Raw genomic sequence first — 94,747 nt, forward strand, 5'->3', positions numbered from 1 at the left:
CGTCCTGGGCGCCGGTGGCCGGCAGGCAGGTGCGCGAGTGGACCGCGCGCCACGGCGGAGGCCCCTTCCGCCGTGCGGCGCCGGGCACGGCGCTCACCCGGCGAGGCCGCCGGACGGCCTGCCCCGGTCACGGTGGCACGCGGGCCCCACCCGGCGAGCCACCCGGTCGGTGCGTCGCGCGCCGCCCCCGGCCACGCCCCACGGCGCCGCACCGGCGGCGCGCGCCCGGCGCCGCGCCCCGCTCGTTCCCGTACCGCTCACACCTGCTCCGCTCCCTGCCGCTTCGCTCATGACGCCTCCCGGACGCGGGGCGGCCGCGCCGCGACCCGCTCCTCGTCCACCCGCCCCGGGCCCGCGGGGAGTTCACCGTGGCCGGACCGCACCACGGGAAGGGTCCGGCGGGCGGCGCCCAGCAGACCGGGGACGTCGCCGCCGGTCAGCTCGTAGACGACGGTGGTGCCGGTGCGGGTGGCGGTGACGATGCCGGAGCGGCGCAGGACCGCGAGCTGCTGGGAGAGCGCCGCCGGTCCGACGCCGATCGCGCCCCGCAGTCTCCGTACCGGCAACGGGCCCTCCTGGAGCAGCTCCAGCACCCGGATGCGCACCGGATGGCCGAGCACCCGGAAGAACGCGGCCTTCGCCTCGTACAGCGGTATTCCGGTGTCGTTCATCCGCGCGCTCCCGCCACGACGGGGTGTCGTACGGGGTGCGGGGCCCGCGCCGTGCGGCACCGGGCGCCCGGGGTCCGTTCCTCTGCCGCTCCGGCCCATCCGCCCACGCACGCCTCCGCTCCGGGTCCGCCGACAACCGCGCCAACTGTTGAATTGCAGACTTCTGCAACTGTAGACGACATCCGGCCGCCGGTGGGCGGGCAGGGGCCGATCGGGACGGCTTTCGGAGGCGGGACATCCGGCACATCGAGCGTGTTCACGGCACCCGCCGGGGCGGGCCGGCAGGGCACACGCCCGCACGCCGGAGGAATCATCGCTCCCCCGTCGCCCGCGCCCCGGGGGCGGACCGGCCGAAGATCGCCTTGACACCCTGCGCGCCCCTCTCCCGTCACTCCGATCGCGGGCCCGTGCGGCGCGGTCCGGGTGACGCGCCCCGGGCCGTTCGCCCGCTGCCGCCGGACGGCGCGACGCCCGCCCGGCTGTGGGCCGCCTGCCCGGCGCGGTGACATGTCAACCGCGACGCGCGAGGGAACGTATCTTCTGCCCGTCACCGGCGCAGGCGCATCTGAGGCGATCCCCGCGTCACGCCCGCAACCCCCCACCGGCCCGGCTGGTTGAGTCCGGTCATGGACGCCAAGCAGAACGCCGGTCCCCCCTTCCGGCGCCGCGCTCTCCCCCCGACATCCCCCGTGCCCCCGGCGCCGCAGGCCAGGCGCCGGGAGGAGGCCACCCCGATCTTCGACCAGCTGTTGCGGGAGTGGCGCTCCGGCGCACCGGTCCCCGTCGCCCGCCCCGCGGCCGACGCGCCCCCGAGCCCCGGGGACCGCCGCCCGCCCGCCACCGCGGAGGAGGAGCCCGTCATCCCCCACTCCCGCCGCCACGACCCACCGCCGAAGGGGACGGGCGGGGACGCCGGAAGCTGAGCCGGGTAGGCCCGGGAGGCGTACGCGAAGGGGGCGGCCGCGAGCTGACGGTGCTCGTGCCCCCGCCGCCCCCTCAGGACGCGCACCCGCCACGGCGGATGCGCGCCCGTCCCTCACTCCGGCAGCTGTGCCTCCACCGCCGCGATGACCTCCGGGGCGTCCGGTTCCGTCTTCGGGGAGAAGCGGGCGGCCACGGAGCCGTCGGGGGCGATGAGGAACTTCTCGAAGTTCCAGCGGATGTCGCCGGTGTAGCCCTCGGCGTCCGGCGCGTCGGTGAGCTGGGTGTAGAGGGCGTGCCGGGCGTCGCCGTTGACGTCGATCTTCTCTGTCATCGGGAAGGTGACGCCGTACGTCGCGGAGCAGAACTGCGCGATCTCCTCGGCGGTGCCGGGCTCCTGGCCCATGAACTGGTTGCAGGGCACGCCGAGGACGGTGAAGCCGCGCGGGGCGTAGCGGGCGTGCAGCTGCTCCAGTGCGGAGTACTGCGGGGTGAGGCCGCACTTGGAGGCGACGTTGACGACGAGTACGGCCTTGCCGCGGTACTGGGCGAGGTCGGCGGGTCCGCCCTGGAGGGCGTCGATTTCCACGGTGTGAACAGACATGGCAAGGGAGCGTAGCCGTCCGCGCGCCGGGGGTCGTCCCGGCCGCGCCGTGTCACCGCCGGGCCGCTCCCCGCGGTGCCGTACGCCCGGGAGGTGGACCGGAGGGATCGCCGCCCCTTGACCTCAACAATGCTTGAGGTTCTAGGTTTCCGTTCTGCCGCCGTACCGCGGCGCCCTTGAGGTATCGATGACAGGAGACCGCGATGGACATGGAAGTCACCGCCTGGCACGCGCTGCACGGCACGGCCACCGCTCAACAGGGCAGCCGGCGTCTGTCGCGCGCCACGCTGCGCCGGATCGCCGCCTTCGCCCGGCCGCACCGGCGGCGCCTGGTGTGGTTCCTCGTCCTGAGCACCGTCACCGCGGCGGGAGCGGTGGTGACGCCGCTGCTGGCCGGGCGGGTCGTCGACGCGATCGTCCACCACGGATCCGGCGGGCTCGTCCTCGGCATCGCCGGGCTGATCGCGGGGATCGCGCTCGCCGAGGCGGGCCTGGGGATGCTCACCCGGTGGCTGTCGGCGAGCATCGGCGAGGGGCTGATCCTCGATCTGCGGACCACCGTCTACGACCACGTGCAGCGGATGCCGGTCGCGTTCTTCACCCGGACCCGGACCGGCGCGCTCGTCAGCCGGCTCAACAACGATGTGATCGGCGCGCAGCGGGCTTTCAGCGACACTCTCTCCGGCGTGGTCAGCAATCTTGTGACACTGCTGCTGACCCTCGTGGTGATGCTCGGCCTGTCCTGGCAGATCACGCTGATCGCGCTGGTGCTGCTGCCGGTGTTCGTGCTGCCCGCCCGCCGGGTGGGGCGGCGGCTGGCCGCGCTGCGCCGGGAGGGCGCCGACCACAACGCCGCGATGGGCACCCGGATGACCGAACGGTTCTCCGCGCCCGGCGCCACCCTCGTCAAGCTGATGGGGCGGCCGGCCCGTGAGTCGGCCGAGTTCGCCGAACGGGCCGCGCGCGTCAGGGACATCGGGGTGCGCACCGCGATGGTCCAGACGTCCTTCGTCACCGCCCTCACCCTCGTCTCCGCGCTGGCGCTGGCCGTCGTCTACGGGCTCGGCGGCCAGCTGGCGCTGCGCGGCAGCCTTCAGCCGGGCGCGGTCGTCTCCCTGGCGCTGCTGCTGACCCGGCTCTACGCGCCGCTGACCGCGCTGTCCGGCGCGCACATCGAGGTGATGAGCGCGCTGGTCAGCTTCGAGCGGGTCTTCGAGGTGCTCGACCTGGAGCCGCTGATCACGCAGAAGCCGGACGCCCGCGCGGTCCCCGAGGGCCCGGTGTCCGTCGAGTTCGACGCCGTACGTTTCGGCTACCCGTCCGCCGACAAGGTCTCGCTCGCCTCCCTGGAGGAGGTCGCCGTCCTCGACACCCGCGGCGGCGAACGCGTGCTGCACGACGTCTCCTTCCGCGCCGAGCCGGGCCGGATGGTCGCCCTCGTCGGCTCCTCGGGCGCCGGGAAGTCGACCATCGCGCAGCTGCTGCCGCGGCTGTACGACGTCGACGCCGGAGCGGTGCGGATCGGCGGGGTCGACGTCCGGGACCTGACCGCCGAGTCGCTGCGCGACACGCTCGGCATGGTCACCCAGGACGGCCATCTCTTCCACGCCACGATCCGGGAGAACCTGCTGCTCGCCCGGTACGACGCCGCCGAGGACGACCTGTGGGACGCGCTGCGGCGGGCCCGGTTGGCGGAGCTGATCCGGTCGCTGCCGGACGGGCTGGACACCGTCGTCGGGGAGCGCGGCTACCGCCTCTCCGGCGGCGAGCGGCAGCGGCTGACCATCGCCCGGCTGCTCCTCGCCCGGCCGCGGGTGGTCATCCTCGACGAGGCCACCGCCCATCTGGACAACAGCTCGGAGGCGGCGGTGCAGGAGGCCCTCACCGAGGCGCTGGCGGGCCGTACCTCGGTGGTGATCGCGCACCGGCTGTCCACGGTCCGCGCCGCCGACGAGATCCTGGTGGTCGAGGGCGGACGCATCGTCGAACGCGGCACCCACGACACGCTGCTCGCCGCGGACGGGCGCTACGCCGAGCTGTACCGCACCCAGTTCGCCGACGGCTCCGGCGCACCGCGCGCCACCGGGTCCGCCGGGGAGTCCGCGCTGGTGGGCTGAGCGGACCTGACGCCGCGTCCCCGTTCAGCGGGGCGCGGTGTTCGGCCGCTCAGCCGCCCGCGGGCCCCCGGAACGGTGGGGTTCGCCGCCGCCCCCTGTCCGCAACCGGACCGAAGCGCGCAGACTGGCCGCGTCGCCCGCCGCCGGAGCGGGCCCGGACGGCGCTGCCGGAAGGGGAACGCATGGCCACACCGAGTGCCGCCACCACCGCGCCGCCCGGGACGGCGGCGCCGCCGCGCCGCCGGTCGCGGTGGTTGCGGGCCGCCGCGGCGCCGCTGTGCGGTGCGTTGCCGGCGCTCGCCTTCCCCGCGCCGTCGCTGTGGTGGACGGCGTACGTCTCCCTCGTCCCGTGGCTGTCGCTGCTGCGGACGGCCCGGACGAACCGGCGGGCGGCGCTGGAGGCGTGGCTCGGCGGCCTCGGGTTCATGGTGGCGGTGCACCACTGGCTGCTGCCGAGTCTGCACGTCTTCCTGCTCGTGCTGGGGGCACTGCTCGGGGCGTTGTGGGCGCCGTGGGGGCCGCTGGTGCGGATACTGCTGGGCGGTGCGCCCGGAGCGCGGCGGTGCCTGGCCGCCCTGGTGCTGGTGCCGTCCGGCTGGCTGATGGTCGAACTGGTCAGGTCCTGGGAGCAGTTGGGCGGCCCGTGGGGGCTGCTGGGCGCCGGGCAGTGGCAGGTGCCGCCCGCGCTGCGGCTCGCCTCGCTGGGCGGGGTGTGGCTGGTGAGCCTGGTGATCGTCGGGGTGAACACCGCGCTGACGCAGCTGGTCGCGCTCCGCCGGGCCCGTACGGTCGCCGTCGCCGCGCTGGCCGTGTGCGCGGCGGCGGTGACCTGCGTCCGGTACGCGGCGCCCGTACCGCGCCCCGACGGCACGGTGCGGGTCGCGGTCGTCCAGCCGGGGCCGGACGGCGGGCCCGGTGAGCGGCTGGCGCGCGGCGAGGCGCTGACCCGGCAGCTGGCGGGCCGGGGTGTACGCCTGGTGGTCTGGGGCGAGAGCAGTCTGACCCGGGATCCGGCGGACGATCCGGCACTGGCCGGGCGGCTCGCCGCACTGTCCCGGAGCACCGGGGCGGATCTGCTGGTCGGGGTGGACGCGCCGCGTGCCGGGCGGCCCGGGATCTACAAGAGCGCGGTGCTGGTGGGGCCGGACGGACCGACCGGCGACCGGTACGCCAAGATGCGGCTGGTGCCGTTCGGCGAGGCGATCCCGGCCCGGCCGCTGCTGGGCTGGGCGACCCACGTGGGCAAGGCGGCGGCCACCGACCGGATGCGCGGCACCCGCCAGCTGGTGATGGATCTGCCCGCCGCGCGCGGACTGCACATCGGCCCGCTGATCTGCTTCGAGACGGCGTTCCCCGACATGAGCCGGAGCCTGGCCGCCGACGGTGCGCGCGTGCTGGTCGCGCAGTCGTCGACCTCGTCGTTCCAGGACAGCTGGGCGCCCGCGCAGCACGCCTCGCTCGGCGCGCTGCGCGCCGCCGAGACCTGGCGCCCGATGGTGCACGCCACGCTCACCGGCATCAGCGCGGTCTACGGCCCCCGGGGCGAGCCGGTCGGCGAACGGCTGGCCACCGACCGCAGCGCCGCCGCCGTGTACGACGTACCGCTCGCCCGCGGCACCAGCCCGTACACCCGGCTCGGCGACTGGCCGGTGTACGGGGCGGCGGTGGCGCTGGTCCTGGCGGGCGCGGTGGGGACGGTGCGGCGGGTCAGGTCCGGGCGAGCGCGTCCGTGACGAGGCGTTCGCACAGTTCGTGGGTGCGCAGCGCGTCACGGGCGCACGGCCGCTGCCCGGCCCGTACGGCGTCGAGGAAGGCGGAGACGGCCTGTTCGATGCCGCGCTGGCGGGCGACCGGCACCCAGTCGGGGCGCCGCCGGAGCACAGGCGCGCCGTGGTGGTCGATGACGTCGCCGAGGTTGACGACCTGACGGCGGGCGTCGCCGCCGGAGACGTCGAGGATCTCCTCGGCCGAGCCGCTGCGGCGGTTCATGGTGCCGATCGCGGTGAACCCGTCGCCGGAGAGCTGGAGGACGACGTGCTCCATCAGCCCGCCGCGGATCCGGGCGCGGACGTCGATGTGCTCGATCTCCCCGGGGGCCAGGAAGCGCAGGGAGTCGACGACGTGGATGAAGTCGTCGAACACCATGGTCCGCGGGGCCTCGGGCATCCCGGTGCGGTTCTTCTGGAGCAGGATCAGCTCGCGGGGGTGCGTGAGGCAGTCGGCGTACCCGGGGGCGTAGCGGCGGTTGAAGCCGACGGCGAGGCCGACACCGCGCTCCTCGGCCAGGCCGACGAGACGCCGGGCGTCCGCCAGGTCGTACGCGAGCGGTTTGTCGACATAGGTCGGCACCCCGGCGTCGAGGAGCCGGGTGATGATCTCCGGGTGCGCGGCGGTCGGGGCGTGGACGAACGCGGCGTCGGGCCCGGCGGCGAGCAGCGCGTCGAGATCGGCGTGGCACTGCGCGGCGGGGATCCGGTGGGCGGCGGCGACCTCCCGGAGCGTGGCCGGGGTCCGGGTCTGCAGATGCAGTTCCACCCCGGGCCGGGCCGCGAGCACCGGCAGATACGCCTTCCGCGCGATGTCCCCGAGTCCGATACAGCCGATCCTCATACGCTCTCCCGATGCCGGTCGGCCGCCCGGCGGCGGGCTGTCCGGACGGGGAGTTTACGGGCCGGAGGCCGGGACGCGGCCCGGCGGGGCCGCCGCCCGGACGGGCCGCCCCGGTGCCGAAGGGCCGTGGATCCGCGCGGTCCGTGCCCCGGTGGACAGACCTCCCGGGCGGCGGAACCCGACCGCTCCGCACGCCTCCGCCTGGGCGTCCCCGCGTCGTCCGGGCACCTTCGCGATCACCCCTGCGGGGACTTCCCCTGCCCGTACGGCCGGGCAAAGCTGCAAGGATGCACCGTTTGTCCGCTCTCGTCGTCCTCTCGGTGATGGTCGCGGCGGCCACCACCGGGTGCGTGACACTCCCCGCCCGGCCGGCTCCCGGAGGCTCTCACCCCGCGCCACCCGCCCCCATCGGCCGAGCCGGTCCCACCGCGCCGTTGGCCCCGCGGGACCGGCTCGGGCCGGTGGGCCCCCAGCCCTCGCCCCGGCGGTCCGGCACCGCCCACCGGGTCGTATCGCCGCCCGTCCGGCCCCCGCAGCACGGCGGCACCCGCCACGGTACGGGGCCCGGCGCCCGGCCGCTGCCGCCCGCGGGCGCGCCCGCCCGGGAACGCGCGCCCGCACCGCCCCCGCCCTCCCGGCCGCCCCGCCTCGGCAAACTGCCGTCCGGCGCGGAACTGTGCGCGCTGGGACGGAAGTACGGCCGCTGGCAGCAGAACGGCGCGGCACTGCGGATCTGCCGGCAGACCTACGGCTGACCCCCGGCCGAGCCCTGCGACGGTGACGCCGACGGCCGGACCGGCTGGTCGGGCGGCCCCGCTACGCACAGGACCGAGGGCCGGGACCGGCGCGTACCGAGGCCGCCCGTCGCGGTGCCGACGAGCCACGGCGCGGCCCCGTATCGGTATCGGAGCCCGGTCCTGGCACGGCGCTCAGCTCTCGCCGTGCCCGGTCCGGGTGCTGTCTCGCCGTGCCCGGCCCTGGCGCGGTGCTGAGCCCTCGCGGTGCTCAGCCTCGGCGCGGTGCCATCAGCGGCGGCCGGGATTCGCCGCACCGCCCGGCCCTGGTGCGGCGCCGGTCAGCGGCGGCCGGTCTCGGCGCGCCGCGCGGCCTGGCAGATGCCGGTCAACGGCTGGTCCAGCCTCGGCGCCGGGCCGGGCGCCGGTACGGCACCCGGCCCTGGTGCGGCACTTGTCCCACCGCTGCCCCGGGTCTTACTCCAGCCGCGCCCCGAGGCGGTCGATCTCGGCGTACAGCGTCTGGCGGTGGGCGCCGTCGGGGAGGGCGGCGGTCCAGGTACGGGCGCGCAGCAGATGTGTGCGGGCGTCCGCGGGGCGTCCCAGTGCGGCGTAGTCGGTGACGAGGCTGAGGTGCAGTACCGGGAAGAGCGCGCGGAGCCCGGCCAACGGTCTGCCGGGCCCACCGGGTTCGCCGCCCCTGCCGAGGCCGTCGCCCCGGGCCCGGCCGTCGTCGGTGCGGGGCTCGCCGGCTTCCGCCGGGCCGCCGCTCGGGCCGCCGCGCGCCCGCGTGTCCTCGCCACCGCCCGGCCGCTCGTCCGGCACGGCCGGTCCGGCGACCGCGCCAGGGGCCTCCGTCACGTCCCGGGCCAGGACGGACCCACTCCCCGCCACGTACGCCCCGTCGGCCCCGCTGCCGGGAAGGCCCGCCGGCCCGGCGACGTCCGCGCCCGGCGTGCCGGCGCCCCGTGTGGTGACGAAGCCCTCGGCCGCTTCCAGGGCGGTGAGGTCCCAGGTGAGGCGGGCCTGCGGCGTGTCCTGGGTGGCGGCGAGGTAGTGGGCGAGGGTGGAGCGGTGGAGCGGGTCGGCGGCCGGGCCGATCTCCTGCCAGAGGGCGGCGAGGCGGTTGCGTGCCTCCTCCCGGTCTCCGGCGCGGTGCAGTATGACCGCCTGGCCGATCCGGGTCGGGACGCCGCCCTCGGCCGTCCGCTCCTGCTGCCGCTCCGTCACGCTCGCTCCCACGTCGGTCCGCCGCGGCTCCGGCACCCGCCGCTGCTTCCCGACGCTAACCGCCGGGCGCCGCCCCCGCGCGGTGTGGGCGCCACGCCCGGGACGCGCGGCGGCCCGCCCGGACCCGGGCCGCACCGGGCCCCGTCAGCCCAGGTCGGGGATGCGCCAGTCGATCGGGGTGTGTCCCTGGGCCGCGACCGCCTCGTTGATCCGGGTGAACGGGCGGGAGCCGAAGAACTTCTTCGCCGACAGGGGCGAGGGGTGCGCGCCCTGCACCACCGCATGGCGCTCCTGGTCGATCAGCGGCAGCTTCTTCTTGGCGTAATTGCCCCAGAGGACGAAGACCGCCGGGTCGGGGCGGGCGGCGACGGCGCGGATCACGGCGTCGGTGATCTTCTCCCAGCCCTTGCCCTTGTGGGAGTTGGCCTCGCCCTCGCGGACGGTGAGCACGGCGTTGAGCAGCAGGACGCCCTGGCGGGCCCACGGCATCAGGTAGCCGTTGTCCGGCACGGGGAGGCCCAGCTCCTCCTGCATCTCCTTGTAGATGTTCCGCAGCGACGGCGGGGTCTTGACGCCGGGCCGCACCGAGAAGCACAGACCGTGGCCCTGCCCGGCGCCGTGGTACGGATCCTGGCCGAGGATGAGGACCTTCACCTGGTCGTACGGTGTGGCCTCCAGCGCCGCGAAGACCTCGTCGTGCGGCGGGTAGACCGGGCCCTGGGCCCGCTCCTGCGCCACGAAACCGGCCAGCTCCTCGACGTAGGGCTTCGCCAGCTCCTCGCCGAGGGCGCCGCGCCAGGACTCGGGCAGCGTGTCGGTGACCACGTGAACAACCTCCGGTGTGCGTTCGGTATCTCGCACTCCAGAACCTACCGGCGACCACTGACAACGCCGCACCGCGCGGGCCCCGTCCCAGGTCAGGAGGGTCCGGCCACGTCTCGGACATGCGCGGGGCGCCGGCCCGCAGTGGCCGGCGCCCCGCCGCTGGAAGGGCCGGTGTCCCGGCCGTCCGGCTACAGCCCGGCGTTGAGGGCGAGTCCGCCGTCGACGACGAGGGTCTGGCCGGTGATCCAGCCCGACGCGTCGGAGAGCAGGAACGCGGCGGCGCCCCCGATGTCCTCCGGCACGCCCAGCCGCCCCATGGGGTAGGAGGCCGCGGCCTCCTCCTCACGGTTCTCGTAGAGCGCCGCGGCGAACTTCGTCTTGACCACCGCGGGCGCGATGGAGTTGACGCGGACCACGGGCGCGAACTCGTGCGCCAGCTGCTGTGAGAGGTTGACCATCGCCGCCTTGCTCACGCCGTACGCGCCGATGAACGGCGAGGCGTTGACGCCGGCGATGGAGGCGATGTTGACGATCGCGCCGCCGTTCTCCTTCTGCCAGGCGTGCCAGGTGCGCTGGGCGAAGCCGAGTGCGGAGAGCACATTGGTCTCGAAGATCTTGCGGGCGACGTCGAGGCCGAGGTCGGCGAGGGGGCCGAAGACCGGGTTGGTCCCGGCGTTGTTGACCAGGTAGTCGACGCGGCCGAAAGTCTCCATCGCCCGCTCGACGGCGACGGCCTGGTGGGCCTCGTCGTGCGCCTTGCCCGCGACGCCGATCACGCGCTCCGCGCCGAGCCGCTCGGCGGCCTCCTCGAGGGCGTCCTCGTTGCGGCCGGTGATGACGACCCGGTCGCCGCGGGCCACCAGCGCCTCGGCGATGCCGTAGCCGATACCGCGGCTGGCGCCGGTGATCAGCGCCACCTTGCCGGAGAGGGCGGGGAGCGCGCTGTGCTGCTCGGTCATGTGTGGTTTCTCCCGGTGGGTGGTGCGGTCAGTTGAGCGGGCCGCCGGCGACGTACATGACCTGGCCGGAGACGAAGCCGGCCGCGTCGCCGGTGAAGAAGGCGATGGCGTTGGCGATGTCCGCGGGCTCGCCGACGCGCCGTACCGGGATCTGGGTGGCGGCCGCGGCCTGGAAGTCCTCGAAGCCCATGCCGACGCGTTCGGCGGTGGCGGCGGTCATGTCGGTGGCGATGAAGCCGGGGGCGACGGCGTTGGCGGTGATGCCGAACTTGCCCAGCTCGATGGCGAGGGTCTTGGTGAAGCCCTGGAGACCGGCCTTGGCGGCGGAGTAGTTGACCTGGCCGCGGTTGCCGAGCGCGGAGCTGGACGAGAGGTTGACGATCCGGCCGAAGCCCGCGTCCACCATGTGCTTCTGGCAGGCGCGCGCCATCAGGAACGCGCCCCGCAGGTGGACGTTCATGACGGTGTCCCAGTCGGTGTCGCTCATCTTGAAGAGCAGGTTGTCGCGGAGGACACCGGCGTTGTTGACGAGGACGGTGGGGGCGCCGAGTTCGGCGGCGACCCGGTCCACGGCCGCCTCGACCTGCCCGGCGTCCGAGACGTCGCAGCCCACCGCGAGGGCCCGGCCACCGGCCGCGGTGATCGTGCCGACGGTGTCCTTGCAGGCCGCCTCGTCGAGGTCGAGTACGGCGACGGCGCGGCCCTCGGCGGCCAGCCGGACCGCGGTGGCGGCGCCGATGCCGCGGGCTCCGCCCGTCACGATGGCGACGCGCTGCTCGGTGGTGGACATGCGGGTTCTCCCTAGCTCGGAACCGACCTCGACAAGCGGTGTGCCGCACCGTGCCCGGAGTGAGCAACCGCTTAGTATCTCCAGCACCGGTGACGCTAGAAGCCCGGCAACCCCCTGTCAACGCCCATCGCCGCGCCGTTACGCAGCTCACCCGCGCGCGAGCCGCCCCTCCACGCACGGGAGCCGGAGCGCGGCCCGTGGCCCCGCTCCGGCTCCCTCTCCCCGTACCGCGCCGCTCAGCGCACCAGCAGCTCCAGCAGCCGCCCGGCCTCCACCGTGGGATCGCAGGTCAGGCCGGTGTGCACCGGTCCCGGCTGGACGATCGTGGAGCGCGGCGCGATGAGCCACCGGAAGCGGCGGCCGGCGTCCTCGCCCGCCGCCTGCCCCGCCCGCTCGCCGCCGTGGCAGACGCCCTCGACGGCGGCGAGGGCGGCGCGTACGCCCTCCACGTCGGCGGCCGGGTCCAGCGCCAGCAGCCGGGCCTCGTCGAGGTGGGTGCGGGCCTCGACGAACCGGTGGGCGCCGCAGTAGACGACCACTCCGGCGTTGATCATCTCGCCGCGTTCGACGCGGGGCACGACCTTCAGGAGCGCGTACTCGAAGACGTCGCGTCCGTTGTGCAGTCCGGTCACTTCACTGCCCTCCGCGGGGGAAGCTTGCCGGCCAGCCACTCGGGCGCCCGGGACGGTCCGTCCGGGGTCCGCTCCCCCAGGGTGATGTGATCGCCGATGACCTCGGAGCGGGCCAGCAGCGTCCGGATGTACGCGGCGCGCACCTCGTCCGGGGAGGCGAAGCCGGGCTCGTCGACCAGCCACTCGTCGGGGACGTCGGCGGCGACCTCGGCGAGCAGGCCCTCGGTGATCTGCGGGGCGAACTCCGCCGCGGCCGAGGCGAGATCGGGCGCGAAGGTCGCCAGCACGTGATCGGAGGCGTCGTACGGCTTGACCGCGGCCTTCTCCGCGCCGGGCCAGTTGTGGTGCCAGATCATCGTGGCGCCGTGGTCGATCAGCCAGAGCTTGCCGTGCCAGACCAGGAGGTTGGGGTTGCGCCAGGACCGGTCGACGTTGTTGATCAGCGCGTCGAACCACACCACACGGCCCGCCTCCCGCGCGCCCACCTCGAACGCGAGCGGATCGAATCCGAGGGACCCGGGCAGGTAGTCCATCCCGAGGTTGAGCCCGCCGCTCGCCTTGAGCAGCTCCTGAACCTCCTGGTCGGGCTCGCCCAGCCCGATCACCGGGTCGAGCTGCATCCGCACCAGCTCCGGCACCCGCAGCCCCAGCCGCCGCGCCAGCTGCCCGCAGATGATCTCCGCGATCAGGGTCTTCCGCCCCTGGCCCGCACCGGTGAATTTCATGACGTACGTGCCGAGGTCGTCGGCCTCGACGATCCCCGGCAGTGATCCCCCCTCTCGCAGGGGTGTCACATATCGGGTCGCAATGACTTCTGTCAGCATTTCCCCAGGCTATACGCCGCTCTGACCTTGGGAATCACGCCGGACTCTCCGGGTCCCGGCATGATCGAAACGTAGGTCCACCGAGGCACAGGGAATCCGCCCTTCGGGGCCGCCGCCCACCGCCGGGGTTTCGTCCCCTCGGCACCTGGCGGGAGCGACCGCGAGGCCCACAAGCAGCGGAGCTCCGCCGAACGTCGCATCAACCGCTTCAAGCAGTGGGGTAGCCGGGCCACACGGACCGGCAGACCGCCATCGCCCACCAGGCCGCACTCCACCTCGTCGACATCCCCATCCGGACCCGACGTACAGGCATAGCGTCAACCCCAGAACCTACCGGTCCTCTCCTCGTAGGCCCTCAGCTCGTCGAACAGAGGGGTGAGGGCTTTGGTTATGACGCTGAAGAAATCCATTGTCGGATGCCAAGGAAGCTGGAATCCGGTCGAGGAAGCCGCCCTCCAGCCCTCCGAAAAGTGCATGAAACCGATCCCTCGGCCATGGGGGTTCCCTCTGCCCGGTCGAGGAGGTAATCCGTGGCGTGAGTGTGATGCCGCATAGGCACTCTTCCGCAGCTTTCCCTTCCCATGCATTTCCCTCCTCAAGTGCTTGCGCACCCGCTCATAATCACCGTCCGGCATCCCCTCAGGGGTGATGAGCAGCAACCTTTGCGGCGGTAGGGTGCTCAGCGACTGCATCACTTCCCACATCGTTCCGGCGCCGGTTCCCAGCTCGATCACGACCAAGCGAGCATATTTGATGAGCTGGCCCACCACCGGCTTCCAGTCTGTTTTCGGAAGGTACATCCTCATGGCTCCCGCGTGGGGCAACTCCTCGCCCGGAATTCCCACAGCGATCATGGGGCCTACGGGCCTCATCGCCATGGCGAGATCTTCCTCCTCACTACTCCCGGCCAGGAGCATGTCGGTGAGATCCATGGTGATTCTGCGGGCAGGTATGACGAAGGCGTGTTCTTCATCGACGTCGAACATCCGCAAGTAAAGGACGTAGGAACCAGGCGGAAGCTCGCTGGGCGACTCGATGCGGCGAGCGTGCGCCCTCCGTGCTTGCAGCTTCTTTTCTCGTCCTTGATTTGCCACCTTGACGCCGGCTATGCCGCCCAAGATGACAAGCGGGATCAGCCAATAGGTCTGCCCCAGGGAGATGATGAAAGTGCAGAGCAGGTCGACTGCCACCAATGCCACGCCGGCCAGGTGGAGTATCCACCCGTGAAGCCAGCCGCGGGTCAGCCTGTGGTGGTCAACCTTCGAGCAGCTTTGCATCCCGACCGGAACTGCCGGTCGAGGGAAATCCCAGAAACGTGCCCACTCTCTTCTCGTGCCGAAATTCGTCAGCGCCCAGGCGACGCTCAGTGCGATCGTTGTGATGTAAAGGTGAGCCACCTCCGTAGCCACGGTCGCTTCTGTCCGATGCAGTGCGAACGCCAGCGCGTAAAAAAGTGCGGCGACCGCCACCGTCAGCAGTAGGCAAGCCGTACGAATCACTCCGCCGATCCGGCGGGACTTGAATATTTTTGCAATGGTGACCGAAGCTGCAGATATGGCCACGAGTAGCGCATATGTTCCGTATGTCGCTGCGCGAAGCTCAACTATCGTCACACGCCCCCCTGCCGCGGTGCACCATCCGGGAAATGGTACGCGCGGAGTGGTGCGCCCATGATGAATTCCGCGATCCAGGGGCGGCGTTGACCGTCCGAATACAGCAGCCCAGGCCGCATCAGGGAGCAGCTCAGCAATGCGGCGACGCCATGACGTCGATGGCGTGGGTCCGCGGCGGGAACCTGCGGCCGGTCGGCGTGTCACTTCCCGTGGCGTTCATGCCCACCGGGGCAGGTGGCGGGCGTCGCCGTTCGTGGCAGTGCCTGTCGGTGCGGCTGCGCCATCTGGCAGGCTTCGATCATGAACATGCACAGTGTGTTGCTCTACGGGTGCGCGGTGATCGTCATCGTGTCGGGCTTCCAGCTCCTGGCATCGCTCGCCACGAAGGACTGCGAGGAGAAGTCCGTCCCCCTGGCCTTGCTGCGGGCGTGGCGGCAGCCCGTCCCGAGGGCCGCCGCGGTGCTGGTGGCCGCCATGGTGGTGCTCGGCGTGGCCCAGACGGTCGCCCCCGCCATGATCGACGCGCTCGGGCGGCACCCTCATGGTGCGTGGTGGCGAGCCGTGACCGCCTTGACGGTGCAGTCATCGGGCTGGTTCCAACTCCTGTTCAACCTGGCCGCGCTCGTGGTCGTCGCCCCGCTCGCCGAGCGGCGGTTCGGGTCCTGGCGGACGGTGCTGGTCTTCGCGGCGAGCGGCGTGACGGCGCAGGCGGTGAGCATGGCCGGCTGGAGCCTCCGTGGCGGCGGGGACTCCGTGGCGATCTGCGGCCTCGTGGGCGCGCTCGCCACTTGGTACGCGGCGCGCGGCAGCGTCGTCGCCCTGCGGCGGATGGCGCTCCTCATCCCCGCCGCAGGTCTTGTCCTCTGCCTCCTCACCAACAACCACGGCGTGGGCCTTCTTGTCGGCAGCGCGCTGGGAGCCGGACTGGCAACTCCTGCCCGCACGCCCCGGGCGGCCTGATGCTCGATACGCTCCGGCTCCCTGCACGGGCCCCGCACCGACCGGCCTCACCTGGAGCCAACTCCACGCCGGCGACCTGGTCTTCTTCTTCGACGACCTGCACCACGTCGGCCTCTGCGCCGGCAGCGTCCACCGCCTCTCCCACATGGCCGCGTGGACCGACGCTCCGTGGGCACGCGATGGAACTGCGTGACCCTGACGGCAACCGGCTACGGGTGGGCACACCTGCCGCATGAACACTCCTGGGCGGCATGTGACAGCGAGACTGGTATCAGCTGAGCTCCGCAGCGGTGGTCGTGGCGCAATTCTTCACGGCGTCCCAGATGCCTTCGCCCAGCGACTCGAAGAGTTTCTCCGGGTTGCGCTCAAGCCAGGAGGTGATATCGCCCCATTTCACGATCGTGAACTGCTGGTCGAGGCTGAAGTCGATCAGGTGCACGTCGAGCAGGGACGCGTGGCAGTCCGCCGTCAGGTGGAGGGTGGCGCCATTCCCGTCGACGGTCAGGGCGAAGCTGCCTCCCGCGTGGATGCCCACCAGGTTTCCTGCGGGCACCGGGACGCCGCCGAGCACCACGCCCCGTGGAATGGTGACGTCGAAGTCCAGCTCGACCTGGGCCGAGGCCTTCAGTCCGGTGCTGTTGAGGGTGCAGCTCAGATCCGCGTGCAGGATGTCCAGCAGGTTCGCGGCGATCGTGAAGGCGAAGCCCTCGTTGCCGAGTTGCGCGTCGATCGAGACCGACAGACCGAGGAGGTCGAGCTTGCCGGAGAGGGTGAAGATCTTCGCCGGGAGGTGGCCGGTGCGGATGCCGCGGGTGTCGAGGAGGTACTGGGGCCCCCTGGTTCCGCTCGCGTCCGAGAGGGTGAAGACGTCAGCCAGCTTCAGGGGTTGGGCGATGTTGCTGTAGGCGTAGAGGCCGTCGTCGCTGACGTTGACCTCGAAGCGCCAGTTGTTGCCGAAGAAGTCGATGTCTCCCTTGGCGTAGAAGCCCTGTTTCCACTCCTCGTCGGTCACGGGGTTGGTCCAGCCGCCGGGAGCGGTGACCACACATGTCGCCAGCTTGCGGAGCGCGATCTGCTTCAGGAAGCCGAACTGGTCCGGCGGGGTGTCGAGGACGGCGAGCAGGTCCCAGATCGAGATGCCGGTGTCCTGGTGGACGGCCGCCAGGTCGAAGCGGAAAACGGTGACGTACGGCTCCGGATTGAACCCGCCCTCGATGTCGAGCTTCAGGGCGGCGTCGCCGATGACCACCGAACCGCCCCCGCCCAGGGTGAGCCCGGTTTCCGCCCCGTATCCGATCTGCAGGTAGAAGCCCTGGACGTCGAAGCCCTCGATGCCGAAGGCGTTCTTCCACGTAGGCAGGTCGTCGGATGAAGGCAGCTCGGTGAGACCGGCGAGGCGGATCGCGGTGCTGCGCACCGCGCTGTGGGTGGTCTCGCCCGCCCGGTGCGGCGTCGCGTCGTGGGTGAGGCGGCCGTCGGGCCCGGGGACGGGGTCCGCCGTGAGCAGCGTGTGCCCGGGGGCCCGGAGTGCGTAGGCGAGTTGGTGTGGCGCAGGTCGTCCGGCGGCTTCCGGTGCACCGGGACCAGCGGGCTTGAGCGCCAGGAAGAGGTGGAACTCCGTGCCCTTGAGAGCCCCGCCGGCCACGAACTGCAGCAGAGTCGCAGGAGCGGACCCGACAGCCGGAACGGTGAAGTTCCACGAGGTCTGGAGCGACACCTCCCGCCGTGCCGGGCGCAGCGTGAGAGTCAGGCCGCCGAAGCCCTCGCGGGTCTTCTGCTCCGCGATGGACGCGGTGAACTCGGACTCCTGGACCGGTGTGGTGAGCCGTGCCGTCAGGTGGATGCCGCTGGAGTCCTGGAACAGCGCCTTCAACGGCGCCAGCGGGCCCGTCAGTTCCAGCTCGGTGAAGAACGTGAGGCCCGTGTCCAGCGTGGCGGGCAAGGTGTCGGGCGGGTTGGCTCCGGCGTCGACGGTCACCCCGTCGGCGGAGCTGATGGCAAGCCCGGACTTGGCGAAGGTGATGCCGTCGAGGAAACCGAGGTCCGGGGCCCAGCCCGCCACCTTCCCCGGAGACCAGTCCCAGTCCTGCTGCCAGAAGGCGGCGGCGAACAGGGTGCCGCCCCCGCCTTCTTGGCGGCCTTGCCGAAGAACGTCAGCTGCGCCGCGTCGAACGTCGCCGTGGCACGGGCGGTCAGCTCGTAGCTCCTGCCCTCGGCCGGCTGCCCCGCCAGTGCGTTCCCCAGCCGTACGGTCACAGCGGGGTGGTGGAGGGAGACCTGCGGCAGGCCGGTGGGCAGCGGTACGTCGGCCCGGCAGGCGAGGGACTTCAGGAGCTCGGTCAGGTCGAGGTCGCGGAAGTTCCCGTCGAGCGCGAAGGTGCCGGGGAGTTCCCACTTGGCGGAGAACGTCACGAGGGGGTCATCGCCGTCACCACCCGAGGCCGGGCCGAGTCCGGCTTTGGCCGACAGGGTGCCGGTGGTCACCGAACCGCTGTCCGCCTGCTGCTGTTCCGCGCCATCGGGGGTGTCCTCGCCGCGCTCGCGCGCCAGCTCCAGCCCGGCCTCGGTGAGCGTGATGCGGGCGGCGCCGATGTCGAGGTGCCATGCGGAGGACACGGACGCCTGCACCTGGTACGCGCCCTTCTTGGGCGTCGCGGTGCCGGAGAACTTCTTCAGCGTCAGCTCGGGCACTCCGCTGAGGTCGGCGTGCGGCAGGAAGCGCTGGAGCACGTCCCGCAGTTCGGCCGGCGTGCTCTCGTCGAGGGTGAGCCGGAAGGTGCCGGGCGGAATCTCCGCGGTGGCATGGAGGCTGACGTCGCCCGCGACGAGGAAGTCACCGCGACCGGTGACCTTCGCCGAGCGGGAGTCCTGGAGCGGGTTCGTGACGGTCAGCGTGGCGCCGACGCCGGTCAGGGCGAGGTCGTCCCCCGCGATCGGCCACGTCGTGTCCGGCGTGGTCTCGACGGTGGCGGTGACCTGGGTCAGGGCTGTCGCCAACCCGCCCTCGTCGAATGCTGAGGGATCGATGGTGGCGGTGATCCCGGTGAGGCGGAGGGAGTCGCCGAGCGGGAAACCCTGCTGGTCGACGAGCTGGTGGACCGCAGCGCCGGTGCCGTTCCACGCGGCGAGGTCGTCGGGCGACAGCTTCTCGGGAAGCCGGTCGGCACTGAGGGCGAGCGCATCGCCGCCGGAGGGGAGCGGAGCGCTGATCGTCGCCCCGCCCGCCTGCCCGAGGACCAGATCCGCGGCCAGCCGCAGGCCGTACGTGGCCGAGGAGCCGTCCGTCCCCTCGCCGCACGAGCCGGCCGACAGGTGGAAGGAGGCCGACAGCTCCCCGTCCGGCCGGGGAGATGAGCGCAGCGCGATATCGGTACGGACCTCGCCGGCCGGGCCCTTGGCGGGGCGGCGTACGACCGGTCCGCTGAGCGACAGGTCCCCGGGCCGGGACCGGAGCAGCGCGGCGAGGCCGCCGAGCTGCTGCGGGTCGTTCACCTGGGAGGCGTGGAAGGTCAGGCCGGGGTCCAGCGCCGGGTGCCCGTGGCACGCGGGCCGGGCCGCCGAGGTGAGCAGGAGCGCGGGCGGCACCGGGAAGGTGAGGGCAGCCAGGTCGCTGCCGTCGGTGGCGGAGAAGGAGGTGGCGAAGGTCCAGTCCTCGGGGACGACCAGCGGGACGTAGAGGGTGGGGTGGTGGTCGAGGGGGTCGAGGCCGAACTCGATCCCGTGGACCGGCAGGTCGGTGAGGCCGAGGCCGGTGACGGTGAGCGTGCCGTTCACGACCACGCTGTCGTCGTGGTCCTCGCGCTGAAGGTCCGTGACGGTGAGCGTGCCGTCGAGCCAGGTGCCGATGAGCCCGGCTGCGGGACCGGTGCCGAGGTCTGCGGTGGGGAGCGTGAGGGTGGTGCCCTGCGTGGACCGGGTGAGGAGGGCCTTGAGTTCGTCGATCGTCACGGGGAGGTCAGCCTTCGGTCTTGGCGCGGATGACCGCGCGGGCGTTGTCGGTGAGCGCCTTGGCGATGTCGGTCCGGTGGGCGTCGGCCGTGCTCTGCACGCCGTCGATGATCTTCTGCTTGACCTCGTCCTTGTTGAGCACCCGCTCGATGATCTTTTCGAAGGGGCTGGGCTCCTTGAGTTTGATCGTGACCTGCATGTCTTTCGTGGCGATGGCGAGGGTGAGCGCGTCCAGGCCGACGGCGAGCTCGTCGGCGTCGCCGCCGCTGAAGGACAGGGCGGCCGTCGCCGAGGGCTGGTTGACGGTGACGGTGATGCCGATCTCGATCGTGTCGTCGTCACTCGCCGCGTAGCCTTCCGGGGCCGCCGCGCGAGCGGCCGTGGCGTCGGGGAATCTCACGACGCCCGTGCCCGTGATGGTGAGCGGGGGCCCGGGAATCCTGGTGTCGCCCGGGAGTTGGCCGAACCTCAGGGTCGCCCCGATGCCCCCGTCCGTCAGGGCGGCGTCCTTCACGGGAATCAGGACGTTGGAGACGCCCTTGACCGAGCCTCCCGTGAAGCTGAGGTCGGCGGTCACGACGCCGATCTTGGTAGGGCCGAGGTCGATGTCTTCGAGACGGTACGGCTCCAGCGTGGGATCGGTCGCCCCGAGCACGACGGACGGGGGGTAGAAGCCGGATCCGGTGTCGTTCACCGATGCCCGCAGCCGGTCGAAGAGGTAGACCTCCAGCGGCCCGTACGTCGACGGGAAGCCGCTGTCGTCCGAGGGCAGGCTGCCCGTCGGGACCGCGCCGAGCATCCCGTCCACCGCCTTGACCAGCTGGGTGGTGACCGTCGAGGAGAACTGGTCTCGGAAGGAGGGGTCGGCGAGGGTGGCGACGAGTTTCGCGGTGAGGGCCTGACCGGCGTCGGGGTGGTTGAAGGCGTCGGCCGCCGCTTGCTTCCAGATGCCGAGGGTGGATGCGTCGACCGTGCTGCCCTCGACGGTCAGGGACTTCTCGTCGAGGTGGAACGCCGGCTGCGACGCGACGGTGATCGACTCGATGGTCAGTCGCGGGGTGCGGTCCGGGCCCGTGCCCGTGGCCTCGGCGCACAGCACGACGTCGAAGGCGAGGTCCTCGGCCGTGGCGGTGAACTGTCCATGGCCCTCGATCTCCTGGCGCGGCCATTCCACCTCCTCCAGACCGTTGACCACGACCTTCGTCGGCGGCTTCAGGCCGTCTCCTCCACGGCCGTCCCCGGGGTCGTCGATCACCACCACGTGCTGCACCAGGCTGTACGTGCCCTTGACCGTGAGCTGTTTCTGCCACCCGTGCGTGTCGTACGCCGCGATGGTGACCCGGATCGCGCCCCGGTAGCCGTTCTCGGTGGGCGTGAGGTGTTGCAATTCCCCGACCGAGGCGTTCGCCAGCCCGTCGACCGTGACGGAGGTCAGGGACAGTGAGGGGTAGGGGCGGTCGGCGTCGCGCTGGCTGGTGAAGGGGTCGAGGTCGTCCGGAAGTCCGGGCACGCCGCGGTCCCTCGCTTCGTCCAACGCGAATCCCACACGCACCCACCACTGGGCAGCGATGTTGTCCCCGATCCCCTCGCCCTCGGCGTCGGCGAGCTCCCCGATATCCCACATGTCGACGTTCAGCGGATGCAGCGTGTGGCCGTCGGTGGCACGGATGTCCTTGAGGACGGTGGGCAGCCAGTAGGGGCTGTCAGGGTCGTTGACGCGCTTGTCCATGGTGGCGCAGATGAAGTTCATCAGCTCGGTGGCCACAGAGCTCTCCTCGGGTTCCAGGGGTGGTCGGTCGGGGCGGGCTGCCGGGCCGCGGTCAGGCCCCGCGGTCCACGACGTGCAGGGCCAGGTCCTCCAACGCGTAGCGGTACCGTCCGGCCGGGAACGGGCGCAGCAGCTCGACGGCTTCCAGCGCCTGGGCGCGGGCATCGGTGTACGCACGCGCGAAGCCGCGGCCGCTGCGGACCTCGGCGAGCGTCCGCTCCAGGGCCTCGGCGCCGGTCGGCTCTCCGCGCATGATGCGGCTGACCGCGTGCTCGGGGCCCCACTCCTGCATGGCGTAGATCAGCGGCAGGGAGGCGCGGCGGCGCAGCAGGTCCATGCCGCGCGGTTTACCGGAGCCGGCCTCGTCCTGGGCGAGGTCGAAGAGGTCGTCCATGACCTGCAGGGCACGGCCCAGCCGGCGACCGTAGAACCCGGCCCGGCGGGCGTCGCCGCTGTGCCCGTCGGCCAGCGTCACCCCGGCCTCGGCCGCGAGTCCGAACAGGGCGGCGGTCTTGCGGTCGGCGGTGTGCCAGTACGTCCTGGCCAGGAGTTCCGGGTCCTGGGCGAGGTCCGTGCGCAGCTCGTCGAGCTCGCCGCAGCCGATCTGGAACGCGGTGTCGAGGACGAGTTCGATCAGGCCCATGTCGCTGTCGCGGTCGATGGTCCGCACGAAGCCGCGGATGGCCTGGACGAACTGCAGGTCACCGACGAGTACGGCGGTCTCGGTGCCGCGCGCGGCGTTGACCGACGGCAGGCCGCGGCGCACCGCGGCGCCGTCCACGATGTCGTCGTGGATCAGCGTCGCCACATGCAGCATCTCCAGCGAGACGGCGCCCTGGAGCACCTTGTCCGGGATCGGCGCGCAGCCGTGCACCATGCGGGCGGCCAGCAGCAGGACGGCCGGGCGCAGCCGTTTGCCGTGCCGGTACAGGGCTCGTTCGTCGTCGGTGAGGTACTCCTGCTGCGGGGCCAGCGCCTGTTCGAGGAACGACTCGAAGCGCGGCACGTCGTCGGCGAGCAGGTTCGTCCACACCCTGCCGAGGACGTCCTCGGCAGGGGCGGTCGTGTCGAGGATGAGCACGGGTCAGGACCGTCCGTCCTGCGGGTGGGCGTAGCCGGTGATGCCGGTGAAGGCGGCGTGGCGGACGGTCTCGGCAACGCTGTCCTGCAGCAGCGTGTGCACGAACCGCATGGCCGCGAGGCGTTCGCGGGCCACGTCGGCTGCCGTTCCCCGCCACTCCTCGTCGTCGATGCTCAGCGCGAGGTCGGGCAGTTCCACTGCCACGTCCGCCGGTGTGCCGTCCGGCGTGAGAAGGGTGGTGATGCGGACGTCCTCCAGGCGGGCCGTGCACGCGCCCGTGTGCAGGGTGTCGGTGGCCTGCGGCCCCTGCGTCGCCTCGTCGTGGTAGGCGGCGGCGCCGAATTCCTGGACGATGGTGTGTTCCTCGTCGGACAGTGTGATCCAGTCCCCCGGCTCCTGCGTCTCCTCCGGCCGGGTCTCCTGGTCCGCAGCCGGTCGCGCCTGCACTTCCCCATCGGCGAAAGCGGCGAGTCCGTTGTAGCGGGCCAGTTCCTCCGGGGAGACCGCCGGCATTTCCCCGGAGTGCCGGTCGATGGTCGTGTAGACGTCGTCCTGCGTCATGAAAGTGGTCTGCCGGCCGTCGTTGCCGGTGTCCTGGACCGACTTGGAGAAGCTCTCGGCGGCCATGGCCGCATCCCGGAGACGCTGGGCCTTGTCGGGATCCTTCTGCTGGATCCGGGCGGCCTCGGTGGTGAGCGCGGTCTGCACCGTGGTCCGCTGCCGCCACGCGTGCATGTTGTACTGGCCGCCCTCTTGCGGGTCCTCCCAGCGGTTGACCGGCTGTCCGTCCCCTCCCCCGAGCCGGGCGCCGGTGGCTCCGTCCGGATCGGTGGTGCCGTAGGTGTGTTCCGACATGCGCTGGGTGATGCCTTTTTCGGCCCACTTCTTACGGAGGTTGGAGGACACCGAGGAGTTGCTGTTGAAGATGTCGTAGTAGCTCTCGTTGTGCGTGCCGTACTGGATGAGGACCTGGCGGCCGTTCTCGGTCTTCATCAGCTTGGTGCGGTGGGCGTCGGCGCGGGCGGTCCACCGGCGGACGGTCTCTTCGTCCGGGTGGTCGGGGGCGACGGCCCGAGCCCCGGCCGGCAGGGTCGGCTGCCGCACCTCTGCGGAGAGCGGGCGAAGGTTGCCCGCGGTGTCGATCTCCCGGATCTCGTCAGGCCGGGTGTCGAGGGCGTAGTGGCCGGTGAGGACGAGAGCCGGGATGCGGTGGACGATGCGGCGGGCGCCGCCAGAGGTCTCCCCGGTGAGTACCTCCGGCCGCCCCTCGGCGCGTAGCCGGAGCGCACCGAGGCGGAAGCTCAGCGAGCCGGTGGGGTAGTCGAGGCCGGCGGGCATCTCCACGCTACGGGCCAGGGGGTAGCCGGGGGTGTCGGCAAGGTGGAGCGTCTCGGCCTCGGGACCGGGCCGGGCGTCGCCGGACTGCGGGGGCTGGGGCGCGTTCAACGGGTCTCCTGAAGTGGTCGGTCGGACAGGGAGGAGCGGTACGGGGACGGTTCAGGAGACGGCGAACGTGCCGCTGACCATGAGCATCCCGTCATGAGAGCCCAGTTGCGGCGACGTCAGCTTCACGGCCGCGGTCCGGCCGTTGACGGCGATGTCGGTGCCCAGCGGTTTGTCGAGCGGGACGTCGACGGTCTTCTTGCCTTCGAGCGCGGCCTTGACGACCGCCGGCGCGGCGAGGGCCAGGAGGTTGGCGGGTGCGGCGGCCAACTTGGCCGCATCGGACACGGGATTGAGCACCACGAGGTTCAGAACGATCTTCTCCAGCGTCACGGAGAGGGCCGTGTCCGTCAGACCGGTCGCTTTGAAGGCGACGTTGGGTTCCTGCGGGGAGAGGGTGACATCGAAGTCGATCAGCGCGTTCATGTGCGCGGACCTCCTGGAGTGAGGGAACGACGAGGAAGAGGGGTTCAGGACTCCTGAGATGCCTTGAACACCGCGCACCCCTTGCCGGGGGCGACGGGGAACAGGTCCAAGCCGACCGACCACGGGATGTCGAAGTCGGCCGAGATGGTGGTCGGGTCGTTCTCGTCGGCCGTCACGTTGTCGGCCTTACGGAACGTCGCCTCCCACCAGACGGAGGCGACTCCGATCAGAGTCTTGTCGTCTTTGGCCAACTGCGTGCCGCGCCACTGGTCCAGGGCTCCCTGGACGAGGCGGGCCAGCAGATCCCGGCCGACGAGGAGGAAGACCTGCTTTTCCGACGGCCAGTCGGTGGCCGTACCGGCCAAGGCGCCGGCGGCGGGAGCCTGTCCGGTCACGGCGGTCGCCGTGAGGACCAGGTGTGTCCCGGTGACGTCCAGCAGGACCGGGGTGAGGGTCACCTGCTGGCCGAAGAGATCCTGGACAGGGATTTTCAGCCCGTGCACCAGGTTCTTCGCCTGGTCGAGGACGTTCGGCACGACGACCTCCTCGACCATGGTCCTCGTGAACTTGTCCGGGATCCTGGGCAGCCACACACCGAGCGGGACGACGGTGATGGTGCCGCCGTCGACCTTGGCCTGGACGGCCACTTCCACCTCGCTGATGCCCTCGGGGAGGGGCTCGCCGTCGATGGTGCCGTTCACCTTCAACTGCGGGGCGTGAATCTGGAGAACGCCCGAGTCGGGGAGATCCATGATGCCCTGCGCCTTGATCATCTCGGCCCAGCGACCGGTGTCCGGCTTCTTCAGGGCGAACTCCGGAGGTTGCACGAATTCCCACGAGAAGGTGTAGGGGATGTCTTCGATGACCTCGGGTCCGTAGTCGCCCTGGAACACAGCATGGTGCTGACTGTGCAGTGATTTGAGGCCGGAGTTGAGCGCATCGACGTGGATTCCGAGTGCGAGGTCAAACGGAGTTTCGGTCATGGGAGCCGATCCAAAGGGTTGTGTGAGGAGTGGAACAATCAATTTCCCAGCCATTGTTCAAGGCCCATTTACTCGGCGGATGAGCAAGCCGTTCGCATATTTCCACCCACCTGACTTCCCTCACGTAACTGGGCGGCGCGAAGCCGAGCGGGCAGCGCTGCGACGGAAGTTATCGAAATTCATCCGGCACCGGCCCCACCGGCAGACAGGAGATCCCGGCCCACTACCTGGAATCCAAAGCCTCTACCGCTGGGTGACCGTCACGTCCCCCTGGAGAGCGAGCGCGTCACCGAAGCGCGCCAGGGTCAGATTCGCCGGCAGCACGTCGAGATGTACAGGATCCACATCGATGGGAATGGCCGGGAATTCGCCCACCGGGAATTCAACACCGCGCAGCGCACTCCCCACGATGCCGCCGAACGTCGACGACAAGGCGTCGACGACCCACGAGACGATCATGCTGACGATGTCGCCGCGGGTGGGTAGGAGCGTCAGGCCGAAGGGGCTCACGTCGACGGCCGTGGCCTTGAGCGTCGTCCCGGACATGGCCAAGGTGAGCGTGACCGTCGGATCGGGCCGCAGGAAGAGGGCGAAGAACGCGTCTGTCGACCCGCCCCAGAGCCAGTTGATACCGGCGCTGCCGCTGCCGGAAACGGCGGTGTGGACGCGCACGGTCGGCACGTCGTCCCACACGGACTCGCACCGTACGTCGTGGATGGTGATGCCGGCCTTGTAATACGCGCTGCCGCCCGGGAAGTCCTTGCTGTCGCCGGCGTGGAACGACCTGCCCTCCAGAGAGGCGGTCGCCATCTGCGCGATGCGCTCGACCGCGTTCCGCCCGAGGAGAGCGAAGAACGGGCTCTGCGGCCAGTTGCCGGGGAACGGGGGCTGCGGCGCGCCGTGTTCGGCCAGGTTGAGGGCGGCCACGGCCCGGCGCGGCTGGATGACGGGGACCGGCGTCGACAGGGCCAGGCCCGGGATCTGCGGTGCGGGCAGAGTGACGCCCGAAAGGATCCTGCGCGCCTGATCGAGGACGTTGGGCAGCACCACTTTGTCCAGGAAGATCTGGTCGATCCCGCTCGGTGCGCCGGCGGTGGCCTTGAGGGGATTGAGGCGGAACAGGCCCGCATCGGACGTCGCTGCCTGGACGTCGACGGTGATCGCGGCGTCCTCCTCGACAGGGCTCCCGTCCCCCGAGTCGACCGTTATGCGCACCTGGTCGAGCCGCACCCGGAAGGTGCTCCCGTCCAGCGAATTGCGCAGGGCGGCCAGGTGCTCGGTGAGTTCCTCCTCGGCCAACCGGCCCGCGGCCGGCCCCTCGGTGAGGTGGGCGCGTAAGACGGCCTCGGACAGAGAGGAGGGCGGGGTGAGGCCGAAGACCGGGGCCTGCTTGACGTCCCAGGAGACGGTGAACGTGGCGCCTTCCACGCCGAAGGACTGTGAGCCGGTGAAGTACTGCGGATAGAGCTGTGCATAGACCTCCTTGGACGTCGCGTTCACGACGTCGAGATCAGCCCCCACCATGAGGTCGCAATTCATGCGCGCACCTTGTTATTTCTTTACCAGCGGTCGAGTCGGCCCACACCGAAGAGCCCGGAAGCAGTCTCAACATAATGAGTCCGGGCACGGCGACGTAACGTGGGCGACGGCATCGATGATGGCGGGATTCCCGCGGCCCGTTCAAGACCGTAGGAGAATTTTCGACACGTCTCCGGCGCCCCGATGCTTCAAGTTACGTCTGGCCGGTGCGCTGACCTCCGCTTCCCGGATTATCCGCACTCCTGATCGAGCCGCGCTGTTGGCGTGATCCGAAGTACGTGCCCAGGTGCTCACCCGGCATCCCCCATACTGCTCGTGCCCCTCATGATGAGGGCCCCTTTTCCAGACCTGCTCAGGGCCGCAGGCCCGGTCCGCGAGCGGGAGAATTGCTTCCGGCACATGGGCCGACGTCCGACCATCGTGGAAGCCTGTAAGCACGTGGGGGGGGGCAATATCTGGGCGGCACCCGAGGAATCCCAACTGCCACTCGCGCCGCGCATTATCGCTATTCGTGTCCGCCAGGCAGATCGACTGCCAGGTCCCCAGTGCCAGCCAGCCGGCCGGTGAGGACCGGGAGGGTCGCGTGGGGCGGGGCCAGGGCGGGAGGACGTGGTCGCGGCCGTGGCCGGGGGTGCCGTGGCGGTGGGGCCGTACGGCACAGGGCCGGGTGCCCGCACAGCATCCGTCGGGTGGGCGCGTCGGCCACGGCACGTCGTGGTCCTCGCGGACGGGCTCGTGCCTCGGGGCCGGAGGCCGGATGCGCGCAGGGCTCGGAGTGGCCGTCGCGGCGGGCGCGCTCCAGGCGGTCGCGGACGGCCTGGGGTGCCTCGGCGGGGTGGTAGGCGTAGCCGCCGTCAGCACCGTGTGCGGGCGGACGCCGGTGCCCGCGACGGCTTCCGTCCGGCGGCGCGGACGAGGAGGAACTCCCGGGCCGCGCCGGCCACTTGCTACGTTCTGGGCCATGAAGGCAGCCAAGGAGAACCCGGCCCCGGGGCCGAACGGACGCTCGGACCCCAGCGCGCACCAGCTGCGGCTCTTCCTGACACTCGCCGAGGAACTGCACTTCGGTCGCGCGGCGGCCCGGATGTTCATGACCCAGCCCGCATTCAGCCAGCAGATCCGCGGACTTGAGCGGAAGCTCGGCCTCCAGCTCGTCGAGCGCACCACCCGGGCCGTCCGCCTCACCCCGGCCGGAACGGCTCTGCTGCCCGAGGCACGGGCGGTCGCCGAGGCCATGGACGGATTGCGCCGGGTGGCGGCGACCCGGTCCCGCGCGGCGGGCGGCCGCCTCGTCATCGGCACGCTGACCGCCGAGCCCGCGATGCCGCACACCCGCGCCATCCTCGACGAACTGCACCGGCGCCGCCCCGGGCTGACCGTGGAAATACGCAGCCTCAACTTCGTCAACCAGTACGAGGCCCTCGCGCAGGGGGAGGTGGACGCGGCGTTCCTGCGTCCGCCCACACCGGTGGGGATCCAGAGCCAGCACCTGGCCGAGGAGCCCCGCGTCGTCTGCCTCTCGACCGATGACCCGCTCGCGGCCCGCGAGCGGCTCGCCCTCGCCGATCTCTCCGACCGGCCGATGATCGCCATGCCGCCGGAATCCCCCCGTGTGTGGCGGGACTTCTGGGCCATCGACCCCCGCCCGGACGGCAGCCCGGTCCGCTTCGTCTCACTCGCCGTCGATGTGGAGGGCGTCCTCCTCCAGATCGCCCGCGGACAGGCCATCGGCTTCCTCCCCGCCTCGGCCCGCGATTTCTATCCACGGCCGGGAATCTGCTACCGCGACGTGGCGGACGTGCCTCCCTGCACGATGGCCCTCACCTGGTTCGCCGACAACCGCGATCACCCCGACATCGCCCTGCTCCGCGGCATCGCCCGCACCGTCCACGAAGCGCACCAGGGCTGAGGGCGCCGGCGGCCCGACCGGGCGGGGACGGCCCGCGCGGCTACGTGGCGGGCAGCAGGCCGAGCCGGCGGAGATCGGTGAGGTACTTGGCGATCAGTCCGGGGGTGAGGTGCGGGATATCGCCTTCGGTGCCGAGCCGCGCCTCCCGGACGGCCTTCTCGAAGCGGGGCGCCGGGGCCGTGCCGGAGCGTGTGGGGAGCGCGGGCCGCTCGTAGGAGTGCAGCAGGGGCAGGACGGTGCGGCGGCGCACCGGTTCCGGCAGTCCCTGCAGGGCGGTACGGAAGCGGCGCAGCCACTCGTCGTATCCGGGGATCCGCCGCACGGTGCATCCGGCGTCGGTCAGCCAGTCCACGAAGGTGTCGAGGGAGATGCCGTCGTCGTGCGGGTTGAGGAGATGGTAGGTGCGGTGTCCCCCGTCGTCGTGCGGGTGGAGGGCGCCGAGGACGTTGACGGCTTCGGCGCTGAAGTCGGCCGGCAGACCGTCGTAGTGCGCCCGCGGCCGGTGATCGCCGTCACCGCCGGCGTAGAAGGAGCCGGGGGCGATTCCGGTGGTCACCAGGCTGAGCAGGAGCCGGGTGAACATGTCCGGCACGTTGAGCTGGCCGGTGTGGCGGCGGTGCGTGAGGATCATGCCGGAGCGGAAGACGCTGACCGGGAGGCCGACGTGCTCGTGGGCCTCGCGGAGCAGCACCTCGCCCGCCCACTTGCTCAGGGCGTAGCCGTTGGCGTAGTCGTCGTTGCACCGGCGTACGGGGCTGATCCGCCGGATGTCCGCCTCTTCCGTGAAGGCGCCGGGGGCGACCTGGTCCCCGACCCCGACCGTCGAGACGTTGACGAAGGGTTTGATCCTGCGGGTGAGTGCCAGCCGGATCAGTTCGGCGGTGCCGGCCACGTTGGGCCCGAAGAGCTGGTCGTAGGGGAGGACGTGGTTGACCAGTGCGCCGGGGTGGCAGACGGTGTCGGTCTCCTCGCACAGCCGCAGCCAGGTGGTCTCGTCGAGTCCGCAGCGGGCCTCGCCGAGGTCGGCCGCGAGGACCTCCAGGTGGCCGTCGGCCAGTTTCCGGTAGTGCGCCGGCAGGTCGGGGTCGCCGGTGTCGAAGACGCGCTCCAGCCGTGCGCGGGCCGCGGCGTCGTCGGCGCCGCGCACCAGGCAGATCAGCTTGCCGCCGCGCGGGGCGAGGCGTTCGAGCCAGTCGAGGCAGAGGAAGCGGCCGAGGTAGCCGGTGGCTCCGGTCAGCAGCACGGTCTGCGGACGGCCCGTCTCCGGGGCGGGCAGGCGCCTCGCCGCCTCCAGCGTCCGGGCGTCCAGGAAGGCGTCCAGCCGCAGGTCGGCGGCGCGGATCTCGGTGGCGGCCGGGCCGTGCACCCGCGCGAAGGTGGGGCGCTCCCCGCCGGCCGCGCACCGGGTCTCGATGTACCGGGCCAGCCCCGCCAGGTCGTACGCCGGGCCGGTCACCACGCTCACCGGGACCTCGACGTGGAACATCTCCTCCAGCAGCTTGCCGAGGGACAGTGCGGAGAGCGAGTCCCCGCCCAGGTCGGTGAAGCGGGCCGCCGGGTCGATGTCCGCGGGCGCGGTGCCGAGCAGGGCGCTGAGCGCGCGGGTGAGGGCGGGGTACACCGGCTGGTCGCGTCCGGCGTCGCGCAGCGCCCGCAGTTCCTCGCTCCGGCGCCGGGCGAGGGTGTCGTAGAGCTGGTCGAGTTGGTCCTGGTAGCGCTCCCGCAGCCGGGGGCGGATCAGTTTCCTGATGTCCGAGAGCAGCCCGTTGGCCGTGCTGAACGGTTCGGTCTCGATCAGGAAGTCGCGGGGGATCTCGTACGGTTCGAGGCCGGCCTCCTCCGCCGTGTGCCGGAGGGATTCGGCGAGCCGCGGCTTGAGGGCCTCCGGGCCGCCGGCCCGTTCGAGGGCCGGCTCGGTGGGGACGACCACGGCGAGCAGATAGGAGCGGGCGCTGTCGCCGTAGACGTAGATCTGGCGGACGAGGGGGTTCGCGGTGAGGACCGACTCGACCTTCGAGAGGGTGACGAACTCGCCCTGGGAGAGCTTCTGCACGTTGTTGCGGCGGTCCACGTAGGCGAGCTGGTCGGGGCCGGTCTCGGCCATGATGTCGCCGGTGTGGTAGTAGCCGTCGGCGTCGATCACCGAGGCGGTGGCCTCCGGGCGCCCGTAGTAACCGGGGAAGAGTCCATCGGCCTTGAGGAGTAGTTCACCGCGCGGGTGCGGCCGGTCGCTGGTGTGGTAGCCCAGCTCGGGGACGTCGAGCAGCCGGTAGTCCGTGACCTGCGGGCGGGTGACCCGGCCGTCGGTCACGACGATGCCGGCCTCCGTCGATCCGTAGGCTTCCCGCAGCGGGACGCCGAGGCAGGACGCGGCGAACGCGCGTATCTCCGGGGCCATGGGGGCGCTGCCCACCATCGCCATCAGCAGCCGGCCGCCGAGGACCTGGGTGCGCAGCTCCTCCTTCACGGCGGCCTCCAGCTCCGCGTCGTCCGCGAACTCGCCCGCACGCCGCGCCAGTCGGGCCTGGTACTCCTGGTGGAGCATGTCGAAGACGCGGGGCACGGCGAACAGTTCGGTGGGGCGGGTGAGTGCGAGGTCGTCGATGAGTGTGGAGAGGTCGCTGCGTGCGGTGTAGTGGACCACGCCTCCCCGGGCCAGGGTGGCGGCCAGCGTCACCCGGCTGTACATGTGGCTCATCGGCATGTAGTTGAGCATGCAGGCCGGGGCCTGCGGGTCGACCGCCGCCAGGCCGCCGCCGCGCCAGTACCTCAGCAGCGAACTCTGCGGGTACATCGCGCCCTTGGGGGTGCCCGTGCTCCCGGAGGTGTAGATCAGCATCGCCAGCGGGTCCTGGTCCGGACCGGGTTCGTACAGCGGCGCCCGGTGCGTGCGGCCGCGGGCGACGGCCTCGTCGAAGGTGCTGATCTCCAGTCCGGCACCGGTCAGCCGCCGCGCCGCGTCCTGGTACGCCTCGCGCTCGGCGTCGACGTCCGGGTGGTGGTCGAAGACCAGCAGCTGTGGCCTCGACGGGGTCTCCAGGGCCAGCCGCACCGCCTTGTCCAGGTATTCGGGGGTCGCCGCGAGGACGCGGGGGCCGGTCTCCGCCGTGATGTCCCGCAGCGCGGACAGTGCCGCGCCGGCCTGCAGTGACACCGCGACGGCGCCCAGGCGGACCACGGCGAGGTCCAGGGCCGCGTATCCGGCGCTCGTGAACCCGATCGCCGCGATGAAGTCGCCCGGCGCGATGCCGGTGGACGCCCAGTCGGCCGCGAGCGCCCCGGCCCGCGCCCACAGATCGCGGTAGCTGAGATATCCGAACTCCGGCAGCAGCCGCCGGGACCGCCGGCCGGTGGCGGGGTCGGTGACCGGCTCCGCTCTCCGCTCGGCCAGCGCGGGGCGGTCCGCGTACCCGTTCATGACGCGGTCGATGACCTGGGCGAGGCCGAGTCCTGGTGCCCGCGCGGCCTCGCTCACCGACGTCAGCGGTCCGGCGACGGGTGACCGCGGGGCCGGTCGTGGCGGTGCGGTTCCCGCGTCGGCGGTCCTCGCGACTGCTTCGGTGTCCGGCCCTGCGCTCACCCACATCACCGCTTTCCCGGCGCGACGGTCGGGCGCCGTGCGCTGTGCGGTCACGTTAATTTACCGGCCTGACAAGTAATGATGGGTGATCAGCACAAGCCGTGACAGGTGTTTTTGATGGGCCGTCAGTGGACGGCGCCGGGATTTGGTGAATGCCGGGGCGGCCTGTCGACGGCGCCGCGCGGGACCGGCTTCCGTAACGCGCCCGCCCGCCGGTCGCGGGCACCGGGCGGCGCGGACACCGGCCCGATACGTCCCCGGCGGGCAGGTCCGCGCAAAGGTCTCACACCGGATCGGCGGCGACGGCCCGCCACAGCAGGGCGACGCTCTTCCGGTCGGGGTCGTCCTCCCGGTCGGCGTCGCCCTCCCCGGGGCCGGCCCGCAGCGAGTCGACGAAGCGGACGCCGAAGAGCATCGCCGCCGCGTGCCCGGTGTCGACGTCGGCGCGGACCTCCCCGCGCTCCTTCATCTCCTCCAGCAACATGCCGACGAGGCGCACCCGCGGCTCCACGATCTCCTCACCGAGCAGCGTGAGCAGGTCCGGGACCCGTCCGCACTCGGCCGACAACGTCGCGTACAGCAGCCGCTGTTCGCCGCCGCCCGTCGGCCGCATCTCCCGCAGCAGGCGCAGCAGCCGCTCCTCGGGAGGCAGCGCCCGCCAGCTCCGCGGGACCGCCCGCGGCGGCTGCCCCAGGGTGTGGCGGACGGCCTCGACGACCAGCGCCTGCTTCGTCGGCCACCGCAGGTAGACCGTGGGCCGGGTGGTCCCGGCGTCGGCCGCGATCCGCGCCACCGACATGCCCGCGTAGCCGTCCCGTACGAGGTGCCGGACGGTCGCCCGGAGCACGTCCTCGTCCAGCCCCGGCCTGCGTGGCCGGCCCGCCGAGGGCGTTCGGTCCGCCCTCACGCGTCCGCCGGTCGCCTCGGTCATCCCTGCTCCTCGGTGGTCCAGCCGGCGGCGCGGAGAGATCCTCCGGCGGCCGGTCACTGCTCGGGCACGTACGTCCGGCGGGCGCGGCGTGCCTCTTCCCGGGAGTGGCCGGCGCCTCCGGTGGAGCAGTATGCCGGGAATCGCCGCGGGCGCACGAAGCCGGTCTTTCCCGGCGGGGAGGGACGCGCGCCGGGCCGGGGCGGGCGGCAGGGCGCGGGCGCTCCCGGCTGACCGGGGTGCCGGGCCCCGGAGGCGGTGCCGGTCGTCAGGGGGCGGGGCGGGCCGCTTCCGCCGGGGGGCCGACGCGGGTGAGGACGTGGGTCGGGGGCGGGGCACTCTCGTCGACGGTGGCGATGAAGGGTCTGGCGTCGTCGCGGCAGATGAACTGGAGGACGTGGCGGCCCGCCGCCGCCGCGCGGATCAGGCCGCCGGTGGTGGCCCAGACGCCGGAGAGGTAGAAGTCCCGGAGCCCCGGCAGGGCGGGGCCGTGCCGTTCGATCTCCTTCTCCACCGTCTCCCCGCCGGCCACGAACGGCTGCCAGCCGAGGACGGTGCCGTCGTAGTTGCCGGTGTAACGGACCTGGGTGAGCGGGGTGGACACGTCCCAGACCGCGATCTGGTCCCGCAGGCCGGGGTGGTGCCGGTCGAGGAGGTCCACGACGGTGTCGCGGACCTGGCGCTTGGCCGTCTGGTAGGCACGGCCGCGGCGTACCGGGAGGGTGTGGATCTCCTCGCCCCGGCGCACCCGGCTGCCGTGTTCGGCCCCGGTGCTCACGGCGCGCCAGGGGGCGATGTCGCAGAAGTAGCTGGCGTAGACGATGTCCGAGCCGGGCGGGGCCAGTTCCGGGTAGTGGCGGGAGCGGAACTGGACGTTGAGGCTCGGGTGCCGGATGCCCCGCAGGCGTGCGGCGTCGGCGGTGTCGAGGAGGTGGGTGGTGCAGGGGTCGCCCTCGGGGAAGGGGCGCCGCAGGCCGAGGAAGACCGTGACGTAGCCGGGGAAGAGCATGCCCGGCTCGTCGATGGTGCGGGTGTAGAGGTCGCGGTAGGCGGGGGTGAGGTAGCGGCCCTTGAGCAGCCGCATCAAGGTGGTGTGGCCGTCGCAGGCGGAGACGGTGATGTCGGCCCGGATCTCGCGGCCGTCGCTCAGCCGCACGCCTCGCGCCCGGTCGTCCTCGACCAGGATCTCCGTCACCTTGGCGTTGTAGCGGATCTCGCCGCCCAGGGTGCGGAAGCGGCGTTCGACGGAGCGGGCGAGGCCGAGCGAGCCGCCTTCGGGGACCCCGGCGGAGCGGTTCGCGTGCGAGGCCAGCTGGAAGTAGAACGGCAGTACCGGGAAGGCCGGGTGCTTCTCGTAGAGGATGAAGTTGAACGCCTCGCGCAGCAGCGGGTCGGTGAAACGTGCGGAGAAGTCCGTCATCAAGGTGGTGAGGGACCGGCGGACGACGTTGAGGTACGGCAGGAAGCCGGCGAGCATCCGCCAGCGCTCCACCGTGCCCATCAGGCCCACCGGTTTGAGGAACGGGTAGCGGGCCAGAAGGGAGCGGAAGGCGCGCAGACCGGAGCAGAACTGCCGGATCGGCCGGGCGTCCTGCGGTGCGAGGTCCAGGAGGTGGGCCTGGAGCGTGTCGGGGTCGGAGTAGAAGCGGACCGAGCGGCCGTCGCGGCCGCGGACGATGTTGAAGACGTCGAAGTGCCGCATCTGTTTGCCCTGGAGCGCGCCGAGTTCGAGCCAGATCCGGTGCATCTCGGAGCCGGGGCCGCTGCCCAGCAGCCAGCTGACGCAGCAGTCGAAGGTGAAGTCGCCGCGGTCCCAGGAGGTGCAGCAGCCGCCGGGGAGTTCGTGCATCTCGACGATGGTGGTGCGGTAGCCGTTCATCTGCGCGTAGCAGCCGGTGGACAGGCCGCCGAGCCCGCCGCCGATGACGACCATCGACCGCCGTCCGGTGCTCATACCGGCCTCCGCGCGGTGGTCCGCCGGGGACGCGGGTCGAGCTGCGGCAGCCGGCCCAGCATCGAGGGGTGCCAGGGTGGTCCGCCGCCGCTCGGGGTGGCGCGGAACGCGGTGCCGAGTTCGTCGCAGAGGTACTGGACGGCGTAGCGGCCGGTCGTGGCGGCGCGGATCAGGCCGCCCATCCCGGCCCACTGGCCGGCCAGGGAGAAGCCGCGCAGTCCGGGCAGGCGCAGCCGGTCCCGGTTGACCACTTCCGCCACCAGGTCGTCGGCCTCGGAGAAGGCCGTCCAGCCCAGGACGCTGCCATGCCGGTTGCCGGTGTAGCGCTCGGTGGTGACGGGGGTGGCCACCTCCACCACGTCGGTACGGGCGCCGATGCCCGGGTGGCGGCGTTCGAGGAAGTCGCGGACGAAGGCGGCGGCCCGCTCCTTGCGGGCGCGGTAGGCGCGGCGGTCGGTGCGGCGCAGGCTCTTCCAGGAGTCGTAGTCGCTGAAGTAGGTGCAGTGCAGGACCGTCCTGCCCGGTGGGGCGAAACCGTCCGAGTAGCGGGACCGTACCTGGACCACCAGGCTGTTCTGGAGCGCGCCGGGCAGGCGGGCGGCCTGGTCGGCGGGGAGCAGGTGGGTGGTGCTGTGCGGTTCGCGGGCGCAGAACTCGCCGTCGACGCCGAGGAAGACGGAGACCATCGCGGGGAAGACCGTGCCGGGGCGGTGCAGGACGTCCTTGTAGAGCCGGTCGATCCGGGGGCCGGTGTAGCGGCCGCCGAGGAGGCGGTGGACGGTGGTCAGGCCGTCGCAGGCGGCGATGACGTGGTCCGCCTCGTGGCGGGTGCCGTCCTTGAGCTGGACGCCGGTGGCGCGGCCGTCCTCGACCAGGACGCGTTCGACGCGGGAGCGGTAGCGGATCTCGCCGCCCAGCGAGGTGTAGCGCCGCTCGATCGACCGGGACAGGCCCAGGGAGCCGCCCTGCGGGAAGCCGCCGTTGCCCGTGTGGGCGGCGGCCATCCCGAACAGGTAGGGCAGCATCGGGAAGCCGGTGTCCTGGAAGAAGATGTGGCGGAACGCCCGGCGCAGCAGCGGGTCCTGAAACCGGTCGGCGAAGCGGTCCATCGGTGTCGCGGCGGTGCGCCACAGCAGGCGGAAGGCGGGCAGCACGGTGCGTGCCAGGTGGGCCTTCTCGCGGAGGGTGCGCAGCGGTGGCGGGGTGAGCGGGTGCAGGTCGAGGGTGGCGAAGCGGCGCAGGTCGCGGCAGAAGGCGCGGATCGGCCGGGCGTCGGCCGGGGAGAGCGCGAGCAGGTGGCGCTCCAGCCGGTCGGGGTCGTTGTAGAAGCTGACGCCGCGGCCGTCCTCGTCGACCACGTGGTTGAAGCGGTCGAAGTGGGTGACGGTCTTGCCGTCGAGCGCGCCCAGTTCCTGCCACACCTGGTGGGCGGCGGTGCCCGGGGCGGTGCCGCTCAGCCATTCGATGCAGTAGTCGAAGAGGTAGCCGTCGCGGGACCAGGCGGTGCAGCAGCCGCCGGGCAGGACGTGTTTTTCGAGGATGAGGGTGTCCAGGCCGCTCATCCGGGCGTAGCAGCCGGCGGCCATACCGCTGACGCCCGCGCCGATGATGATCACCCGTGGTGCGTTACGCGCCGTCATGGCCGGTGCCTTCCGTCAGGATGCGGCGGGTCAGCTCCGCGTTACCGGTCAGGAACCGCTCGGTGAGCATGTCGGCGTGGCGGCCGTGGCCGGGGACGACGGTGGTGCCGGTGGTGGAGGAGCCGTGCCAGGCGCCGGGCCCCCGCGAGGTGTGGAGGGGCAGCTTCTCCCGGTCGGTGATCACACTGATCCGGGCGCGGACGGTCCCGAGGTTGGGGGTCCGGCCGCAGAAGGCGATGAACTCGCGGGCCTGCTCCAGCGTGTGCCGGGCGACGGTGTCGGAGCCGGTGTGCTCGCGCAGATGGCCGCGGAGCTCCTCCTCGAAGGCGGCGAGGTGGTCCGGGCCGAGGTCGAAGGGTTCGGTGACGCGGTGCGCGTCCATGAGGACGAGGTCAGTCACCTCCCGGCCGCGCCGCTCCAGCTCCTTGGCCACCTCGAAGGCGAGGTTGCCGCCGAGCGAGTAGCCGAAGAGGGTGCAGGGGCCGTCGGGCCGTACGGACGCGACGAGGTCGGCGTAGCGGGCCGTCTTGTCCTCGCCGGGCAGGTAGTTGAAGGCGAGGAGCGGGTGGTCGGGGAGGAGCGCGGCAAGTCCGCGGTAGACCAGTCCGTGGCCGCCGGCGGGCGGGAAGCAGAACACCGTACGGTCCGCGTCGGCGCCGTCGTTGAAGCGCAGGTAGGGGTGGGCTCCCGAGATCCGGCCGGTGACGACGGATTCCAGCGCCCGTGCCATGCCCCGCACGGTGGTGGCCTGGAACAGCAGGCCGACCGGGAGCGTGACGGCGAACTCGGCCTGGAGGCGGGCGATCAGTTCGATGAGTCCGACGGAGCTGCCGCCGGACGCGAAGAAGTCGTGGTCGAGACCGGCTTCGGTCAGGCCCAGCAGTTCCCGCCAGTGATCGGCCATCCGCCGTTCGTAGAGCGTCACCGGCGGCGCGTACGGCAGCGGGTCCGTGTCCGGCCGGGGCTCGGGGAGGGCCGCGGTGTCGATCTTGCCGTTGGGGGTGAGCGGCAGGGCGGGCACCGCGGTGAGGTGGGCCGGGACCATGGACGGCGGGAGGTGTTCGGTCAGGTGGCGGCGGAGTTCGGCGGTGGTGGGCGCCGGGTCGGCCGCGGGGACGTAGTAGGCGCACAGCGTGTCGTCGCCCCGGTGGGGGCGGACGGTGACGCACGCCTGGGCCACGTCGGGCCGGCCGGTCAGCCATGCCTCGATCTCGCCGGGCTCGACGCGGTGGCCGCGGACCTTGATCTGGGCGTCGGCCCGGCCGAGGAGGTGCAGGACCCCGTCGGCGTCCCAGCGGGCCAGGTCGCCGGTCCGGTAGAGGCGGACCGGCGCGCCGCCCAGCCGGCGGGTGGTGAAGGACCGCGCGGTCTGTTCGGGGTCGTTGACGTAGCCGCGGGCGACGCCCGCGCCGCCGACCCACAGCTCGCCCGTGACGCCGGGCGGCACCGGCGCGCCGTACCGGTCGAGGAGGTACAGCGTGCTGTGGGCGAGCGGGCGGCCGATCGGGACGGTCCGGCCCGGCTCCAGGCCGTCCACCGGTCCGTCGTAGCAGGCGCTGTCGATGGTCGCCTCGGTCAGGCCGTAGGAGTTGACCAGCCGGGTGGCGGGGCCGCAGAGCGCCGCCAGCCTGCGGTGTTCCGCCGCCTTCCAGACGTCGGAGCCGACGATCAGCAGGCGCAGGAAGTCCAGGCGCAGGCCGCTCCGCTCGCAGTGGCTCAGCAGTCCGCGGACGACGGCGGGGACGAACTCCGCACAGTCGACGCGCTCGGCCGTCATCGTCCGGTACAGCCCCGCCGTGTCGAACAGCAGCTCACGGCCGGCGAGGACGAGGGTGCCGCCCGAGCACAGGGCCCGCACCACGTCGCCGGTGAAGACGTCGAACGCCGGTGACGCCATCTGGAGGTGGACGCGGACGTCCCGGCCGAGGCGGTACTCCCGCTGCCAGGCGGCGTACGCCGAGGCGAGGTTGCGGTGGCTGACCTCGACGGCCTTGGGGCGGCCGGTGGAGCCGGAGGTGCCGAGGACGTACGCGGGCGCGTCGGGCCCGACGGGTGCGAGCGGCGCCGCCGGGTCGCCGTCCAGCTCCGCCGCGCGGACCGTCCGGGGTGCCAGGCGGGCCAGGTCGGGGCGGTCCCGGTCGGTGACGAGGAGGGCGACCCCGGCTCGGGCCGTCAGATCGGCGAGGCGTTCGGCCGGGTGGGCGGGGTCGAGCGGGAGGTAGGCGCCGCCGGCCCGGAGCACGCCGAGGAGGACGGCGATCAGCTCGGGCGTCTTGTCCAGGTGGAGCGCGACGACGGTGCCCTCACCGGCGCCCAGCTCCCGCAGCCGGGCGGCCACCGCGCGGGAGCGGCGGTCGAGTGCGGCGTAGGTGAGCCGGTCGCCCGCGGGGTCCACGACCGCCACCGTCTCGGGGTGTGCGGCCGCCGCGCGGGCGAAGAGTTCGTGGACCGGCAGGTCGGGGGCCGGCGCCTGCCGGGCGGCGCCGCTCCACTCCCCCAGGATGCGCTCGCGTTCCCCGGCGCCGAGCATCTCCAGCCCGTCGGCGGGCGCGTCGGCGGGCGCCCGGGTCAGGGAGTCGAGGAGGGTGCGGTAGTGCCCGGCCATCCGCCGGACGGTGCCGGGGCGGAAGAGGTCGGTGTTGTACTTCACCACGCAGTGGAAGCAGCCGTCGGCCCGCTCCTCGTAGGCGGAGAGCGCCAGGTCGAACTGGCCTTCTTCCTCAGGGAGTTCGATGTACTCCAGGCGGTAGCCGTACCGTTCCGTGGCCACCTTGTGGTGGAGCAGGACGAACATCGCCTGGAAGACGGCCGAGCGGCTCGGGTCGTGTTCCAGGCCCAGCTTCTCGACCAGCAGGCCGAAGGGGTACTCCTGGTTGTCCAGTCCGCCGAGCACCGCCGTACGGACCCGGTCCAGCAGTTCGGCGACGGACGGGTCGCCGTCGAAGCCGACACGCAGCGGCAGCGGGTTGACGAAGTAGCCGTAGACCCCGGCGAAGTCCTCCTCGGTGCGGCCGCTGACCGGGCTGCCGACGACGATGTCGTCCTGGCCCGAGTAGCGGTGCAGCAGCAGGTGGTAGGCGCTCAGCAGGACCATGAACACGGTGACGTGGTGTGTGCGGGCCAGTTCACGGACGCGGGCGGAGAGTTCGGCGTCCAGGACGAAGAACTCGGACGCGCCGTTGTGGGTCAGCACAGCCGGGCGGGGCCGGTCGGTGGGCAGGGCGAGGACCGGCAGGTCGGCGGGGAGCCGTTCGCGCCAGTACGCCAGCATCCGCCGGGCGTCGGGGCCGGCGAGGAAGGTGTTCTGCCGGTTGAGGAAGTCGAGGTACCGGGCGGTCAGCGGCGGCAGGGAGGCGGGCCGGCCGTGGCGCAGCGCCTCGTAGAGGGCGAACAGTTCCTCGATGAAGGTGAAGGTGGAGATCGCGTCGGAGACGATGTGGTGGACGGCCTTCATCAGCACCCAGCGGTCCGGTCCGCGCCGGAACAGCCGCAGCCGTACCAGCGGGTCGTGCGCCAGGTCGTAGGGCCTGCGGTACTCCTCGACGATCTTCCGGTGGATCTCGGGCCACTCCTCGCCCTCGACGTCGAAGAGTCCGGTGTCCGGCGCCGGGTCGTCCGCGACCACCTGGACGGGCCGGCCGTTCTGAAGGACGAAGTTGGTGCGCAGCTGGGGGTGGCGTGCGAGGAGGGTGCGGAAGGCGGTGAACATCAGCTCCGGGTCGAGTGCGGTGCGCACCTCGACCGCGCCGCCGATGTTGTACGCGTAGGCGTCCGGGTGGAGCTGGCGCAGGAACCACAGGGCCTGCTGGTTGTGGGTGAGGGGGTAGCGCCGCTCGTCGGTGTGGAGTGCGACCGCGGTGTCCGCTCCGGCGTCGCCGCCCGCGGCCAGTTCGGTCAGGGCCTCGTGCACCTGACCGGCCAGTTCTCCGGCGGGGCGGCCGCTCAGCAGCGCCACCACCGGGAGCGCCACCCCGAACTCGGTGTGGATCCGCGCCCGTACCTCCATGGCCAGCAGGGAGTCGAGCCCGAGGGCGCCGAGGTCGGCGTCGGCGTCGATCCGTTCGGGACGTACGCCGAGGACTCCCGCGACCAGCGCCGTGAAGTGCTCGGTGACCAGGGCGCGGCGCTCCTCCTCGCCGGCGGCGCGGAACGTCTCCGGCAGCCCGCCGGTGGTGGGCGGCGGCGTCTCGGCGGTGGCCGGAAGGTCGGCCAGCAGCGGGGGCGGTACGGGGTACCAGGACCGGAAGAGCGGCCAGTCGGCGACGGTGGCGACCAGCAGTTGTGCGCGGTCCTGTCCGATCGCCCGCTCCAGGACGGCCATGCCGGTGTCCGGGCGGAGCGAGGTCATGCCGCGGGCGTGGCGGTAGTGCTCGATGAGGCCCAGTTCCTCGATCATCCCGGTGGCCCAGGGGCCCCAGTCGAGGCTGAGGGCCGGGAGTCCGGCCGCCCGCCGGTGGTGGGCGAGGGCGTCGAGGAAGGCGTTGCCGGCGGCGTAGTTGGTCTGTCCGGCGGTGGTCAGGACGGAGGCGATGGAGGCGAAGAGGACGAAGTGGTCCAGCGGCTCGTCGCGCAGGTGGCGGTGGAGCAGCTGGGCGCCGATCGCCTTCGGCCGGTATCCGGCGTCGAACGCCGTCCGGTCCATCTCCGGCACGAGTGTGTCGCGGACGCTGCCGGCGAGGTGGAACACTCCGCGCAGCGGCGGCAGTCCGCGCCGGCGGTGGCTGTCGAGCCAGGCGGTCAGCGCCGCTTCGTCGGTGACGTCCAGCGGGACGGGTTCCGCCTGGGCGCCGAGTGCCTCCAGCTCCCGCAGGAACGCCACGCAGGATCCGGCCGGGGACGCGGGGTCTGTCGACGGCCACCGTTCGCGGTCGGGGAGCCGGGTGCGGCCGGCGAGGATCAGGCGGCGGGCGCCCCGGCGCACCAGGGTGCGGCAGAGCAGCCGGCCGAGGGCGCCGAACGCGCCGGTCACCAGGTAGCTGCCGTCGGCGCGCAGCCGCAGCGGCAGCGGGCGGGTCAGTCCGGTGGCCGCCCGCAGCCGGCTGACGCAGCGCCGCGCGCCGCGGTACGCGACCTCGTCCGCGCTCCCCTCCGTCTCCGTCGCGGTGGCCATGACCTCGGCCAGCAGCGCCGCCGCCTCGGCCCGGCGGCCCGCCGCGTCCGCAGCCCCGTCCGGCCCGAGGTCGATCAGCCGGCCGCGGTGTGCGGTGAGTTCCTGCTGCCACAGGACGCGGCCGACGCCCCAGGCGGGTGCGCCCAGCGGTTCCACCGGGTCGCCGGGGCGGACCGGCTGGGTGGCGCGGGTGACGATGAACAGCCGCGCAGCGGGGCGGGAGCCGGGCAGCGCCTGGGCGAGCCCCACGAGGGAGTAGGAGCCGAGTCCGGCGAGCCGGTCGAGGTCGTCGCCCGTACTGTCGTCGACGGCGGGCAGGTCGAGGTTCCAGAGGTGGACGACGGCGCCCGCCGGGGTGTCCGGTTCGGCGAGCAGCCGGGCCAGGTCGGCCGCGCGGTCGGGGCGGACGGTGGCGGTGTCGCCGTCGTGGCGGTAGCTCCCGCCCGGCCGGACGAGGCGGCACCGGCCGCCGCGGGAGCGTGCCAGGGCGGCCAGTTCCTCGCCGACTCCCCCGGCGTCGGCGAGGATCAGCAGGTCGGGCGGTGTTCCCTCGGTGTCCGGGAGCGGCGGGCCGTCGGTCCAGACCGGTTCGGCCAGCCAGCTGTCGAGGGTGGACAGGGCGACGGGGGCGGGGGCAGCCTCGACGTCCCCCGCGCGAAAGCCGGTGATCCGGCCGAGCGGGGTGCCGTCGTCCGCGTGGAGGGCGAGGTCGCCGGTCAGCTCGCCGTCGCGTCGCCGGGTGACCGTGGCGTGGGCCCAGAGCGGGCCGTTCCCGAGCGGCGCCAGCCGTACCTCTCCGGCGGCCAGGGGGAGCCGGATGCCGCCGCCTTCCCGGCCGGCCGGGAGCAGCGTGGTCAGCAGGGTCTGGAAGCAGGCGTCGAGGACGGTGGGGTGGGCGTGGTCGGCGTCCGTGCCGTCGGCGGGCGGCCGGATCCGGGCGAGCGCCTCACCGGGGCCGGTCCAGACCTCCTCGATGCCCCGGAAGGCCGGGCCGTAGTGGTAGCCGAGTGCGGCGAGGGCCGCGTAGGCGTCGTCGTGGCCGAGCCGGTGCGGGGTGCGGGCGCGGACCGCCGCGGGGTCGAGCGGGGCACCGGCGCGGAGCGGCTGGCCGGAGCGGACGGTGCCGGTGGCGTGCACGGCGCCGTCCGGGCCCGCCGTCGCGATGGTGAAGCGGGCGTCGCCGGGGGTGAAGGCCAGCTCCACCGGGCTCGGTACGGCCTCGTTCAGGAACAGCGCCTTCGGGAACTCGACGCCGGACAGGACGACGTCGGTGCCGCCGGTCAGGGCGCGTACCGCCTGTGCCGCCATCTCCAGGTAGCCGGCCGCCGGGAAGACCGGGTGGTCCTGGATGCGGTGGTCGGCCAGGTACGGCAGCCGTTCGGTGTCGATCCGGTTCTCCCAGGTGGGCTGGGCGGTGGCGGTGCGACGGCCCAGCAGCGGATGGTCGAGCCGGCCCAGCCGTACGCGGGCGACGGGCTCGGGCTCGGTCCAGTACCGGTCGCGGCGCCACGGGTAGCGCGGCAGCGGCACCGGGCGCCCGGCGGGCTGGAGGACGTCCCAGGCCACCTCGGTGCCGAGGGTGTGCAGCGCCGCCAGGGTCCGCGCGATGCCTTCCGGTTCGTCCTCCTCGCGCCGGAGCGAGGGCAGCGTCACCGCTTCCGTCCCCGTACCGGCCAGGCACTCACGGATGGCGTGGCCGAGGACGGGGTGCGGGCCGATCTCCAGGAAGACCGAGGCGCCGTCCTCGGCCAGCCGCTCGACGGCGGCGCGGAAGCGGACCGGCCGCCGGACGTTCTCCCACCAGTAGTCGGCGTCCAGTTCGGTGCCGGCGGCCGCCCCCTCCCGGGCCGTGAGGTGGAGCGGCACCTGGGCCCGGCCCGGTTTGAGGCCCGCGAGGGAGGCGAGGAGTTCGTCCCGGATGGGCGCCATCCGGTCGCTGTGGTACGGGACCTCGACGGCGAGGGGTCTGCAGAAGACGTCCTCCGTCCGCAGCGTGTCGGCGAGTTGCCGCAGCGCCGCCGCGTCCCCGGCGAGGGTGGTCGACGTCGGGCTGTTGGCCGCGGCGACACAGGCCCGGCCCCGCAGCGGGCGGATGCGCCGCTCGGCCTCCGCCTCCGGCAGGCCGACCGCGAGCATCGTGCCGGTGCCGGCGAGACGTTGTTGCAGGCGGCTGCGGTGCACCACGACCGCGACCGCGTCCTGGAGGCTGTAGACCCCGGCCTCGTGGAAGGCCGCCGCCTCACCGGTGCTGTGCCCGACGATCATGTCCGGCCGGACGCCGTAGCTGCGCCAGAGGGCGGCCAGGCCGGTCTGCACGGCGAAGTTGGCGGGCTGGGCGAGCCAGGTCTCGGCCATCCGTGACGCGCCCTCGTCGGCGTGGAGTTCGTCGATCAGCGACCAGCCCGCGAGGCGGCGGATCTCCTCGTGGCAGCGTTCGACCGCCTCGCGGTAGACCGGTTCGGCGGCGAAGAGCTGCTGGCCCATCGCCCACCACTGCGGGCCCATGCCGGTGAACACCCAGGCCAGCCGCCGCTGTCCGCGCTCGCGTGCCCGGCCGGTCACGACCCGGGGGTGCGGCTCGCCCCGCTCGTACGCGGCCAGCGCCCGGGTCAGCGATCGCCGCGCGTCCCGCGTCGGGTACACCACCGACAGCCGGTGCTCGTGGTGGTGGCGCCGGTGGGCCAGGGTGTGGCCGAGGTCGTCGGGGGCCACCGGTTCGCCGTGGTCGCCGGCCAGTTCCCGGCGGATCCCGGCCGCCACCTCGGTCAGCGCCTCCGGGGCGCGGGCGCTGAGCGGCAGTACGGCGTACTCCGGCCGCTGCCCCGCCCGCCGGGGGGCCGGGGCGGCCGGGGCCTCCTCCAGTACGGCATGGGCGTTGGTGCCGCCGAAGCCGAAGGAGTTGACGCCGGCGCGCGCGGGGCCGGTGTGCGCGGGCCAGTCCACCGTCCGGGTCGGGATGGTGTACGGCAGTGCGGACGCGTCGATCGCCGGGTTGAGCCGTTCCAGGTGGAGGTGCGGCGGGATGCGCCGGTGCTTCAGGCACAGCACCGTCTTGATCAGCCCGGCGAGGCCGGCCGCGGCCTCGGTGTGCCCGATGTTGGTCTTGACCGAGCCGACGTAGCAGGCGTCGCCCGGACGGCGGCCCTCGGCCAGCACCCGGCCGAGCGCCTGCGCCTCGACGGGGTCCCCGACCGGGGTGGAGGTGCCGTGCGCCTCGACGTACTGGAGGCCGCCGGGGGTGATTCCCGCCTCGGCGCACACCTGCCGGACGAGGGAGATCTGCGCGTCCTGGCTGGGCACGGTGATGCCGCTGGTCCGGCCGTCCTGGTTGACGCCGCTGCCGAGCAGCACCGCGTGGACCGGGTCGCCGTCGCGCAGCGCGTCGTCGAGGCGTTTGAGCGCCACGACCGCGACGCCCTCGGACCGGACGTAGCCGTCGGCCGACGCGTCGAACGCCCGTGAGGTGCCGTCGGCGGAGAGGAAACCGCCCTTGGTCTCGGAGACGGTGTACTGCGGCGCCATGTGCAGCAGGGTGCCGCCGGCCAGCGCCAGATCGCTCTCGCCGCGCAGCAGGCTCTGCCGGGCCAGGTGCAGTGCCACCAGCGAGGAGCTGCACGCGGTGTCGAGCGAGACGCTGGGACCGCGGAAGTCGAAACAGTGCGAGATGCGGTTCGACACCATCGTCATCATGGTGCCGGTGGGGGTGTGCGCGGCGAGGGTGCCGAAGCCGAGGTCGGCGAATTGCAGGATCTTGTAGTCCAGGGTGAACGCCCCGATGTAGACGCCGACCTGACCGCCCGCCAGCTTCGCGGGGTCCTGCCCGCCGTCCTCCAGCGTCTCCCAGACCACCTCCAGGAGTTTGCGCTGCTGCGGGTCCATGTGCGCCGCCTCGCGCGGGCTGATGCCGAAGAACTCCGGGTCGAACTCGTCGAATCCGTCGATGTATCCGCCCCGGGCGCCGGTGAGCCGGCCCGGTTTGGCCGGGTCCCGGCTGCCCAGCGTCGTGACGTCGTACCGGTCGGGCGGGGTCGGAACCAGGCAGTCGCGGCCCTCGGTCAGATTGCGCCAGAAGGTCCGGGAGTCGCAGGCGCCTCCGGGCAGGCGGCAGCCCATGCCGATGAGGGCGATCCGGTCGGCGGAGGCGGGGTGGCGGGAGTCCGTCATGGTCCTATCCGTGCGGGGAGGAGGCGGGGCGCGGTCACTGCGGGGGCGGCGCGGCGGTGCGGGCACGGCCGGTGTGCGCCGTGCGGCCGGCGCGGACGAAGAAGCGGTGTCCGAGGGTGTGATCCCCGTGGCGGAAAGGGGCCGGAGGAATCGGCGGGCCGGGCGGAGAAGGAAGCCGCGGTATCCGGCCGGGCAAAGCAGCGGGAATATGAGGTCCGTTGTTCCAGAACATTGCCGCGACCGGTTCTCGCCGGGGCGGGCCGGGTGTGCGGGCGGCCGGGAATTCCTTGTCCCACCCCCGTCGCACACCATCACCCTCCTGCGTGGAGCCGCTCCGACCTGGTATGTCGTGAACGGATCGCATGCTAACCAAGAAGTCTCCACCACGATCACGCGACATGGCGCAGGGAGAATGATTTCCTTCGCCGGCCCGATAGGGAATAGCGGCCGAAAAGGAGGAGGGTGAATACGGCGGGTCACCGCGTACAGGACTGCCAAGGGTTGCCTAAAGTGCCCGGCAAGGAATGGCTTCCTGCCGCCGTGGCGGCGGAACAGGAGTGGTGATGTCGTCCGAACCCGGCCCCCCGGCGGTCCTCGACCGGCCCCTGCCGCCCCCGTACCGCCGCACGCTCCTCCCCGTGGGCCCGCCGCGTTTCACCACCTTGCCGGACGGCACCTCCGGGTGGCTGGTGACGCGGTACCACGACGTGCGGCAGGTGCTCACCGATCCCCGGTTCAGCGGCGCGCGGCGGTCCGCGGCGGACGCCCTGCGGCCCGGCAACGAAATGAACGCCGTCAACGACCCGGACGCGATCGTCAACCAGGACGGGCCGGGCCATCAGCGGCTGCGCCGCGTCGTGCAGGAGACCTTCGCCCCGCGCGCGGTGGCACGGTGGCGGCCCTGGATCGCGGAGCTCGCCGAGGAGTTGCTCGACGCGCTGGCCGCGTCCGGCCCGCCGGCGGATCTGATCGGCCTCTTCGTCCACGCCCTGCCCGCCGAGGTGATCTGCCGGGTCATGCGGCTGGACGGGGTCCTCGACCGGCACGGTCTCGCCCGTATCGCGCGGTACATGCTGGCCGACGGGTCGGTGCCCGCCGAGGAGGTGGGGCGGGCCCGGACGGAGTACGGGGAGGTGATGGCCACGCTGATCGCCGAGCGGCGGCGCCGGCCCGGCGACGACGTGGTGAGCGCGCTGGTGGGGGCCGCGGACCGGATCGGGGACATCCCCGAGGCGCAACTGGTCCATCTGGTCGGCAGCCTTCCCACGGCCGCCGCCGACAGTACGGCCAGCGCCCTCGGCAACAGTCTGGTCCACCTGCTGGACGAGCGGCGCGACGCCTGGCCCCGGCTGGGCGCCTCGGCCGAGGCGGCGGCGCTGGCGACCGAGCGGCTGATCCACCACATCCCGCTGGGCGACGGTGAGGTGGTCACCCGGTACGCGCTCCAGGACGCCGAGGTCGGCGGTGTGACCGTGCCCGCCGGGGCGATCGTGGCCATCGGCGGCGGTCACGACCCCGCCGTCTTCCGGACCGTACCGGACGAGCCGTTCCCGCTCTTCGCCCCGCTGGAGGCGCCCGGTCTGACCTTCGGCGCCGGGCCGCACTACTGCCTGGGCGCTCCGCTGGTCCGCCTCGTCATGCAGTTGGCGCTGCACCGGCTCGCCGCCCGCTTCCCGGACCTGCGGCTGGCCGGGCCCGTGGAGGCCATCGACTGGCGCCGGGGCTCCACCACCCGCAGCCCGGAGCGTCTGCCGGTGGTGTGGTGAGCGGCGGCGGGTTCCGGGTCCGGGTGGACCGCCTGCGGTGTGTGGGTGCGGGGATGTGCGCCGGGGTCGCGCCCGAGGAGTTCGAGGTCGACGGCGGTGGCCGCGCCCGGCCCCGGCGCACCGCCGGGCACTCCCCCGGGGCCCTGGCCGAGGCCGCCGCGATGTGCCCCGTGGAGGCGATCGCCGTCCTCGACGCGGACTCGGGCCGCCGGGTGGCGCCCGCGGACTGAGCCGTACGGGCGCGGGCCCGGCTGTCAGGCGACCGACGGGCACCGGGGGCCGTCGGCCGTCCCCTCCGGCGTGGCGTCGCCCGCTCCCGCCTGCGCGGCGGTGGCCGCTCCCTCCGCCGCCGCGCCGGACGCCGTCGGTCCGGCGTCCGACCGCCCGTCCGCCGCGGTAGGGGCGTCGAAGGTGACGGGCAACGCGTGGAGTCCGTTGGCGATGCCGCCCCTCTTCCAGCGCAGCGTCCGCTCGGGGACGGCGAGCCGCAGTCCGGGCAGCCGGTGCGCCACGGCTTCCAGTGCCACCTCCAGCTCCAGCCGCGCCAGATGCGCCCCGAGGCAGTGGTGCGGGCCGTGCCCGAAGGCGAGGGAGGCGGCGCCGGTCCGGTCGAGGGCGAGGGTGTCGGGGTCGGGGAAGGCCTCCGGGTCCCGGTTGGCCGCCGCCGGCGCGGCGAGCACGGGCTCCTCGGCGCGGACCCGGACACCGCCCAGCGTGACGTCCTCGACGGCGTAGCGCGGCACCGTGAACTCGATGAGCTGGACATACCGCAGCAGTTCCCCGGCCGCGGCGGGAACGTCCTCCGGGTGGGCGCGCAACCGCTCCAGAGCCCCCGGGCGGGTCAGCACATGGTGCAAGGAGACCGCGATCTGACCGCAGACCGGGGCGAACCCCGCCATGAGCAGGTCCCCGACCACGGCGTACAGCTCGCTCTCGGTGATCCGGCCGTCCGCGTCGCAGGCGCGCAGGAGGACGTCGAGCAGCGCGTCGCCCGGACGCTCCCGGCGGCGCGCGACCACGTCGGCGAGGCGGGAGGTGAAGTCGGCGATCGCCTCGTCGGCGCCGTCCGCGTCCTCGATGCCGGCCTGCAGGTTCTCCGCCCATTCCCAGAAACGGGCGTACTCACGGGGCAGTCCGAGCAGTTCGCAGGTGAGCTCCGAGGGAAAGGGAACGGCGAAGTCCGCGACGAGATCGGCGGCCGGTCCGGACGCGACGATCCGGTCCAGCATCTCCCCGGCGAGCCGCCGCGCCCGCGGCCGCAGCCCCTCGATGCGGCGCGCGGCGAACTCCTTGGCCAGCACGGAGCGCAGCCTCGTGTGCTCGGGCGGGTCCAGGGACATCAGCCCGCCGTGCGGCCCGGCCGCCGCGTCCACCCGCGGGTGGTCACGGCCCCCGGTCGCGGCGAGGCTGAACCGCGGATCCGACAGCACCGTCTTCACATCGGCGTACCGGGTGGCCAGCCAGGCGTCGTCCCCGTAAGGCATCCGCACCCGCGCGAGGGGCCGTTCGCGCAGTTCCGCGTAGTGGGGGTGGAGCGCGAGCCCGGCCCCCGGCTCGAAGGGGTACGCGAGGGGGTGGTGCTCCGTCTCCATGGGCGTCGGCCTTCCTGCGCGGGGCGGATGAGCGGGTGGTACGCGACCGATGACGGTGGGTAACCTACTGCGCCCGCGGAAAAGCCGTGAAAGCGGCATACCGTGAGGTCGGGGATGTTTCCCGGGCCGGGGCCGGGTGGGCGCCCGCCCGGCGGACACCCCGGCCGCTCCGGAGGACCGGCCGGACGGAGTGGTGGCGCACGGCGCCAGTAACTGGCGCTGATCACTTTCCAGGGGGCCTGGCCGAGAAGGGCCCGGCTTGAGGTCGAAGGTCGCGCCGTAGCAGCACACCGCTGCAGAAGGTCGCCCGGAGCCTGCTCCGGTGGGACACCGACCGGGCGGTCAGCGGGCAACAGCCGTGGTCCCCGGCGGTGTTCTGCGTGACCCGCTTGCCCTTGAGGTCCGGCCGGGACCAACCGCGGATGTCGTTCTTCGGGCACCTCGTGGCCGCGTGGGCGGTGGTGGGCGCGGCGAGCGGCAGCAGGGTGATGAGCGTGGCCCAGGCCGGCGCCAGGAGGCGCGTCTTCACGGTGTTCCCCGTCCCGTCCGTGGTGGTTTCCCCTTCGGGCCCGTGTGAGCACGGGGCGAGGGGGCCGCGGGGAGACATGTTCCGGCCCGCGGGCCCGGCGGAGCGTGCGGGGGCACGGGCGGGGAACGAGGGCGGGCGGGGGCGCGCCGGGCGCCGCCGCGCCGCAGGCCCCGGCCGGAGCCGGGGCCTGCGGAGGTGGAGCGCCGTGCGGTGCGGGCTCAGAAGTCGTCAGCGCCGTTGCGCAGCTCCTTCGTCCAGTAGCCGGTCTTCGCGACCGCGTCGTCGACGGCGATACCGCCCTTGGGAGCCTTGACGACCTTGGTGCCCTCGGCGGGGCCCTCGGGGGCGAAGAAGTTCACGCCGAAGGAGGTGACCGCGTGGTTCTCCTCGTCGACACCGCCGGTGTTGAGCCGCACGGCGGCGTAGGCGGGCTCCCCGGCGTTCAGGACGACGGCGACGGGCGGCTTGCTCTTGGCCACGGCCGGGACGTCCTTGGCGGTGTGGATGTCACCGAAGGCGAGCAGCGGGTACTTGAGCAGCGTGCAGGCATGGCTGGAGGTGTTGGTCGCGGTCAGCGTGATGTGCGTGGTGGGCACGCCCTCCTGCTTCTCGGCGGTGACCTTCATGTCCTCGTAGGTGCAGGCGGGCACCTTGCCGCCGGACGGCTTCTTCACCGCGGTGGACTTCTTCGCCTCGGCGGGCTTCTTGGCCTCGGTCGGGGCGGAGGCGTCCTGCGAACCGGCATCCGTGCCCGCGCCGTCCGCCTTCTCCGCCTGGGTGGCGGCCTGCGGGGCGGAGGCGGACGCCGCGTCCGCCTTGTCCTTCGCGCTGTCGCCGTCGCCACCGCAAGCGGTGAGGGTGAGGCTGAGGGCGGCGACGGCGGCAGCGGCGAGGGCTGCGGGGCGACGGCTGATGGTACGCATGGGGACTCCCGTTTTCATGGTCTTGACGCCAGGCGCGGGCACCTGGTCGACACCAGCTTGAGGGCAGCCTCTGCTGTTCCGCTGACGTGGCGCTGATGCTTTGCTGCCGTCCATCCGCGCAGCTCACAGGGGGTACGCGAGGGCTCGCGGAACGCCCTCCGCCAGGTGCGGCCGGGGTGTCCGGCGAAGAGCCACGCAGCGCACCGCAGCGACGAGGACGCGACGGGACGAGGCCGCGCACCCCGGGCCGGCCGCGCTGCGCGTCCCGCCCGGGGCGGCCCGAGGATCCGGGCGGTTCGGCGAGTCCGGTACGGGTGAGGGCGTACGCCACGGGCCGACCGGGCCACGGCGGCCGTCCCGGCGGGCCGCTCTCCCCAGGCCGCAACGGAACTGTCACACCCCCGTCATACGCCACGGAATGACGCACAACTCCCTTGTGTTCGGCGGAACATGAGCCTTGGAGTAGCACTCGACGCAAGCGGCCACACCCACCAGATCGACGCGACCGTACGGCTCGCCGCCGAGGCCGCCGCCGCCGGCCTGCGGTCCGCGTGGTTCGGCCAGACCTTCGGAGCCGACTCCCCGCAACTCGCGGCGATCGTCGGCCGCGAGGTGCCCGGACTCCAGGTGGGGACGTCCGCGGTCCCCGTCTTCGGGCGCCACCCCCTGACCGTCTCCAGCCAGGCACAGACCGCGCAGGCGGCGACCCACGGCCGGTACCACCTCGGTCTCGCCCTCGGCACCAAACTGCTGACCGAGGGCGGTTTCGGCATCCCCTTCGAACGGCCCGTCGCCCGGCTGCGGGAGTTCCTGATCGCCCTCCGCGCGCTGACCGCCACCGGGAAAGCCGACTTCCACGGCGAACTGCTGACCGCGAGCACCCCCGTACCGGCGCGGGTGCCGGGCGCCGAGGCAGGCGTCCCGCTGCTGGTCGCGGCGATGGGACCGCGCGCCCTACGGGTCAGCGGCGAACTGGCGGACGGTATCCTGCCCTACCTGGCCGGCCCCCGGGCCCTGGCGGAGCACATCGTTCCGGCGGTGACCGCCGCGGCGGAGGCGGCCGGCCGCCCCGCGCCACGGATCGTGGCCCTGGTGCACGGCGTGGTGACCGACGACGTCGACACCGTCCGCGCGAAGCTCACGGAAAACCTCGCGTTCTACGAGCAGATCCCCTCGTACGCCCGCGTCATCGGCCTCTCGGGCGGTCGCCGGGCCGCCGATGTCGCGGTGGTCGGCGACGAACGCGCCGTCGCCGAGGAGATCCGGCGCTACCGCGACGCGGGCGCCACGGAGGTGGTCCTCGCCGGTACGGACAGCGCCGGTGACGCCGACCGCCGCCGCACCTGGCAGCTCCTCGGCGACCTGGCGGGCGGCCCCGTCACCGCCGGCTGACCCCACCGGCCGACCTGCGCCGATACGTCGATACGGGCCCTGCCGGGCAGTCGGGCCGCCCGGCGGGGCCCCTCGGAGGGTCTCCCGTCTCAGAACTGCCGCAGGTGGTCGCGGAGCCGGCGCGCCACCTGCCCCATGAGGGCCTCGGCCCCGGGCTGAGCACTCGCCGGGACCAGCGACTCGGTGAGCACCGCGACCGCGAACATCTGGCCGTCGGCGTGCTCCACCACACCCGCCTCGTGCCGCAGGTTGAGCAAGGTACCGGTCTTGGACGACCAGGTGGTCGCGTCGGAGCTGAAGTCCGGGGCGAGGCGATGGCGGAGCAGATGATGGCTCATCAGCTCCCGGACCCGCCCGGCGACCTCCGCCGGAATCGCCGAGGGCGTCCAGAGCGCCTGGAGCAGATCGACGTAGGCGCGGGCGCTGCCGGTGTTGGCGCGGGTCGTGTCGAGCTGCGGTACGCGGTGGCCGCGACCGCTGGTGCCCGCGTCGATGGCGAGGGCGTGTGCCAGATGGGCCTGCCCGGCGTCGAACCGCTCCTCGGGCGTCTCGGACAGCTCCCGCATCCCGTGCCGGACGGTGATCCCGACGAGACCGAACTCCTGGAGGATCGCGGCGACCTCCGCGGGCGGCGTCAGGCCGAACAACGCGTCGGCGGCCGTCCCGTCGCTCACACACGTACTCAGGTAGAGCAGATCGTCGAGGGCGATCCGTACGGGGTGCCGGAACCGGCTCAGACCGGTCGGCCCGGCCGTGGTGATCCGGCCCGGCGCCACGTCCAGCATCGTCGCGCCGTCGAGTTCGCCCCGCCGGATGCGCTCGACCGTCGCCAGCGCCAACGGCACCTTGACCAGCGAGGCGACGGGCAACTGAGCATCCGGCTCGATCCCCAGCTCCTCCCCCGGACGAGAAGACAACCGTGCAACCCGCCGTCCCGCAGCTCACGGCGGAGTTCACGCAGCAACGCTTCGGTATTCATGGACGGCTCCGGGGCGGTCGGGGGTGCGGGACGCGGTCGCGGACGCAGGACTGGGCCGGCGCGGGCGTGGACCGGCGGCTCCGGCCGGAGGAGAGGCCGGACGGTCCGGTACGAGGGATGGGGGCGGAGGGCGAAGACCGCGGGTGGTGTCGCGGCGGGCGGGTGGTGGCGGGTGATGGCGGACAGTGGCGGGTGGTCATGTTCCGTCGGCGCGGTGAACGGTGCTGTGGCGGGCGGTCCGGGGGCGGCTTGCTTCCGAGTGGTGTGGACGGTGCGGTGGCGGTCAGGCCGGGGCGCGGCGAGGGATTCCGGTTGCGTACGGCGGTACGGAGGAGTTCGCAGCCCGGCCTCACAGGTCCGTACCGTCCGGCCCGGGTGCCCTGTGCGTCCCGGACGCCCCGGCTGTCCGGCCTTTCCGGCCCGCCCCATCCGTCCGGTCGGTCTCGTCGGACTGGTCCGTCCCGGCGCCGGCGGTATGGGTGACGCCTGCGTGATCTTCGCGATCGGCGCCACCTGGGCGATCAGTACGTCCCGCGTGACCGGTCCGGCCGACATGGTCGGCGCCGAGGCAGCGGGCGAGCGCTTCTCCCAAGCGTTCCTCCATGTGCCGGCCGGTGCCCTCCGCGGCGGCGAGCGCATAGCCGCGGGCGAGGGCGATCCCGCCGAGCGGCCGCCAGTGCAGCGCCAGTTCGGTGGCCTGCGCCGGGGAACAGAGCAGCAGGTCATGGCTGGTCAGGACCTCCGCGGCCGCGGCCGTCAGGTCGGTCGCGGTGACGAGCTGCGTCGGCCGCAGCCCCACCGCGTCCCGCAACCGGGTGAGCGGATCACGGATGTGCGGGACATCGTCCTCCGGCTGGATCCAGACACGCCGGGCCGGGCCGGTGGCGGCACGGCCCACCCGCAGCGTTTCGAGATGGACGCGTCGCGGGCCGCCATCACCGGCGGCGGCGAGACCGAGCGGCACCGTCCATTTCGCGCCGTCCAGCGGCACGGCGAGCACTCCGGCACGTACCTGGTGCGCGTGGAGGAGTTCCTGGCGCCGCGCCGGACCCTCGGGGCGCAGGTCGAGGGTGACACCGTACCCACGCGCCTCGGCGACCAGGCGCGCCAGGTCGGCGGTCGGGCAGACGGCGGGCACGGCGAGCCGCCACGGCCGACGGCGGGCGGACTCCGCCTCGTGCAGCAACACCTCGGCGGCGTGGACGAGCTGCCGGGCGACGGGAAGCATCTCGCGCCCGAACGCGGTCAGTACGGCCCGCCGCGCGGTGCGCTCGAACAGCTTCCCCCCGAGCCGCTCCTCCAACGCGGCCACCCGGCGGCTCGCCACCGACTGGGACATCCGCGCGGCGGCCGCCCCCACGGTGAAACTTCCGCGCTCACTGACACTGACAAACGCACTGCACGCCCCCACCAGATCCACCCCGGGACTCTATGCCAGATCCGCATGGAACCGCGCGTCGGCGTATTGGACCGCATGACGGGCGGCGGCAAGAGTGGTCGCGTCATCCCGATCGCCCACCGGGACGGGCCCGCCCGTCCCCGATGCGCCCTGCCCGCAAGGCGCCAGGAGGTCCGACCATGCAGCCGTTCCGTGCCCGGGGTGCCGTTCGCGGCGCGCTCGCCACGCTTCTCCTCGTCCCGCTCGTCGCCTGCGGCACCGCCAACGCGGAAACGGAGGCGTCGGCGCCGTCCCCGCGGGCCACTCCGTCCGCAGCCCGCCCGTTCGCCGACGACCTGCGGCAGCTGGAGCAGAAGTTCTCCGCACGGCTGGGCGTCTACGCCATCGACACCGGCACCGGCCGCGAGGTCGCCTACCGCGACGGCGAACGCTTCCCCTTCAACTCGACGTTCAAGGCACTGGCCGCAGGAGAGATCCTGAAGCAGCGCACCCTGAACGGGCTGGACGAAGTGGTCACCTACTCCAAGGACGATCTGGTCCCCAACTCCCCCGTCACCCAGCAGCACGTCGGGACCGGTATGACGCTACGGGCACTGTGCGACGCCGCCGTCCGCTACAGCGACAACACCGCCGCGAACCTGCTCTTCGACAAGCTCGGCGGCCCCAAGGGCCTCAACGCGTCGCTGAAGAAGCTCGGCGACCATGTGACGCGGATGGAACGCCCCGAACCCCTGCTCAGCACCTGGGACCCGAAGTCCACCCGCGACACCACCACGCCCCGGGCCCTCGCCAAGGATCTGCGCGCCTACGCCCTCGGCCGTGCGCTCCGCCCCGAGGAGCGCGGACAGCTCACCACCTGGCTGCGGACCAACACCACGGGCGACACCCTCATCCGGGCCGGCGTACCGAAGAGCTGGACGGTCGGCGACAAGACCGGCATGGGCAGCAACTACGGGACCCGCAACGACATCGCCGTCCTCTGGCCCGAACACTCCTCCCCCATCGTCGTCGCCATCCTGTCGAGCAAGCCCGAGGCCGACGCCACCCCCGAGGACGAACTCATCGCCGAAGCCGCTTCGGTGGTGGCCGACACCCTCACATGACGGAAACGGCAACGGTGAAGCCGACAGCAGCCACCGGACGGAGTCAGGCGCTCCGGGGCCGAACCAGACGCTGAAGACGGCCGACCGGGGCGGAAGCCGGCCTGGCCCGATACGAACGAGCCGGCGGAGCCCCGGTTCCGGGCCGGGGCAGAACCAGGGAAGGGGGCAGGGGCCGGGGCAGGGCAGGGGCAGGGGCAGGGCCTTCGCCTCAGGGCCGGTAGCAGGCCCGGGGGCGGAGGGCTTGGCCGGAACAGGGCAGCCCAAAGGCTGAGGGGCAAGGGGCCGTCCCGCATCTCAGAAGAACTCTCCGGGGCTACGCGTGAGCCCCTCCCCCGGCACCTCACAGCCGCACAAGACGGTCGCACCACACCCGGACCCGACCCCCGAACCCGGGGAGCGGTGACACCCTCCGGCACTTCACCCTCCGCCCGGGGTGTCACCGCCCACCCGGAAACAGCGGCAGAGGCATTCCTCACCTACGGGTACCAGGGTGGGCGCCCACCCGCCGCCCATCTGCCCAGCGCCCGGCCGTCGACGAGGCACAGCGGCTGGTCGAGTTCCGCGTTGGCCCGGCGCGCGTCCTGGGTGAAGTCGCTGGTCGTGACGATGATCGCGGTATCGCAGCGGTGGTAGGCCCGGTAGGTCCCGTTGACGGCGTAGACGACGGGTGCGCCGACCCGGTTACCCGCCGCGAACCGCTTGCACTGGATCGCGACCCGGCGACCATCGGTGAGCCGCACGAGGACATCGAGCGCCCGGTCGTTGGCGCCCCCGGACACCGTGGCCGTCCGGACGCCGGGGTCACGACGCGCCAGATCCGCGACGGCATGCTCGAACTGACTGCCGCTCATGTGCTGATATTCGGCGATGCTGTGCGTCACACCCTGATGGGTGCCGGCCCCCGCCCTCGGTACGCCGGGCCGGCCACCCCGCAGCCGGCGAACGGCCACCACCCCGCCGAGCACCAGAACGGCGAGGAGACCGCAGACGACGGGATGCGCCCGGACCACCGCGACCACACCGATGAACACCCCCGCTCCCACAACGACCTGCCCCGGCGTGACCTCACGCCTCCGCCGCCGCACAGGACCCCGCCTGCTCCGCTTAACCGGCCCCCGTCGCACGGCGGAGGGCCTACGGGCACCACCGGCCCTGCGGTTACGGACGGAGGAACGCCGTCGTGCCGGTGCAGCCATCAGTCTCCCCGGGTCTATGGGGCAGGCCGCGTCACGGTCCGCGCCTGCCGGACAGTCCCTGCAGTGTCCTGTCCCCATGCACCCGAGCGGGGTGAAGCCCCCTATCTTGGCCGGTTGTCATACCCCACGACCGGCTCCCCCCTCCCCTCGCTGATCCCGCCCCTCGCCCCTCTCCGCCTGCCGGACGCCTCATCCCCCGCAGAACCAACCTCACTCCTCCCCCTTCCCCCGCCGCCTTCCGCCCCCTCCCTCGCTCCATCGCCGCCCGAACACCGCCCCAGGCGCTACGAGTTCACCGAAGAGGCCCATGCCAGCCGCCCGGAAGGTCTACGCCTATGCGCTCTGTCGGCTACTCCGGGCCTTCCCAGCACGCCATCACCTCGTCGGTCCGGGTCACCGTGGCCACCAGAGCCAGGGAGTGGCGCACCACCGCGGGGACGTACGAGGCGGGCACACCCGCGATCGCGTCCTCGGGCACCACCGCCATGTATCCGGCATTGACCGCGTCGAACACGGTGTTCGGGATCGCCACGTTCGCCGACACCCCGACGATCACCACCGTGCGGCAGCCGAGATTCCGCAGCAGGGCGTCGACCTCCGTCCCCGCCATCGGCGACAGTCCGTGCAGCCGCCGGACCACGAGATCTTCCTCCGACACCGCTACCGGCGCGGCGACCTGAGCCGCGGGCGTGCCGAGAACCTGCTGTACGGGCAATCGCTCGGCAACCCGGAACAGCCGGGCGTTACGGCTGGCACCCCGGCCGTCCGGGCGACGCACCGCGAGCGCGTGCACCACCTGGACGCCTGCCCCGTGCGCCGCGCCGACCAGCCTGGCCACGTTGTCCAGCGCCCCCGATTCCCTTGCGGCAGCGGCGAGTTCCGGCAGTGCGCCGTCCGTCCCCACCACGCCCTGCTGGCATTCCACCGTGAGCAACACCGTCGTCGCCGGGGCCACCTGCGCCATGAGCCTCGCGTCCACGCTCATCCCGTCCTCCACCCACTCGGCGTCCATTGGGCCGGCGCCGCCGACCGGCCACCTCCGCCGACCTGCGGGGATGGGCTGCGGCGCCACAGCGCCCATCCCTTTTCCGCGCGGCCTCCCACCCCACTCAGCGACCACTCCGGCATTCGGAGGCCCACCGCATGTCTTGCATCCGGTCTCGCGCGCCCGCATCATTCCTGACGCTTCATCAGTTTTCAATTGACAAGGATCAGAGGCTCAACGTCCTCGGGCCACGTTCTGCCCGCACCCGGCCCAGCTCCGCGTCTTCGAGCCGGGATCACACACACAGAGCACGAACTCCCCGACCACCCCCTTCGGCGGCACGGCGCACCTCAGACAGACGGCGACGACGGAAGTGACCACCCATGACGGAGACCACGAAAGACAGCGAGACGGCCGACACCCAGCGCCGCGGGCGCCGCATCATGATGACGACAGGCGAACGTGACGCCTTCCTCACCGCGCAGCGCACCTGCCGTGCCGCAACCGTGAGCGGGGACGGCGCTCCGCATGTCGGCGCGCTGTGGTTCGCCTGGGACGGCACGGCGCTCTGGCTGTATTCGCTCACCCGCAGCAAGCGCTGGAAGCACCTGCGGAACAACCCCCGGCTCGCAGTGGTGGTCGACGACGGCGAGGCGTACGGAGAGCTGCGCGGCGTCGAGCTTTCCGGCCGGGCCGTGGCCGTCGGGGAGGTACCGCGCACCGGTGACGCGTGTCCCGAACTCGACGTGCCGGAGAGGATGTTCGCCTCCAAATACTTCGGCCTGGAGAGCATGCCGCACGACGGCCGGCACGCGTGGCTGCGTCTCGTCCCGGACTCCGTCGTCTCCTGGGACTTCCGGAAGATGCCGCAGAGCTGACCTCACCGGTCCCGCTCCGGCCACCTGAGCAGCGACGGACCGGACGGGCGCGGCGCCACACCCACGTCCAGGCCCCAGGGCGGCGAGAAGTGGCCGGGGAGGTGGACGGCGGGAACCACGAAGGCGGACCGGCCCACCGCACGAGGCACCCACTCCGCGGGAGATCGGAGGAACGGTCGTGCCCGGCATACGCCGCACCCCGCCCCCTCCGGCTCCTTCCCCCCGCACGGACAAGCATGTCGTCGATCGCTTCTCGTCTGCTGTCATGCCTTGACGCTAGGTTCGCGCGCTGCCGTCCGGGATCAGGGAAATCCCCTATCCGGCTCAGGGTTCACCCCGACTCGTCCCTGAGAAGGCATGGGGGCAGCCCCGGCCGGGCGGGCTCGGATGCCGGTTCACGCGGGCGATGTCAGTGGCCTCTGCGAGAGTGGAGGCCAGTTCGACAGGACCGGTCCGCGACCGTACCGGCGGGCGGCTGCGGCCCGTGCGGCCGGATGCCGACGAGGATGGAGGAGTTGCCGTGAATGTGTTCTTCCCCGCGCTGCGTGAGGGTTCGTCCGCACCCGCACCCGCACTGCGCTTCGGCGACCGCTCGCTGAGTTATCGGCAACTCGCCACCGCCACGGTGCCGCTCGCCGAACGCCTCGGCGGCCGGACCCGCGTCGCGGTATGGGCCACCCCGACCCTGGAGACCTCGGTGGCCGTGGTCGCGGCGATGCTGGCCGGCGTGCCCGCGATCCCGGTGAACCCCAAGATCGGGGCGAGCGAGTTGGCGCACATCGTGGCCGACAGCTCTCCCGACCTCGTCCTCAGCGAACCGGGTGCCGTACTGCCCGACGCACTCGCCGCCCTCCCCCGTCTGGACGTCAGGACCGGCCCCGCCGAGCAGACCACTGCCTCCGAGGGGGCCGGCCAGGGCTCCACGGCAGGCGGACCGGCGGATGCCTCGGACGGCGCTCCGGAACCGGAGGTGTCAGCGGCTCAGGACGTTCCGTCACTACCCCACGAGCCGGGGGAGGAGGCGCCTGCCCTGATCGTCTACACCTCCGGCACCACGGGGCCGCCCAAGGGCGTCGTCCTCCCCCGCCGGGCCCTCGCCCACACTCTCGACGCCCTGGAGGACGCCTGGCAGTGGACGGCTGACGACGTCCTCGTCCACGCCCTGCCTCTCTTCCACGTCCACGGCCTCATCCTCGGCGTCCTGGGGCCGCTGCGGCGCGGCGGCAGCGTCCACCATCTGGGCCGGTTCACCACGGAGGGTGTGATCCGCGGCCTGTCCGAGGGCGGGACGATGCTCTTCGGCGTCCCGACGATGTACCACCGTCTCGCCATGGCCGTGGCGGACGATCCGGCGCTCGCCGCCGCCCTGAGCGGCGCCCGGCTGCTGGTCTCCGGATCGGCGGCGCTGCCGCTCACCGACCATGAGCGCATCACCGCGGCGTGCGGCCGCCGGGTGATCGAGCGGTACGGCATGTCGGAAACGCTGATGAACACCAGCGTGCGGGCGGACGGTCCGCCCGCCACCGGTTCGGTCGGCGTGCCGCTGCCCGGTGTGTATCTCCGTCTGGTGGACGACGCGGGCCGGGTCCTCGACAGCGACGACGGCGAGACGGTGGGCGAGATTCAGGTACGCGGTCCGAACCTCTTCGTCGAGTACCTCAACCGACCGGACGCGACCGCGGAGGCATTCGACGGCGGGTGGTTCCGTACGGGCGACATGGCCGTACGGGATGCCCACGGCAACTACCGCATCGTGGGCCGGAAGGCGACCGACCTGATCAAGAGCGGCGGATACAAGATCGGTGCCGGTGAGATCGAGAACGCTCTGCTGGCACACCCGGCGGTGTCCGAGGCGGCCGTGACCGGCGAGCCGGACGACGACCTCGGCGAACGCATCGTCGCCTGGGTGGTCATGGCACCCGAGCCCCCGCACCCTTCCGCCGATGAGTTGTCCGACCACGTCGCCCGCCTGCTGGCACCGCACAAACGCCCGCGCACCGTGCACTTCCTGGACGCACTGCCACGCAACGACATGGGAAAGATCCTCAAGCGCCGGCTGGGGGCCTGAGAATCCGGCCCTCCCCCGCTCCCTGCGCCGCGACGCGGAGCGGGGGACATGCGATGCCCCGGCCGTTCACCCGGCCGCGCCGCTCCGGCGAGGCGCCGAGACGCTGCTCGCCGCGCCTGCCACTTCCTTGCCGGCCGTCCGCAGGGCGTCGACGGCGGCACGGATGGAGGGCCGCCGGTCCGCGTCCGCACGCCAGATCGCGTAGACATGACGTCGCATGGGGTGCCCCACCGGCACCACGCTCACCCCGTCCGGCACCGGGCCGCGCCCCAGACGCGGGGCGACCGCGACCCCCAGACCGGCGGCGATGAGGGCGAGCTGGGTGTGGTGCTCCTCCGCCATGTGCGCGATGCGGGGTTCGATGCCCTTGCTGCGCAGGGTGAACATCAACCAGTCGTGGCAGAACTCCCCCTGCGGCCAGGAGATCCAGGCGTCGTCGGAGAAATCCTCCAGTTCAACGGTGCGGCGACGGGCCAGCGCATGATCCGAGGGCATGGCCACATCCGCCGGATCGTCCAGCAGGGGAGCCTTCGCCAGACCGTCGGGGAGGGAGAGCGGGCGGTTGTACCAGTCGAGTACGACCGCCAGATCGATGTCGCCCCGCACCACACCGCGTACCGATTCGTCCGGCTCCAGCTCCGTCAGGCGGGAGCGGAGCTGCGGATGCGCCCGACCGAGCGCCACGAGCGCGGAGGGGAAGAGTCCCCGGGCCGCGGTGGGAAAGGCGCCGAGCCGGAGCTCCCCGACCGCCTGTCCGCGACGCGCCTCCAGTTCGGCCTCCGCCAGCTCGACCTGGGAGAGGATCCGGGCGGCGTGGTCGGCGAGGAGACGCCCCGCGTCGGTGAGGCGGACTCCGCGGCCGTTCTTCGCCAGCAGTTGCTGGCCGGTCTCCCGCTCCAGTTTGGCGATCTGCTGAGAGACGGCCGATGTCGTCACATGCAGTCCGTCGGCCGCCGCACTCACCGAACCGTGCCGTGCCACCGCGTTCAGCGTCCGAAGGCGATCAAGGTTCAACATGTAAGCAATGCTAAGCGATACCTCCCATACATTCTCGCTTGTGCTACGACGTTGGGCGCCTCATCGTGGTGGCCATGAGCACCACCGCCTCCCGCGCGGCGCGCGTCGCCGCCCCTCGCCCCACGGCCGCTTCCACTCCCGGCCCGCATCCGGCCGCCGGCTGGCGGCTGCGTTTCGCCGTACTGGCCCTGATCTGGGGCTTCAGCTTTCTTTTCATCAAGGTCGGCACAGAAGGGTTCGCCCCCTTGCAGGTGACGCTCGGCAGGGTCGCGTGCGGTGCCGTGGTGCTGCTGGCCGTACTCGCCGTGAAGCGTCAGCGGCTCCCGCGTTCGGCGCGCACCTGGGGTCATCTGGCGGTGGCGGCGCTCTTCCTGAACGCGCTCCCCTTCTCGCTCTTCGCCTTCGCGGAGTTGACCATTCCGTCCACACTGGCCGGCATCTGCAACGCCACCTCGCCGCTGTGGGGCATGGCGCTGTCGGTGGTCGCCCTGTCCGAGGACCGCCCCACCCGCCGCCGGGTGGCCGGGCTGGGCGTGGGTTTCCTGGGCGTTCTGACCGTGCTGGGTGCCTGGCAAGGGTTCGCGGGAACGGACCTGACCGGCACCGTCATGGCGCTCGGCGCCTCTCTCTGCTACCCGATCGGCTGGATCTACGTACGCCGCACACTGGGCGGCTCCCAGGACTCCCCTCTCTCCGCCTCCAGTGCGCAACTGCTGCTGGCGACCGCGCAACTCGCGGTCATCACCCCCCTGTTCACCAGTGCGCCGACCGCCTTCCCGCTCTGGCCCGTCCTCTCCGTCGTCGCCCTCGGCGCGCTCGGCACCGGTATCGCGTTCCTGCTGCAGTACGGGCTGGTCGCGGAGATCGGTCCCACCACCGCGCAGATGGTCACGTACTTCATCCCCGTGATCGCCACGGCCGCGGGGGTGGCACTGCTGGGCGAGCAGCTCAGCTGGAACACCCCGGTCGGCGCGCTCATCGTGCTCGCCGGCGCCGCCCTCACCCAGAGCCGCCCGCGCCGCGCGGCCCGCTCATCCGTCGTGGCCTCGGGTCCGGGCCGTTCCGGAGCACTCCCGCGGCCCACGGAACAGCCCGGGTCCGCCCCGCACCTCGACGGCTCCCCCGCCGCCGCACCGCATACCGGCGCGGTCACGTCCACTCCCGACATCGCTCTGGCCGACGAGGCGCCAGGCCGACGGTGACCTGCGCTTCGACGGCCGGCTGACGCCCGCCCGGTCGTCCGCCCACTCCCGTGGGGGCCGCCTTCCGGCGGCCCCCACGATCATTCGTAGCGCCGCGCCTCCCCGGAGCCGATGGCCGCCGTGACCGCCTCCGCCAGCGGCTCGATATCGGCGGGGGTGAGGTCAGAGACCGTGATGCGGATCGCGGGCGATGACTGCACACGGAAACGGGCACCGGGCGCCACCGCCCATCCGGCGTGCAGCAGACGGGAGACCGCCCCCGTCTCATCGGGGACCGGCACCCAGACATTCATGCCGCTCCGGCCCCGAGCGGGCACCCCGCGCGCGGCCAGTGCGCGTATCAGGGCATCCCGCCGCTCGGCGTACGCGGCAGCCACCACCACCGGGTCGACGGCCGAACTGCGCCACAGGTGGACGACGGTGTCCTGGAGGAGATGGCTCACCCACCCCGGCCCCAGACGCTGCCTGCCACGGACCCGGTCCACGGTCTCCGCATCGCCGGTCATCACCGCCAGCCGCAGGTCCGGGCCGTACGCCTTCGCCGTCGAGCGCACCAGCATCCAGTGGTCGGTGCCGCCTGCGAGCGGATGGAGAGGGAGATCGACGATGCCGTGGCCGTGGTCGTCCTCGATCAACAGGACTCCGGGGTGCGTCGCCAGCAGGCTCCGCAATTCGGTGGCGCGCGCTCCGCTCACGGCAGCTCCTGTGGGATTCTGCGCCCGGTCGGTGACGACGACGGCGCGTACCCCCTGGTCGAGAGCCCGTGCCAACTCCGCCACCAGCGGCCCCTCGTCGTCGACGGCCACCGGGGCGACGCGGAGACCGAGTGCGGGGATCAGGTCCAGCAGGCTGCCCCAACCGGGATCCTCGACCGCCACCGTGTCCCCCGGACGCAGATGCACGGCGAGCGTCCGCTCGATGGCGTCGAGCGAACCGCTGGTCACCGCTATCGGCCCGGCCGGAACACCGTCCTCGGCCAGCGCGGCGCGCGCCATCGTCTCGAGTTCGCTGTCGACCGGCGGCGCGCCGTAGAGCACCGGCTGCCCGGCTCTGCGCGCCGCGGCGGCCGTCACCGCTTCCCACCATGACGGAAGGAGCGCCGTGTCGGGGTTTCCGGCGGAGGCGTTCCGGACGTCCGGGGGCACCTCGACCCGGATCGCGTCACGCGCCGTGCTCGCCGGTCGTGGGCGCACACGGCTGCCGCGCCGCCCGGCCGTCTCGATCACCCCGCGATCCCGCAGCGTGCGGTACGCGGCGGCGACCGTATTCGGATTCACCTTCAAGTAGACGGCCAACTCCCGGAGCGGGGGCAGCACTTCGCCCGGCTGGAGCGCGCCTGCGCCGACGGCCCGCTCAACACTGGCGGCAATTTCCGATGCGCGCCGCCCCTCGATCAGATACTCTTCTAGCACAAAGTTGATTATGCACTAGTTCAAAGGAGTCGGCAATGTCCCAGACCTCGTCCCGCCACCGGCCCCCGATCCCTTCGCCCGGTACGGACGCCCCCCTTGCCGACAGCGCCTCTCAGGAGTACGCACCGACCGAGCGGACCGTTCCCACCCGCTCCGCGAACCGTGCCGCCTACGACCGGGAAACGGTCCACGCGATCCTCGACGAGGGATACGTCTGCCACCTGGGATTCGTACGGGACGGCGCGCCGGTCGTCCTGCCCACGCTCTACGGCAGGGTCGGTGACCGCCTCTACCTGCACGGTTCGACCGGTTCGCGACCGCTGCGGGCGGCCGGGGAGCCGGACCCCGGCCTCGCGGTCTGCGTCACGGTGACGCATGTGGACGGGCTGGTGCTGGCGAAGTCCGCGTTCCACCACTCCATCAACTACCGCAGCGTGGTCGTGCACGGCACCGCCCATCCGGTCACCGACCTCCAGGAGAAGACCGCGGCTCTGGACGCCCTCGTCGACCACGTGCTCCCCGGCAGGTCCGCCGACTCCCGGCCGGCCAACGCCAAGGAGCTGGCCGCCACCGCTGTCATCCGCCTCGATCTGCGGGAGGTCTCGGCGAAGATCCGCACCGGCGGCCCGAACGACGAGCCCGAGGACCTGGCACTCCCCCACTGGGCCGGCGTCCTGCCCGTGACCTCCGTCCGCGGCACACCGATACCGTCGGAATCCCAGGCCCTCGGCGTTCCCGAGCCGGCTTATCTCACCGCCCGATGAGGAGAGTGCCGTACGGCTCCGCCCGCCTACTCCCACTGATCATCCTCGCGTTCCACGTCGGGGATCGGCCCGAGGATCCTCCACCCCGGCTTCAGTGGGCGGGTGCTCCGGAAGCCCCGGTCCTCCGCGTACGCCGCCATGTCCGCGCCGTCGGGCGCGTGCACGATCGTGTAGCGCGGCGGGTCGTCGCCGTAGAAGCGGAAGAAGGTGCGTCCCTCGTCCCTCGACTGACGCGTGATCACGTCGACATCACGGAGAGCCCCGTACACCGCTCGGTCCTGCGGAGTCGTCGGCTTGCAGGAGTCGGCTCGCCCGGCGTCGCGTACGCAGATCAACGCCTGGCTCCAGCCGATCCGTTCGGCCCGCGGGTGGGCGGCCAGCATCTCCCGCATCCGGGCGTCGGCCTCGGTGAAGGCCGCCTGCCGGTGGTCGAACCGCGACTCCAGCGCGTCGAACCGTCGGTCGTCGTACCCGCTGCCGAAATGCGCGTCCAGGACGCCGAGGACGACGACCCGCCAGACCAGGAGCAGCGCCGGGACGACGATCAGTGTGATGAGCAGGATCTGCCCCGGCGAGCGTCGCCCATGGCGCCGCCCCGACTCAAGGACGTCGAAAGGGACCCTTGATGAGCGTTTCGATATCCGCCACCGCGATCGGCGGGGCGTACTTCCCGTCGGCTCGGCCATGATGCTGCAGCGTAAACCAGTCGATGAAGCCGCAGCTGGTGATCTCGTCGTCGGGGTCAAAGCCGAGAACGAAGTGACCGCACGGATCGCCCTCGTGAAGGGGAAGGGCCCTTCCGCGACGGCGCCTTGCACGCAGGCCGGTCACGCCGCTCGGGGGTGAGAAGTACTTCCCCTTCGGCGATACGCAGGGCCGGGGCCTCGTGCTGAGGCCGCCGGATCACCGGATGGGCGCGGCGGCCTCAGCACGTCACGTCAGCGTGGGTTGTTGAGAAGGCCGGCGATCTGTTCGTGGAGCGTGTGCGGCAGACGGATCGACCACCGAGCGGCTGCCTCGGTGGCCAGGTCACGGCTCCAGCGCCAGCTGTTGCGTGCGGCCGTGCGTACGTCCTGGTCCCGGGCGGCGGCCGTGGTCGCGACGTAGCGGTGCCGGTCGGCGGCGGGCAGGTCCTGTTCGAGAGCGCGGCTGGGGGTGAGCCAGTGGGACGTGCTGTCCCGCAGCAGGCGGCAGAGCTGGAGTTGCTGGGGGGCGATGACGGTGTGCAACAGGGCGTGGGTGCGGGCGATCTCGCCGCGGGCCAGGACGTGGGCGAGCATGAGCGTCCAGTTCGTCAGCTCGTCGGTGAGCTGCTGGGCGGTGGTCGGCGCCTCGGGCGGCTGGAAGGTGGCCAGTTGCCCGGCGGCCCGGGTGAGCCGGCCGGTGCGGTCCAGCAGCACGGCCCGCTCGGGGCGGGGCAGGTGCACCATCCCCCGCCAAGCCGGGACTTCGTCGATGCCGGGCCCGGCCGCGGTGAGATGGAACTCGCCGCGCATGAGGTCGTCGAAGACGACGGCGAGGACGCCGTACATGTTGGTGTAGGCGAGTTGGAGGGGAGCGAGCTGCGCGAGGAAGGCGGGACCGTCGAATTCGGCGAGACGGTCGTCCTGGATGTAGAGGTACGCCTCGATATCCGAATGGGCGTCGGCCTCGCCCACCGTCCACGATCCGTAGAGCAGTACGCCCTCCAGTCGGGGGTCGGCGTGGGCGAGCCGCCGCAGGCGTGCGATGCGGTCGTCCAGGGCGGAACAGGCGGAGTGAACGGACATGTGCGGTAGGTCTCCTGAAGTGTGGGCGTACGGGCACGCCGACGGAGCCCGGCGCCTGCCGGGCGGATGTCTGTGGACCGTCACGTCCCACTCAGGAGAAGCAGCACATGACCGAGATCATAGGCAACGCGCTGCCGGCACCGATGCGGCGGACTCCGGTCGAGGAACCCGCGGCATCGGCGGAGCCCGGGGCGGCCCGGCTCCCGGCCTCGCCCGTAGCGAGGCCCGGCTCCCGGCCTCGCCCGTAGCGGCAGCGGGGGGCCACGGCATCGGGCAGTCGCGCCGCGGCCCACGCCCGGCCCGTCGGCGGCGAGCCGCCTTTCGGAGAGGGCTCCTGTCCCCGCCGGAGCAGGAGTTCGGAGCTGGGCAGGCACGCGGCGGGCGGGCGGTGGGCGTCTCCAGGGGGCGTCCGGCCGGCCGATAGCCTGGCTCCGTCGGCAAAGATCACAGAAAGGCGGAACACATGGCAGACATCATGGAGACGGCGGCGCGGAAGGTCTTCGAGCGCTACGACATCGACAAGGACGGCCAGGTCACCGCGGAGGAATACCGGAAGGTCATCGCGGAGTTGGAGGGTTCCGAGATCACCGAGGCGCAGGCGCAGGAGCTGATCGACTCCCTCGACACCGACGGCGACCGCAAGATGTCCTTCGAGGAGTTCTGGGCGGCCATGCATGGCTGACCCCGCTGGGTCCGGCACGGCAGGTGACCGTGCCGGACCCGGTTCACGGGGCGGCCCGTCCAGTGGCGGGGGGACGAACCCCGGTTTGGGGTGCCGCCAGAACTGATCGCATACCCGCCCCTGAGTCCCACCGCTCCCCTGTAAAGCCCGGTCGGGTACGGCGGTTCGCCGAAGGGCGCCCCAACTCCCCTGTGGCAGCGGCCAGACTGGGCGGGCCCCGGGGGAACCCGCGGCCCCCGCCGCCCGCTGACCGGCAACTCCCTGCTCAGCAGCGCCGCACCGCCCGCGAAGGCCAGGGCGCACGCTCCCCGGATGCGGCGGCACCGAGCTTCCCGAGTGCGGCACGACCGGCCGCCCGGGACGCCGGCCGACCCCACGGTCTCCCCGCCCCTACCCCCGTCGCTCCCCCGCGCCCCCGCCTCCGGACAGTCGCTCCCCACGTCCGGGCCCACCCGCCGCATCCGTCCCTCCGGCCGTCACGGTGGCTCCGGGCGAGGCGGCGACCACAGTGGTCTTCTCCTTGTCGCCGGACGCCGGGGTGGCGGACTGGGCGATGAAGGCGCCGATCAGGACGACGAGGCCGCCGACGATCTGCGGTGGGGAGAGGTGTTCGCCGAGCAGTACCCAGGCCAGGACCGTCGCGATCACTGCTTCCAGGCAGGCCACGACGCCGGCCACCTGGGGGGAGAGCCGGCGGATCGACACCACGCCGGTGAGATAGGCGAGGACGGTCGCGACCAGCACGATCCAGACGAGCAGCAGGGCGGCGGGGACGCGGGTGCCGTTCATCGTGGCCATCCCGCCGAGCACCGGCCAGTCCATGCCCCAGGGGCGGGCGATGACGGTGAGGACTACGGTGCCGACCAGCAGTCCGTAGGCGACGACGCCGAGCGGGGCGGCACTGTCCTCGCCGCCGGTGCCGTGGTCGGAGAGGACGAAGTAGCCGACCTGGCAGCAGGCCGCGCCGAGGGCGAGGGCGAGTCCGAGCACGTCGACGCTGAGCCCGGACCACACCTCGACGACGCAGGCCAGGCCGCCGACGGCGAGTACCACGCCGATCGCGGCGGCGCGGGTGACCGGCCGTTTCTGGACGAAGCGGACCCATCCGAGCACCAGGGCGGGCGCCAGATACTCGATGAGGAGTGCGACGCCGACCGGGATGCGGGAGAGCGCGGCGAAGTAGCACGCCTGGACGCCCGCGACGGCGAGCAGCCCGAATCCGGCGAGGAGCGCCGGGCGCCGCCGTACCAGGGAGCGATGGCGCCAGGCCACGGGCAGCATCACCAAGGTGGCGCCCGCGACGCGGAGCCAGGTGACGTGCAGGGGATCCAGTCCCGCCTCGATCAGGGGCTTCGCGGCGACTCCGGAGCCGCCGAAGGCGACGGCGGAGAGCAGCGCGAGGGCGAGGCTCACCCCTCGGCCGGACGTGGCCGTGGCGCCTTCCGGCCCGGGGGCGGAAGGGGGCCCGGAGGAGCCCCCGGCGCCGTGAGTACCCTGACCCGGCCGGGCGTTCGTAGCGGCAGGGCTCCCCGAAGACGCATGCATCGGGTCATCATGACAGGCGCCACCTGGAGAGTCACCCCTTACCGGCATCCCGTCCTCCGGTCCGCCGGAAGGCCATCACCCCAGGTCGGCGGGGTCCCCGTCCAGCCGGGCCGCGAGTCGTACGGTGTCGACGGAGGCGCGGCGCAGCACCTCGACGGCGCGGGACTCGGGATCGTCCACCAAGGCGGCCAGCAGATCCAGGCACCCGGCCTGGAGGGCGTAGCGGGCGTGCGCACGGTCCAGGGCGCCGTCCAGGGCGGCGGCCGCGGCCGGCGACCACCCCGGTACGCCGCCTTCGGTGACCACGGGCACCGCGCCGGAATCCTCGACGGTGCCGTGCCACTGGAGTCCGTAGCCGATGCTGCGCTGGACGAGATAGCCGAGGAGCCGGGCGATCTGGGGCTGCCCGCCGTCGAAAACGTCCCGTACCGCCGGGTCCCACTCCAGGAGACCGTGCAGGAGGTGCGCGGTGTCGACGTGACGATCGCCGTCCCGCGTGGCCCGTCGGCGGGCAGCGGATATCACCGACGCCAGCTCGACGGTGAGCTGTGCGTCCATATCCACCCGCGCGGGGACCTCCCCGCCGCTGTACGCAGTACGGTTTTGCACATCTACCACCCCACCAGCCACGGAAGGCCGGGGCATCCCCGACGGGGAGCATTTGCGCATCCCACCACGGTTGGGGAGAAGCTCGCCCCTTCTCCTCCTTACGGAGGAGAAGGGTGCGTGGCGGAGACGGAATGCTCAGGGTTTCCCCCAGGCCGGCCCGTCGGCCCCGGCTTTTCTCCTCCGGGAGACCCTTCGCGCGGGCGCCACCGGGGGCGGCGCCCCGCCCCGGGTGTTCCGGTGGAGCGCCGCACGGGCGCCGCGGGCCCCCTGAAGGTGTCCGGGCGGACGGCCGTGGCACCGAAAATGACGGGCCGTCAGCCTTGAAGGTTGCCGTGGGCGCGGATACGTTCCACGGACCCGCCAGGCATGTCCTCACCTAAGGGGTGGCCCCATGGCCGCAGTCACCGCACAGGCCCGCATCGGGGCGCCGGCCGGACGGATCTGGGAACGGCTCACCGACTTCGGAGGCCACGGCCGGTGGAACGCCACGCACACCGGCTTCCCCCGGGGCGGGCCGGATCCGCTGGAAGCGGGCGCGGAGTACCTGGAGAACATGAAGCTGATGGGCTTCCCCGCCGAGGTCCGCTGGACGGTGCGGGAACTCCGGTCGGAGCGGCTGCTGGACCTCCGGGGCAAGGGCCCGATGGGCGTGACGCTGGCGATGCGGTACGCGCTGGAGCCGGACGGCGGGGCGACGACGGTACGCATCGACGGCGAGTTCACCGGCGCCGCGGTGTCCCTGATGGCCGGGAAGCTCAAGGATTCCGCGGGCGCGGCGCTGGAGGCGTCACTGCGTGACCTCGCGGCGCTCGTCGCCTGACGTACGGCCACCGCGGTCGGCCGCGCGACCGTAAGGGCGCCGTACCGCTCTCCGGCAGCGCCCGGCGCGCGGCCGACCGCACGCGCCGGGCGGGGTCGTGCGCGCGCCGGGGCCACAGGGGCACCCCGTCCGCCCTCAGTCCTCCTCGGCGAGGATCAGGTACAGCTCCTTGCGCGCCTTGTTGACCACGGCCATCGCCTTCTCCCGCTGCTCAGGGGTGCCGGTGGCCCAGACCTGCCGGAAGGCGTCGACGAGTCCGCCGCCGGCCTTGCGGATCTCGTTCATGGCCTCCCAGTCGACGCCGCGCCCCGCTTCCTCCCAGGGGGCGTCAGGTCCGCCGTCGGCCTCCGTGCGTCCGTCCTCGGTCAGGGAGAAGAGCTTCTTGCCCCCTTCGGAGGCGCTGGCGATCAGACCTTCGTCCTCCAGAAGCTGAAGGGTCGGGTAGACCGAGCCGGGGCTGGGCTTCCAGGCGCCGCCGCTGCGCTCGGCGATTTCCTGGATCATCTCGTAGCCGTGCATCGGGCGGTCCTTGAGCAGGGCGAGGATCGAGGCGCGCACATCACCGCGGCGGGCGCGGCCGCGTGGCCCGCCGCGCCCCCGGCCACCGCCGAATTGCGGTCCGCCGAAGGGCGGCCCGAAGGGGCCGAAGGCGCGGCGGCCCTCGAACCGGTCGCCGAAGCCGGCGAATCCGCCCGGCCCACCGGGGCCGCCGCCACCGGGACCGCCGTGCCGTCCGGCGCCCCAGGGTCCGCGACCGAAGCCGCCTTCCTGGCCGTGCCCGTATCCGTGTCCATGTCCGTGGGGTCGCATGAGGGGTTCCTTCCGTCAGCCGGTGGCCCGAGGGGGCACCGGTCGTCGATCAGACCTTTCGCTGACCGATCGCGATGCGTCAACGATATATCGGTAGTGTTCGTTCGGCAAGGCTTTACGACTCCCCGGCGGCTCCCCGAGGAGGGCCAACTCCTCACCAACGGCTCTGACCTGCGGCGCAGCGGGGGCTTAAGGTCCTCGGCATGAGGATTCGCATCGTCGACGCGTTCAGTACCGGCCCGTTCACCGGCAACCCGGCAGGGGTCGTCCTTCTGGAAGCGGGGGACTTCCCCTCCGTCCGGTGGATGCAGGACGTCGCGCGGGAGATGAACCAGTCGGAGACCGCGTTCGCCCATCCCCTGCCGCCCGGCGGCGAGGCGGACTGGGCGCTCCGGTGGTTCACCCCGGCCACCGAGGTCGCCATGTGCGGACACGCCACGCTGGCCACCGCGCACGTGCTGCACACGACCGGCACGGCCACCGGGACGGTCCGCTTCGCCACCCGCAGCGGTGTCCTGAGCACCACCGCGCACGACGACGCCTCGTTCACCATGGACTTCCCGACCGCCCCGCTCACCCCGGTGGAGGTGCCGCAGGCGCTGGCCGACGGACTGGGTGACGCCTCGATCCGGGGCGCGTACGAGACCGGGCCGCAGGTCGGTGATCTGCTGGTCGAACTGGCCGACGAAGCGGCCGTGGAGCGCCTGGCGCCGGACCTCCGGGCGCTGAGCGGGCACAGCGGCCGGGGCGTCATCACCACCGCACGCGCCGCTGCGGCGGACTGCGGCTACGACGTCCGGGTGCGCTGTTTCTTCCCCCAGGTCGGAGTCGGCGAGGACCCGGTGACGGGGAGCGCGCACACCGCGCTCGCACCGTTCTGGGCGCCCCGGCTCGGCCGGGACACCCTCACCAGCCTGCAAGGAGGCGCCCGTACCGGCCTCGTCCGCACCCGGCTGCGCGGCGACCGTACCCTGCTGACCGGATCCGCGGTCACCGTGCTGGACGGGGAACTCCTCGCCGGGGCCTGACCGGACGGCCGGGGCGGTCGGATGCCCGGCCGCCCCGTGCCCCGGAACGCCGCACGGGCCCGCGTGCCGCCCGGCGCGGTCAGCGGGAGCCGAGGGCGTGCAGCACCTCCCCCGCCGCGCGGCGGCCGGATTCCACAGCGCCCTCGAAGTAGCCGTTGCCGTGCACGGCGGTCTCCGTGCCCGCCCAGTGGAGCGCCCCCTCCGGCTGCCGCAGGGCGCTGCCGAAGGCCGTCCATCCGCCGGGGGTGAAATGCCCGGAGAAGCAGCCCCGGGTCCACTCCTGCGCGAGCCAGTCGAACTCGACGTACTCCTGCGGTTCCGCCGCCCGGCCGGTGAAGAGTTCGCCGAGACGGCGGGTGACGCTCTCCCGGCGCTCCCCGGGCGGCCGGGTCCGCAGGCGGACCGCTTCATCGCCGTAGACGAACGCGGTCAGCACCGCTCTCGGGGCCGCCGGCGGCGTGTTGTCGACGGTCTCCGTGAGGACGCCCGCCGACGACGTCGACACCCCCGACAGGCCCTCGTCCCGCCAGAAGGGTTCGGCGTACACGGCGTGGACCTTCAGCGCGGTACCGGCCGTCATGCGCTGGAAGACGCCCGCCCGCAGGGCGCTCAGCGGCGGGTCGTGGCGGAGCGCCCCGGCGAGTACGGGCGGCAGCGCGATCACGGCCCGCGCGGCGTGGTGCGCGCCCAGTGCCGTGGTGACGCGGACCCCGGTGCGGTCCTGGGCGATGCCGAGGACCGGTTCGGACAGCCGGACGGTGCCGTCGGGCAGGTCGGCGGCCATCCGCTCGGCGATCCGCTGGGCCCCGCCGACGACACGGCTCTCCTGCGCACCGCCCCGGAAGCCCAGCAGCGCCCCGGTCCCGCCGCCGCTGGCCAGGTAGAAGAGCGTTTCGAGCAGCGAGGTCTCCGCGGGGCTCCCGGCGAGGAGTCCACCGGAGACGATCCGGCCGACGTAGCGCTTCGCGGCGTCCGGGGCGCCGGTCCCGTCGAGCCAGGTGGCGAAGGTCTGCCGGTCCCAGGGCACCGCGTCGGCGGCGGTCCACGGGCTTCTCACGGGGACCTGCCGGCACAGGGTGTCCAGCTCGTGGAGGAGCGCGGTCACCTCGTCGGGGAGCGCGGTGCGGTGCTCCCCGTCGTGGTCGATCACCGCCGAGCCGTACTCCGGGGTGGGGTAGGTGGCGATGCCGTAGCGGTCGGCCAGTCCGGTGATCCGGTGCTGGGCCGCGGAGATCCACTGTCCGCCCAGGTCGAGTTGGGTGCCGTCGGGCAGGAAGCGGGTCAGGGCCCGCCCGCCGACCCGGCCACGGGCCTCCAGGACGAGGACGTCGCAGCCCGCCCCGTGGAGTTCCTGCGCGGCGCTGAGGCCCGCGAATCCCGCGCCGACAACCACCACGTCGCGCTTGCTCACCCCGGTCACCGCTTCCCTGTCTCGTCCCACCCGGCCCGCCCCCTGACGGGCCGGCGGCGCCCTCAGGATCGTGGCCGGGCAGCGGACCCGGGGACCGCGCCACACGGCTCACGGCCCGGTTCACCCGGTATGGGCAACCGCCACCGGGCCCGCTCCGCGGGACGTCCGGCGGCGGACACCGGCCGCACGCCCCGGGCCGCTCCCGCCCACGCCGGCGGAACGGCCCGTACGGCATCGCCGCCGCCCCCGCGTCTACGGCGTCGGCAACCAGTCCACCCGGCCCGCGAGCAGCGCGTAGCCCAGGAAGGCCACGATGTCGATCAGGGCGTGCGCGGCGATCAGCGGGCCGACCCGGCCCCACCTGCGGTAGAGCAGGACGAAGACGACGCCCATCACCATGTTGCCGAGGAAGCCCCCGATGCCCTGGTAGAGGTGGTACGAGCCGCGCAGCACGGCGCCGGCGGCGAGCGCGGCCACCGGCGTCCACCCCAGCTGCCCCAGACGGCGCAGCAGATAGCCGACGACGATGACCTCCTCCAGGACGGCGTTCTGCACCGCGGAGGCGATCAGCACCGGGACCTTCCACCACACGTCCGGCAGCGCCTCGGGCACCACCGTGAGGTTGAAGCCCGCCACCCGCGCACCCAGGTAGAGCAGCAGCCCGCTGCCCCCGATCACCGCGGCGAGCGCCGTACCGCGCCCCAGGTCCGCGCCGGGCCTGCGCCGGTCGAACCCCAGCGCGCGCAGCCCGCCCGCCCGCTCCCTCAGCAACAGGTGCGCCACCAGCGCGACCGGCACCAGCGCCGTGGCGATGCCGAAGAGCTGCCAGGCGAGGTCCAGCCACGGACGGCCGGGGGCGTGGGAGCCGTTCAACGTCGCCGCCTGGTCCTTGAGACCGCCGGGCCGGGTCACCGCGCCGAGGAAACTGATCAGCGCGGACACCCCGCTGGCCCCCAGCGACAGGGCGAGCACCAGGAGCGTCTCGTTCCGCAGCATCCTGCGGGACAGGTGCTCCCCCGGCTCCCAGGCGCCGGAGGTCCCGACGCCGCCACGGGCGTGCGCGTCCGACCCCACAGTTTTCTCCACTTCCACCGCTTTCTCCGCTCCCGCCCCCGCCTGCGCGTCCATCACTTCCACCACTTCCGCGATACCGCCACCCGTGCCGGGCCTGCCCGGCTAGGGTCGCCGCAGCAGGTACGAAGATCGCGCGACAGGCCGGGGCAGACGCCGTCCACGTGGTGTGACCGCCTCCGCCGTGTCCCGATCGAGCTCCGAGACGCAGGAGAGGCGCTACCGCGATGGGACGTCACAGCTTGCCCGACAGCTCCGCACCGCGGGACGCGGGGGCCCGGCCCGGCGCCCGCCGCCGCACCGTCGTACTCGCCACCGTCCTCGCCCTCGCGCTCGCGGCGGGCACGGTGGCGGCGCTCCGCAGCGATCTGCTGCCGTTCGGCCAACCGTGCGGCGGCGACCTCGTCCGGCTCGACGTCGTCGCCTCGCCCGACATCGCCCCCGCGCTCGACGACGTCGCGGACCGGGCACGGCGCGAGGAGACCCGCACCGACGGGAAATGCCTGGACGTCAAGGTGACGGCGCGCTCCGGGGCGGAGGTCGCCGACTCCCTCGCGCAGCGCCCGGCACACTCCGAATTCCAGGTCTGGATACCGGACTCCACCCTCTGGAGCGACCGCGTGGACGCGGCCAGCGGCACACCGCTGACCACCAGCGGGACGATCGCGGCCTCCCCCCTCGCCCTGGGCGCCGTCCCGGCCACCGCCGGGAAACTGGGCTGGCCGGAGAAGACGTACGACTGGTCGGCGCTGCTGAAGGCCGCCGACGACGGCACGCTGCCGCTCGGGGTGGCCGATCCCACCCGCAGCGCCACCGGAGTCCTCGCCCTCTCCCGCATCGACGCCGCCTACCGGAAGGCGGAGAAGGACGAGGGCGCCGGCACCGCGCGGACCCGTACGGCGGCCGCCGCCGAGGTGCTCCACCAGCGGATGGCCGACGGTGACGAGGAACTCGCCGCGACACTGCCGCGTGATGCCTCCGAGGCCGCGGAGGACCACCGCAACCCCGCGGTGCTCCTCTCCGAACAGGCCGCGTTCGCGCACAACCGCGCCGGCACCGGCCCCGGACTGGAACTCTTCTACCCCCAGGACGGCACCGCCCAGCTCGACTACCCGTACACCCTCGTCGACGAGAACCAACTCGACGCCGACACCTCGCGCGCCGCCGGCCGTTTCATGACGTTGCTCTCCGCGCCCCCGGGCCAGCAGGTGCTGCGGGCCCACGGCTTCCGGGCGGGGCACGGCAGGGCGGACGAGAAGGTGACCCGCGCGGCGGGCGGCCGCGCACCCCAGCCGTACACCCAGGACACCGCCGTACCGCCGTCCGCCAAGGAGATCCGGGCGCTGCTCGGCATCTGGGCGGTCACGGTGCAGAAGGCCCGGATCACCACGGTGGTCGACGCCTCCTCGTCCATGGGGCTCGCGGTGCCGGCGAGCGGCGGCCGGTCACGGATGTCGCTGACCAGGGACGCGCTGCTCCGGGAACTGGCGACGTTCACGCCCGACGACGAGATCGGGCTGTGGAAGTTCGCCACCGGACTCGACGGCTCCCGCGACCACCTGGAGCTGTCCCCCACCACCCGGCTCGGCGACCGGGGCCCCGGCGCCACCACCCACCGCGACGCCCTCACGGCCGCCCTGGGCGCGCTCACCCCTGTCCCCGGCGGCGGCACGGGCCTGTACGACACCACGCTCGCCGCGTACCGCGAGGCCCGTTCGTCGTACGTGGAGGGCAAGTTCAACACCGTCGTGGTGGTCACCGACGGCGCGGACGACGACGCCGCCACCGTCGGACTGGACGGCGTGGTGGCCGGGATCAAGAAGCTGACGGACCCGGGGCGGCCGATACCGCTGATCGTCCTCGCCGTCGGCCCGGAGGCCGACCGGTCCGCGCTGGACCGCATGACCGCCCCCACCGGCGGCTCCGTCCACGAGGTCGAGGACCCGTCACATCTCGACGAGGCGATCCGGGAGGCCATCGTCACCACGGGCAGCGGGGAACAGGGGTAGCCGGAGGACGGGCTCGCGCGGGGCAGCGGCGGGACCCCGGCCGTCGGCGTCGGGGAGCACCCTCCCGGCCGGACGGGTGACGGCGCCCTCCCGCCCGGCACCGCTGCGGGGGCGCCCGGACGCGCCACCCCGCCGCCTCAGCCCCCGTCCGGCCCCGCCGTCTCCCGGTTCTGCCATTCGCCCGTTGCCGGGCGGCGCGGCGGCGGGACCGCCCGCCGGACCGCGGGCCAGGCGACGGGCCAGGTGTGCACCGGCTCACCGGTCCGCATCAGCTCGCCGTAGCGGCGGGTCATCCCGGCCAGCGCCGCCCCGCGGTCCAGGCCCTGCTCCCGTGCGTGGTGGTAGGCGGCGGTCTGCCAGGAGGCGCCGTTGGTGCGGCGGGCGCAGCGCTCCTCGATGATGCCGAGGTAGCGGTCCCGGTCGGCCGGTTCGACGCCCCAGGCGTCCAGCCCGGCGGCGGCCAGCGGCAGCAGTTCCTGGAGGACCAGCCGGGTCACCGGCGTCTCCACGACACCGCCCCGCCCCGGACGCGGCCAGCGCAGCGTGGCATCGATGCCGTGGCGGCAGGCGGCGGTGAAGTTCTCCGCTGCGGCGGCGAACGGCAGCCGGGTCCACACCGGACGCGGCGCCTGTGCGAGCGCGCGCACCAGCCCGTAGTAGAAGGCGGTGTTGGCGAGGACGTCGGCGACCGTCGGGCCGGCCGGGAGCACACGGTTCTCGACCCGCAGATGCGGGACGCCGTCGGCGATCCCGTACACCGGCCGGTTCCAGCGGTAGACGGTGCCGTTGTGCAGCACCAGTTCCGCGAGGTCCGGTACGCCGCCCGCGTCGAGGACGCGCAGCGGATGCTGCTCCCCGCAGAGCGGCAACAACGGCGGGAAGTACCGCACGTTCTCCTCGAAGAGGTCGTACGCCGAATCGATCCAGCGCTCCCCGAACCAGGTACGCGGGCGCACCCCCTGGGCCTGGAGTTCCGGCGGCCGGGTGTCGGTGGCCTGCTGGAAGACCGGCGGCCGCGACTCGCGCCACAGCTCACGCCCGAAGAAGAACGGCGAGTTGGCGCCGACGGCCACCTGGACGGCGGCGAGCGCCTGCGCCGCGTTCCACACCGCGGCGAACCGGCCGGGCGTCACCTGCAGATGCAGCTGCACGGAGGTGCACGCGGCCTCCGGCGCGATCGACGGCGACCGGGCGACGAGCCGCTCCACACCCTGGATGTCGAGTGCGAAGTCCTCACCGCGCGCCGCCCGCATTTCATCGTTGAGCAGGAAATAGCGGTCGTTCTCGGAGAGGCTGGCGGCGGTGAGATCGGTGGTGTCCAACGTGGGCAGAATACCGATCATCATGACCCGGGAGGCCACTTCACGGGCTTTGCGATCGGCATAGGCGAGCGCGGTACGGAGTTCTTCGGCGAGCTGCTCGAAGACCTGGCCGTGCAGCCGGTGCGGGGTGATGTTCACTTCCAGATTGCAACGGGCGAGTTCGGTCTGGAAATCCTGGCTCGCGATACGTTCCAGCACCTGGGAGTTCATCATCCTGGGCAGTCCGTCGGCCCCGGCGAGATTGAGTTCGATCTCCAGACCCACCAGGTTTTTCGGCCGGTCGAACCGTTTCTCCCCCAGCAGCCTCGCCAGCCCCTCAAGACACTCCTGAAGCTTTCTTCGATAACGCTCCCGGTCCGCCAGGCCGATGCCGTCCGCGGCGACCTTCTCCCCCATCGAAGGGTCCTTCCTCCAGTGGACGGCCCGCAGCCACGGGCCGTCCGGGGCCGTCCCCGGCACCACCGGGGCACGCGTCACGGTCGATGATGCCCCGGTGATCTGATCCATAACGCCTCAAGGGCGTTCGGCCGCCGATAGGCTCGAAGCGGCCCGGAGTCCGGCACGTACCGTTGGCATATTGCCCGGACACCCCCCGTCAGCAATTACCCGGAAAAACACCGGAAAGATTCGGCCTACCGTACCGCGACAGAATATCGAGGCGGTTTACCCATCCTCCCCGCAAAGAAGGAGAAAACGCCTCTATAGCCGGTCCGGATTACCCCTTGCCGGAAATCACGGGCGCGCTTAGCGGAAACACCGCTGGAACATACGTCGTATAAACTCCGTTCACGAGGCGGAGACTTGGGCCCCGTGTCGCGTTGCGCGCCCCTGCGCGGAGATACGCGCCGGGGCCGGCTCCGACCCCGCACGCTGACAATGCCGTCGGCGTCCACCTGCACCACCGTGTCTCCCGAGTGAGAGGCGACTCACCATGCCGCTGCACGTACCCGCTGCCCCCGCGCCCGCCCTGCGCAGCGTCCTCACCGCTCTCGGCTCGCCCACCGCCGTCCGTGAGGCCCGCCCCGCCGCGCTCCGCGCGCACCAGGGCCCGCTGAGCGCCGACCATCCGCTCCCGGTCCACATCCTGGACGGCATCGGCCACACCGGCGTCCCGCCCCGCACCCGCCTGGCCGGGTGGCGGTTCCTGGTGCTCGGCGGTGAGCGGCCGGTCGCGGCGGCCGAGGCGCGGCTGACGGCGGACGGCTGGGCGTTCGCCCACTTCTGCGGCGGCCCGTACGTCACGGCGACCGAACAGGCCCTGCACCAGGCCGAATCGCTCACCGCCGGGTACCAGCCGCGGCTGCTGTCCGTACCGGAGCTGTACATGCTGACGCTGTGGCTGCACCACGACACCGCCTCCGACGGCGTCTCGGGGGAGCCGGCGCCCGGCGATCTCCTGGTGCCGCTCGCTCCCGCCCCGCCCGGGATCGCCGCGCACCTCCCGCAGCGGGTGGCCGACCTCCTGCCCCGGCTCAGCGACCGCCTCGCCCCGCCGCCGCTCCTCGGCTCCACCGCCTGAGGACATCCGGACACACCGGCGGGCGGGGACCGACCGTCCGACCGACGCGTCCGGCACGGCGTACGCACCCGCTCACCGAGCGCCCCGCGAGCCCCCGACGGCCGCGGGGCGTTCGGCCGTACGCCCCCCGTGCGCCCGTCCGCCGCCTCTCCCCCAACCTCCGTGACCAGCGGCGCATTTGGGAGCAACCGCCCGCACGGGTGACACGTCCGTATCGAGTGCGTACCACTGCTGCGAAATCCCTGCGGAAATCCGTCCGCAGGGCAACACTTGAGCCCAACCGAAGGAAACGGGGGAAGCGGCCATGACCACTTCGAGTTCATCGAGCCGCACGACGACGTTCACCCATCCGCAGCGAAAGACAGTGCCCATGTGTCAGCACCAGCCGCCCTGCCCGACCGCCGACTCCACCGACCGGGAAGCCGCACATCCGGTGGCGCACCATCCGGAGCAGGGCTGGAGCCTGTTGTGCAACGGCGTTCTCCTCTTCGAGGACACCGGTGAGCTTCTGCCGGACGGTCAGGTCATCGCCCCGCACCGTCCGGACTGCGCCTCCCGGGTCGCCACCACCGTCTGACCCGTCGCACGTCAAAGGGCCCCCGGCGACATCGCCGAGGGCCCTCATCGTTGCGCGGACGTCAGCCGTCGTACTCCGTCAGCGGCGGGCAGGAGCAGACGAGGTTACGGTCGCCGAAGGCGCCGTCGATGCGGCGGACCGGCGGCCAGTACTTCTCCGCCGCCACGACACCCGCCGGGAAGACGGCCTCCTCGCGGGTGTACGGGTGCGCCCACTCACCGCCGAGCGCGTCCGCGGTGTGCGGGGCGTTGCGCAGCGGGTTGTCGTCCTTGTCCCACTCGCCGTTGCCGACCTTCTCGATCTCCGCGCGGATGGCGATCATCGCGTCGCAGAAGCGGTCCAGCTCGGTGAGGTCCTCGCTCTCGGTCGGCTCGATCATCAGCGTGCCGGCCACCGGGAACGACATCGTCGGGGCGTGGAAGCCGTAGTCGATGAGCCGCTTGGCGACGTCGTCGATGCTCACGCCCGTGGCCTTGGTGAGCGGCCGGACGTCGATGATGCACTCGTGCGCGACGAGCCCGCCGGGCCCGGTGTAGAGCACCGGGTAGTGCGGCTCCAGGCGCTTGGCGATGTAGTTGGCGGAGAGCACCGCCACCTGGGTGGCGCGCTTGAGACCCTCGCCGCCCATGAGCCGGACGTACGCCCAGGAGATCGGCAGGATGCCGGCCGAGCCCCAGGGGGCGGCGGAGATCGGGCCGACGCCGGTCTCCGGGCCCGCGGTGGGCTGGAGCGGGTGGTTGGGGAGGTACGGCGCGAGGTGCGCGCGGACGCCGACCGGGCCGACACCGGGGCCGCCCCCGCCGTGCGGGATGCAGAAGGTCTTGTGGAGGTTCAGGTGCGAGACGTCGCCGCCGAACTTCCCCGGCTCGGCGAGTCCGACCAGCGCGTTCAGGTTGGCGCCGTCCACGTAGACCTGACCGCCCGCGTCGTGCACCGCGGCGCAGATCTCGGTGATGTGCTCCTCGAAGACGCCGTGTGTCGAGGGGTAGGTGACCATCAGGACGGCCAGCTCGTCACGGTGCTTGTCGATCTTGGCGTGGAGGTCGTCGGTGTCGACCTCGCCGTCCTCGCCGGTCTTGACGACGACGACCTTCATCCCGGCCATCACGGCGCTCGCGGCGTTGGTGCCGTGCGCCGAGGACGGGATGAGGCAGACGGTGCGCTGCTCATCGCCGTTGGCGCGGTGGTACGCGCGCACCGCCAGCAGACCGGCCAGCTCACCCTGGGAGCCGGCGTTCGGCTGGATGGAGACCTTGTCGTAGCCGGTGACGGCGGCCAGCCGCTCCTCCAGTTCCTGGATGAGGCTGAGGTAGCCCTGCGCCTGCTCGGCGGGGGCGAAGGGGTGCAGCTGCCCGAACTCCGGCCAGGTGACCGGCTCCATCTCCGTCGTCGCGTTCAGCTTCATCGTGCAGGAGCCGAGCGGGATCATGCCGCGGTCGAGCGCGTAGTCCTTGTCGGACAGCCGGCGCAGGTAGCGCAGCATCGCGGTCTCGGAACGGTGCTGGTGGAAGACCGGGTGGGTGAGGTAGCCGTCGGTCCGCAGCAACCCCTCGGGCAGCGCGTCGGCGGCCGCCGCGTCCAGCTGCTCGACGTCACCGGAGACGCCGAAGGCGCGCCAGACGGCGGCGAGCTGCGTCCGGCCGGTGGTCTCGTCGCAGGCGATGCCGACATGGTCCGCGTCGGTCAGACGGAGGTTGACACCGGCCTCCCGGGCGGCCGCGACGACGTCGGCGGCCCGTCCCGGCACCCGGGCGGTGAGGGTGTCGAAGTACGCGCCGTGCACCAGCTCCACGCCACCGGCCGTCAGGCCCTCGGCGAGGACCGTGGCGTAACGGTGGGTGCGGCGGGCGATGGCGGCCAGCCCGTCCGGGCCGTGGTAGACCGCGTACATCCCGGCCATGACGGCGAGCAGCACCTGCGCGGTACAGATGTTGCTGGTGGCCTTCTCACGGCGGATGTGCTGCTCGCGGGTCTGCAGGGCGAGGCGGTACGCCTTGGTGCCGTCGGCGTCGACGGAGACGCCCACCAGGCGGCCGGGCAAGCTCCGGGCGAACTTCTCCCGTACGGCCATGAAGCCGGCGTGCGGACCGCCGAAGCCCATCGGCACACCGAAACGCTGGGTGGTGCCCACCGCGATGTCGGCGCCCAGCTCACCCGGCGAGGTGAGGAGGGTCAGGGCCAGCAGATCGGCGGCGACGGTGACGACGGCGCCCAGCTCCTGGGCCTGCGCGATGACGGCACGCGGGTCGCGGACCGCGCCGGACGCCCCCGGGTACTGCAGCAGCACACCGAAGACGCCCCGCTCGGCGATCTCGGCGGGGATGCCGTCACTCAGGTCGGCGACGACGACCTCGACACCGGTGGGTTCGGCGCGCGTCCGGATGACGGCGACGGTCTGCGGCAGGCAGTCGGCGTCGACGAGGAAGACGCCCTGCTTGACCTTGCCCACCCGCCGGGAGAGCGCCATGGCCTCGGCGGCGGCGGTGCCCTCGTCCAGGAGCGACGCACCGGAGGTCGGCAGGCCGGTGAGGTCGGCGACCATCGTCTGGAAGTTCAGCAGCGCCTCCAGCCGGCCCTGCGAGATCTCCGGCTGGTAGGGGGTGTACGCCGTGTACCAGGCGGGGTTCTCCATGACGTTGCGCAGGATCACCGGCGGGGTGAACGTGCCGTGGTAACCGAGGCCGATCATCGAGGACAGGACCTGGTTGCGCTGGGCGAGACCGCGCAGTTCGGCGAGGACCTCCGCCTCCGAACGGCCCTGCGGCAGCCCCAGCGCCTCGGCGCTCTTGATCACGTCGGGCACCGCGGCGGCGGTCAGCTCGTCCAGCGAACCGAATCCGACCTGCGCGAGCATCTTCGCCTGCGCCTCGTGGTCCGGACCGATGTGCCGGTGCTCGAAGGGCGTACCGCGCTCCAGCTCGGTCAGGGGGATGCGATTGGTGGTCATCTGCGGGGGCCTCCTGGTCTCAACGACCTACGAGGGGCACCACGGCGCTGGTGCCCGGACGGCCTCCCCCTCTGTCATCTCAACCTGAGAGCTTCACCGGCCCGCGACCGCGACCCGGCTTTCACCGTCGGTGAGGAGGGGTTTCCGGCGCTGCGTCGTCCGTGGCCCGCCCTGCTTTCCAGAGTGACCTCGTCCGAGCGGTACGTGTGCCTGAGAGTTTCCGGGGAGGATTTGCTCCTTCGGCGTCCGCGCCGCGAACGACGTGGACTCTCCCGCACGGGGTCAGCGGCCATTTGCCAGCCTACCAGCGCGTCATCCGGGGGATCCTTCGAGTGGCCGACATGAGAAATGTGCCGTTTGGTAGGTGTGACCAGGCAGTTGCGACCAGTTGGAGGGGCCGTGCAAACCGATATCGACCCGCGGAGCCTGATCGGCCGCAAGGCGTACGACCGCCAAGGTGCCAAGATCGGTACCGTGGACGAGGTCTACCTCGACGACGCGACCGGCGAACCCGAATGGGCGGCAGTGCGCACCGGACTTTTCAGCCGCGACGCCTTCGTCCCCCTGGAGCCGAGCCGCCTGGTCGACGACGCCCTGCACATCCCCTACGACCGCAAGCTGATCAAGGGCGCCCCGGACTTCGGCGTCGGCCGCCACCTCTCCCCCGAGCAGGAACTCCAGCTGTACCACCACTACCGGCTGGACATCACCTCCCCCGCGGACGTCGAGCGGCCTCCCGCCGACAAGAACTTCGGCAACATCGCGGGAGCGGACGACTGAATCCCGGGAGCGGAGCTGGCCCGCTCACCGGCGGTCCGCGCCTCGATCCTCCGGCGCCGGGGCCGGCCCCGGCGCCGACACCGGCTCTTCCGCCGGCGCCCGCTCCGGCCGACCGGATATCGAGCGGCCGGACACACCGTCCGGCCCGCCCCCTTTGCTCCTGACCGGCGCCGCTCCCGCGCCCGCCCCGCCCGCTGCGGAGCCCGTCGTCGGCCCGCCGCCGACCAGCGGCAACGGCTCCCCGGGCCGTAGCGCCGGATCGTCCACGGCGAAGGTCCTCACCCGCCCCGGCGCCGACCACGGCTGCTCGAACCGCACCGTCACCCGCCCCACCCCGCTGCCCTGCACCCACCCCGCGCCGTAGTCGTCATGGACGACGTCCAGCCCGGGATGCCAGCGGCGCGGCCGCTCCTCCTCGGGCTCCGCCTCGCCCCTCGCCTCCCCGCTCGCCGCCGCTTCCAGGGCGTGCGCTGCTTCGACGGCCTCCTGCTCCGTGGCCAGCTGGGCGAAGAGGTCCTCCTGGGTGAAGTCGGCCAGCCCGCTCACCCCCACGCCCAGCAGCCGCACCCCGCCCGTGGTGTCGACCAGATCCAGCAGCCGGATCGCCGCCTCCCGCACCACCGCGGGATCATCGGTGGGCCCGCGCAGCGTCTCCGACCGCGTCAGCGTCGAGAAGTCGTAGTTCCGCACCTTGATCACGACCGTACGGCCGGAACGGCCGGCGGCCCGCAACCGCTCCACACACCGCTCCGCCAGCCGCACCAGCTCGTTGCGCACCCGGGTGCGGTCGGTGAGGTCGACCTCGAAGGTGTCCTCCACCGACACCGACTTCGCGTCCCGCTCGGCGACGACCGGCCGGTCGTCGCGGCCCAGCGCCATCGCGTACAGCCCCGTCCCGTGCGCCCTGCCCAGCAGCCGTACCAGCTCCGCCTCCCCCGCCTCGGCGGTCTCCGCGACGGTCGTGATCCCGGCCCGGCGCAACGCCTCGGCCGTCGCCGGTCCGACGCCCGGCAGGGTACGGACGGTCATCGGCCCCAGCAGCTCCCGTTCGGTGCCCGGCTCGATGATCCGCAGGCCGTCCGGCTTGGCCGCCTCCGACGCGATCTTGGCCAGCATCTTGGCCCCGGCCAGCCCCACCGAACCCGTCAGCCCTGTGACCTCCCGGATGTCGCGCCGCAGCCGCTCACCGACCGCGCGGGCCGACCCGGAGTCGTCCGCGACACCGCCCGCCTCCAGATCGACGAACGCCTCGTCCAGGCTCAACGGCTCGACCAGCGGCGACAGCGCGTGCAGCAGCTCCATCACGCTGTCGCTGACCCGGCGGTAGACGGAGAAGCGCGGACTGAGATACGCCGCGTTGGGACACAGCCGGCGCGCCTGGGCCGTCGGCATCGCCGACCGCACCCCGAAGACCCGCGCCTCGTACGACGCGGTCGAGACAACGCCGCGCGGCCCGATCCCGCCCACGACCACCGGCTTACCGCGCAGGCTGGGCTTGGCCGCCTGCTCGGCGGCCGCGAAGAACGCATCCATGTCGAGATGCAGAATCGTCGGCGCACGTCTCACACGACCGATGCTGCCGCATACCACTGACAATCGGCCCCGAGCAGGGCCGGAGCGCCCGGCGGAGGCCGGCTCGGCAGCGGCCGGGGCTCAGCCCGCGCGGTTGCGCCGCCGGGCCAGCTCGTCGTGCGGGTTCTGCCCGGCCAGGGTCTCCCCCGTGTCCACCCGCTCACCGTGCAGCTGGGACAGCGCACTCTCCACGTCCCGCCACACCACACCGATGGCGATACCGAAGACGCCCTGCCCACCCTGCAGCAGATCGACCACCTGGTCCGGGGAGGTGCACTCGTAGACCGTCGCGCCGTCGCTCATCAACGTCATACGCGTCAGATCGGCCGGCTGCCGGGAACGCAGGTGCTGGACCGCGGTGCGGATGTTCTGGAGCGACACACCCGTGTCCAGCAGCCGCTTGACGATCTTCAGGACGACGACGTCGCGGAAGCTGTAGAGCCGCTGGGTGCCCGAGCCGTACGCCGGGCGGACACTCGGCTCGACCAGCCCCGTACGGGCCCAGTAGTCGAGCTGCCGGTAGGTGATGCCGGCGGCCGCACACGCGGTCGGGCCGCGGTAGCCGATGATCGCCGTCGCGCGCTCCGCCGGGACCGCGGCGGCCTGTACCGGGGTGCGGTCCGCCGTCACGTTCGAGGGGAGCGGCAACGCCCCTTCCGCCGTACCGTCGCCGGTGATTGCCACGCCGCCCTCCGTCCTCCACGTCCCGGACGGGACCTGCCATCTCGACGGTATGCAGTCACTCGGGGTGCGTCAACGATCGCCGCGCTCGCCACGCCGAGTGATAATCACCCCACGAGTGGTTTCCCGTGACTCCGGACGGGGAAGGCGTGATGGATTGGCCGAAAAGAATCAGCCGGTGGCGAGTTTCCCGCGGAGTACCGCGAGCCACCGCCACCGGCCGCTGTCACTGACTGTTGGTGCCGAAGTCCTCGGGCGAGATCTGATCGAGGAACTCGCGGAACTTCTCCACCTCGTCCTCCTGCTCGTCCGGGATGGCGATACCGGCATCGTCCAGCACACCGTCCGTACCGAAGATCGGCGTACCGGTGCGCAGCGCCAGCGCTATGGCGTCGGACGGCCGCGCACTGACCTCCACCCCGCTGGCGAAGACCAATTCGGCGTAGAACACCCCCTCGCGCAGATCCGTGATGCGGACCTGCGTCAGCTCCTGGCCCACCGCTTCCAGCACGTCCTTGAAAAGGTCGTGCGTCAGCGGCCTGGCAGGGACCATGCCCTGCTGGGCGAAGGCGATGGCGGTGGCCTCCCCCGGCCCGATCCAAATGGGCAGGTAACGATCGCCTCCCACCTCCCGCAGGAGCACGATCGGTTGGCTGGAAGGCATTTCCACCCGGACACCCACGACGTCGAGCTCGTTCACACAGCAACCCTAGGACGTGCCCGGCAGGTTTGGGTAGTCGGGCAGATATTTGCTCATGGCAGAGGGGTCCGCAGCGCGCTCTGGACGAGCGCGGCGTGCAGCCGCACGGAAAGCGTGGCCAGCTCTCTGGCCGTGGCCTCCGCGTGCGCCCTGGTCTGCGGATTACGGTGCCGCCGCAGCGGCGCGACGACCTGTTCCACCAGGCCCGCCTCACGCTCCGCGGCCGCCTTCACGGCCCGCAGATGGCGTGGTTCGAGCCCGAAACGGCCGAGGTCGGCGACGAGCCGGGCGATCCCGACGGCGTCGCTGCCGTAGCCGCCGTCCGCGTCGGCGGTGAGCAGGCCGTACGACTCCCACTCGGCCAGCTCGGACTCGTCCACCTCGGCGGCGGCGAGCAGCTCGGCGCGGCCGATGCGGGCCGTCGCGGGCCGCTCCTCCTCCATCTCGGGGGCGCCCTCCAGCAGGTCCCGGGAGGGCGCGGGGGCGGGCAGCGGCGGCTCCTCACCGCGCTCCTGGGCGTCGAGGTGCTCGCGGATGACCTTCAGCGGAAGGTAGTGGTCGCGCTGCATCCGCAGCACGCTCGCGAGCCGCTGGACGTCGGCGGTGGTGAATTTGCGGTACCCGGAAGGCGTACGCGTCGGCTCGACGAGTCCCTCGGCCTCCAAGAAGCGGATCTTGGAGATCGTGACCTCGGGGAATTCCTCGCGCAGCAGGCCGAGCACCGCACCGATGCTCACCGGCTTGCCGTCCGAGGAGGTGGTGCCGGACGTACCGGCACCACCTGTCGGTGTATGACGCATATGCCTTCCCTGGCCGGTCAGATCCCCGCGCCCCGCTGGCTCGGGTAGAAGACCAGGCGGTACTTACCGATCTGCACCTCGTCACCACCGGCGAGGGCCACGGAGTCGATCCGCTCGCGGTTGACGTAGGTGCCGTTGAGGCTGCCGACGTCGGCGACGGTGAAGACACCGTCCTGACCGCGGCGGAACTCCACATGGCTGCGGGAGACCGTCACATCGTCGAGGAAGATGTCGCTCTGCGGATGACGGCCCGCCGTCGTCAGCTCCCCGTCCAGCAGGAAGCGGCTGCCGGAGTTGGGCCCCCGGCGGACGATCAGCAGCGCGGAGCCCAGCGGCAGGGCGTCGACCGCCGCCTGCGCCTCGGGCGACAGGGCGGGGCTGAGGTTCTGCCCCGTGGTCTCGCCGTCGTACGCCTCGATACCCGAGATCGAGATCGTCGACGTCGTCTCGGACGGACGCTCGGGCTGTCCGCCCGCACGCAGCGGCGCACCGCACTGCGAACAGAACTTGCCCGCCTCGGCGTTCCGGTGACCGCACCGCGGGCAGGCCAAGGCCGCCGCGCCCTGGGCACCTATGCGGCCGGCACCGGACGGATCACCGGCACCCGCCCCGGCGGCACCCGCGACCTCGTCGCGGAAGAGCGGACGCTCGGCGTCGCTCTCCTCGGGCCGGCTCGGGGCACGGTGCCGCGCCGTGCCGCTGCCGCCCTCCTGACGTGCACTCTTGCCGAACAGCTTTCCAAACAACTTCACGGGCGATTCCCCTTGTACGAAACAGACCCGCCCGTGGGGCAGGACGAACCCTCGATGCACACACCGGCCGATCCGGACATCCTGTGAACGTCCGCGGCCTTCCGACAGTTTCCCTCACACGCCCCATACACGGTGCGTCGACCCCCCGCTACCTCATGCCCTTCCCGGGCCATCCCCATACGCGTCTCTCTCACTGCGATGACGACCGAGCGTAGTCAGGCCGCTTCGCCTCTCGCAAGGCATCCACAATGATCTTCTGCTCATCCGTGACAGCCACCGTGGCCTGCTCCTTTTCCAGAGTCTGCACCACGCCACCGGGGATGTTGAGCGCCGGCTCCAGATCCTGCGGCTTCCCGATGACCTTGAAACGGTACGGCTGCACGACCCTCTTGCCGTCGATCTCCACCCCGCCACGGACATCCGAGAGGTAACTGTTCGCAACGATACGGACGGCGTTCACCTGGATCGCCTCGGCACCCGCGGCGCGCAGCTCCTGGATCGTGTCGAGCAGCTTGTCCGCCTCCACGGAGTGCGTCGGGTCGTCGATGGTCAGGTGGATGCCGGGCCCCTGGGCCGCGACGGTCCCGGCCAGCACGCCCAGCTGCTGTTCCTTCTCCACGGTCTGCTTACGCGCCTCCTCGGCCTGGTCCGAACTGTTCTCCAGCTCGGTTTTCTGCCCCTCCAGGCGCCGCTGTTCGTCCGTCAACCGCTGCGAGCGGTTGTCCAGTTCGTCCAGGATGCGCACCAGGTCCTCCTGGCGCGCGCCCCGTAGCGCGCTGCTGTCACTGGTGGAACGTACCTGAATCGCCAGGCCGAGACCGAGAATGAACAGCAGCACGGCGACGATCAGTTGAGCACGGGTCAGCCGCGGCGGCCACAGAGCGGCGCGCAGCCGCCGGCGCCCGGTCAGCGGCGGCTCCCCGCCGTCGCCGCCCGCCGCGGCTCCGTTCGGCCGCCCTCCGGCGCCGTCACCGCCGCCGGAGGCACCCCCGGACGCGACGCTTGCGTCGCCCGGATCGTAGGTACCGCCCGCACCGTCCTGACCTGCGCCTGCCGTTCCGCCGTCCGGCCGCGCCCGGTTCTCGGGCGGCATCGGCCGCCGGTCCGCCGCCGCCCGCGCCCCGCCCTCGGCCTGGGGAAGCTCGCGCCGTACGGAAACCTCGTCGGCATCGGGGAGCGCACGGCGCGCCGGGGCTTCGGCCTGGTGGCGGCGCGCCGGGAGGTCCGCCTCCGGGCGGCGCACCGGGGCCTCGGGCCGCGGCCGTCGCGCGATCTCGCCGCCCGGCTTGTGATCCGGTGTGCCCTGCGAGGGCCGGTCCTCGCGGGAGCGGGGCGTTCCGTCGGCGGATGTGTCGTCCGCCGGGCGTTCCGGCTCGGGGGTCTCGTCGTTCGCCATCCGCCTCACGCCCGGAAGATGTGCCGGCGGATCGCGGCGGCGTTGGAGAAGATCCGGATGCCGAGCACCACGACCACGCCCGTGGAGAGCTGGGCGCCGACGCCGAGCTTGTCCCCGAGGAACACGATCAGCGCGGCGACCACGACGTTCGACAGGAACGACACGACGAAGACCTTGTCGTCGAAGATGCCGTCCAGCATCGCGCGCAGGCCGCCGAACACGGCGTCGAGCGCGGCCACCACAGCGATGGGGAGGTAGGGCTCGACCACCGTCGGCACCACGGGCCGGACCACGAGCCCGACCACGACCCCCACGATGAGCCCCAATACGGCGATCACGATGTGCCCTTCCCTATGTCGGCGCCGTCCGCCTTCGCGGCGCCCGTCTGCGGCTTTGCGGTGCGTACGATCAAACTGGGCGCGGGCGGCAGGGTGACCTCACCCTCCACGGAAATCCGGGTGCGCACGCCGTAGTTCTCCTGCAACACATGCAGATACCGGCCGTCGACGCTGTCCTGGAACGCGGTGCTGAGCCGCTGCCCGTCCCCCACCGCCAGCACCGTGTACGGCGGTACCAGCGGTTTGTTGTCGACCAGTATGGCGTCTCCCGCCGCCCTGATCGCCGAGAGGGACGTCAGCCGCTGCCCGTTGACGGAGATCGCCTCCGCTCCGGACTGCCACAGGCCGTTGACCACACGCTGCATGTCCCGGTCGCGTACCCGTCCGGTGTCGGAGAAACCGTTGCTCTCCCGGGGGCCGCCGCCGTTCCCGGACTCCGCGTCCTTGGCATCGTCGATGACGAGCTTCACGCCGGGGCCGGTGACCTGCGTCGAACCGGCCAGCAGCGCCAGCAGTTCCGCCTTGTCCCCGCCGTGCCGCCGCAGCGCCTCACGCTGCATGGCGCCGACGGAGTCGCGCAGGGCGTCGACCCGGTGCTGCCGCGCGTCGGCCTCGTCGGTGCCCTTCTGGATGCGGTTGATCAGCTCTTCACGCTCCTTCGCCAGCGTCGGCGCGGATATCCGCGCCTGCGCGGCGCCCACCGTCACCACCACCGCGGCGAGCACCAGGCCGGCGGCGAGCCCCAACTTCGCACGCAGCGTACGCGGCAGCCCTCCGCCGACGCCCGCGGCGGCCTTCCGTTCGGCGGCCTCCGCGTATCCGTCGTCGAGGCTGTGATCCATCACGTTGGTCAGCAGCGACATGGACGCGTCGGGGCGCGCGGCCGGTCTCCGGGGACTGCTCCGATCGGGGCGCTGCTGCGACATGCCGCACATCGTCGCACGTCGCCCGCGCGGTCACCCAATGGCCCCACCGGCGCGCCGAATCGCGGCGCGCCGGTGGGGCCCAGGTCAGCGCCCCGCGCCGTCAACCACCGTTGACCACTCGTCCAGCAGCTGGTCCGCGGACGCCTCGTCGGGGCCTTCCGCCCACAGGTGCGTGACCGCCTCCGCGGGATCGGGGAGCACGAGCACCCACCGACCGTCCGCCTCCACGACGCGGACGCCGTCGGTGGTGTCCACGGACCGGTCCCCCGCGGCCTCGACGACGTTCCGCATGACCAGGCCCTTGACCGCCCACGGCGTCGCGACGTCCCGGCGCCGCACATGGGCCCGCGGGATCCGTGCGTCGATCTGGCTGAGCGTGATCTGCGACCGCGCGATCAGCCCGAGCAGCCGCACGAACGCGGCGGAGCCGTCGAAGACGCTGCTGAACTCCGGGATGATGAAGCCGCCGCGCCCGTCACCGCCGAAGACCGTGCCGTCCTCCCGCCCGACCCGCGTCAGATCGTCCGGCGACGTCGTCGTCCACTCGACCTGCGTACCGTGGTACGCCGCGACCTGTTCGGCGATACGGGTCGTCGTCACCGGCAGCGCCACCCGGCCGCTGCGGCGCTCCGCGGCGATCAGATCGAGCATCACCAGCAGCGCACGGTCGTCCTCGATGATCCGGCCCCGCTCGTCCACCAGCGACAGCCGCTCGCCGACCGGGTCGAAGCGCACGCCGAACGCCGCCCGCGCCGACGCGACGATCTCGCCGAGGCGGACGAGTCCCTTGCGACGGGCGTCGCCCGTCTCGGTCGGCCGCGCTTCGTTCAGGCCGGGGTTGATGGTGAGGGCGTCCACGCCGAGGCGGCCCAGCAGGCTCGGCAGGACCAGCCCGGCACTGCCGTTGGACGCGTCGACGACGACCTTCAGCCCGGATTCCGCGAGCCCTTCGGTGTCCACCGCCCGCAGCAGGGATCCGGTGTACGAATCGAAGACGCTGGACGGGAAACGCAGATCCCCGATTTCGCCGGGAAAGGCGCGGCGGTATTCCTGGCGGGCGTAGACACGGTCGAGTTTTCGCTGCCCGGCCTGGGAAAGGTCGGCGCCGCGCGCGTCGAAGAACATGATGTCGACGGAGTCGGGCACGCCCGGCGTGGTGCGGACCATGATGCCGCCGGCGCTGCCCCGTGCGGTCTGCTGCCGGGCCACCGGCAGCGGCACGTTCTCCAGGTCCCGTACGTCTATGGCGCTGGCCTGGAGCGCGGAGATCACAGCGCGTTTGAGCGCTCGGGCGCCCCGGGAATGGTCGCGTGCCGTGGTGACCGTGGCGCCTTTCTTGAGGGTGGTGGCATAGGCACCGGCGAGCCGTACGGCGAGTTCCGGTGTGATTTCGACGTTGAGGATTCCGGAGACCCCGCGGGCGCCGAAAAGATGTGCCTGCCCCTTCGATTCCCAGATCACCGACGTGTTGACGAAGGCGCCGGCCTCGATCGTCTTGAACGGGTAGACCCGTACATTGCCCTGGACGATCGATTCCTCACCGACCAGGCATTCATCCCCGATGACCGCTCCGTCCTCGATCCGGGCGGCACTCATGATGTCGGTGTTCTTCCCGATCACACAGCCCCGGAGATTGGTCCGGGGCCCGATGAAGACGTTGTCGTGCACGACCGCCTTATGGAGGAACGCACCGCTCTTCACCACGACGTTGGAGCCGATGACCGTGTGCTCGCGGATCTCCACATCCGCCTCGACCTTGGCGTAGTCCCCGATGTACAGCGGGCCGCGCAGTACGGCGTCGGGATGGACGTCGGCACCTTCGGCCACCCAGACACCTGGCGAGATCTCGAAGCCGTCGATCTCGACATCGACCTTGCCGTCGAGAACGTCGGCCTGTGCCTTCACGTAGCTTTCGTGGGTGCCGACATCCTCCCAGTAGCCCTCCGCGACATAGCCGTAGATCGGCTTGCCTTCCTTCATCAGCTGCGGGAAGACATCGCCCGACCAGTCGACGGAGACGTCGGACTGGACGTAGTCGAAGACCTCGGGCTCCATGACGTAGATGCCGGTGTTGACGGTGTCCGAGAAGACCTGGCCCCAGGTGGGCTTTTCCAGGAACCGCTCGACCTTGCCGGCCTCGTCGACGATGGTGATGCCGAACTCGAGGGGGTTGGGAACCCTCGTCAGACAGACGGTGACGAGGGCCCCCTTCTCCTTGTGGAAGCGGATGAGGTCGGTCAGGTCGAAGTCGGTGAGGGCGTCACCGGAAATGACGAGGAAAGCATCGTCCCGCAGGGCCTCTTCCGCGTTCTTCACACTGCCCGCGGTGCCGAGAGGCTTTTCCTCATTGGCATAGGTGAGTTCCATGCCGAGTTCTTCGCCGTCGCCGAAGTAGTTCCGGACGAGCGAGGCGAGGAATTGCACGGTTACCACGGTCTCGGTGAGACCGTGCCGCTTCAGCAGCCGCAGTACATGCTCCATGATCGGCCTATTGGCCACGGGGAGCAGTGGTTTGGGCATGCTGGACGTCATGGGGCGAAGGCGTGTGCCTTCACCACCGGCCATCACAACGGCCTTCATGTCGGAAGCGTCCTCCTCCAAGAGACGACGGTCTTGCCGACTTCACCCGTCTGGATCGCCCACTGTTCTCACGTACGGGCGCCAGGTGGCACTGGTATTACCTGTTCGGCGAGCTCAGTCGGCTGTGGCGTCCGCCCTGATGATCCTGCGGACCTGAACCACGTAGAGGATTCCTGCCCACCAGTAGAGCGCCGTACCCCATCCGGCGAAAGCCCATCCGAAAACAGCAGCGAGGGTATGAAGCCAGCCATGCCCGTCACTGAGAAGGAGCAGCGGGAAGGCGTACATGAGGTTGAACGTCGCCGCCTTGCCGAGGAAGTTCACCTGGGGCGGGCCGTATCCGTGCCGGCCAAGGAATCCGACGGCGATCAGGAGCATGAGTTCCCGTGCCACCAACGCCGCGGTGAGCCACAGCGGCAGGATCTCCCGCCATGTCAGTCCCACGAGAGTGGAAAGAATGTACAACCGGTCCGCAGCCGGATCGAGGATGCGTCCCAGACTGCTGATCTGGTTCCAGCGGCGGGCGAGTTTACCGTCGAGATAGTCGCTGACTCCGCTCAGGGCCAGGACGAGCAGTGCCCAGCCATCGGCCTTGGGCCCGCCGAATTCCGGCCACAGAATCAACCACAGGAACACCGGTACGCCTACCAGGCGTGCCATGCTCAGAATGTTGGGGATGGTGAGGACGCGATCCGTCTGGACCCGCGTCTCCTGGACCTCCACGCGGGGGCCTCCTGTGGGAAATGTGCCGACAATGCCCCCTGACCCTACCTTCCGGCCCAAGCACACCGTGCCCTGGGGCTCCGGCAGCTCCCCCGGAACGCAAAAATGCTCCGTTCTCCGGCAACCATCACTGGCTACCGGAGACCGGAGCTAAAAATTGTTCGGCGGCGTCCTACTCTCCCACAGAGTCCCCTCTGCAGTACCATCGGCGC

The 94,747-nt window shown here is 72.4% G+C and carries 69 protein-coding genes, 4 pseudogenes and 2 riboswitches; of the genes and pseudogenes, 21 read left to right on the forward strand and 52 right to left on the reverse strand.

Translation table 11 applies throughout. From position 1 onward, the window contains the following. Positions 1–287: 287 nt before the first annotated feature. Positions 288–671, reverse strand: coding sequence for an ArsR/SmtB family transcription factor (locus ACZ4M8_RS25795; RefSeq protein ID WP_467611176.1), 384 nt, complete (start codon positions 669–671; stop codon positions 288–290). Positions 672–1,297: 626 nt separating this feature from the next. Here ACZ4M8_RS25795 and ACZ4M8_RS25800 point away from each other — a divergent pair. After that, positions 1,298–1,594: a hypothetical protein gene (locus ACZ4M8_RS25800; protein ID WP_467611178.1), complete on the forward strand. Its 297-nt coding sequence runs from the start codon at positions 1,298–1,300 to the stop codon at positions 1,592–1,594. 113 nt (positions 1,595–1,707) lie between these two features. Here the strand turns inward: ACZ4M8_RS25800 and ACZ4M8_RS25805 are convergent, their stop codons facing one another. After that, positions 1,708–2,196 (reverse strand): glutathione peroxidase, encoded by a 489-nt coding sequence (locus ACZ4M8_RS25805; RefSeq protein WP_467611180.1) that lies wholly within the window; start codon positions 2,194–2,196, stop codon positions 1,708–1,710. A 203-nt stretch (positions 2,197–2,399) separates the two neighbouring features. On the opposite strand from ACZ4M8_RS25805, the gene ACZ4M8_RS25810 reads away from it, so the two are divergent. Continuing rightward, complete coding sequence (locus tag ACZ4M8_RS25810) at positions 2,400–4,313, forward strand: ABC transporter ATP-binding protein (protein WP_467611182.1); 1,914 nt, start codon at positions 2,400–2,402, stop codon at positions 4,311–4,313. A gap of 182 nt (positions 4,314–4,495) precedes the next feature. Continuing rightward, entirely contained in the window at positions 4,496–6,046 is a 1,551-nt protein-coding gene (gene lnt / locus ACZ4M8_RS25815; protein WP_467611184.1) for an apolipoprotein N-acyltransferase, read from the forward strand. On the opposite strand, the gene ACZ4M8_RS25820 is transcribed toward lnt, so the two are convergent. Continuing rightward, complete coding sequence (locus tag ACZ4M8_RS25820) at positions 6,021–6,923, reverse strand: Gfo/Idh/MocA family protein (RefSeq protein WP_467611186.1); 903 nt, start codon at positions 6,921–6,923, stop codon at positions 6,021–6,023. The two genes, lnt and ACZ4M8_RS25820, sit on opposite strands and share 26 nt — an antisense overlap. Positions 6,924–7,219: 296 nt before the next feature. On the opposite strand from ACZ4M8_RS25820, the gene ACZ4M8_RS25825 reads away from it, so the two are divergent. Continuing rightward, positions 7,220–7,678: a hypothetical protein gene (locus ACZ4M8_RS25825; protein ID WP_467611188.1), complete on the forward strand. Its 459-nt coding sequence runs from the start codon at positions 7,220–7,222 to the stop codon at positions 7,676–7,678. 456 nt (positions 7,679–8,134) lie between these two features. Here the strand turns inward: ACZ4M8_RS25825 and ACZ4M8_RS25830 are convergent, their stop codons facing one another. From ACZ4M8_RS25830 to ACZ4M8_RS25860, 7 genes are all read right to left on the reverse strand, one after another. Continuing rightward, positions 8,135–8,887, reverse strand: a complete 753-nt coding sequence (locus ACZ4M8_RS25830; RefSeq protein ID WP_467611190.1) for a hypothetical protein — start codon at positions 8,885–8,887, stop codon at positions 8,135–8,137. 144 nt (positions 8,888–9,031) lie between these two features. After that, on the reverse strand, positions 9,032–9,712 hold the full coding sequence (locus ACZ4M8_RS25835) for a uracil-DNA glycosylase (RefSeq protein WP_467611192.1): 681 nt from the start codon (positions 9,710–9,712) through the stop codon (positions 9,032–9,034). 188 nt (positions 9,713–9,900) lie between these two features. Continuing rightward, complete coding sequence (locus ACZ4M8_RS25840) at positions 9,901–10,671, reverse strand: SDR family oxidoreductase (protein WP_467611194.1); 771 nt, start codon at positions 10,669–10,671, stop codon at positions 9,901–9,903. Between the two features lie 28 nt (positions 10,672–10,699). Further along, positions 10,700–11,461: a 3-oxoacyl-ACP reductase FabG gene (gene fabG, locus ACZ4M8_RS25845; RefSeq protein WP_467611196.1), complete on the reverse strand. Its 762-nt coding sequence runs from the start codon at positions 11,459–11,461 to the stop codon at positions 10,700–10,702. A 236-nt stretch (positions 11,462–11,697) separates the two neighbouring features. Then, a complete protein-coding gene (locus ACZ4M8_RS25850) occupies positions 11,698–12,093 on the reverse strand; it encodes a DUF3037 domain-containing protein (protein ID WP_467611198.1) in 396 nt (131 codons plus the stop codon). Then, positions 12,090–12,917 carry a HipA family kinase gene (locus ACZ4M8_RS25855; RefSeq protein ID WP_467611200.1) on the reverse strand — a complete coding sequence of 276 codons (828 nt, stop codon included), beginning with the start codon at positions 12,915–12,917 and terminating at the stop codon, positions 12,090–12,092. The genes ACZ4M8_RS25850 and ACZ4M8_RS25855 overlap by 4 nt, the downstream gene beginning before the upstream one ends. A gap of 317 nt (positions 12,918–13,234) precedes the next feature. After that, positions 13,235–14,530: a hypothetical protein gene (locus ACZ4M8_RS25860; RefSeq protein ID WP_467611202.1), complete on the reverse strand. Its 1,296-nt coding sequence runs from the start codon at positions 14,528–14,530 to the stop codon at positions 13,235–13,237. 300 nt (positions 14,531–14,830) lie between these two features. On the opposite strand from ACZ4M8_RS25860, the gene ACZ4M8_RS25865 reads away from it, so the two are divergent. Then, positions 14,831–15,490: a rhomboid family intramembrane serine protease gene (locus ACZ4M8_RS25865; protein WP_467611204.1), complete on the forward strand. Its 660-nt coding sequence runs from the start codon at positions 14,831–14,833 to the stop codon at positions 15,488–15,490. 271 nt (positions 15,491–15,761) lie between these two features. On the opposite strand, the gene ACZ4M8_RS25870 is transcribed toward ACZ4M8_RS25865, so the two are convergent. The 9 genes and pseudogenes from ACZ4M8_RS25870 to ACZ4M8_RS25910 all read right to left on the reverse strand — a co-directional run. After that, positions 15,762–17,552 carry a hypothetical protein gene (locus tag ACZ4M8_RS25870; protein WP_467611206.1) on the reverse strand — a complete coding sequence of 597 codons (1,791 nt, stop codon included), beginning with the start codon at positions 17,550–17,552 and terminating at the stop codon, positions 15,762–15,764. Continuing rightward, positions 17,465–19,438, reverse strand: coding sequence for a hypothetical protein (locus ACZ4M8_RS25875; RefSeq protein ID WP_467611208.1), 1,974 nt, complete (start codon positions 19,436–19,438; stop codon positions 17,465–17,467). Before ACZ4M8_RS25875 ends, ACZ4M8_RS25870 begins: the two co-directional genes overlap by 88 nt. A 7-nt stretch (positions 19,439–19,445) precedes the next feature. Further along, complete coding sequence (locus tag ACZ4M8_RS25880) at positions 19,446–21,203, reverse strand: hypothetical protein (protein ID WP_467611210.1); 1,758 nt, start codon at positions 21,201–21,203, stop codon at positions 19,446–19,448. Between the two features lie 55 nt (positions 21,204–21,258). Further along, positions 21,259–22,287: a polyprenyl synthetase family protein gene (locus ACZ4M8_RS25885; protein WP_467611212.1), complete on the reverse strand. Its 1,029-nt coding sequence runs from the start codon at positions 22,285–22,287 to the stop codon at positions 21,259–21,261. Positions 22,288–22,290: 3 nt separating this feature from the next. Then, positions 22,291–23,733, reverse strand: a complete 1,443-nt coding sequence (locus ACZ4M8_RS25890; protein ID WP_467611214.1) for a hypothetical protein — start codon at positions 23,731–23,733, stop codon at positions 22,291–22,293. A 51-nt stretch (positions 23,734–23,784) separates the two neighbouring features. Further along, positions 23,785–24,156, reverse strand: coding sequence for a hypothetical protein (locus tag ACZ4M8_RS25895; RefSeq protein ID WP_467611216.1), 372 nt, complete (start codon positions 24,154–24,156; stop codon positions 23,785–23,787). A 44-nt stretch (positions 24,157–24,200) separates the two neighbouring features. Next, a complete protein-coding gene (locus ACZ4M8_RS25900; RefSeq protein WP_467611218.1) occupies positions 24,201–25,139 on the reverse strand; it encodes a hypothetical protein in 939 nt (312 codons plus the stop codon). A gap of 243 nt (positions 25,140–25,382) precedes the next feature. Next, a complete protein-coding gene (locus tag ACZ4M8_RS25905; RefSeq protein WP_467611220.1) occupies positions 25,383–26,678 on the reverse strand; it encodes a hypothetical protein in 1,296 nt (431 codons plus the stop codon). Positions 26,679–27,143: 465 nt separating this feature from the next. Continuing rightward, positions 27,144–27,323 (reverse strand): annotated as a pseudogene (locus ACZ4M8_RS25910) (YjbQ family protein); the annotation flags it as partial. 316 nt (positions 27,324–27,639) lie between these two features. Here ACZ4M8_RS25910 and ACZ4M8_RS25915 point away from each other — a divergent pair. Further along, positions 27,640–28,587: a LysR family transcriptional regulator gene (locus ACZ4M8_RS25915; protein WP_467611222.1), complete on the forward strand. Its 948-nt coding sequence runs from the start codon at positions 27,640–27,642 to the stop codon at positions 28,585–28,587. A gap of 40 nt (positions 28,588–28,627) precedes the next feature. On the opposite strand, the gene car is transcribed toward ACZ4M8_RS25915, so the two are convergent. The 5 genes from car to ACZ4M8_RS25940 all read right to left on the reverse strand — a co-directional run bounded on the left by car (position 28,628) and on the right by ACZ4M8_RS25940 (position 45,963). Continuing rightward, positions 28,628–32,221, reverse strand: coding sequence for a carboxylic acid reductase (gene car / locus ACZ4M8_RS25920; RefSeq protein ID WP_467611224.1), 3,594 nt, complete (start codon positions 32,219–32,221; stop codon positions 28,628–28,630). Between the two features lie 229 nt (positions 32,222–32,450). After that, complete coding sequence (locus ACZ4M8_RS25925; RefSeq protein ID WP_467611226.1) at positions 32,451–33,098, reverse strand: TetR/AcrR family transcriptional regulator; 648 nt, start codon at positions 33,096–33,098, stop codon at positions 32,451–32,453. A 265-nt stretch (positions 33,099–33,363) separates the two neighbouring features. Continuing rightward, positions 33,364–35,028 carry a phytoene desaturase family protein gene (locus tag ACZ4M8_RS25930; protein WP_467611322.1) on the reverse strand — a complete coding sequence of 555 codons (1,665 nt, stop codon included), beginning with the start codon at positions 35,026–35,028 and terminating at the stop codon, positions 33,364–33,366. Between the two features lie 17 nt (positions 35,029–35,045). After that, a complete protein-coding gene (locus ACZ4M8_RS25935; protein ID WP_467611228.1) occupies positions 35,046–36,689 on the reverse strand; it encodes a phytoene desaturase family protein in 1,644 nt (547 codons plus the stop codon). Continuing rightward, the gene (locus ACZ4M8_RS25940) at positions 36,676–45,963 is read right to left on the reverse strand and encodes a non-ribosomal peptide synthetase/type I polyketide synthase (protein WP_467611230.1); all 9,288 of its coding nucleotides are present in this window, start codon (positions 45,961–45,963) and stop codon (positions 36,676–36,678) included. Before ACZ4M8_RS25940 ends, ACZ4M8_RS25935 begins: the two co-directional genes overlap by 14 nt. A gap of 563 nt (positions 45,964–46,526) precedes the next feature. Here ACZ4M8_RS25940 and ACZ4M8_RS25945 point away from each other — a divergent pair. Together ACZ4M8_RS25945 and ACZ4M8_RS25950 are read left to right on the forward strand one after the other, a co-directional pair. Further along, entirely contained in the window at positions 46,527–47,729 is a 1,203-nt protein-coding gene (locus ACZ4M8_RS25945; RefSeq protein WP_467611232.1) for a cytochrome P450, read from the forward strand. Between the two features lie 23 nt (positions 47,730–47,752). Continuing rightward, on the forward strand, positions 47,753–47,959 hold the full coding sequence (locus ACZ4M8_RS25950; protein WP_467611324.1) for a ferredoxin: 207 nt from the start codon (positions 47,753–47,755) through the stop codon (positions 47,957–47,959). Positions 47,960–47,983: 24 nt separating this feature from the next. Here the strand turns inward: ACZ4M8_RS25950 and ACZ4M8_RS25955 are convergent, their stop codons facing one another. From ACZ4M8_RS25955 to ACZ4M8_RS25965, 3 genes are all read right to left on the reverse strand, one after another. Continuing rightward, on the reverse strand, positions 47,984–49,321 hold the full coding sequence (locus ACZ4M8_RS25955; RefSeq protein ID WP_467611234.1) for a cytochrome P450: 1,338 nt from the start codon (positions 49,319–49,321) through the stop codon (positions 47,984–47,986). A gap of 223 nt (positions 49,322–49,544) precedes the next feature. Beyond that, positions 49,545–49,850, reverse strand: a complete 306-nt coding sequence (locus ACZ4M8_RS25960; RefSeq protein ID WP_467611236.1) for a hypothetical protein — start codon at positions 49,848–49,850, stop codon at positions 49,545–49,547. Between the two features lie 218 nt (positions 49,851–50,068). Further along, a complete protein-coding gene (locus ACZ4M8_RS25965; protein ID WP_467611238.1) occupies positions 50,069–50,773 on the reverse strand; it encodes a DUF4232 domain-containing protein in 705 nt (234 codons plus the stop codon). A gap of 450 nt (positions 50,774–51,223) precedes the next feature. On the opposite strand from ACZ4M8_RS25965, the gene ACZ4M8_RS25970 reads away from it, so the two are divergent. Next, positions 51,224–52,165, forward strand: coding sequence for an LLM class F420-dependent oxidoreductase (locus ACZ4M8_RS25970; protein ID WP_467611240.1), 942 nt, complete (start codon positions 51,224–51,226; stop codon positions 52,163–52,165). 89 nt (positions 52,166–52,254) lie between these two features. Here ACZ4M8_RS25970 and ACZ4M8_RS25975 read toward each other — a convergent pair. Both ACZ4M8_RS25975 and ACZ4M8_RS25980 read right to left on the reverse strand, forming a co-directional pair. Then, positions 52,255–53,144: pseudogene (locus ACZ4M8_RS25975) on the reverse strand (serine hydrolase). Positions 53,145–53,682: 538 nt separating this feature from the next. Next, a pseudogene (locus ACZ4M8_RS25980) lies at positions 53,683–54,564 on the reverse strand (LysR family transcriptional regulator); the annotation flags it as partial. A gap of 158 nt (positions 54,565–54,722) precedes the next feature. On the opposite strand from ACZ4M8_RS25980, the gene bla reads away from it, so the two are divergent. Continuing rightward, positions 54,723–55,646 carry a class A beta-lactamase gene (gene bla / locus ACZ4M8_RS25985; protein WP_467611242.1) on the forward strand — a complete coding sequence of 308 codons (924 nt, stop codon included), beginning with the start codon at positions 54,723–54,725 and terminating at the stop codon, positions 55,644–55,646. Positions 55,647–56,122: 476 nt separating this feature from the next. On the opposite strand, the gene ACZ4M8_RS25990 is transcribed toward bla, so the two are convergent. Together ACZ4M8_RS25990 and ACZ4M8_RS25995 are read right to left on the reverse strand one after the other, a co-directional pair. Next, positions 56,123–56,677 carry a restriction endonuclease gene (locus tag ACZ4M8_RS25990; protein ID WP_467611244.1) on the reverse strand — a complete coding sequence of 185 codons (555 nt, stop codon included), beginning with the start codon at positions 56,675–56,677 and terminating at the stop codon, positions 56,123–56,125. A gap of 514 nt (positions 56,678–57,191) precedes the next feature. After that, positions 57,192–57,827, reverse strand: coding sequence for an isochorismatase family protein (locus ACZ4M8_RS25995; RefSeq protein ID WP_467611246.1), 636 nt, complete (start codon positions 57,825–57,827; stop codon positions 57,192–57,194). 383 nt (positions 57,828–58,210) lie between these two features. Between ACZ4M8_RS25995 and ACZ4M8_RS26000 the strand changes: the two genes are divergently transcribed. Both ACZ4M8_RS26000 and ACZ4M8_RS26005 read left to right on the forward strand, forming a co-directional pair. Next, on the forward strand, positions 58,211–58,705 hold the full coding sequence (locus ACZ4M8_RS26000) for a pyridoxamine 5'-phosphate oxidase family protein (RefSeq protein WP_467611248.1): 495 nt from the start codon (positions 58,211–58,213) through the stop codon (positions 58,703–58,705). Positions 58,706–59,225: 520 nt separating this feature from the next. Beyond that, the gene (locus ACZ4M8_RS26005; protein ID WP_467611250.1) at positions 59,226–60,773 is read left to right on the forward strand and encodes an acyl-CoA synthetase; all 1,548 of its coding nucleotides are present in this window, start codon (positions 59,226–59,228) and stop codon (positions 60,771–60,773) included. A 66-nt stretch (positions 60,774–60,839) separates the two neighbouring features. On the opposite strand, the gene ACZ4M8_RS26010 is transcribed toward ACZ4M8_RS26005, so the two are convergent. Continuing rightward, on the reverse strand, positions 60,840–61,790 hold the full coding sequence (locus ACZ4M8_RS26010; protein WP_467611252.1) for a LysR family transcriptional regulator: 951 nt from the start codon (positions 61,788–61,790) through the stop codon (positions 60,840–60,842). Positions 61,791–61,828: 38 nt separating this feature from the next. Here ACZ4M8_RS26010 and ACZ4M8_RS26015 point away from each other — a divergent pair, with 38 nt between their 5' ends. Beyond that, positions 61,829–62,992 carry a DMT family transporter gene (locus ACZ4M8_RS26015; RefSeq protein WP_467611254.1) on the forward strand — a complete coding sequence of 388 codons (1,164 nt, stop codon included), beginning with the start codon at positions 61,829–61,831 and terminating at the stop codon, positions 62,990–62,992. 80 nt (positions 62,993–63,072) lie between these two features. On the opposite strand, the gene ACZ4M8_RS26020 is transcribed toward ACZ4M8_RS26015, so the two are convergent. Further along, positions 63,073–64,404, reverse strand: coding sequence for an aminotransferase class I/II-fold pyridoxal phosphate-dependent enzyme (locus tag ACZ4M8_RS26020; protein WP_467611255.1), 1,332 nt, complete (start codon positions 64,402–64,404; stop codon positions 63,073–63,075). Positions 64,405–64,439: 35 nt separating this feature from the next. Between ACZ4M8_RS26020 and ACZ4M8_RS26025 the strand changes: the two genes are divergently transcribed. Further along, positions 64,440–65,168, forward strand: a complete 729-nt coding sequence (locus ACZ4M8_RS26025) for a pyridoxamine 5'-phosphate oxidase family protein (RefSeq protein ID WP_467611257.1) — start codon at positions 64,440–64,442, stop codon at positions 65,166–65,168. Positions 65,169–65,194: 26 nt separating this feature from the next. Here ACZ4M8_RS26025 and ACZ4M8_RS26030 read toward each other — a convergent pair whose 3' ends face one another. Next, positions 65,195–65,854, reverse strand: a complete 660-nt coding sequence (locus ACZ4M8_RS26030) for a hypothetical protein (protein ID WP_467611259.1) — start codon at positions 65,852–65,854, stop codon at positions 65,195–65,197. Positions 65,855–66,106: 252 nt separating this feature from the next. Then, positions 66,107–66,937 carry a nucleotidyltransferase domain-containing protein gene (locus ACZ4M8_RS26035; protein WP_467611261.1) on the reverse strand — a complete coding sequence of 277 codons (831 nt, stop codon included), beginning with the start codon at positions 66,935–66,937 and terminating at the stop codon, positions 66,107–66,109. Positions 66,938–67,394: 457 nt separating this feature from the next. Between ACZ4M8_RS26035 and ACZ4M8_RS26040 the strand changes: the two are divergent. Then, a pseudogene (locus tag ACZ4M8_RS26040) lies at positions 67,395–67,619 on the forward strand (EF-hand domain-containing protein); the annotation flags it as partial. 390 nt (positions 67,620–68,009) lie between these two features. Here the strand turns inward: ACZ4M8_RS26040 and ACZ4M8_RS26045 are convergent. Next, positions 68,010–69,164 carry an EamA family transporter gene (locus ACZ4M8_RS26045; protein WP_467611263.1) on the reverse strand — a complete coding sequence of 385 codons (1,155 nt, stop codon included), beginning with the start codon at positions 69,162–69,164 and terminating at the stop codon, positions 68,010–68,012. Positions 69,165–69,239: 75 nt separating this feature from the next. Next, a complete protein-coding gene (locus ACZ4M8_RS26050; protein WP_467611265.1) occupies positions 69,240–69,773 on the reverse strand; it encodes a peptidase in 534 nt (177 codons plus the stop codon). A gap of 391 nt (positions 69,774–70,164) precedes the next feature. Here ACZ4M8_RS26050 and ACZ4M8_RS26055 point away from each other — a divergent pair, with 391 nt between their 5' ends. Beyond that, complete coding sequence (locus ACZ4M8_RS26055) at positions 70,165–70,593, forward strand: type II toxin-antitoxin system Rv0910 family toxin (RefSeq protein ID WP_467611267.1); 429 nt, start codon at positions 70,165–70,167, stop codon at positions 70,591–70,593. 135 nt (positions 70,594–70,728) lie between these two features. Here ACZ4M8_RS26055 and ACZ4M8_RS26060 read toward each other — a convergent pair whose 3' ends face one another. After that, positions 70,729–71,403, reverse strand: a complete 675-nt coding sequence (locus tag ACZ4M8_RS26060) for a PadR family transcriptional regulator (protein WP_467611269.1) — start codon at positions 71,401–71,403, stop codon at positions 70,729–70,731. A 203-nt stretch (positions 71,404–71,606) separates the two neighbouring features. Here ACZ4M8_RS26060 and ACZ4M8_RS26065 point away from each other — a divergent pair, with 203 nt between their 5' ends. Further along, positions 71,607–72,431: a PhzF family phenazine biosynthesis protein gene (locus ACZ4M8_RS26065; RefSeq protein ID WP_467611271.1), complete on the forward strand. Its 825-nt coding sequence runs from the start codon at positions 71,607–71,609 to the stop codon at positions 72,429–72,431. A 79-nt stretch (positions 72,432–72,510) separates the two neighbouring features. Here the strand turns inward: ACZ4M8_RS26065 and ACZ4M8_RS26070 are convergent, their stop codons facing one another. Together ACZ4M8_RS26070 and ACZ4M8_RS26075 are read right to left on the reverse strand one after the other, a co-directional pair. After that, positions 72,511–73,842 (reverse strand): flavin monoamine oxidase family protein, encoded by a 1,332-nt coding sequence (locus ACZ4M8_RS26070; protein ID WP_467611273.1) that lies wholly within the window; start codon positions 73,840–73,842, stop codon positions 72,511–72,513. A 252-nt stretch (positions 73,843–74,094) separates the two neighbouring features. Then, entirely contained in the window at positions 74,095–74,838 is a 744-nt protein-coding gene (locus tag ACZ4M8_RS26075) for a CPBP family intramembrane glutamic endopeptidase (RefSeq protein WP_467611326.1), read from the reverse strand. Positions 74,839–75,140: 302 nt separating this feature from the next. On the opposite strand from ACZ4M8_RS26075, the gene ACZ4M8_RS26080 reads away from it, so the two are divergent. Further along, positions 75,141–76,922 carry a substrate-binding and VWA domain-containing protein gene (locus ACZ4M8_RS26080; protein WP_467611275.1) on the forward strand — a complete coding sequence of 594 codons (1,782 nt, stop codon included), beginning with the start codon at positions 75,141–75,143 and terminating at the stop codon, positions 76,920–76,922. A gap of 137 nt (positions 76,923–77,059) precedes the next feature. Here the strand turns inward: ACZ4M8_RS26080 and ACZ4M8_RS26085 are convergent, their stop codons facing one another. Further along, positions 77,060–78,640, reverse strand: coding sequence for a glutamate-cysteine ligase family protein (locus tag ACZ4M8_RS26085; protein WP_467611328.1), 1,581 nt, complete (start codon positions 78,638–78,640; stop codon positions 77,060–77,062). Between the two features lie 535 nt (positions 78,641–79,175). Between ACZ4M8_RS26085 and ACZ4M8_RS26090 the strand changes: the two genes are divergently transcribed. Both ACZ4M8_RS26090 and ACZ4M8_RS26095 read left to right on the forward strand, forming a co-directional pair. Next, complete coding sequence (locus ACZ4M8_RS26090) at positions 79,176–79,763, forward strand: hypothetical protein (RefSeq protein WP_467611277.1); 588 nt, start codon at positions 79,176–79,178, stop codon at positions 79,761–79,763. Positions 79,764–80,133: 370 nt separating this feature from the next. Then, a complete protein-coding gene (locus tag ACZ4M8_RS26095; RefSeq protein ID WP_467611279.1) occupies positions 80,134–80,340 on the forward strand; it encodes a DUF5999 family protein in 207 nt (68 codons plus the stop codon). A 61-nt stretch (positions 80,341–80,401) separates the two neighbouring features. Here the strand turns inward: ACZ4M8_RS26095 and gcvP are convergent, their stop codons facing one another. Continuing rightward, entirely contained in the window at positions 80,402–83,287 is a 2,886-nt protein-coding gene (gene gcvP / locus ACZ4M8_RS26100; protein ID WP_467611281.1) for an aminomethyl-transferring glycine dehydrogenase, read from the reverse strand. Positions 83,288–83,348: 61 nt separating this feature from the next. Next, positions 83,349–83,475, reverse strand: a riboswitch (glycine riboswitch). Then, positions 83,476–83,572, reverse strand: a riboswitch (glycine riboswitch). It lies immediately after the preceding riboswitch. 63 nt (positions 83,573–83,635) lie between these two features. On the opposite strand from gcvP, the gene ACZ4M8_RS26105 reads away from it, so the two are divergent. Then, positions 83,636–84,067, forward strand: coding sequence for a PRC-barrel domain-containing protein (locus ACZ4M8_RS26105; protein ID WP_467611283.1), 432 nt, complete (start codon positions 83,636–83,638; stop codon positions 84,065–84,067). A 24-nt stretch (positions 84,068–84,091) separates the two neighbouring features. Here ACZ4M8_RS26105 and ACZ4M8_RS26110 read toward each other — a convergent pair whose 3' ends face one another. The 10 genes from ACZ4M8_RS26110 to ACZ4M8_RS26155 all read right to left on the reverse strand — a co-directional run bounded on the left by ACZ4M8_RS26110 (position 84,092) and on the right by ACZ4M8_RS26155 (position 94,535). Further along, on the reverse strand, positions 84,092–85,633 hold the full coding sequence (locus tag ACZ4M8_RS26110) for a DNA polymerase IV (protein ID WP_467611285.1): 1,542 nt from the start codon (positions 85,631–85,633) through the stop codon (positions 84,092–84,094). Between the two features lie 87 nt (positions 85,634–85,720). Beyond that, a complete protein-coding gene (locus ACZ4M8_RS26115) occupies positions 85,721–86,323 on the reverse strand; it encodes a MerR family transcriptional regulator (protein ID WP_467611287.1) in 603 nt (200 codons plus the stop codon). Between the two features lie 223 nt (positions 86,324–86,546). Next, positions 86,547–87,020: a bifunctional nuclease family protein gene (locus ACZ4M8_RS26120; RefSeq protein WP_006606439.1), complete on the reverse strand. Its 474-nt coding sequence runs from the start codon at positions 87,018–87,020 to the stop codon at positions 86,547–86,549. Positions 87,021–87,073: 53 nt separating this feature from the next. Then, on the reverse strand, positions 87,074–87,820 hold the full coding sequence (gene ftsR, locus ACZ4M8_RS26125) for a transcriptional regulator FtsR (RefSeq protein WP_467611289.1): 747 nt from the start codon (positions 87,818–87,820) through the stop codon (positions 87,074–87,076). Between the two features lie 17 nt (positions 87,821–87,837). Further along, a complete protein-coding gene (locus ACZ4M8_RS26130; protein ID WP_467611291.1) occupies positions 87,838–88,632 on the reverse strand; it encodes an FHA domain-containing protein in 795 nt (264 codons plus the stop codon). A 130-nt stretch (positions 88,633–88,762) separates the two neighbouring features. Further along, entirely contained in the window at positions 88,763–89,665 is a 903-nt protein-coding gene (locus ACZ4M8_RS26135) for a DUF881 domain-containing protein (protein ID WP_467611330.1), read from the reverse strand. A 308-nt stretch (positions 89,666–89,973) separates the two neighbouring features. Further along, a complete protein-coding gene (locus tag ACZ4M8_RS26140; RefSeq protein WP_030282870.1) occupies positions 89,974–90,306 on the reverse strand; it encodes a small basic family protein in 333 nt (110 codons plus the stop codon). Next, on the reverse strand, positions 90,303–91,241 hold the full coding sequence (locus ACZ4M8_RS26145) for a DUF881 domain-containing protein (RefSeq protein ID WP_467611293.1): 939 nt from the start codon (positions 91,239–91,241) through the stop codon (positions 90,303–90,305). The genes ACZ4M8_RS26140 and ACZ4M8_RS26145 overlap by 4 nt, the downstream gene beginning before the upstream one ends. 75 nt (positions 91,242–91,316) lie before the next feature. Next, positions 91,317–93,812 carry a sugar phosphate nucleotidyltransferase gene (locus tag ACZ4M8_RS26150; protein ID WP_467611295.1) on the reverse strand — a complete coding sequence of 832 codons (2,496 nt, stop codon included), beginning with the start codon at positions 93,810–93,812 and terminating at the stop codon, positions 91,317–91,319. Positions 93,813–93,926: 114 nt separating this feature from the next. Next, entirely contained in the window at positions 93,927–94,535 is a 609-nt protein-coding gene (locus ACZ4M8_RS26155) for a CDP-alcohol phosphatidyltransferase family protein (RefSeq protein WP_467611297.1), read from the reverse strand. Positions 94,536–94,747 lie beyond the last annotated feature (212 nt).

Source organism: Streptomyces sp. NPDC027185, assembly GCF_055567035.1.

Bases quoted from the DNA above. Each gene is read 5' to 3' on its own strand.
- fabG (WP_467611196.1), bottom strand. From the start codon at position 11,461: ATGTCCACCACCGAGCAGCGCGTCGCCATCGTGACGGGCGGAGCCCGC.
- ACZ4M8_RS25925 (WP_467611226.1), bottom strand. From the start codon at position 33,098: ATGACCGAGGCGACCGGCGGACGCGTGAGGGCGGACCGAACGCCCTCG.
- gcvP (WP_467611281.1), bottom strand. From the start codon at position 83,287: ATGACCACCAATCGCATCCCCCTGACCGAGCTGGAGCGCGGTACGCCC.
- ACZ4M8_RS25895 (WP_467611216.1), bottom strand. From the start codon at position 24,156: ATGAACGCGCTGATCGACTTCGATGTCACCCTCTCCCCGCAGGAACCC.
- ACZ4M8_RS25810 (WP_467611182.1), top strand. From the start codon at position 2,400: ATGGACATGGAAGTCACCGCCTGGCACGCGCTGCACGGCACGGCCACC.
- ACZ4M8_RS25945 (WP_467611232.1), top strand. From the start codon at position 46,527: ATGTCGTCCGAACCCGGCCCCCCGGCGGTCCTCGACCGGCCCCTGCCG.
- ACZ4M8_RS26000 (WP_467611248.1), top strand. From the start codon at position 58,211: ATGACGGAGACCACGAAAGACAGCGAGACGGCCGACACCCAGCGCCGC.
- lnt (WP_467611184.1), top strand. From the start codon at position 4,496: ATGGCCACACCGAGTGCCGCCACCACCGCGCCGCCCGGGACGGCGGCG.
- ACZ4M8_RS25805 (WP_467611180.1), bottom strand. From the start codon at position 2,196: ATGTCTGTTCACACCGTGGAAATCGACGCCCTCCAGGGCGGACCCGCC.
- ACZ4M8_RS25965 (WP_467611238.1), bottom strand. From the start codon at position 50,773: ATGCGTACCATCAGCCGTCGCCCCGCAGCCCTCGCCGCTGCCGCCGTC.
- ACZ4M8_RS25995 (WP_467611246.1), bottom strand. From the start codon at position 57,827: ATGAGCGTGGACGCGAGGCTCATGGCGCAGGTGGCCCCGGCGACGACG.
- ACZ4M8_RS25795 (WP_467611176.1), bottom strand. From the start codon at position 671: ATGAACGACACCGGAATACCGCTGTACGAGGCGAAGGCCGCGTTCTTC.
- ACZ4M8_RS26045 (WP_467611263.1), bottom strand. From the start codon at position 69,164: ATGCATGCGTCTTCGGGGAGCCCTGCCGCTACGAACGCCCGGCCGGGT.
- ACZ4M8_RS26105 (WP_467611283.1), top strand. From the start codon at position 83,636: ATGTGCCGTTTGGTAGGTGTGACCAGGCAGTTGCGACCAGTTGGAGGG.
- ACZ4M8_RS26060 (WP_467611269.1), bottom strand. From the start codon at position 71,403: ATGCGACCCCACGGACATGGACACGGATACGGGCACGGCCAGGAAGGC.
- ACZ4M8_RS26030 (WP_467611259.1), bottom strand. From the start codon at position 65,854: ATGGCCGAGCCGACGGGAAGTACGCCCCGCCGATCGCGGTGGCGGATA.
- ACZ4M8_RS25855 (WP_467611200.1), bottom strand. From the start codon at position 12,917: ATGCTGACAGAAGTCATTGCGACCCGATATGTGACACCCCTGCGAGAG.
- ACZ4M8_RS26085 (WP_467611328.1), bottom strand. From the start codon at position 78,640: ATGGGGGAGAAGGTCGCCGCGGACGGCATCGGCCTGGCGGACCGGGAG.
- ACZ4M8_RS25900 (WP_467611218.1), bottom strand. From the start codon at position 25,139: ATGACCGAAACTCCGTTTGACCTCGCACTCGGAATCCACGTCGATGCG.
- ACZ4M8_RS26055 (WP_467611267.1), top strand. From the start codon at position 70,165: ATGGCCGCAGTCACCGCACAGGCCCGCATCGGGGCGCCGGCCGGACGG.
- ACZ4M8_RS26065 (WP_467611271.1), top strand. From the start codon at position 71,607: ATGAGGATTCGCATCGTCGACGCGTTCAGTACCGGCCCGTTCACCGGC.
- ACZ4M8_RS25840 (WP_467611194.1), bottom strand. From the start codon at position 10,671: ATGACCGAGCAGCACAGCGCGCTCCCCGCCCTCTCCGGCAAGGTGGCG.
- ACZ4M8_RS25935 (WP_467611228.1), bottom strand. From the start codon at position 36,689: ATGACGGCGCGTAACGCACCACGGGTGATCATCATCGGCGCGGGCGTC.
- ACZ4M8_RS26080 (WP_467611275.1), top strand. From the start codon at position 75,141: ATGGGACGTCACAGCTTGCCCGACAGCTCCGCACCGCGGGACGCGGGG.
- ACZ4M8_RS26010 (WP_467611252.1), bottom strand. From the start codon at position 61,790: ATGTTGAACCTTGATCGCCTTCGGACGCTGAACGCGGTGGCACGGCAC.
- ACZ4M8_RS26025 (WP_467611257.1), top strand. From the start codon at position 64,440: ATGTCCCAGACCTCGTCCCGCCACCGGCCCCCGATCCCTTCGCCCGGT.
- ACZ4M8_RS25865 (WP_467611204.1), top strand. From the start codon at position 14,831: ATGAACATGCACAGTGTGTTGCTCTACGGGTGCGCGGTGATCGTCATC.
- ACZ4M8_RS26075 (WP_467611326.1), bottom strand. From the start codon at position 74,838: ATGCTGCGGAACGAGACGCTCCTGGTGCTCGCCCTGTCGCTGGGGGCC.
- ACZ4M8_RS26035 (WP_467611261.1), bottom strand. From the start codon at position 66,937: ATGTCCGTTCACTCCGCCTGTTCCGCCCTGGACGACCGCATCGCACGC.
- ACZ4M8_RS26150 (WP_467611295.1), bottom strand. From the start codon at position 93,812: ATGAAGGCCGTTGTGATGGCCGGTGGTGAAGGCACACGCCTTCGCCCC.
- bla (WP_467611242.1), top strand. From the start codon at position 54,723: ATGCAGCCGTTCCGTGCCCGGGGTGCCGTTCGCGGCGCGCTCGCCACG.
- ACZ4M8_RS25905 (WP_467611220.1), bottom strand. From the start codon at position 26,678: ATGAATTGCGACCTCATGGTGGGGGCTGATCTCGACGTCGTGAACGCG.
- ACZ4M8_RS26090 (WP_467611277.1), top strand. From the start codon at position 79,176: ATGCCGCTGCACGTACCCGCTGCCCCCGCGCCCGCCCTGCGCAGCGTC.
- ftsR (WP_467611289.1), bottom strand. From the start codon at position 87,820: ATGCGTCATACACCGACAGGTGGTGCCGGTACGTCCGGCACCACCTCC.
- ACZ4M8_RS25915 (WP_467611222.1), top strand. From the start codon at position 27,640: ATGAAGGCAGCCAAGGAGAACCCGGCCCCGGGGCCGAACGGACGCTCG.
- ACZ4M8_RS25800 (WP_467611178.1), top strand. From the start codon at position 1,298: ATGGACGCCAAGCAGAACGCCGGTCCCCCCTTCCGGCGCCGCGCTCTC.
- ACZ4M8_RS25820 (WP_467611186.1), bottom strand. From the start codon at position 6,923: ATGAGGATCGGCTGTATCGGACTCGGGGACATCGCGCGGAAGGCGTAT.
- ACZ4M8_RS25955 (WP_467611234.1), bottom strand. From the start codon at position 49,321: ATGGAGACGGAGCACCACCCCCTCGCGTACCCCTTCGAGCCGGGGGCC.
- ACZ4M8_RS26145 (WP_467611293.1), bottom strand. From the start codon at position 91,241: ATGTGCGGCATGTCGCAGCAGCGCCCCGATCGGAGCAGTCCCCGGAGA.
- ACZ4M8_RS26095 (WP_467611279.1), top strand. From the start codon at position 80,134: ATGTGTCAGCACCAGCCGCCCTGCCCGACCGCCGACTCCACCGACCGG.
- ACZ4M8_RS25970 (WP_467611240.1), top strand. From the start codon at position 51,224: ATGAGCCTTGGAGTAGCACTCGACGCAAGCGGCCACACCCACCAGATC.
- ACZ4M8_RS25930 (WP_467611322.1), bottom strand. From the start codon at position 35,028: ATGGTCGTCATCGGCGGCGGGCTCGGCGGCCTGTCCACCGGCTGCTAC.
- ACZ4M8_RS25940 (WP_467611230.1), bottom strand. From the start codon at position 45,963: ATGACGGACTCCCGCCACCCCGCCTCCGCCGACCGGATCGCCCTCATC.
- ACZ4M8_RS26135 (WP_467611330.1), bottom strand. From the start codon at position 89,665: ATGCCGCCCGAGAACCGGGCGCGGCCGGACGGCGGAACGGCAGGCGCA.